At 44.8% G+C, this 88,594-nt stretch carries 80 protein-coding genes; 57 read left to right on the plus strand and 23 right to left on the minus strand.

Features of this window, described 5'->3' with window-relative positions:
- Positions 1–213 precede the first annotated feature (213 nt).
- On the plus strand, positions 214–456 hold the full coding sequence (locus Q8O20_RS10130) for a helix-hairpin-helix domain-containing protein (RefSeq protein ID WP_304738867.1): 243 nt from the start codon (positions 214–216) through the stop codon (positions 454–456).
- On the opposite strand, the gene Q8O20_RS10135 is transcribed toward Q8O20_RS10130, so the two are convergent.
- Genes Q8O20_RS10135 through bioD form a run of 3 tightly spaced genes read right to left on the minus strand, consistent with a single transcriptional unit; the run spans position 453 to position 2,926 of the window.
- Positions 453–1,388, minus strand: a complete 936-nt coding sequence (locus Q8O20_RS10135; RefSeq protein ID WP_305531062.1) for an aminodeoxychorismate synthase component I — start codon at positions 1,386–1,388, stop codon at positions 453–455. The two genes, Q8O20_RS10130 and Q8O20_RS10135, sit on opposite strands and share 4 nt — an antisense overlap.
- Entirely contained in the window at positions 1,388–2,257 is an 870-nt protein-coding gene (locus Q8O20_RS10140; RefSeq protein WP_305531063.1) for an aspartate carbamoyltransferase catalytic subunit, read from the minus strand. Before Q8O20_RS10140 ends, Q8O20_RS10135 begins: the two co-directional genes overlap by 1 nt.
- A gap of 15 nt (positions 2,258–2,272) precedes the next feature.
- A complete protein-coding gene (bioD, locus tag Q8O20_RS10145; RefSeq protein ID WP_305531064.1) occupies positions 2,273–2,926 on the minus strand; it encodes a dethiobiotin synthase in 654 nt (217 codons plus the stop codon).
- A gap of 46 nt (positions 2,927–2,972) precedes the next feature.
- Between bioD and Q8O20_RS10150 the strand changes: the two genes are divergently transcribed.
- The 19 genes from Q8O20_RS10150 (at position 2,973) to dxs (ending at position 23,872) form a co-directional block, all read left to right on the plus strand.
- Positions 2,973–4,214: an aminotransferase class I/II-fold pyridoxal phosphate-dependent enzyme gene (locus tag Q8O20_RS10150; RefSeq protein ID WP_305531065.1), complete on the plus strand. Its 1,242-nt coding sequence runs from the start codon at positions 2,973–2,975 to the stop codon at positions 4,212–4,214.
- Between the two features lie 22 nt (positions 4,215–4,236).
- Entirely contained in the window at positions 4,237–4,536 is a 300-nt protein-coding gene (locus Q8O20_RS10155) for an ATP-dependent Clp protease adaptor ClpS (protein WP_305531066.1), read from the plus strand.
- A 2-nt stretch (positions 4,537–4,538) separates the two neighbouring features.
- Positions 4,539–6,713, plus strand: coding sequence for an ATP-dependent Clp protease ATP-binding subunit ClpA (gene clpA, locus Q8O20_RS10160; protein WP_305531067.1), 2,175 nt, complete (start codon positions 4,539–4,541; stop codon positions 6,711–6,713).
- Positions 6,710–7,393, plus strand: coding sequence for a leucyl/phenylalanyl-tRNA--protein transferase (aat, locus tag Q8O20_RS10165; RefSeq protein ID WP_305531068.1), 684 nt, complete (start codon positions 6,710–6,712; stop codon positions 7,391–7,393). Before clpA ends, aat begins: the two co-directional genes overlap by 4 nt.
- 49 nt (positions 7,394–7,442) lie before the next feature.
- The gene (locus tag Q8O20_RS10170; protein WP_304740630.1) at positions 7,443–7,889 is read left to right on the plus strand and encodes a DUF3015 family protein; all 447 of its coding nucleotides are present in this window, start codon (positions 7,443–7,445) and stop codon (positions 7,887–7,889) included.
- 47 nt (positions 7,890–7,936) lie between these two features.
- Positions 7,937–9,733: a DUF4105 domain-containing protein gene (locus tag Q8O20_RS10175; RefSeq protein WP_305531069.1), complete on the plus strand. Its 1,797-nt coding sequence runs from the start codon at positions 7,937–7,939 to the stop codon at positions 9,731–9,733.
- Between the two features lie 44 nt (positions 9,734–9,777).
- Entirely contained in the window at positions 9,778–10,758 is a 981-nt protein-coding gene (locus Q8O20_RS10180) for a transaldolase (RefSeq protein ID WP_305531070.1), read from the plus strand.
- On the plus strand, positions 10,758–11,954 hold the full coding sequence (locus Q8O20_RS10185; protein WP_304740623.1) for a type IV pilus twitching motility protein PilT: 1,197 nt from the start codon (positions 10,758–10,760) through the stop codon (positions 11,952–11,954). The genes Q8O20_RS10180 and Q8O20_RS10185 overlap by 1 nt, the downstream gene beginning before the upstream one ends.
- Positions 11,955–12,023: 69 nt before the next feature.
- Entirely contained in the window at positions 12,024–12,560 is a 537-nt protein-coding gene (locus Q8O20_RS10190) for a 50S ribosomal protein L25/general stress protein Ctc (RefSeq protein WP_305531071.1), read from the plus strand.
- Between the two features lie 2 nt (positions 12,561–12,562).
- On the plus strand, positions 12,563–13,111 hold the full coding sequence (gene pth / locus Q8O20_RS10195) for an aminoacyl-tRNA hydrolase (protein WP_305531072.1): 549 nt from the start codon (positions 12,563–12,565) through the stop codon (positions 13,109–13,111).
- A gap of 56 nt (positions 13,112–13,167) precedes the next feature.
- The gene (locus Q8O20_RS10200; RefSeq protein ID WP_305531073.1) at positions 13,168–14,256 is read left to right on the plus strand and encodes an LptF/LptG family permease; all 1,089 of its coding nucleotides are present in this window, start codon (positions 13,168–13,170) and stop codon (positions 14,254–14,256) included.
- Positions 14,257–14,272: 16 nt separating this feature from the next.
- The gene (gene lysA / locus Q8O20_RS10205; RefSeq protein ID WP_305531074.1) at positions 14,273–15,475 is read left to right on the plus strand and encodes a diaminopimelate decarboxylase; all 1,203 of its coding nucleotides are present in this window, start codon (positions 14,273–14,275) and stop codon (positions 15,473–15,475) included.
- An 8-nt stretch (positions 15,476–15,483) separates the two neighbouring features.
- Positions 15,484–16,263, plus strand: a complete 780-nt coding sequence (locus Q8O20_RS10210) for an HAD-IIA family hydrolase (protein WP_305531075.1) — start codon at positions 15,484–15,486, stop codon at positions 16,261–16,263.
- On the plus strand, positions 16,260–17,342 hold the full coding sequence (pheA, locus tag Q8O20_RS10215) for a prephenate dehydratase (RefSeq protein ID WP_304740611.1): 1,083 nt from the start codon (positions 16,260–16,262) through the stop codon (positions 17,340–17,342). The genes Q8O20_RS10210 and pheA overlap by 4 nt, the downstream gene beginning before the upstream one ends.
- Positions 17,339–18,433 carry a histidinol-phosphate transaminase gene (hisC, locus tag Q8O20_RS10220; RefSeq protein ID WP_305531076.1) on the plus strand — a complete coding sequence of 365 codons (1,095 nt, stop codon included), beginning with the start codon at positions 17,339–17,341 and terminating at the stop codon, positions 18,431–18,433. The genes pheA and hisC overlap by 4 nt, the downstream gene beginning before the upstream one ends.
- Positions 18,434–18,445: 12 nt before the next feature.
- A complete protein-coding gene (fliF, locus tag Q8O20_RS10225; RefSeq protein WP_304740607.1) occupies positions 18,446–20,164 on the plus strand; it encodes a flagellar basal-body MS-ring/collar protein FliF in 1,719 nt (572 codons plus the stop codon).
- A gap of 9 nt (positions 20,165–20,173) precedes the next feature.
- A complete protein-coding gene (gene fliG / locus Q8O20_RS10230; RefSeq protein ID WP_305531077.1) occupies positions 20,174–21,199 on the plus strand; it encodes a flagellar motor switch protein FliG in 1,026 nt (341 codons plus the stop codon).
- A 5-nt stretch (positions 21,200–21,204) separates the two neighbouring features.
- Positions 21,205–21,981: a flagellar assembly protein FliH gene (gene fliH, locus Q8O20_RS10235; RefSeq protein WP_304739333.1), complete on the plus strand. Its 777-nt coding sequence runs from the start codon at positions 21,205–21,207 to the stop codon at positions 21,979–21,981.
- Positions 21,982–22,054: 73 nt separating this feature from the next.
- Positions 22,055–23,872 (plus strand): 1-deoxy-D-xylulose-5-phosphate synthase, encoded by a 1,818-nt coding sequence (gene dxs / locus Q8O20_RS10240; RefSeq protein WP_305531078.1) that lies wholly within the window; start codon positions 22,055–22,057, stop codon positions 23,870–23,872.
- Here the strand turns inward: dxs and pgeF are convergent.
- From pgeF to Q8O20_RS10255, 3 genes are all read right to left on the minus strand, one after another.
- A complete protein-coding gene (gene pgeF, locus Q8O20_RS10245) occupies positions 23,859–24,608 on the minus strand; it encodes a peptidoglycan editing factor PgeF (RefSeq protein WP_305531079.1) in 750 nt (249 codons plus the stop codon). The genes dxs and pgeF overlap by 14 nt on opposite strands.
- 48 nt (positions 24,609–24,656) lie before the next feature.
- Positions 24,657–26,261 (minus strand): methyl-accepting chemotaxis protein, encoded by a 1,605-nt coding sequence (locus Q8O20_RS10250; protein WP_305531080.1) that lies wholly within the window; start codon positions 26,259–26,261, stop codon positions 24,657–24,659.
- 136 nt (positions 26,262–26,397) lie between these two features.
- The gene (locus Q8O20_RS10255) at positions 26,398–28,302 is read right to left on the minus strand and encodes a methyl-accepting chemotaxis protein (RefSeq protein WP_305531081.1); all 1,905 of its coding nucleotides are present in this window, start codon (positions 28,300–28,302) and stop codon (positions 26,398–26,400) included.
- A gap of 190 nt (positions 28,303–28,492) precedes the next feature.
- On the opposite strand from Q8O20_RS10255, the gene ovoA reads away from it, so the two are divergent.
- Genes ovoA through Q8O20_RS10270 form a run of 3 tightly spaced genes read left to right on the plus strand, consistent with a single transcriptional unit; the run spans position 28,493 to position 31,473 of the window.
- On the plus strand, positions 28,493–29,911 hold the full coding sequence (ovoA, locus tag Q8O20_RS10260) for a 5-histidylcysteine sulfoxide synthase (RefSeq protein WP_305531082.1): 1,419 nt from the start codon (positions 28,493–28,495) through the stop codon (positions 29,909–29,911).
- Positions 29,904–31,067 (plus strand): pyridoxal phosphate-dependent aminotransferase, encoded by a 1,164-nt coding sequence (locus Q8O20_RS10265; protein WP_305531083.1) that lies wholly within the window; start codon positions 29,904–29,906, stop codon positions 31,065–31,067. The genes ovoA and Q8O20_RS10265 overlap by 8 nt, the downstream gene beginning before the upstream one ends.
- Complete coding sequence (locus tag Q8O20_RS10270; protein WP_305531084.1) at positions 31,060–31,473, plus strand: hypothetical protein; 414 nt, start codon at positions 31,060–31,062, stop codon at positions 31,471–31,473. The genes Q8O20_RS10265 and Q8O20_RS10270 overlap by 8 nt, the downstream gene beginning before the upstream one ends.
- Here Q8O20_RS10270 and Q8O20_RS10275 read toward each other — a convergent pair.
- Positions 31,445–31,621, minus strand: a complete 177-nt coding sequence (locus Q8O20_RS10275; RefSeq protein WP_304739642.1) for a uracil-DNA glycosylase — start codon at positions 31,619–31,621, stop codon at positions 31,445–31,447. The genes Q8O20_RS10270 and Q8O20_RS10275 overlap by 29 nt on opposite strands.
- A 45-nt stretch (positions 31,622–31,666) precedes the next feature.
- Here Q8O20_RS10275 and Q8O20_RS10280 point away from each other — a divergent pair, with 45 nt between their 5' ends.
- Positions 31,667–32,353, plus strand: a complete 687-nt coding sequence (locus tag Q8O20_RS10280) for a dUTP diphosphatase (RefSeq protein ID WP_305531085.1) — start codon at positions 31,667–31,669, stop codon at positions 32,351–32,353.
- Positions 32,354–32,355: 2 nt separating this feature from the next.
- On the opposite strand, the gene Q8O20_RS10285 is transcribed toward Q8O20_RS10280, so the two are convergent.
- On the minus strand, positions 32,356–33,237 hold the full coding sequence (locus tag Q8O20_RS10285; protein ID WP_305531086.1) for a lipid A biosynthesis lauroyl acyltransferase: 882 nt from the start codon (positions 33,235–33,237) through the stop codon (positions 32,356–32,358).
- Positions 33,234–34,229 carry a lipopolysaccharide heptosyltransferase I gene (gene waaC / locus Q8O20_RS10290; protein WP_305531087.1) on the minus strand — a complete coding sequence of 332 codons (996 nt, stop codon included), beginning with the start codon at positions 34,227–34,229 and terminating at the stop codon, positions 33,234–33,236. Before waaC ends, Q8O20_RS10285 begins: the two co-directional genes overlap by 4 nt.
- 66 nt (positions 34,230–34,295) lie before the next feature.
- Here waaC and Q8O20_RS10295 point away from each other — a divergent pair, with 66 nt between their 5' ends.
- The 8 genes from Q8O20_RS10295 to pssA all read left to right on the plus strand — a co-directional run bounded on the left by Q8O20_RS10295 (position 34,296) and on the right by pssA (position 41,148).
- Positions 34,296–35,204, plus strand: coding sequence for a PDC sensor domain-containing protein (locus tag Q8O20_RS10295; protein ID WP_304739650.1), 909 nt, complete (start codon positions 34,296–34,298; stop codon positions 35,202–35,204).
- Complete coding sequence (gene hisH, locus Q8O20_RS10300) at positions 35,201–35,812, plus strand: imidazole glycerol phosphate synthase subunit HisH (RefSeq protein WP_305531088.1); 612 nt, start codon at positions 35,201–35,203, stop codon at positions 35,810–35,812. Before Q8O20_RS10295 ends, hisH begins: the two co-directional genes overlap by 4 nt.
- A gap of 13 nt (positions 35,813–35,825) precedes the next feature.
- A complete protein-coding gene (gene hisA / locus Q8O20_RS10305) occupies positions 35,826–36,524 on the plus strand; it encodes a 1-(5-phosphoribosyl)-5-[(5-phosphoribosylamino)methylideneamino]imidazole-4-carboxamide isomerase (protein ID WP_304739654.1) in 699 nt (232 codons plus the stop codon).
- A 72-nt stretch (positions 36,525–36,596) separates the two neighbouring features.
- The gene (locus tag Q8O20_RS10310) at positions 36,597–36,971 is read left to right on the plus strand and encodes a chemotaxis response regulator CheY (RefSeq protein ID WP_304739656.1); all 375 of its coding nucleotides are present in this window, start codon (positions 36,597–36,599) and stop codon (positions 36,969–36,971) included.
- Entirely contained in the window at positions 36,971–37,807 is an 837-nt protein-coding gene (locus Q8O20_RS10315; protein ID WP_305531089.1) for a 50S ribosomal protein L11 methyltransferase, read from the plus strand. The genes Q8O20_RS10310 and Q8O20_RS10315 overlap by 1 nt, the downstream gene beginning before the upstream one ends.
- A 1-nt stretch (position 37,808) precedes the next feature.
- A complete protein-coding gene (ftsH, locus tag Q8O20_RS10320) occupies positions 37,809–39,761 on the plus strand; it encodes an ATP-dependent zinc metalloprotease FtsH (RefSeq protein WP_305531090.1) in 1,953 nt (650 codons plus the stop codon).
- Between the two features lie 12 nt (positions 39,762–39,773).
- Positions 39,774–40,421, plus strand: coding sequence for a phosphatidylserine decarboxylase (locus Q8O20_RS10325; protein WP_304739662.1), 648 nt, complete (start codon positions 39,774–39,776; stop codon positions 40,419–40,421).
- 4 nt (positions 40,422–40,425) lie between these two features.
- On the plus strand, positions 40,426–41,148 hold the full coding sequence (gene pssA / locus Q8O20_RS10330) for a CDP-diacylglycerol--serine O-phosphatidyltransferase (protein WP_305531091.1): 723 nt from the start codon (positions 40,426–40,428) through the stop codon (positions 41,146–41,148).
- On the opposite strand, the gene Q8O20_RS10335 is transcribed toward pssA, so the two are convergent.
- From Q8O20_RS10335 to Q8O20_RS10345, 3 genes are read right to left on the minus strand one after another with little or no spacing between them, the layout of a single operon-like run.
- Positions 41,136–43,484 (minus strand): tetratricopeptide repeat protein, encoded by a 2,349-nt coding sequence (locus Q8O20_RS10335; protein WP_305531092.1) that lies wholly within the window; start codon positions 43,482–43,484, stop codon positions 41,136–41,138. The genes pssA and Q8O20_RS10335 overlap by 13 nt on opposite strands.
- Positions 43,485–43,502: 18 nt before the next feature.
- The gene (gene serS / locus Q8O20_RS10340; protein WP_305531093.1) at positions 43,503–44,747 is read right to left on the minus strand and encodes a serine--tRNA ligase; all 1,245 of its coding nucleotides are present in this window, start codon (positions 44,745–44,747) and stop codon (positions 43,503–43,505) included.
- Positions 44,748–44,802: 55 nt separating this feature from the next.
- A complete protein-coding gene (locus tag Q8O20_RS10345) occupies positions 44,803–45,705 on the minus strand; it encodes a methylenetetrahydrofolate reductase (protein WP_305531094.1) in 903 nt (300 codons plus the stop codon).
- Positions 45,706–45,758: 53 nt separating this feature from the next.
- On the opposite strand from Q8O20_RS10345, the gene serB reads away from it, so the two are divergent.
- From serB to Q8O20_RS10365, 4 genes are all read left to right on the plus strand, one after another.
- A complete protein-coding gene (gene serB / locus Q8O20_RS10350) occupies positions 45,759–46,391 on the plus strand; it encodes a phosphoserine phosphatase SerB (RefSeq protein ID WP_305531095.1) in 633 nt (210 codons plus the stop codon).
- The gene (locus Q8O20_RS10355; RefSeq protein WP_305531096.1) at positions 46,385–46,726 is read left to right on the plus strand and encodes a hypothetical protein; all 342 of its coding nucleotides are present in this window, start codon (positions 46,385–46,387) and stop codon (positions 46,724–46,726) included. Before serB ends, Q8O20_RS10355 begins: the two co-directional genes overlap by 7 nt.
- A gap of 176 nt (positions 46,727–46,902) precedes the next feature.
- Positions 46,903–47,235: a c-type cytochrome gene (locus Q8O20_RS10360; protein ID WP_304738462.1), complete on the plus strand. Its 333-nt coding sequence runs from the start codon at positions 46,903–46,905 to the stop codon at positions 47,233–47,235.
- Between the two features lie 149 nt (positions 47,236–47,384).
- Positions 47,385–48,248: a TIGR01777 family oxidoreductase gene (locus Q8O20_RS10365; RefSeq protein ID WP_305531097.1), complete on the plus strand. Its 864-nt coding sequence runs from the start codon at positions 47,385–47,387 to the stop codon at positions 48,246–48,248.
- Here Q8O20_RS10365 and Q8O20_RS10370 read toward each other — a convergent pair.
- The 5 genes from Q8O20_RS10370 to Q8O20_RS10390 are packed head-to-tail and all read right to left on the minus strand — an operon-like array spanning position 48,202 to position 52,592.
- On the minus strand, positions 48,202–49,182 hold the full coding sequence (locus Q8O20_RS10370; protein ID WP_305531098.1) for a 6-phosphofructokinase: 981 nt from the start codon (positions 49,180–49,182) through the stop codon (positions 48,202–48,204). The two genes, Q8O20_RS10365 and Q8O20_RS10370, sit on opposite strands and share 47 nt — an antisense overlap.
- On the minus strand, positions 49,179–49,778 hold the full coding sequence (locus Q8O20_RS10375) for an ABC-type transport auxiliary lipoprotein family protein (RefSeq protein ID WP_305531099.1): 600 nt from the start codon (positions 49,776–49,778) through the stop codon (positions 49,179–49,181). The genes Q8O20_RS10370 and Q8O20_RS10375 overlap by 4 nt, the downstream gene beginning before the upstream one ends.
- 3 nt (positions 49,779–49,781) lie before the next feature.
- Complete coding sequence (locus Q8O20_RS10380; protein WP_305531100.1) at positions 49,782–50,738, minus strand: MlaD family protein; 957 nt, start codon at positions 50,736–50,738, stop codon at positions 49,782–49,784.
- Positions 50,722–51,477, minus strand: coding sequence for an ABC transporter ATP-binding protein (locus Q8O20_RS10385; protein ID WP_305531101.1), 756 nt, complete (start codon positions 51,475–51,477; stop codon positions 50,722–50,724). The genes Q8O20_RS10380 and Q8O20_RS10385 overlap by 17 nt, the downstream gene beginning before the upstream one ends.
- Positions 51,474–52,592 (minus strand): ABC transporter permease, encoded by a 1,119-nt coding sequence (locus tag Q8O20_RS10390; protein WP_305531102.1) that lies wholly within the window; start codon positions 52,590–52,592, stop codon positions 51,474–51,476. The genes Q8O20_RS10385 and Q8O20_RS10390 overlap by 4 nt, the downstream gene beginning before the upstream one ends.
- Positions 52,593–52,697: 105 nt before the next feature.
- Between Q8O20_RS10390 and Q8O20_RS10395 the strand changes: the two genes are divergently transcribed.
- A complete protein-coding gene (locus Q8O20_RS10395; protein ID WP_305531103.1) occupies positions 52,698–53,498 on the plus strand; it encodes a D-alanyl-D-alanine carboxypeptidase family protein in 801 nt (266 codons plus the stop codon).
- Here Q8O20_RS10395 and Q8O20_RS10400 read toward each other — a convergent pair.
- Positions 53,487–53,981: a DNA-deoxyinosine glycosylase gene (locus Q8O20_RS10400; protein ID WP_305531104.1), complete on the minus strand. Its 495-nt coding sequence runs from the start codon at positions 53,979–53,981 to the stop codon at positions 53,487–53,489. The two genes, Q8O20_RS10395 and Q8O20_RS10400, sit on opposite strands and share 12 nt — an antisense overlap.
- A gap of 95 nt (positions 53,982–54,076) precedes the next feature.
- On the opposite strand from Q8O20_RS10400, the gene purH reads away from it, so the two are divergent.
- The 4 genes from purH (at position 54,077) to Q8O20_RS10420 (ending at position 57,709) form a co-directional block, all read left to right on the plus strand.
- A complete protein-coding gene (gene purH / locus Q8O20_RS10405; RefSeq protein WP_305531105.1) occupies positions 54,077–55,612 on the plus strand; it encodes a bifunctional phosphoribosylaminoimidazolecarboxamide formyltransferase/IMP cyclohydrolase in 1,536 nt (511 codons plus the stop codon).
- 148 nt (positions 55,613–55,760) lie between these two features.
- Entirely contained in the window at positions 55,761–56,630 is an 870-nt protein-coding gene (locus Q8O20_RS10410) for a J domain-containing protein (protein ID WP_305531106.1), read from the plus strand.
- A gap of 1 nt (position 56,631) precedes the next feature.
- Positions 56,632–57,018: a heat shock protein transcriptional repressor HspR gene (locus tag Q8O20_RS10415; protein ID WP_304739992.1), complete on the plus strand. Its 387-nt coding sequence runs from the start codon at positions 56,632–56,634 to the stop codon at positions 57,016–57,018.
- A 4-nt stretch (positions 57,019–57,022) separates the two neighbouring features.
- Complete coding sequence (locus Q8O20_RS10420; protein ID WP_305531107.1) at positions 57,023–57,709, plus strand: uracil-DNA glycosylase; 687 nt, start codon at positions 57,023–57,025, stop codon at positions 57,707–57,709.
- Here the strand turns inward: Q8O20_RS10420 and Q8O20_RS10425 are convergent.
- Together Q8O20_RS10425 and Q8O20_RS10430 are read right to left on the minus strand one after the other, a co-directional pair.
- Entirely contained in the window at positions 57,696–58,706 is a 1,011-nt protein-coding gene (locus Q8O20_RS10425) for an endonuclease/exonuclease/phosphatase family protein (RefSeq protein ID WP_305531108.1), read from the minus strand. The two genes, Q8O20_RS10420 and Q8O20_RS10425, sit on opposite strands and share 14 nt — an antisense overlap.
- The gene (locus Q8O20_RS10430; protein WP_305531109.1) at positions 58,706–60,658 is read right to left on the minus strand and encodes a M3 family metallopeptidase; all 1,953 of its coding nucleotides are present in this window, start codon (positions 60,656–60,658) and stop codon (positions 58,706–58,708) included. Before Q8O20_RS10430 ends, Q8O20_RS10425 begins: the two co-directional genes overlap by 1 nt.
- Positions 60,659–60,815: 157 nt before the next feature.
- Between Q8O20_RS10430 and nifJ the strand changes: the two genes are divergently transcribed.
- The 3 genes from nifJ to Q8O20_RS10445 are packed head-to-tail and all read left to right on the plus strand — an operon-like array spanning position 60,816 to position 66,041.
- Positions 60,816–64,382, plus strand: a complete 3,567-nt coding sequence (gene nifJ, locus Q8O20_RS10435; RefSeq protein WP_305531110.1) for a pyruvate:ferredoxin (flavodoxin) oxidoreductase — start codon at positions 60,816–60,818, stop codon at positions 64,380–64,382.
- A 2-nt stretch (positions 64,383–64,384) separates the two neighbouring features.
- The gene (locus tag Q8O20_RS10440; RefSeq protein WP_305531111.1) at positions 64,385–65,380 is read left to right on the plus strand and encodes a dihydroorotate dehydrogenase-like protein; all 996 of its coding nucleotides are present in this window, start codon (positions 64,385–64,387) and stop codon (positions 65,378–65,380) included.
- Between the two features lie 40 nt (positions 65,381–65,420).
- Complete coding sequence (locus Q8O20_RS10445) at positions 65,421–66,041, plus strand: DUF502 domain-containing protein (RefSeq protein ID WP_305531112.1); 621 nt, start codon at positions 65,421–65,423, stop codon at positions 66,039–66,041.
- Here the strand turns inward: Q8O20_RS10445 and Q8O20_RS10450 are convergent.
- Positions 66,004–67,101, minus strand: coding sequence for a trypsin-like peptidase domain-containing protein (locus Q8O20_RS10450; protein WP_305531113.1), 1,098 nt, complete (start codon positions 67,099–67,101; stop codon positions 66,004–66,006). The two genes, Q8O20_RS10445 and Q8O20_RS10450, sit on opposite strands and share 38 nt — an antisense overlap.
- Positions 67,102–67,103: 2 nt before the next feature.
- The gene (locus Q8O20_RS10455; protein ID WP_305531114.1) at positions 67,104–68,453 is read right to left on the minus strand and encodes a hypothetical protein; all 1,350 of its coding nucleotides are present in this window, start codon (positions 68,451–68,453) and stop codon (positions 67,104–67,106) included.
- Positions 68,454–68,550: 97 nt separating this feature from the next.
- Here Q8O20_RS10455 and pyrH point away from each other — a divergent pair, with 97 nt between their 5' ends.
- From pyrH to Q8O20_RS10485, 6 genes are read left to right on the plus strand one after another with little or no spacing between them, the layout of a single operon-like run.
- Positions 68,551–69,261 (plus strand): UMP kinase, encoded by a 711-nt coding sequence (gene pyrH, locus Q8O20_RS10460; RefSeq protein WP_304739972.1) that lies wholly within the window; start codon positions 68,551–68,553, stop codon positions 69,259–69,261.
- A gap of 18 nt (positions 69,262–69,279) precedes the next feature.
- On the plus strand, positions 69,280–69,495 hold the full coding sequence (locus tag Q8O20_RS10465) for a DNA-directed RNA polymerase subunit omega (protein ID WP_370688073.1): 216 nt from the start codon (positions 69,280–69,282) through the stop codon (positions 69,493–69,495).
- 21 nt (positions 69,496–69,516) lie between these two features.
- Positions 69,517–71,676: a bifunctional (p)ppGpp synthetase/guanosine-3',5'-bis(diphosphate) 3'-pyrophosphohydrolase gene (locus Q8O20_RS10470; RefSeq protein ID WP_305531115.1), complete on the plus strand. Its 2,160-nt coding sequence runs from the start codon at positions 69,517–69,519 to the stop codon at positions 71,674–71,676.
- 3 nt (positions 71,677–71,679) lie between these two features.
- A complete protein-coding gene (gene tyrS, locus Q8O20_RS10475; protein ID WP_304739687.1) occupies positions 71,680–72,882 on the plus strand; it encodes a tyrosine--tRNA ligase in 1,203 nt (400 codons plus the stop codon).
- Positions 72,879–73,970 (plus strand): nitronate monooxygenase, encoded by a 1,092-nt coding sequence (locus Q8O20_RS10480; protein WP_304739689.1) that lies wholly within the window; start codon positions 72,879–72,881, stop codon positions 73,968–73,970. The genes tyrS and Q8O20_RS10480 overlap by 4 nt, the downstream gene beginning before the upstream one ends.
- 8 nt (positions 73,971–73,978) lie before the next feature.
- Entirely contained in the window at positions 73,979–75,544 is a 1,566-nt protein-coding gene (locus Q8O20_RS10485; RefSeq protein ID WP_305531116.1) for an N-acetylmuramoyl-L-alanine amidase, read from the plus strand.
- On the opposite strand, the gene galU is transcribed toward Q8O20_RS10485, so the two are convergent.
- Positions 75,541–76,365 (minus strand): UTP--glucose-1-phosphate uridylyltransferase GalU, encoded by an 825-nt coding sequence (gene galU / locus Q8O20_RS10490; RefSeq protein ID WP_305531117.1) that lies wholly within the window; start codon positions 76,363–76,365, stop codon positions 75,541–75,543. The two genes, Q8O20_RS10485 and galU, sit on opposite strands and share 4 nt — an antisense overlap.
- 112 nt (positions 76,366–76,477) lie before the next feature.
- Here galU and Q8O20_RS10495 point away from each other — a divergent pair, with 112 nt between their 5' ends.
- The 7 genes from Q8O20_RS10495 to Q8O20_RS10525 all read left to right on the plus strand — a co-directional run.
- Positions 76,478–77,098 carry a hypothetical protein gene (locus Q8O20_RS10495; RefSeq protein WP_305531118.1) on the plus strand — a complete coding sequence of 207 codons (621 nt, stop codon included), beginning with the start codon at positions 76,478–76,480 and terminating at the stop codon, positions 77,096–77,098.
- 87 nt (positions 77,099–77,185) lie between these two features.
- Positions 77,186–78,757 carry a PAS domain-containing sensor histidine kinase gene (locus Q8O20_RS10500; RefSeq protein WP_305531119.1) on the plus strand — a complete coding sequence of 524 codons (1,572 nt, stop codon included), beginning with the start codon at positions 77,186–77,188 and terminating at the stop codon, positions 78,755–78,757.
- 28 nt (positions 78,758–78,785) lie between these two features.
- Positions 78,786–84,554, plus strand: coding sequence for a protein kinase (locus tag Q8O20_RS10505; protein WP_305531120.1), 5,769 nt, complete (start codon positions 78,786–78,788; stop codon positions 84,552–84,554).
- A 193-nt stretch (positions 84,555–84,747) separates the two neighbouring features.
- Positions 84,748–86,193, plus strand: coding sequence for a response regulator (locus tag Q8O20_RS10510; protein ID WP_305531121.1), 1,446 nt, complete (start codon positions 84,748–84,750; stop codon positions 86,191–86,193).
- A gap of 99 nt (positions 86,194–86,292) precedes the next feature.
- A complete protein-coding gene (locus tag Q8O20_RS10515) occupies positions 86,293–86,679 on the plus strand; it encodes a response regulator (RefSeq protein ID WP_304739703.1) in 387 nt (128 codons plus the stop codon).
- A gap of 3 nt (positions 86,680–86,682) precedes the next feature.
- On the plus strand, positions 86,683–87,174 hold the full coding sequence (locus tag Q8O20_RS10520) for a chemotaxis protein CheW (RefSeq protein ID WP_304739705.1): 492 nt from the start codon (positions 86,683–86,685) through the stop codon (positions 87,172–87,174).
- Between the two features lies 1 nt (position 87,175).
- The coding region (locus Q8O20_RS10525) for a methyl-accepting chemotaxis protein (RefSeq protein ID WP_305531122.1) at positions 87,176–88,594 on the plus strand (1,419 nt) is incomplete at its 3' end.

The raw sequence follows: 88,594 nt of genomic DNA on the forward strand, positions 1-88,594 counted from the left end.
GGTCCCATTCCGAACCCGGAAGCTAAGACCCTCATCGCTCATAATACTGCATCTTTCAGGTGTGGAAACGTAGGTCGCCGCCTGGCCTCAGATTTATTCTTCTTCTTCAATACAACCCTCATTTTTAATCAATCACACAAACTATAACAATTACTAATTTGACAAATAAAAAATCACGCGCTACAATCTAATACTTTAATTTTAAGGTTAGATATGGTTAAAATAATCACACTACTTGTTCTACTCTTTTCACTGCTATTAGGTTCCATCAACATTAATAAAGCCAATTCGGCACAGCTGCAAACCTTGTATGGAATTGGCCCCTCTAAGGCACAAGAGATACTTAAATACCGAAAATCCCATAACGGATTTAAAACGGTGGATGAACTCGTCAATGTCAAAGGTATCGGTCCTAAAACGCTTCAGAAACTAAAACCTCAAGTGAGTGTTCGTTAAGGGATATATATCTTATCTAGCATCTCTTTGTATTCGCTCTCGCAAATACTATCGGCGGTGATACCGCCACCGCTTTTATAGGTGAGTTTTCCGTCATTATTTTCAATGAAACGGATAGCTACGGCACTGTAAAGATTCTCTCCGTCAAAATAACCGAAAACACCTGTAAAATAGCCTCTCTCGTATCCTTCAACCTCTTCGATAATCTCAACTGTTTTGCGCTTTGGTGTACCGCTGATACTTCCTGCCGGTAATAAGGCTAATATCAATTCTCCCACATTATCTTTCCAATTGTTATGTAATAAACCGGATATATGAGAACTTACTTGATGAAGTTTCTTGTCTCCGGTATCAATTGTCGTTATGTAGCGGAATGTCTCTACTTTGATATTTTTAGCAACGATTCCTAAATCGTTACGTAAAAGATCGACGATCATCGTGTGTTCTGCGAACTCTTTTGGATCATTGAGTATCGTTTCGATCGCATTAGGAATCGATGCATCAATAGTACCCTTCATCGGATAGGTATGTATGGTGTTTTCCTCAATTGTAATAAACGGCTCGGGAGAGAAGCAGACAAATTGATCTTTAACACGGAGCTTATAGGGGGCATGCGCCATAGTATAGATCTCATTTAGCGTGTATGTCGACTCTATAGGAGTCGGTTGCGTCAAATTGAGCAGGTAGCTATTACCGCGGCGGATATGTTCTTGTACGGCATCGAATTTTTGGCGATAATTTTCTAAGGATAGTGGAAAAAAGGAGGGCTTGTGTGGGGAATTAGTACAATTAGAATCGCTATTAAATGCAAATTCAATATCTTCGTCTTTGAGTTCATCCAAGGTGTAACAATGGATATGCTCTCCGGTAAAGTCGGTATAAAAAAAGCAAGGTACCCTCGAAGAGACGAGAGAACTGAACCGTTCAATCATTAGGCAATAAGTGCTTTAAGGACAGCCATTCGGATCGCTACGCCGTTGCGTACTTGTTCCAGTACCTTACATCTCGGGTCACCCAGCATCATATCGTCGATATCGATATTACGGTGCACCGGTCCCGGATGGAGAAGGATCAGGTCACGATTCCCGACAAGCTCATGGGTGATACAGAAATCCGATCCGTAGTCTTTGAGTGAACCGTAGGTTTGATGTGAATGGCGCTCCGTTTGGGTACGCAGAGACATAATGGCATCGACATCATCGATGATATCTTGAAGATTATGGGTCATTTTAAGATGGGAGTCAGGGAGAAAATGGGGAGGGGCTACAAGGGTGATATCCATCCCGAAGCGGGTTAGTAACTCGATATTGCTGTTGGCGACACGGGAGTTTTTGATATCACCGACAATAGCGATTTTTTTCCCCTTTACATCCCCGAAATGGCGGCGAAGGGTAAAAAGATCAAGGAGCGCCTGCGTCGGATGGGCGTGGGCACCGTCTCCTGCATTGATGATCGAAGCATGGGTGTGTTCGGCGAGGATATTGGGAACTCCGGCGTGGGGATGACGGACGATCATCGCATGCGGTCCCATCGCATCCAGATTAGCCGCCGTATCGACAAGGCTTTCCCCTTTTTGGGTAGAGCTTTTTTGGACATCCAGATGAACGACTTCCGCACCGAGCCGTTTAGCGGCTATTTCAAACGAACTTTTGGTACGGGTGGAGTTTTCAAAAAAGAGGGTAATAATAATTTTTTCTTTGAGAATAGGATCAAACTGACCTCCCAAATAGTGTTCTGCATCGTGTAAAACCTGTAAAACTTCTTCAGTCGTAAAATTGTCAGTCCGAATAAGATGTTTCATGCTTTTCCCCCGTATTTATAGTGTAATTGTATCTAAAAGTGCTTGCGCTATGGCATCGATATCTTTATCAATCCGGTAGAATGGATCAAACCGATGTTGAAAATAGGGTAGAGAAGTGACTTCAAATGAGCTATCATCGGATTGACAGTTTAGTCCCCAGACAAAAGGGAGATCAGCATCTTGGAGAGCTTTGATGCTGAGGAGGGTGTCATTAATACATCCGAGACGGCAGTGGGAAACCAAAAGGGTCGTTGCATTGAAAAATCGGGGGAGATCAATCATCATACTCTCTTCATCGATCGGAACCATTAATCCGCCGGCCCCTTCAATAATAACGATATCGCATAAGGCTTCGATTTTTTCCAAAGCTTTTTCAAAGAGGCTAAAATCGATCGCTTTGCCTCCGTTGGCAACAAAGGGGGCGGCGGGAAGAGGGTATTGCAAGGTGACAATATCGTTTATTGATAGTGAGGCAAGTGAAGGATTATAGATCAGTGCAGATTGATAGAGGAGATTTCCATCAGAGGGAATGGAGGTCACTCCGGTTTCGATCGGTTTGTAAACACCGACACGCAACCCTAGATGGCTGAGGGCTTTAATCAGTAATTGGGAGGTATAAGTTTTGCCGATATTGGTATTGGTCGCGGTGATGAAAATGCGTTTAGTCAATGGAACTTCTTTTTCGTTATAATTGCCCTATTTTAATATAGGTTTGATGATGAATCGCTTTGAAGAGTTTACAACCCGCATTGTTCAGCAAGTGGGAAAAAAAGAGGGGCCGGTTAGTCCCGTTATGGTTAATTCCGCATCATTTGGATACGGCAACAGTGAGAGCGGCGAGGGGATCTTTGAGGGATCGGTGAAAAAACCTTTGTACGCTCGTGTCGGAAATCCGACATCGGCACAGTTGGAGCAGATATTGGCCTCTATGGACGGGGGGATCGGCGCAGTAGCCGCATCCTCCGGAATGGGTGCCACGGCTATGGCAACACTCAGCCTTTTACGCACAGGTGATGAGATTATCAGCATCGGGGGACTTTTCGGAGGAACCTATTCCTATTTTTCCGAGACATTAGAGCGTTTTGGGATTACCACCCATTTTTTCGATGTGGATGAGCTTGGTGGTATCGAGGAAGCGATCAATACGGCGACAAAAATACTCTTTTTAGAGAGTGTCGGCAATCCCAATATGCGTCTACCCGATATTGCTAAAATCGCGGAGATTGCGAATCGGCATGGGGTAGTGTTGATGGTGGATAATACGATTACCCCGCTGAGTGTAGCTCCCTTAGCATTGGGTGCCGATATCGTGGTCTATTCTACTACGAAAATTATTACCGGAAATGCTTCCTCATTAGGCGGTGCCGTTATTTTCCGCGCTATTGCGGAGGGTGAGGATAAGTTTAAAGGGGAGCGTTATAAAGATTTACACCCGTTTATCAAAAAAATGGGGTCCATGGCACTGATAGCCAATGCTAAAAAACGGGCATTGCGTGATTTCGGAATGTCGGCAAACGGGTTTGGCAGTTACCTTACCATGTTGGGATTAGAAACATTGCCGTTGCGTATGGATCGAATCGTAACAACGGTAGAAATTGTTGCCAAAACACTGTATGATAAAGGGTTTAATATTAACCACCCGTGTTTAGCGCATCATCCTCATCATGAACGGTATGTGAACCAATTTGCAAACGGATGTGGAACGGTTCTTACGATCGATTTGGGGAGCAAAGAGAAAGCTTTTGAATTCCTCAATCATTCAAAACTTATTACGATCACAGCCAACATCGGAGATAGTCGTACTTTAGGGCTCCATATGGCTTCAACAATTTATCGCGATTTTGATACACAAACACAGGAATTTTTAGGGATAACAGCGGGGCTTGTCCGTATTTCGATCGGCTTGGAAAGTGCTGAAGCGATTATCGATGATTTTTGCAACGCGGCAAAAATTTAAAAAGATTCGGTATAGTTCAATTATGGCTACGAAACATGAACACTCGACACAATTAACTATTTTAGTAGAGCATCCGAAGCAGTATAATGTTTTTTTGCTCAATGACGATTACACTTCCATGGATTTTGTGGTTGATATTTTAATGAAACTATTTCGTCGCAATTTTCAGGAAGCTCACGCGATTATGATTGAAGTGCACCAGCGCGGTCGCGGTTTATGCGGTGTCTACCCCTATGAGGTGGCGGAAACGAAAGTACATCAAGTGGGGACATTGGCTCGTGAAAACGGATTTCCCCTTAAAGCGGTAATGGAGGAAGCATAATCATGGTAAGTACAGAACTCAATGCGATTTTTCAAAAAGCGATTGCGTTTGCGAGGCATCAGCGTCATGAATATCTTACTATAGAACATGTTATGTTTTCTCTACTTAATTCGTCTGATGGAGAAGCGATTATACGCTCGTGCGGTGCAGATGTAGAGATTATTCGAGAATCGTTGGGTGCCTATCTGATGCAGACGATGGAACCGTTGCCCGATGAGCAGGAACCCTTTGAGACGGTCGCGTTGGCACGAATGATTGATGGGATGATGCACCATGTGCGAAGTGCTCAAAAAGAGGCCGCTGATGTAGGTGATTTAATCGCTGCGGTATATGAAGAACATCACACCTATGCGTGTATGCTCCTCGAAGAGTACGGTATCAGCCGTGTTGATGTTCTCGAAGCGATATCCCATCGTGATATGGAGACGTCGCAAGATGATTCCAAAAATGAGGGGGCACTTCAAAAATACGCTATCAATCTCATTACGCAGGCACGCAAAGGGAAAATTGATCCCGTCATCGGCCGTGTCAACGAGATTGAGAGAGCGATTCAAACGTTGTGCCGTCGCAAGAAAAACAATCCTCTCCTCATCGGTGAACCGGGAGTCGGTAAAACAGCGATTGCGGAGGGGTTGGCATTGCGTATTGTGAGCGGTGATGTTCCCGCATTGCTCGAAGATGCGGAACTTTTTGCTTTGGATTTGGGCGCCATGTTAGCGGGAACCAAATATCGGGGCGATTTTGAGAAGCGGCTCAAAGCGGTGATGGATGAAGCCACAGAGCATCCCAATGCAATCTTATTTATCGATGAAATACATACCATTGTCGGAGCAGGTGCAGTGGGTGGAGGGAGTATGGATGCTTCCAATCAGCTCAAACCGGCACTGGCCTCGGGTGCACTTAAATGTATGGGGGCAACTACCCACGTCGAATATCGAAGCGTCTTTGAAAAAGATCGTGCACTCAGCCGCCGTTTTGCCCGTATCGAGGTGGGTGAACCGAGTGATGAGGAGAGCTTTTTGATTCTCAAAGGGCTCCGTGCACGGTATGAAAAACATCACGGTGTCAAATATACCGATAAAGCATTGCGTTCTGCCGTCGAACTCTCTAAAAAATACATTACTGATCGCTTTTTGCCCGATGTTGCCATCGATCTGATCGATGAAGCGGGGGCGTCGTTTCATCTTAAAACCCATAAGCGTTCCACCATTACCCCTCATGATATCGAAGCGATTATTGCTAAAATGACGGGAATACCTGCTTCAAAAATGGGAACGGATGAACGTGAAAAACTCGCTTCTTTGGAATCCGATCTTAAAGCACTGGTCATCGGTCAAGATAGCGCGGTTTCAGAGGTCGTTAAGTCCATTAAACGCTCCTACGCAGGGCTCAGTGCCCCGCAAAAACCGATAGCCTCTTTTTTATTTTCCGGTCCTACCGGGGTAGGAAAAACGGAATTGGCTAAATCGTTGGCGGAAACGATGGGGATCTATTTTGAACGATTTGATATGTCCGAATATATGGAAAAACACGCCCTCAGTCGTCTCATCGGTGCCCCTCCGGGATATGTGGGATTTGAGCAGGGGGGATTACTGGTCGAGACGGTACGAAAGCATCCGTATATGGTTCTATTACTGGATGAGATCGAAAAAGCTCATCCTGATTTGATCAATGTACTGCTACAGGTGATGGACAGCGCAACCTTGACCGACAATACGGGGTTTAAAGCAAACTTTGCAAATGTCGTTCTTGTCATGACCTCCAATATCGGAGCCAGTGAGCGGAGTGTAATGGGCTTCAATGCCGACAGCTCACTCTCCCATCATGAAGCCCTTAAATCGTTTTTTACCCCAGAGTTTCGCAACCGTCTTGATGGGGTAATCGAATTTGCCGCATTGCCCCTTAGTGTAGTAGAGGGAATCGTCGATAAATTCATTCGACAACTCAATACACAGCTCAAGCCTAAGAAAGTGACGGTAACCCTGAGTGATAAAGCAAAAGGGTACATCGCGAAAATCGGATATGACAAAGCGATGGGAGCCCGACCCCTCTCACGTGTCATCTCCGATAAAATTAAAGACCCGCTGGTGGATGAGATGCTTTTCGGCCGTTTAGCCGGAGGGGGAAACGTGTCGGTTGATTATACCGATAGACTCATTTTTGATTATGCTGAATGATCCCCAAGCTCACCCATCATCTCTCGTTTCCTAATCCTTTTCTTCATGCATCAGAGGAGGGAATTATCGCCTACGGCGGCGATCTCTCACCCTCACGCCTTATGTTGGCATATCGCTCTGGGATATTTCCGTGGTACAGTGCTAAAGATCCGATTCTCTGGTGGTCACCTGACCCGAGGCTCATTTTGGAGTTGGATGATTTTAAGCTTAGCCGATCATTACGAAAAAAGATGACTCAGTTTGAGATCCGTTTCGACAGTACATTCTCGGAGGTAATACACGAATGCGCTATCGCACCGCGCCGTGAGCAGAAGGGGAGTTGGATTGTCCCCGAGATGATCGAGGCATACGAAACCCTTCATGCCCTCGGATATGCGCATAGTGTTGAGGCGTACCAAAACGGTAGTTTGGTCGGTGGACTTTACGGTGTGAGCGTCGGGGGGGTATTTTGCGGTGAATCAATGTTTGCCAAAGTATCCGATGCCTCCAAGGTAGCCTTGGCCGTTTTAGTGGATTATCTTAGTGAATGGGGATTCGATTTCATCGATTGTCAGGTTCCGACGCCTCATTTAAAAAGTCTTGGGGCAAAAGAGGTATCAAGAGAGTTCTTTTTACGACGACTTGATAAAGCTGTGAATAGTAGTGCGGGTGAAAATCATTGGAAAATGAGAAATTTTTAAGGTTAATTCCTTTATACTCTTTGTTAATTCTTATGAAAAAGGGGTATAAATGAAAAAAGTTCTTATCAGTATCGCAGCTATTGCGGCACTCTCTACAGCAGGTTTTGCAACCGTAAACAGCCAAACAGGGTGCGGTCTCGGATCACAAATTATCAAAGATGACAGTTCAGCGGTAATGTTGGCGCTTCAAGCAACAACAAACAGCACGTTGGGAAATCAAACGTTTGGTGTTACTTCGGGGACATCAGGATGTAAAAAAGCACAATTTGTTATGAACGAGCGTGCGGCAGAATTCGTTGCGTCGAATATGGATCAACTCTCTCGTGAGATCGCTATCGGTCAAGGTGAAAGTGTGTCCACTTTGGCAGAGCTTTTGAATGTTCAAGACAAAGCGGAATTTGCATCAGCACTTCAAGCAAACTACAACGCTATCTACACAAGCGAAAAAGCCGATATGGCTACGGTTCTCGATAACGTTTCTACTATCGCCGGATAATCACATTTTCAGAGCGCTTAGTGCGTTCTGAAATATTAAGGTTTTATTTGCCCTTTCTTTTTTTATTATGCGCACTGAGTTTAGCGGTTTATGCGACAACTACCGATGAACTGATTGCACACGCTCATACGAAACATCTTTCCGAAGCACGCTATTGGCATCTGCTGATGCACTCCCCTGATAGTGAAAGTGAAATTGATGATCCCGCATTCTTTCTCTCATCGGAGGGGAAAACAGATCTCTCCTCCGAACTGGATGAAACGATTCGTCGTTTGAATGAAGATACTAACCGAAGCAATGAATCCGTCTTTTGCCGTTTTCCGGCTCGAAGAGTATGGCTGGAACACGAGCTTAACACCTCATTCGGAGAGGGGGAATGCCGTGAGTATGAAGCCCTTGTTGCGAAGATGGATCCACAGAGTGTGACACTGGTATTTCCGAGTGCCCATATCAACTCTCCCGCATCGATGTTCGGGCATACTTTTTTACGGATCGATTCCAAAATGGAGTCTAAACTTATGTCGTATGCGATCAATTATGCAGCGCACACCGACGAGACCAATGGGTTATTATTTGCGTATAAGGGGCTATTCGGAGGCTATTATGGATTTTATTCGATGCTCCCCTATTATGAAAAACTCAAAGAGTATCGGGACTCCGAATCCCGAGATGTTTGGGAATACGATCTTAATTTAACGCCTGATGAGGTCATGGCGATGGTACGCCATATCTGGGAATTACAGCGGATTAATTCGTGGTACTATTTTTTCGATGAGAATTGCTCCTATCATATGTTGTGGCTCACCGAAATCGCCCGTCCTAGCGTTCACTTGAGGGATCATTTCTTCTATTATGTGATCCCTCCCGATACGGTACGCGCTTTCGAGGAAGAGGCTCTGGTAGAAGCAAAACATTTTCGCCCCTCAAAACGGACTCAGCTACTTGCGTATGAACGTCATCTCTCTCCTCAAGGGATCTCGGCAGTGAAAGCTTTAAGTACTGCAAAGACAAATGGTGCGGAACTCGATACGTTGACTCTCTCCAAACAAGAGCACCGTTTTGTACTTGAAGCGGCTGCGGAATTGGTTGAGTATCAATACATAGAGGGAAAAATGACTAAAGAGGTGTATGCCGCGCGCTACCATGAACTCCTCTCACGGCGTGCCGCTCTGGGGAAGGGGGAATTAGCTCCTGTAGCTCTTAAAGCTAATCCTGATATTGCCCATCACTCTGCCCGTATAGCGGTCTCACAGGGGTGGTTTGAAGATCGTTCACCGCTACTGATTGGGTGGCGTCCGGCGTTTCATGACTTGAGTGAAGATGATACGGGACATCTATCCGGTGCTCAGATTGAATTTCTTGATACGTTGATCGGTGTGGATCATGATAAAGTGACGTTAGAGAAATTGACGGTTCTTTCTCTCGCCTCTATTGCACCGGTAAGTCATTTTTTCACCCCTTTTTCATGGCGTATGAAAAGCGGTTGGGACCGTGAATACGGAGGGGATAGAGTTAGCTTTGTTACCCGTGTGGGAGCAGGGGCATCCCTCGGAGATGAAGGGATGTACGGGTATGTTCTGAGTGAGCCTGAGGTGAGATTCGGATTTAATGCCGATGTCGGATTAGGGTTCACTGCAGGGGCAGCGATCAACTGGGGAAGTCGGATGAAGAGCCATATTGAAGCAGGTCATATTTTCTATTTGGATGGTGATCATCGAAGCCGTGTTATGGTTTCTCAAGGGTGGCAATGGAGTCCGCTGGGAGGAGTACAGTGCAGTTATGAAGGAATCGATCAAGATTACAGAGAAGATCGCTTCAAACTTGGGGTGAACCTCTATTTTTAATTATTTTTTGGCATAATAGTCCTAATTTATGTCTCGGAGTTTTTATGTATTTAGCGCAAGTGCGTTTTGCCCTTTGGGCCGATTTTATTGAACGAACATTTTTGGATGAAGGATTTAAAGAACTGATAAAAAAAGGGGTTATTAACGGTGCAACGTCCAACCCTGCTATTTTTAAAAATGCGATTTTAACGTCACCTGCCTACAAAGAACAACTCTCTACCCTCACACAATTCTCTCCTAAAGAAAAATACGAAGCATTGGCAATCTTTGATATACAAAAAGCGGCGGATATCTTACGCCCCTTATACGATGCCGGAGATGATGGCTATGTGAGTATCGAAGTCGATCCGTTTTTGTGTGATGATACCGAGGCTACCATCGCTGAGGGGATACGGCTTCATGGAAGTATCAATCGCCCCAATGTTATGATAAAAGTTCCCGCAACCGAAGCGGGATACAGTGCAATGGAAGTACTTGCATCAAAGGGAATTCCTGTCAATGCAACCTTGATTTTTTCGGTTGATCAAGCTCTTAAATGTGCTAGAGCTTTTGACAAGGCGTCGAAAAAATCATCGGTGGATACGGTTATCAGCGTATTTGTCAGCCGAATCGATAGAGCGATTGACGAGACACTTCGTTCCCAAGGAGTTAAGACGGGACGTATGGGGATCGTGAATGCTGCCGATATTTACAATCGTGTCGAAGCACTGAATGTTCCGCAATGTCGTGTCTTGTTTGCAAGTACAGGGGTAAAAGGTGATGAGTACCGAGCCTCCTATTATATCGATGAACTTTTAGCTCCCAACAGTGTCAATACTGCACCGATCGCTACCATTGATGCTTATGTAAGCGGAGGAGATAGAACATTGAAACTCCCAATGAGTACCGATACCATTGAAGAGCATCAAAAAAGTGTAGCGGCCGCAGGGGTGGAGATGGACACCATTATCGCACAGCAGATTGAAGAAGGATTGGAATCATTCAAAGCCGCTTTCACTGAAATCCTCAACGCATTGGAGTCATAATGAGTCAGCAAAGTTTTAGTCATGCGGAGTTGGGCGAACTCAACTTTGAGGTATTGAAAAAAATTCGGGGGTATTTGCGTCGTATGGTGGATGCGGGGGGAAGTGACCTCCATGTCAAAGCCAACAGTGTCGTACGTGCTCGTATCAACGGAGAAATTATCCCTCTCTCCGGTGAGATTCTTTCCAAAGATGATGCTTTGATTTTTGCCAAAGAGCTCTTACGCACCCGTTTTCCCGAGTTGGTAGAGAAAAAAGAGCTGGATTTGGTCTATCCGTTTGATGAAAACACCCGTTTTCGTATTAATATCTTTTTTCAAATGGAAGGGGTATCGGCAGTTTTTCGTCTCATTCCTGTGAAGATTTTGAGTATTGAAGAACTCAATCTTCCGGAAGTTGTCCATACCTTTGCAGAGATGGAGAGAGGTCTTGTCCTCGTTACGGGAGTTACGGGAAGCGGTAAATCAACTACCCTTGCCGCCTTGATCGATGAGATTAACTGGAAGCGTCGTAAGCATATTATTACCATTGAAGATCCGATTGAGTTTGTCCATAAAGATCGTAAATGTATTATCAATCAGCGCAGTGTCGGTCAGGATACGCTTAGCTTTGGAAATGCACTCCGAGCAGCACTGCGTGAAGATCCCGATATTATTCTTGTCGGAGAGATGCGCGATATGGAGACGATTGAAATAGCACTTCATGCGGCAGATACGGGGCATTTGGTTTTCTCAACGCTTCATACGTTAGATGCAAAAGAGACGGTCAACCGGATTATTTCGGTATTCCCGACCGGAGAGCAAAACCGTGTCCGTATGACCCTCTCTTCCGTCCTTAAAGGGGTTATTTCGCAACGTCTGATTCCGACAGTGGATGGAAAACGGACGGCGGCATTGGAGATATTGATCCGAACGCCCCGTATAGAGCAGCTTATTGCCGAAAATCGTGATGTCGAAATCCCTGATACGATTGCGGAGGGTAAAGAACTCTATAAATCACAGACATTTGATCAGGGGATTTTAGACCTTTTTCTCTCCGGACGGATAACCAGAGAAGAGGCATTAGCGTCTGCAACGTCGGCTTCGGACTTGAAACTTCGAATGGAGGGGCTTAGTACGACTGTGGAGAAAGGGAAACTCGGGGTTGATGATGGTCCGAAAGAGTTCCGCGAAGAGGAGTACATCGGCTTAAAAAGCTAACGTAAGATTTAGAATAAAATAAGCTATATTTAAGTATAATTCGCCTCATTTTATTTTAAGGACATGATTATGTTAGAAGGCATTGTAAGAGAGAGTATTGGCAAAGTTGCTACTAAAGCATATCGCCGTGATGGTTATCTCATTGCCAACATCTACGGAAAAGGGCTTGAAAACATTCACGCCGCGTTCAAAATGAACGATTTTATCCGTACGGTGCGCAACAAAGAGACCGTAGCATTTGCAGTAAACGTAGCGGGTAAAGAGATGAACCTTGTTGTTCAAGGGTATGAGTCTCATCCGGTATCAGGCAACTTGTTGCACGTTGATTTAATGGTTGCGCAACCGGGTGTTGTCACACACTATCATGTTCCTGTTAACGCAGTAGGAACTCCGATCGGTTTGAAAAACAAAGGTATGTTGTTTGTTGCTAAAAAACGTCTTCGTGTAAAAGCGGCGATCGAAAACTTGCCAGCGAACATCACTGTCGATGTTGCTCCACTAGATCTTGGTGATTCAGTATTGGTTCGTGATCTTCCACGTGTTGAAAACGTTACGTTTACTGACTCAGACCGTGTATCGGTTCTTAGTATCATCAAAGCGAAATAAGGATGCTTATCGTCGGACTGGGAAACCCCGGCTCGGCGTATGCGTCAACCCGTCATAATATCGGATTTATGGTGATCGATGAGCTTTGCCATCGCCACAGTGTCGTGAATGTTTCAAAGAGCTCCTTCGAAGGGGAGTTGTTTAAAATGGGGTCGCACTTTCTCCTCAAACCCACCACCTTTATGAATCTTTCCGGTCGATCTATCCTCTCCGTTAAAAATTTTTATAAAATCGATGATGTTATCGTGATTCATGATGATTTGGATCTGGCTTTCGGGGCATTACGCTTCAAAAGCGGAGGCGGTCATGGGGGACATAACGGACTAAAATCCGCAGATGCCGCAATCGGAGCTGATTATATCCGCGTGCGTATGGGAATCGGAAAGCCTGAACACAAATCACAAGTGGCTGATTATGTACTGCATCCCTTTAGTACAGAAGAACAATCCAAACTTCCAGAGTGGATCGGTGCAACTGCTGATGCCGTTGAAATGCTTCTTGTAAAGAGTTGTACTGACGTAGCTTCAAAATGCTCCTTGAAGGGGCTTTGAAAATTTTGCAGGTTTTATTGGATACAATAAACTTCAATTTTTATATTTAGGCTCCTATGCTCGCATTTACAACTTTATCGTTACTTTATTTACGTTATTTTTCGATTGTTCTGATCGCTTTGAGCAGTTTTATGGTCGGATTCGATTTGATGGATAATGCCTCAGAACTCCCGAATTCAGCCAATCTTGTCTTGATTTATATTATGTATAAATATTTTTATGCGATCGATATGATGCTTCCGATTTCGCTGATTTTTGCGATTATCGCCTCGTTGGTTGAATTGGTTCGCTCCAATGCATTGGCGGCATATTACGCGTTAGGGTACTCTAAAAGTCGTATAATGGCCCCTTTTTTAACTGTAGCGGGGCTCTTGATCGTCATCTACATTGCACTTCATGCGACTAATTTTGCCCGCTCAAACGAGTTTGCCAACAATCTGCGAGAAACCTCTCAATTTATCCGTCCTACCAGTAATCTTTTTTTTACCCATGAGGGGAGTTATATCTATTTCGGCAATCTCTACCCACTGAGCAAAAGAGCGGAAGATATCCGTATTTTTAGATTTGAAGAAGGGACGTTAAAAGAGGCGTTAAGTGCTAAAGAGGCGGTCTATGATAACGGGTACTGGAATATTAAAAAAGCCCACTTGATACGTCCCCCTGAGGGGTTTGACCTAAAAGCTTTGGGCATTACAACGGAAGCTAAAGAGAATCTCAAAGTACTTCGTGATTTTAAACCTAAAATTTTGGATCAGGTGTATGAGGGAAAAGCCAATTTTACGATCGGTGATGGATTAGATGCTCTCGAACTTTTGGAAAATCAGAATGTCGATGTGGCTAAGATCACCAGTGCCATGTACCGTATTTTTATTACTCCATGGTTTGCCCCTATTTTGATGGTCCTCTTTTTTACCTATGCCCCGGTGAGTGCACGATTTTTAAATCTCTCCTTTTTTAGCTTCGGAGCTATTTTGGTAACCCTGATTGTATGGGGCGTCCTTTTTATGTTGGGAGAGCTCTCTAATAACAAAACGCTTATCCCTGAAATGGGGATTATAGCTCCGATTATTCTCTTGTGTTGTGTCATGTTGTGGCGGCTTGGAAATCCCCTAAGGAGAGTTAGGGTAAAATCGCGACAAAACTAATCAATGAGGATTTAGGGTGATCGATTTTAAAGCTCTGGCACAAACGTACGGAACGCCATTGTACGTGTATGATTTTGATGCGATGCGTACTCAATTTGAATCATTAAAAGAGGCTTTTCGCGGCCGTAAATCAATTTTAGCCTATGCGGTTAAAGCAAATTCAAACCTTAGTGTCGTCAAACATTTTGCACAGATGGGTTCGGGTGCCGATTGTGTCTCTATCGGGGAAGTACGCCGTGCTTTGATGGCGGGCGTTCCGAAATACCGTATACTTTTTAGCGGTGTCGGTAAGCGTGATGATGAGATTCGCGAAGCGATTGAGTCGGATATCCTCTACATCAATGTCGAGAGTGAGGCGGAGCTAGGACGTGTCGAGATGATTGCACGTGAGTTAAAGTCTAAAGCCCGTATCAGTATCCGCGTCAATCCGAATATCGATCCTAAAACGCATCCGTACATTTCAACGGGGCTTCATGACAACAAATTCGGAGTTGAGATTGTTGCCGCAAAACGGATGTATATTCAAGCAAAAAACTCCGATCATCTTGACCCGGTAGGGATCCATTTCCATATCGGAAGCCAGTTGACCGAGTTAGAGCCGATTTATGAAGCGGCGGTAATTGTCGCCGATTTGCTTCGCTCCCTTCAAGCGATCGATATTGAGTTGAAATTCTTCGATATCGGGGGCGGATTGGGTGTCCGTTACGATAATGAGACGACCATTGCACCGTATGATTACGCACAGGCGATCCTCTCCGCACTCAAAGGGATCGATGTGACGATCATTTGCGAACCGGGACGTTTTTTGACAGCCAATGCGGGATATTTTTTGACGAAAGTTTTGTATGAGAAAAACAACGGAGCAAAACGTTTCGTGATGGTGGACGGTGCGATGAACGATCTTATCCGACCGAGTTTATATAAAGCGTATCACCGTATCGAGGCGTTGGACAAAACGGGTAATGAAAGTATTGCGGATGTGGTCGGTCCTGTTTGTGAGAGCGGCGACTTTTTAGCCAAAAATTATCCACTTCCAGCGATGGAACATAACGACCTCCTTGTTGTTCACAGTGCCGGAGCGTACGGTTTCGGGATGGGGAGCAACTACAATACACGCGGACGTTCTGCAGAGATTGCGGTAGAAGCGGGTAAAGAACGTCTCATTCGACGCCGTGAAACCTATGAAGATGTGATCGCCTTAGAGCGTGAGTATCTCTAGGATTGTTGATGTATTTCATTGATGTGCAGGGGACGTTGATCGAAGATAACACCAAACTCCCGACCCGTGGGGCGGTAGCGTTTATCGACCATCTCAATGCCCATCAAATCCCCTATATGGTCATTACCAACAGTACGAAAAATCCGAGTGATGAGTTTTTAGGGTATTTGAATTCGATCGGTTTGAATATTCCACAAAGTCATTATCTTGATCCGCTGATGTTGCTGGAGCGCCATATCGATAAAACTAAAAAAGTTGCCGCGTATGGATCGGAGCCCTTTTTAGAGGTTGTTCGGTCGATGGGGTACTCTCTTGATTATACATCCCCCGATGTCGTTTTGATTGCCATTAAAGAGAACTTTACCCCCGACGAATACGCTCAAATGATTGAGTTTCTCCTCGGCGATGCACAGCTTATCGGTATGCATGAAACGACCCTTTACGTCAAAAATCATAAACGTTATCCCGGTGTCGGAGCGATTTTAAAAATGTTGGAATTTGCGACATCGACTCCCTATACGGTCGTCGGTAAGCCGAGTATTCCATTTTTCGAAGAGGCATTATCTCGCCTCGGTGCGCAAAAAGCGGGTGCAGAGTTTTGTGATGTCACCATCATTAGCGATGATGTTAAGGGTGATCTCATCGGAGCCCAGAAAATGGGGATGAAAGGGGTATTTGTCCTCAGCGGGAAATATCGCAATGCCGATGAAATTATCCCATCTTTGAAACCTCACGAGTGTCCGGCAGAAATTTATGCCGATATGCAAGAGATATTGGAGCGTTTATGAAAAGTCTAGAAGAGTGCAGAGCACGAATTGATGAAATAGATAATGAAGTGGTCACCTTACTGAACCGCCGCATGGAGGTCGTTCGCCGTGTCGGTGAGATCAAGCATGAGAGTAACAGTGCTATCTACCGTCCGGAACGGGAAAAAGCGATTATTGACCGTTTGACCCGCATCAGTGAAGAACAGGGCGGGTTGCTCAATTCTCAAGCGATTGAAGCGGTATTTTTAGAGATTTTTGCCGTTGCCCGTAATCTGGAACTCCCTGAGCGAATTGCCTATCTGGGACCTGAGGGGAGCTTTACCCATCAGGCGGCAGAGTCACGTTTCGGTGCCATGAGCGATTATCTCTCTCTCGGCTCCATAGAAGCGGTATTTAAAACCCTCGAAGCCTCTCGTGCTAAATTCGGCGTTGTTCCGATCGAAAATTCTCGGGATGGTGTCGTGGGCGAAACACTTGATCTGTTGGGTAAAAGCAGCGTTAAAATCGTCGCTGAACTTTATATGCCGATACATATGGCGTTTGCTACCAAAGCGGAACAAATTCACCATATCAAAAGAATCTACTCCAAAGACAAAGGGTTCGGTCAGTGCAGAGAATTCTTGGCGGAGCACGGTTTGGACTCTATAGAGCATATTCCGGTCGAATCAACGGCAAAAGCGGCTATCTTAGCCAGTAAGGATCCTGAAGCTGCCGCGATATGTTCTCACATAGCGGCTAAACTCTACGGCGTTCCGACATTGTTTGAAAATATCGAGGATACCCAAAACAATGCGACTCGATTTTTTATTCTCAGTGATTTTAAAAATGGCATCAGCGGAGACGATAAAACATCTATTTTGGTTCGTCTAAAAGATGCTCAAAAATCAGGGGCATTAGTCCATTTTCTCGAAGATTTCAACAATGCCGATATCAATCTCAGCAAGATTGAAAGCCGTCCTTCGCGGGATAAAGACGGATTCGGGTATTGGTTTTTCATCGACTTTTTCGGCCATATCGATGAAGAGAGCGTTCAAACATTAATGAAAAAACACAATGAAGAAGTGACATGGCTGGGAAGCTACGTAAAGGGAGAATTATGAAATTTAATAAAGCATTAGAGTCTATTAAAACCTATGAAGCGGGTAAGCCGATCGAATTGGTCGTACGTGAATACGGAATCGACAAAGATTCGATTGTAAAACTTGCCAGTAACGAAAATCCGTTCGGATGTTCCCCTAAAGTCAAAGATGCGGTACGTTCCATCATCGATAATATGGCTCTTTATCCTGATGATTCGATGGTGAAGCTCAAAGCCGCGTTGTCAAGTAAATACGGGATAAAAGGGAATGAACTCATAATCGGAGCAGGGAGTGATCAGGTAATTGAATTCGCGATTCATGCCAAAGCACATAGCGGTTCGAAAGTTCTTGTGAACAGTGTAACTTTTGCCATGTATGAGATTTATGCTAAACAAGTGGGAGCAGAGATTATCCGCACCGCATCGCGCGAACACAAGATGGATGAGTTTTACGCCCTTTACTGTGAACATAAACCCTCTATCATTTTCCTCTGTACACCTAATAATCCTACGGGGGATGGACTTCTTGCGCAGGAAATGGTTGATTTTATTGCTAAAGTTGACAGCGATACCCTTGTCATTGTGGATGGTGCCTATATGGAATACGCCCGTTTTAAAAATCCCGCCTATGCGGTTGAGCCGAAAGATTTGATTGCGAAATTTGATAACGTTCTTTTTCTCGGGACATTTTCGAAAGCGTACGGATTAGGGGGAATGCGAGTGGGCTACGGAATTGCCCAATCGCCTATTATTGAAGCCCTTTATAAAGTACGCCCTCCGTTTAACATTACGACACTCTCTCTTGAAGCGGCAGCCGTAGCGTTGGAAGATGAAGCGTTCGTTCAAGAGTGTATTCGTGATAATTTTAACGAGATGGTTCGTTATGAAGAATTTGCACGCTCTAAGGGGATCGATGTGATTGATAGTTATACCAATTTCGTCACATTATCGCTTCCTGAAGAAAAAAATTCATCAAAAATTGCGCAAGAACTCTTAAAAAAGGGTATGATTGTACGTGATTTAAGCAGTTACGGATTGAACGCTATTCGTGTTACAATCGGAACCCGAGTACAAAATGATCGATTTTTTGAACTCACTGATTCTTTATTATAAAAATAGGTAACAATGGATTTTAAGACTCTTTTCGCGCAACTTGTTGTTTTTTTCGGAAAGCTTACCCAAGCTCAGAGAGCCATTATTGGTGCAGCAGTTGCGGGAATAATAGCTTTTTTGATTTTTTTAGTTGTTTATTCTTCCGAAGGATCTAAGAATGACAATGAGGGGTATCAGGTTCTTTTCGATCAACTCAGTTCTGAAGATGCGGCGAAAGTAATAGAGCAGCTTGAAAAAGATCAAATTCCTTACCGAATCCCACGTGAAAATGTGATTGAAGTCCCTAAAGAAGTAGTCTATAAAGAGCGTATTACGATTGCCTCAATGGGAATTCCCAAAGAGGGGCATGTCGGATTTGAACTTTTTGATAAGCAAGAGTTCGGTGCTACGAATTTCGATCAGGAAGTAAAATTTCGACGTGCATTAGAGGGGGAACTCGCCCGCTCTATAGACTCCCTCTCTCCTGTAGAAAAATCAAGCGTCTCTCTCGCTCTTCCTAAAGAGACTCTGTTCGTTGCCGAAGAAGTTCCCCCCTCCGCATCGGTCATGGTACAGCTTTATCCCGATCGAAAATTGACCCCTAAGCAGATTCGCGGGATTAAAAAACTCGTTGCGGCTGCTGTTCCGAAGTTGACTCCCGAAAATGTAGCATTGATCGATTCCGAGGGTGAAACTCTCGGAGATGACGATGCTGCTAGTGCTATGGGTGAACTCTCTGCAATACAGCAAATGTATAAAGCCAAAGAAGAGAAAAAGCAGGAAGAGAAAATTATTAATGTTCTTGCCCCTTTTATCGGCGGGAAAGATCGCGTCGTCGCAAAAGTGACCATCGAGTATGATTTTTCAGAACAAAGTTCAACATCGGAAAAATACGATCCTGAAAATGTCGTGCGCAGCGAACAGTCCTCCGAAGAAAAACGTGACGGAGCAACCCCTCCGCAAGTGGGAGGCGTTCCGGGTGCGGTCAGCAACATCGGTCCGGTAGAAGGGCTTGCGGGCAGCGGCGGTGAAAAATTCGAAAAAACAACCGGAACCACAAATTACGAAGTCTCTAAAACGGTTTCGACCACCAAGATGGAATTTGCACGTATTAAACGGATGACGGCCGCCGTTGTCGTAGACGGTAAGTACGAAGCGAAAAAAGATCCCGCAGGAGAGGCGACCGATGAGATAGCGTACGTTGCACTGGATGAGACACAAATTCAGGCTATTGATGCATTGGTTAAGCAATCTATCGGTGTAGATGAGCAGCGAGGGGATCAGGTTACGGTTCGTAATTTTGAATTCCAAGCCTCTAAAGACGGGTTGCAGCCCAAAGATGCGGCTTCTAAAACATCCGAGTTTATCGCTACGTATATCACACCGTTTGCCCCTATCTTCAAGTATCTTTTAGTAGCGGTTATTTTATTTATTGCGTACAAAAAAATCATTATCCCGTTTGCGGAACGTATGCTTGAATTCAGTCGAGAAGAAGAAGAATTTGAAAAGCCGAATCTTGAAATTGCCGATGATGAAGATGAAGATTTAGCGGAAAAAGTACAGCTTATGCGTAAAAAAGTGGAAAATCAACTGGGGCTTGGGGAAAATTTCAACGAAGATGAACTTAAATACGATGTCTTATTGGAAAAAGTTCGTGAAATTGCGGAAGACCATCCGGAAGAGATAGCCTCGTTGATTCAAGCTTTGATCGATGAAGAATCGGTGCCTGCCGATAGTCCACATAAGCGATAGGAGGGGTATATGACTTTGACGCAGTCCCAGCAAGCTAATTTTGATGAAATGAGTATGTCTCAAAAGATTGCAATTTTGTTGGTGCAGCTCGGAGAAGATGTTACCGCTACTATCTTTTCTCGGATGAATGTCGAGGCAATTACCGAAGTTTCAAAATACATTGCAAATAACCGTTCTATCGAAAAAAATATCGGTGCGGCTGTTTTAGAAGAGTTTTATGCGATCATCCAATCCAATCAATACCTCAATACCGGCGGTATGGATTATGCTCGTGAAATTCTCTACAAAGCGCTAGGGCCTGAAGAAGCGAAAAAGGTATTGGAACGTCTGAGCAAAACGATGCAGGGTGCCCAGAACTTTTCGTACTTGTCTAAAATCAAACCGCAGCAGCTCGCCGACTTTATTATGAATGAGCACCCTCAGACCGTTGCGCTAATCTTAGCGCATATGGATCCTTCCTCTGCTGCAGAGACCCTCTATATCTTCCCGGATGATTTACGGGCCGAAGTGGCGATGCGTATGGCAAAACTCGGGGATATTTCTCCATCGATCATTAAACGGGTCAGTGCCGTTCTTGAATCCAAACTCGAATCTCTTGCTAGCTATAAAGTGGAAGTGGGCGGACCGCGCGCGGTGGCCGATGTCTTCAACCGTTTGGGAGCGAAAGCTTCCAAAGCGACCCTCACGCAAATCGAACAGCTCGATCAGGAACTTGCGGCATCGATCAAAGAGATGATGTTTACGTTCGAAGATATGGTTGATCTGGATGGTAACAGTATCCGTGAAATCCTCAAAGCAGTCGATAAAAACGATCTTATGCTGGCACTTAAAAATGCGGCGGAAGAGCTTAAAGAGAAATTTTACGCCAATATGTCTCAACGTGCCAAAGATGCTTTTGTCGAGGAGCTCCAATTCTTGGGTGCCGTTAAGATGAAAGAGGTTGAGAGCGCTCAGCGTAAAATCGTTGATGCGGTTCAGGCATTGGCAGAGCAGGGTATCTTGCAGCTCGGCGAATCTGAAGAGATGGTGGAGTAAACGAGATGGATGTTGTAATTCAGCACAATTCTGCAGGGGCTCATACCATTAGTAAATATCAATTTAAAATTCTCTCATCGCTTTCGGGGTTGAGTGTCGGAGAAGCAAGCCAAGAGATAGATAATATTTCATCACAAGAGCAGCCTCGGGAACAAAGAAATGAAGAGACAAAATCCTCCAAGGATGAGTTGATTGAGTCTTTGATGAAAAAAGCCGATGAGATGAGTTCGAATGTGATTAAAATGCAGATGCGGCTTGAATCACTCCAAGAAGAACATGCACTTGCCATCGAAGAGGCAAAAAAAGTAGCGTATCAAGAGGGTATTGAAGCAGGTATAGCACAAGAGAAATCCCAAAATGAAGGGCAAAGTGCACAATCGCATGATCAACTCGCTTCATCGGTGAAGACATTGGAAAATGCCGCAGCTGAGTTTGTGAGTGGATTAGGCTCCATTCAAAAAGAGCTTACCCATACGGCATTGGATATTGCCAAAGAGGTGATTGGGATTGAAACGGGAGAGCACAGTGCCAAAATAGCGGCGAAGCTTTCGAACGATTTAATCGAAGAGTTGAAAGATGCTTCTAAAATAACGTTGCGGGTTAATCCGGCTGATCACGGATTTATCTCTGAAAAAGTGGGGTCACTTACCCATGTAGAGGTATTGTCCGATCGTGCTATCAGTGCCGGAGGGGTAGTCGCGATCAGTGATGTCGGAAATATCGATTCTGAGATAAAAAAACGTTATGAAAGGCTAAAACGCTCATTGTTGCTTGAATCATAAAGCTTTTTCGCGAACATTCACTTTTATACTATAGACTTCGAACAAAGAATTATTTTTAGGACAGTGCATCATAATGAATATCAAAAATTTTACTTTGCCTCAGCTGGAAGAACTATCTCAAAAAATACGGGATCGCATTTTAGAAGTGGTGAGCACCAACGGCGGTCATTTAAGCTCTACACTCGGAGCCACCGAGATTATTGTGGCTATGCACAAAGTATTTGATGCGGCACAAGATCCTTTTATTTTCGATGTATCTCACCAATCGTACGCGCATAAACTTCTTACAGAAAGATGGGAGGAATTCGCAACGCTTCGTCAGTTCGGCGGCCTCAGCGGTTACACAAAACCATCTGAATCGGATAAGGACTATTTCGTAGCAGGGCATAGTTCGACCTCTATCTCTTTGGGTGTCGGAGCGGCAAAAGCGATTGCCCTTAAAAATGAGCAAGCGAACCGTATCCCCGTTGTGGTTATCGGAGATGGGGCAATGTCTGCGGGGATGGCGTATGAGGCGATGAATGAACTGGGTGATCGTAAATACCCGATGGTTATTATTCTCAACGACAATGAGATGTCTATCGCCAAACCGATCGGAGCGATCAGCCGAATGCTTAGTTCCGCAATGGCCAGCCCTTTTTATCAGCGGTTTAAACGAAAAACAGAGCAGTTTGTCGATAATTTCGGAGAAGGGGCCCACTATCTCGCGAAGCGATTTGAAGAGTCATTCAAACTCATTACGCCGGGAATTATGTTCGAAGAGATGGGGATCGAATATATCGGCCCCATCGACGGGCATGATCTCAAATCGTTGATTGAGACGTTTGAAATTGCCAAAGGGATGGGTAAACCGGTATTGGTTCATATCCAGACCATTAAGGGCAAAGGGTACGAGATTGCCGAGGGGAAACATGAGAAATGGCACGGTGTCTCACCGTTTGATCTAAAAAGCGGTACGGCCAACGCTAAAAGTTCACTTAAAAGTGCTACGCAGATTTATGCGGACGCCCTTATGGAACAAGCGCTCAAGAACGAAAAAATTGTCGGCGTTACTGCGGCTATGCCGAGCGGAACAGGCTTGTCGGCATTGATGGAAAAATATCCAGAACGTTTTTGGGATGTGGCGATAGCCGAACAGCATGCGGTAACGTCAATGGGAGCATTGGCAAAAGAGGGTTTTAAACCGTTTTGTACGATTTACTCCACCTTTTTACAACGGGGATTTGACCAAGTGATCCACGATGTCTGTCTGATGGATTTGCCGGTTGTTTTTGCACTCGATCGTGCCGGAATCGTCGGGGAAGACGGAGAAACCCATCAAGGGGCGTACGATATCAGCTTTTTACGTCTTATCCCTAATATGACCCTTTGTGCACCGCGTGATGAGCTCTCTTTTCATCAGATAATCGAGTTTGCATCGACGTATGAACATCCATGTGCCATCCGTTACCCGAGAGGTGCCTTCGCAGAAGCTGATTTGATTGAATCGGTTTCGTATGAGAGCGGAAAATCCCAACTTCTTATTTCCAACGACTCTAACCGGTTGTTTATCGGATACGGAAACGGTGTCGGACGTGCGGCGCAAACGATGGCTTTTATGGAGGAACAACCTTCATTGCTGGATTTGCGCTTTGTTAAGCCTCTTGATATACAGATGCTTCGCCAAATGGCGCAAGAACATAAACAATGGTACATTTTCAGTGATTCGGCACGAATCGGTGGAGTGGGCAGTGCATTGCTCGAATGGCTCAGTGAAGAGAAAATTACCGATGTAGAAGTGGTGAGTTTCGAATACGATGATACGTTTATCAAGCACGGCAATACTAGGCTTGTAGAAGAGTCTTTGGGGCTTCTCCCTGAACAATTAGCCGCTCGGGTTATCGGAGGATAATTACCCCCGCTATTCTCCCTGTATGCTGCTTATCCGCTCGGTACGAAAAGTATCGCTCATGATGGCATGAGGTACACTCCTGAATCACTTCTATTTTTTCAATCCCTAGCCGTTTTAATTGCATTAACAGAATCGTATTAACATCCAAAAAGAGTTTTTTATCCTCTCGTCGCAAGGCACAGCTATACCCTTTTTCTTCACATTCTGAGGCAATCGTTTCGTTGATCTCATAACAGCATCCGCCGATAGAGGGGCCAAGTACGATACACAAATCCTCTTTGTGCGATCCGAATGTTTGGTTCATGGCATCGATCGTTTTTGGGAGGATGGTATTTAGTGCCCCGGATCGTCCCGCATGGACTGCCCCTATTGCTTTATGGATGGGGTCATAGATTAATATCCCAGTACAATCGGCACTCATAACCATGAGCGGTGTATTAGAACGGTTGGTGATAAGGGCATCGCATTCGGGCGGCGTATCGAAATTGAGGGTTTCATCAACGATGACGATCCGATCGGAGTGGATTTGATGCATATGGATGAGAGAATGACGATTGTAGGCTAGTTTATCGGCAAGTAGATCGTGATTTTTTACAACGTCTTCGGGGTTGTCTCCGACATGAAACGCGAGATTCGCATCAGTATAGGGAGCTTTTGAAATGCCGCCGAGCCGTGAGGTAAAGGCGGCAGTAATAGTGGAAAATGACGCTAAAAGAGCGGGAGAGACGGTTTTCATGAGAATGAGTATACCGTGACTCTCTTTGGGAAAGAATAAATGTATCGGTTAGGTTCGGTAGGTAGAAATTTGTGCCGTCATCTCTGCGGCTACGTGGTGAAGATGTTCGGCTGCTGCTGCGATCTCTTCCACATTTCGGACATTGGATGCCGACATGATGCTGATCTTATTGATCTCATCAATGATTGTGTCATTACGTTTAGTATTGCTTTCCGCTTTCTGTGCGACTTCGTGCATCCCCTCAACCGTATCTGTAAGGGTATTGACCGCCATCTCAGTATGCGATTCGACTTCACTTGAGAGATGGGAGAGTTTTTCCATACGGTGAACATTGTCATTCATTTGTTCCGACATATCCATAATGGACTGGACAATGACATTCACGGTTGCATTCGTCTCGACAAGGCTCTTTTGGGTCCGTTCGGCGAGTTTACGTACTTCATCGGCCACTACGGCAAAACCACGACCGTGCTCACCAGCCCGCGCTGCTTCGATAGCCGCATTGAGCGCTAAAAGGTTCGTTTGATCGGCAATATCGGAGATAACTGTAAGGACATTTTTCACTTGCTCCGCTTCATGGGTCAGCGAGTTAAGTTTTTCGTTCATCGCGGCTTCAATTTCTACCGTTTGATTGAGTGATTCAACCGTCTCTTTGAGAGCGCTCTGTGCCGCGTTGAGGTTGGTTCGCGCATTGGTCGCCATATCGCTTACCGCATGGGTTCGGATAACGGCTTCGTTCATCTCATTTTTGATTATATTGGCGTTTTCAGTGGTTTCCATGACAATTTTAGAGGCATCTTCCGCCTGCTTGCCAATCGATAAGGTGGTTGCGGAGAGCTCTGTCGCCACCGAGAGGTTTTCGGATGAGGAGTGTTGCGCTGTGGCAAATGTATCGCGTAGCGCATTGGTTAGTGCGTTGATATTATCGGCGACTTCGGTCAGCTCATTTTTACCCGGCAATGTTATCGCATGGGTGAGATCTTTATTACTCACCATCGTATGGACGTTTTCATTCAATGTTTTAACGGCGCGGCTGATGGTAGAGGTCGTTAAATAGGCTACAATTAATCCGATGAGGGTTGAAAACACCCCTAATAAAAATGTTGTTGTTGCAGAAAAATTGGATTTATCCATCGTATTGGTTAAGTTATCGGAGGCCTCTTTGATTTGAGTCGCTTTTAGCTTATCAATATTTTCTGCTAATTTTCCAGTCATTTGATCGAATTGCCCCATTGCATCATTTCCCTCGGAAGTACTGCGTCCATAGGCGCTCTTCATCTCTTTACCCGCTTCGAGCAATGCGGCAGCATCTTTTTTGATAGCTTCTACACTGGATAACGCTTGGGTATCATGTTCTTCTTTGAACATTTTTTCAAATGAATCCATATCCTCTAAAAATGCGGTATGTGCTTTGTTGGCTTCCTCAACCGATCCCTCTTCTTGGGTTAATGCGGCATCGGTCAAAAATTGTTGCATTTGGCATGATTGGTATTTTGCATCAGCCGCTTTAAACGCGTACGGTACTGACTCCGTGGAGGTTTCCTCCACTAAAGTACTGATATTGTTACTATTAACTGTCCCTATGAATGCATTGAGTGCTACGAGAAAAATAACCGCACCGATCCCATAGCTGAGCTGTTGCTTTATCGTCATGTGTAAATCCCTTCACTAAAGTTATTTATATAATAATACTCTAAAGATGGTCACGTACTGGTCATAAACGGATAAATTAGTAAAAAAACAGTCAAAATGTTACTTTATTAATAAGCAATTGATAATTTATTATTTTTTACGCTTCCGATAACATCGTATCCATGAGAACAAATAATTCGTGCGATGCTTTTTCCATTTCTTGAAAGTTTTCAATAATTTTATCTGCATGATCGATACATTTATCTTGATTTGCGTGAACAAATTTTAGATTTTCATTTGCTTTTTCGTGGACTGTTTCATGCGGAGTTTTTAGTTGCGGATAACTGCGGGTATTTCCAAATCGGCGTTTCCCTTCGTTGTCATACCATTGTCCCATATGGCAGTGATGGGTATCCATTGTTTCGAGTTGTTGTTCGCAGGTCATAATACTGTTGTAGGCACGAGATTTGTAGAGAATATGTTCGATTTTTGCCAATACGACGAAGACGTTGTTCTCCATTTTATAGGAAGAATCAACGATGCGCGATGAACTCTCGTTGAGTTTAATCAGGGTGTGTTCGAAGTCATTTATTTTCTCACTGGAACTCTCTACAACATTGTTCATCTCTTCGGCACTGGTTTGAATTTCACTCATATCTTGTTGCAAGGAGTTGATAGATACGGAGATTTCTCCGGTTGCTTTGTGGGTTCTTTCGGCGAGTTTGCGCACTTCATCGGCAACCACCGCAAAACCGCGTCCGTGTTCTCCCGCGCGCGCTGCCTCGATAGCGGCATTAAGGGCTAAGAGATTGGTTTGATCGGCGATATCGGTGATAAATTCGATAATAGAGGTAATTTCGGCAGCACGGGTAGAAATATGAGAAATTGCATCGTTATTGTTAGTGACTTTTTCAGTTAACATTCCGAGTTCAGTAATGATTTCACCGATAGTCTGACGGCTGTTGTCGGCCAAGGTAGCGGCATCTTTGGTTGCCGAAGTGACTTGTTTGAGATTTTGAATATTGTTGTGTAAATCATGTTGAATAACGCCGAGGCTCTCGGTCACCTGTATATTGAGGTGACTGAGTTGCGCATTCATGGAGTCGCGTCGTTTTTTTAACTCCTGGTCTTTCATAACATCGATACTTTCTCGCACTCGTCCTATTGCATCCACAAAAGCTCCATGCATCCCTGCATCCGTGATCGGTTGAGAAAAATTGCCATGAGTAGCATTGGTGATGGAGGTATTGATTTGGGAGATAAAGTTTTCAATTTGCTCAAGAAGCTGCTGCAGGGCATCGGCCATGACCCCTAGCTCTGTTCCGGGACTGGCATCGATATGGGTATCGGAAAAATTACCTTCGGCAACTTTTTTGATAACACGGGTAAAACTCTCTAATGCTTTGATAATTGAAGATTGGATAAGGGAAGCAAATGCGAAAATAATGATGGCTACGGTAATACCGCAAATGAGAACAAAGAGTTTATAGAAAGTGATTTCCGTATGCAGATCGGTAGAGGCACTCTCTAATGCCGTTTGTTTGATTTTAACAACCTGTTGGAAATCATCACGTGAGGCATCGGCATAAGGGGTTAATTCTTCTTTATATTTTGCGTAAATTTCAATACTGTTCGAAGTGATGGTGTCGGGATTCAGTGATTTCATCATCACATAAGAGTTGTCCAAAAATTGGGTAGTACTCTTTTTGGCATGTTCAATTAATGTTTTAGATTCTTGATCGGTTGAGGTCTCTTCGAGTTTGGAAAAAGCGGCATTAATTTTTTCGATACGCTCACTGAGTTTTGCCATATTTTTATCATAGCTTCCCCCTAGCATGATATCTCGGCTGGTACGACTTACATAGTTGAGATCTTTTTCGATTTCCAGAGCGAGTAAAGCCCCCTGTGTCGAATTTTTTTGGAGCGTTTCGTATTGAGACTCAATACTGCTGAGGGCAAAGAAAACGAAAACCGAGGCACCGACGACAGAAAATGTAGCTGCGATGACAAGATAACGCATCCGTTGTCGGATACTCAGGCGGTGAAGCAGGGTGTTAAACATTGAAAAACCTTTATAAAAATTGATGAACATGTATTTGAATAATACGCGAATGTGACAAGATTGTAATATTATAATATGATTTGTAGATTCTGCGTAATAATCTTGAGTTAAACGGTAGGGTTCGCATTTAGCAAAAGGGTAGATGGAAATAGGATAAAATACTTTAAACAATGGAAATAAGGGTAGAACGGTGTTAGAGAAACAGATAAACTCGGTACATTTGGATGGCGAAAAGACGGTACTTAAACGTCAAGAACTAAGTGCATATTTTCATCAGAGCTTTGATTTATTTGAATCACTTTTTGAGCTTCTAAAGTCGGACGAGGTCTTTTACCGACAATCTGAGCCGACGCGTCATCCGATGATCTTCTATTTCGGTCATACGGCTATTTTTTACATTAATAAGCTTGTTGCTTCCGGTGCGTTAAAAGAGCGAATTAATCCCCATTTTGAAGAGTTGTTCGCTGTCGGAGTCGATGAGATGACGTGGGATGCGCAGAGTGATACTTTGAGATGGCCGAGCGTTGATGAGGTTCGCCAATACCGTGATAAAGTTCGTCACCTTGTGGATGAGCTGATTATGTCGATGCCGATGAAGCTTCCCATCACCAAAGAAGATCCGTTTTGGGCAATTTGGATGGGAATCGAGCATGAACGGATACATATTGAGACCTCCAGTGTTCTCCACCGTCAGATGCCGATAGAATTTGTCCGCGCGCACAAGGATTTTCCGGCTTGTCCTATTCAAGGGGACGCTCCTGAAAACAGTATGGTCGATTTTAATGCCGCTGAGATCAAGCTTGGTAAAGGAGATTCGGATAAAGGGCTATACGGTTGGGACAATGAATACGGAAGTGCCACCTATTTCGTAGAGCCGTTTCAAGCGTCCAAATATTTGGTGAGTAACGGCGAATTTATGGATTTTGTTGCCGCAAACGGGTATGGAGTTAGCAGGTGGTGGGATGAAGAGGGGTTAAAATTTCTCAAAATTCGAAAGGCTACCTGTCCGCCATTTTGGGTTCAACAAGAAGATGGAACGTATAAATATCGCTCTTTAACGCATGAGATTGATATGCCTTATAACTGGCCGGTAGAGGTGAACGCTCTCGAAGCGGAAGCATTTTGTCGCTGGAAGAGTGCTCAAGAGGGGGCGACTTATCGGCTCTCTAGTGAAGCGGAATGGGCAGTGATGGCACAAGAGGGCGGTATGAGTGAGGAGATATTTGACGATTCTCGCGCCAATATTAATCTCGCCCACTATGCCTCATCGGTCCCCGTCGATACCTTCGCCCATGGAGAATTGTACGATGTGGCAGGAAACGTATGGCAATGGACACAAACCCAAATGGATGCGTATGAGGGATTTGTGACCCATCCGTGGTATGCCGATTTTTCAGAGCCGACGTTTGACGGTAAGCATAACCTTATTAAAGGGGGATCGTGGATTTCGACCGGTAATGAGATCCTCTACCCCTCACGCTATGCGTTCCGTCGCCATTTTATTCAGCATGCCGGATTTCGGTACGTCATCGGCGAGGGTGAAAACGAAACACTCAAATATGAGCGTATCGAGCAGATGTTTGCGAAATGGAAAAAACGGTATGGATGAGTTCCGGTTTATTGACCGCAGTGCGACGAATGCCGAAAAATATATGCTTCGGCAAAAACTGTTTCATACCGAAGCGGTTATCCCCATGTGGGTAGCTGATATGGATATTATGACTCCCGAATGTGTGATTCATGCCGTGCAGGAACGGTTGCTTCATCCGATCCTCGGGTATGAAATCATGCCCGATAGCGCTTACGCCGCACAGATTGAGTGGGTGAGAGAGCATCATAGTTTTGAGATAAAAGGTGAATGGCTCAGCTACTCACCCTCGGTGGTGGCGTCGATCGGGTGTGCGATTCGAGCGCTGAGTGAGGCGGGGGATGAAGTGATCGTAATGGACCCCGTCTATCCCCCTTTTTATTCTATGGTGCGCGATAACAATCGTCAGCTTATCCTTCATCCGCTGAAACAAGATAATGAGGGGATATATCGCTTCGATATCGAGCGCCTACGTGCTCAAATCACACCGAAAACTAAACTGTTATTACTCTGCTCGCCTCATAACCCTATCGGACGCGTGTGGAGCCGTGATGAGCTTTTAGCGCTGGGGGAATTGTGTCTAAAGCACGGGATCCGTATTATCAGTGATGAAATTCATTCCGATATCGTCTTTACACCGCACACGCATATTCCGATTACGTCACTCTCTGATGAGCTTTTACATAATACGATCACTCTAATAGGACCAGGGAAAACGTTTAATATGGCGGGATTCTCGATTTCTACCGTTTGTATCGCTTCAGATGAACTGCGCACTTTTTATGACAAAGAGGCTCATTGTGTCCACTTTGGTGATGGTGCGGCACTCTCTCATGTAGCGTTTGAAGCAGCCTATACGTACGGTGAGAAGTGGCATAGGCGGTTACTGCAACATTTGGAACGTAACGTTCAAAGGATCGAAGAGTGGATCACAGACCATCCTCAGCTTAAATTTCATCCCCCCGAGGCAACTTATTTGGCATGGCTTGATTGTCGAGAACTGGGTTTAGGAGATCGGGAATTGAGAGAGTTTTTTAGTAGTAAAGCCGGATTGGGACTGAGCCCAGGACTTAGTTTCGGTAAAGAGGGATCAGGTTTTATGCGGCTTAATTTTGCCGTCCCTACCGAGGTCTTGGAAGATGCCCTAAGCCGTTTAAGCGGAGCGTTACATGGATAAAAAAATAATCTCTTTTATTCAAAACCACCATCTTCTCTCTCTTGCAACAATGGGGGAGCGGCTATGGTGCTGTTCGATGTTTTACGCGTATGATGCAGAAACTATATCGTTTATCGTTGCTTCCGATGAGACGACAGAACATATGAATAATGTTTCAGGATGTTCATCCGTAGCGGGTACGGTAGCATTTGAGACCAAAACGGTCGGGAAAATTCAGGGGATACAGTTTAGCGGAGTGATGGCACAAGCGGAAACAAAAGGATATGACCTTTATTTCAAGGCGTTTCCCTATGCACGGATTATGAACCCGACGTTGTGGGAAATACGGCTCGATGAGGTCAAAATGACCGATAACACCTTGGGATTTGGGAAAAAGGTTATTTGGAAACGCTCTTTTTCGGAGTGAAGTAAGAACAAGGTGCCCCGCTGGAACTCTGAACGACCATTGATGGGATCATTTTTGCTTTAAACCCGTACGCTTTACACCCGTGAGGCTGATGGGCTTCCCATGTGACAAAATAATAGGTGCATTTATGACAATTTATTTTTTCCATTAGCGGAATATTACCGTATAATTTCACAGATTGAAAAGGATAGATATGAATAAATTGCTCTGTATGGTAGAACTCCAACAAAAATTGAATGATGCAACTAACGGGTTAGGTTGGGAAAAAGGGGTAACGAAAGAGGGAAAAGCGATCAATTGGCGTCGTTGTATTACTATGGAATCGGCTGAGATGATCGATTCGTTCGGATGGAAACATTGGAAAAGTATTGCACAGCCGACCGATTATGCCAATCTTCAAATCGAGATTGTCGATGTATGGCATTTTGTGATGAGTTTGCTTCTAGAGTTTACCCATAACAATGGAGCGGAAAGTATTGGAGAGTTGGCGGAACGGATGTCCAAGACTCCGGAATATCAACGATTAAATACGGCGATATCTCTTGAATTCGGCAGTGACCCGCTTTTAATGACTAAAATAGAAAATGTTATGCGTCTTTCCCTTATCCCTGTCTCTGCGGAGATGGTCGGTGCCTTGATCGAGGAGTTTTTTGAACTGGCCTATTTGGGAGCGTTAAATACGACAGAGCTTTACCGTTTGTATGTCGGTAAAAATATCCTCAATCAGTTTCGCCAAGATCACGGCTACAAAGAGGGAAGCTATATCAAGCTTTGGAACGGTTTAGAAGATAACGTGGTAATGAAACGCGCTTGGGAAACCAATCCCGATATGACCCCTGAAGAGTTGTACGACGCACTTAAAGCCGCTTATCCGGCATAAAGTTAGGCCGAATATATCTCTTTGTATTCGCCTTTCCACCGTTTGTGGCACCAGAACCAGAGTTTCGGATGCGCTCGAATGAGACGCTCCAGTGCATCGATCTGTTCTCCCGTAGCTGCTACAATCGCCTCTTCGTTTACCCCCTCCACATCAATAGGATCTTCAAAGGCAACGGTGTAGTTTTTTTCATCTTCGCTTGTAATGTAGACACCCACAATCGGAGTATTAAATTTACTCGAAAGATGGGCTGCCGTGGAGGAGTGATAGGCAGGATAACCGAAAAAGTCGGCGGATACCCCATATTGTGGATTGCTCCCCTGATCGATCATCAATAAAACCGAGCCGTTGTTTTTGAGGGTTTTTGCCATATGTTTAAGGGCACCTTTTTTTTCGGCTAGTGCCATTTTATGACGTGAGCGAGCCTCTAATAAATACGAATCGAATTCACTTCGACTAAACCCTTTATAGATAGAGGAGAGCGGGGTGATAAGAGAAGAGAGAGCCGCACCTCCCAATTCCCAATTTCCGAAATGGGCGGAGACAAAAATAATTCCGCTCCCCTGCGCCAAAATAGCATCCACTTTTTCACGATTTTTAAACGTTACCACTTTGGCTATATCCTCGGCCGAATTTCGTCTGTTTTCCATTGTCTGGAGCAGATTGAGGGCTAGATTGCGATAGCAATAGCTTTCAATTTCTCTCTTTTCATCGTGAGAGAGTTCATTTTTAAACGCAAAAGAGAGATTTTGCTGAATGATACGGTTGCGTTGTGACGCGATTTTATGCGCCAATGCAGCGAGTGACGTAAAGAGCCCTTTTCGCCAAGGGTAAGGGAGTGACATTAAAAAAGCGTCCAGAATTAAAAAGAGGCGAAATAAAATCATACTAAAAGTTCCTTGGCTTTTTGAAGTATCACGGAAGGGTCAATCTCCCGAATTGAAAAATCGTTTCGGTTGATTTTCAGAATATTGACGGATGAGGGAGATTTTATCCCAAGATTGCTAACGGTTGGGAAAATCATCCGCTCGTTTGTGGGGCCGAAAAGGGTGATGGAAGGGCGGTTCATTGCCCACCCCATATGGGTAGGTCCCGTATCGTTACCGATGATGAGATCGCAATGGCCGATAAAACTGACCAACTCAATCAGCGACATTTTTGGAGCAACGTGCGCGTTGGAAGAGTGCTGTGCAATCCATTGTGCATCAAGACGCTCATTCTCACTTCCCCAGATCAAAAAACATGGATAGGATAGGGCGTCGCATAATGATGCAAAATGCTCTTTTGGATAGCACTTGCTCGGCCAAGACGCTCCGATAACGCAGGCAATATTTTTTAGTGGGGTGAGCTCTTGAGGTCTCTTGAGGAGAGGGAAAAGAGGCTCTTTGTTTAGAATATCGTTTTCATTATAGGGGATGTGCAGTGCTTCGGTTATGACGAGAACATTACGTTTGATAACATTCATCTCATAAGGGATTGCGGAGGTTGCATCGTAAAACCATGCGGCAATCGCCTCACGTGCACTGTGACGGTCAAAACCGTGTACTTTTCCTTTTAAAAACGAGGCGACAAGCGCCGATTTTAATAACCCTTGCGCATCGATAATCTGATCGTAGGGGGGAGTAGATTTGAGGGAGCTGATCGTCTCTCTAAGAAGTGCGAAACTTTTGTTTTTCTTGATTCGTTTGAGGGGGACGGGGATCACTTCATTGATGAGAGGATGGCTTTGTAAAATCGAGGCGAATGCTTCCTCAACATACCAGTCAATGGTTGCATTAGGGTAATATTTACGGATAATCTGCAAGACTACGGCAGTATTGACGATGTCGCCCAATGCGCTTAAGCGTACAATAGCGATTCGGAAATTTCGAGTATTCATAAGCATAACTATAGCGCAACTAAGCTACAATCCGCATCAATTACAGGTGTAAGGAGAGGAGAGATAATGGTTGTTCAAGATATTCAGCAGTTTGCAGAAATCCGCCCGAAAGCACGAGCCTATTTTTGTTATTTATTCCATAAAAATCTCCCGAATCATCTCCCGTCCGTTTCGATAGAATCCCTAACCGCCCGTTTGCTAAAAATACGGGGTGATCTTAAAGGACTTGAAGCGGCGTATGTCCTTGACGCAAAAGGGGATCAAGTCACTCCGACTTATCTTAAAAGCGGAAAAAATGAGGAAGATATCGGGGTAAGCCGCTCTACACGAGCCTATTACTATCGTGCTATGCATGAGCGCAGATGTACTATCACCGATCCCTATCCCTCTTTGCTTAACGACGAATTGACCGTTACCGCATCGGAGCCTATTTTCGACGAACACGGTGAAATCGTTTACGTAGCCTGTATCGATATGCCGTTGGCAGAAGTGTTGAAAATTGCTCATCCCATGGCGCTTGAATCGGTAGCAGGGCGTTTTTTCAGAGTAGCGTACGGGGCATTTACCGTTGTCCTCGCATTGGTCTCTTTACTCCTTTTTGTCAAAGGGATAGAGGGATTTTTGTCGTATGGAATGGGTCAGTATGATCGAATCGAGATTAAAGATATTTTTGAAGCGACCATTCTCTTGACACTCTCTTTGGCGATATTGGATTTGGTAAAAACGCTCTTCGAGGAGGAAGTGTTAGGACGTCCTAAAAGCGATCCCTCATCGAGCATTCATAAAACTATGGTCCGTTTTTTAGGTTCGATTATCATTGCCCTCTCGATTGAAGCGTTGATGCTCGTCTTTAAGTTCGCGATGACCGAACCGCATATGCTAGTAAATGCGATTTACATTATCGGCGGAGTGGCGATGCTCCTTGTCGGGCTTGCCGTATACATCCGTTTTACAAACCTAGGAGAACGTCATTGATAGCTATCGTCGATTACAACATGGGCAATCTTGCCAGTGTCAAAAATGCTTTTGATCTTTTGGGTGAAAAGGTAGTGGTTGAGTCCGATCCCGAGAAGCTGAAGACGTATGATCGTATTATTCTCCCCGGTGTCGGTGCATTCGGAGATGCGATGGAGCATTTGCGGGAGCGCGGGATGGATGAAGCGGTGCGTGAATACGCACAAAGCGGAAAATACCTTCTCGGAATTTGTCTCGGGATGCAGCTTTTGTTTGAATCGAGCGAAGAGTTCGGTATTTCCGAGGGGCTTGGATTGATTCAAGGTCGGGTTGTGGCGTTTGATACGAGCCGTTTTCACACCCCTCTGAAAGTTCCTCATATGGGATGGAATCGGATGTTTACGACGGATCATCCGCTGTTTCAGGGGCTTGACGCGGCTCATTATCTTTATTTCGTCCATTCGTATCATGCCCTCTGTACCTCACAAAGTGACAGTATCGGTGAAAGTGTCTATGGATACCGCTTCAGTAGTGCCGTGGCGCATGAGAATGTGATGGGAATACAGCCCCATCCTGAAAAAAGCCACGATAACGGGCTGAATATACTCAAAAATTTTATTAACCTCTAAAGGATTTACGTTTATGACTATTTTTCCGGCAATTGATTTAAAAGACGGCAAAGCGGTACGTCTGACCAAAGGGTTGATGGAGAGTGCAAAGATTTACTCGGATACTCCTTGGGAACTCGTTAAAACCTTTGAAGAGATGGGTGCGCAGTGGATACATCTGGTTGATTTGAACGGTGCATTTGCGGGAGAGCCGAAAAACTTGGAGCAAATCCGTGCCATTCGAGAACATTGTAACGTCAAACTGCAACTCGGCGGGGGGATTCGGGATGAAGCGACGATTCAGCGTTATTTGGATTTGGGGATTGATCGGTTGATTTTAGGCTCGATCGCTCTCCGTGATCCCGAGTTTGTTAAAACGATGGCGGCTAAGTATCCTATAGTCGTCGGTATCGATGCGATTGACGGCTATGTCGCAGTTGAGGGGTGGGGTGAAGTAAGTACTATGAAAGCCACTGATTTGGCTCGCGCCTTCGCCGATGCGGGGGTAGAAGCGATTATTTGTACCGATGTCGGACGTGACGGTACACTTATTGGTGTAAATGTCGATTTTACCCTTGAGATTGCTCGTGCATCCGGTATACCTACGATAGCCAGCGGCGGCGTAAAAGATGAGAGTGACATTGAAGCGTTGCTCAAAAGCGGTGAAGTTTCCGGCGCAATCGTCGGAAAAGCTTTTTATGAGGGGAGAATTGACCTCAAACGCTTTTTTTAAACTTACCGCAAAGTTGGTTAGGTTATCATTGGGTATTAATTCTGTAAAAATGTATCATTAAAAGGACGTACTTTGAAATTATTGGTTGTAGATGATAGCTCGACAATGCGCCGTATTATCAAAAATACACTTTCTCGACTCGGTTATGAAGATGTCTTAGAAGGTGAAGACGGTGTTCAAGGATGGTCGGTTCTGAATGAAAACCCCGATATGGGGATGTTGATTACTGACTGGAATATGCCGGAGATGAACGGTTTGGAATTGGTTAAAAAAGTACGAGCTGATGCCCGCTTTACCGATCTTCCTATTATCATGGTAACGACGGAGGGGGGAAAAGCGGAAGTTATTACCGCCCTCAAAGCCGGTGTAAACAACTATATTGTTAAACCGTTCACTCCTCAAGTTCTCAAAGAAAAGCTTGCTGCAGTACTTGGTACAGAGGGTTAATGCAAGATTACTATTATATGTTGGTGGTGAAACCATCATCGCATCTTGAGTTATTTAGTGATTTTTTAGTTGATGTTTTACCGGTCGGATTTGAAGAGATTGATGATGGGTTTATCGTTCGAAGTGAAGAAGACTTAGAGACGGTAATGTGGGGGATTGAACAATTCGCCGAAGCGCTTCAGCGTGCATTGGGTGAAGTTGTTGATGTTGATATGACCCTCACAAAAGAAAAAAATGATGATTGGATTGCGCAGTATCAACAGGGAATTACCCCCATTGAAATTGCACCGTTTTATATCCATCCGACATGGGAAGCACCGAAAGAAGGGATGTTGAACATCGCTATCGATCCTGCACTCGCATTCGGAACCGGACATCACCCTACCACTGCTTCGTGTTTACGCGGGATTGCTAAATACGTCAAAACGGGCAATGAGGTAATGGATGTCGGATGCGGCAGCGGGATTTTAGCGATTGCGGCCATCAAAAAAGGGGCCATCGTCGATGCGTGCGATACCGACCCCCTCTCAGTAGAGAATGCCATGGTCAATGCAGGACAAAACGCTATTAGCTATCGTCGTTTATGGGAAGGGCCGATTAACGATACTAATGAGAAGTATGACGTTATTATCGCCAATATTGTTGCGGATGTGTTGGTATTTATTGCCAGTGATCTTAAAAAACGGTTACGCGAGGGGGGCATTTTGATCCTCTCAGGGATTATGGACAAATATGAAGATAAAGTTCTCCGTGCGTACAAAAGTTTTGAACTGACAGAGCGTTTTGTCGAAAACGAATGGGTAACACTCGTGGTAACTCAAAAAGGAAATGAATAACATGGCTCAGAACGAATCGAATCCGAATCCGGATAAAAACGACAATTTTTTTAATAAAAATCCTTTAATTACTTTTGCACTTTTCTCGATTGTTGTTATTATCCTTTTTAAAGCGCTTATCGGTGATGAAAATGATCTCTCAGGAAAGATTAGCGGTCAAAATGTTACCCGTACCCAAGAGATCAGTTATGCCGATCTAAAACGTCTCATTCAAGACAAGCAGGTTGAAAAAGTCTCTATCGGTCAAACCTATATCCGTGCGATTGGCAGTGACGGAACGGGTAAAGTTGCGTATACGACTCGTATCGTAGGGCCCGATACGACCCTAATCCCATTGTTGGATGAAAAAAAGATTAACTATGTCGGATTTTCGGAGAGTAACTGGTTTACCGAAATGTTCGGATGGCTTTTCCCATTTTTGATTATTATTGCTATTTGGATGTTTTTTGCGGGACGAATGCAAAAAAGTATGGGTGGCGGTATCTTGGGGATGGGCAATTCTAAAAAATTGATCAACTCAGAAAAACCGAAAACCAAGTTTGATGATGTTGCCGGTGCCCAAGAGGCAAAAGAAGAGGTATTGGAGATCGTTGATTTCTTGAAATCTCCGGATCGTTATGTTGAGCTTGGAGCAAAGATCCCTAAGGGAGTTTTGCTCGTCGGTAGTCCCGGAACCGGTAAAACATTGTTGGCTAAAGCGGTAGCGGGAGAAGCGGAAGTACCTTTTTTCTCCGTATCAGGATCAAGCTTTATCGAAATGTTCGTTGGAGTCGGTGCGGCACGTGTTCGTGATTTGTTCGAACAGGCCAAAAAAGATGCCCCATCGATTATCTTCATCGATGAGATCGATGCGATCGGTAAAAGCCGTGCAGCCGGTGGAATGATGGGGGGTAACGATGAGCGTGAACAAACCCTCAATCAACTTCTTGCAGAGATGGACGGATTCGGAACTGATACACCGATCATTATCCTTGCGGCGACCAATCGCCCTGAAATCCTTGACCCTGCGCTCCTTCGTCCGGGACGGTTTGATCGTCAGGTATTGGTAGATAAACCCGATTTCCAAGGGCGTATTGACATCTTGAATGTACACGCTAAAGGGGTTAAACAAGATGCCGATGTCGATCTTGAAGAGATTGCACGCCTCACCGCAGGTCTTGCAGGAGCTGATTTAGCGAATATCGTCAATGAAGCGGCATTGCTGGCCGGTCGTAAAAGTCAAAAAACGGTTCGTCAAGCCGATATGCGTGAAGCCGTAGAGCGGGCCATCGCAGGATTGTCTAAGAAAAGCCGACGTATCGATGAAAAAGAGAAGCGTATCGTTGCGTATCACGAAAGCGGTCATGCGTTATTGGCGGAGACAACCAAGGGAGCTAAAAAAGTTTCAAAAGTTTCGATTGTTCCACGCGGATTAGCGGCATTAGGCTATACCCTGAATACACCAGAAGAGAATAAATATTTGATGCAGCGTCATGAGTTATGGGCTGAAGTAGATGTTCTTCTTGGCGGGCGTGCGGCTGAAGAGGTCTTTATCGGTGAAATCTCTACCGGAGCGGCAAACGATTTGGAACGTTCAACCGATATCATCAAAGCAATGGTTCAAATGTACGGTATGAGTGACGTTGCAGGGCTGATGGTACTTGAAAAGCAACGCAGTACCTTCCTTGGCGGCGGTATGACACAAGCTCGCGAGTACAGTGATAAAATGGCTGAAGATATGGATGCGTTTATCAAACAATCACTCCAAGAGCGTTATGTCGACGTTAAAAAACGGTTGGAAGAGTACCGTGATGCAATCGAAAAAATTGTAGAATTGTTATACGCAAAAGAGAATATTTCCGGTGATCAAGTACGTGAAATCATTGAAGCGTATGAGAAAGAACATGGTATTGAAACGAAACTCGAACCGCGTAAAGAGACCCCCTCGAGCAAAAAAATAGTTATTGACGAATAAAAGGAATATACGATGAGCGTTCAAAACGATACTTTTATCCTCTCTTCACGAGGTTGGCTTATATCAGCGGTGATCGGCTCTCTCTTTTTATTTTTTACCATGACGGCTCTGCATCTTTTTCAGTTTATTACCGGAGCATTGCTCCTGAGCGTATTGGCAATTTTTCGGAACCCTGAACGTAATACGGCCGAGAGTGAATCAGATGCAGTCATAAGCAGCGTGGATGGTGTTGTCCTCTCTATAGAAGAGACCATCGTAGATGAGCAAAAAATGTCTAAAGTGACCATTATGAACTCACTATGGGATGTTTCGATGCTTCGTGCACCGTTTGATTGTGTAGTCGAAGGATTTAAAATCCGTCACGGCGCATCGTTACCTTTGTATAATCCCCTCTCTGATACGCTGAATGAAAAAGCGGTACTATCGTTTCGCTCTACCAAAGGGGATGAAATCTATATTGAGCATTTGAGCGAGCAAAGTTGTTTTCCGATCGGTATAGAAGTGGAAAAAACGCAAAAATTCAAAGAGGGTGGGCGCTATGGCTTTTTAGCCAAAGGGCGAAGTATCATATATCTCCCAGCTCATACCCGTTTGTCTGTGAATGCCGGATCAAGTGTTCGTGCAGGTGAGAGTGTCATCGGATATCTAAACGCCGCGTAATCCGATGCGTCAATCTCCTCCTCCTATCGCCTATCTTCTCCCTAACCTTTTTACCGCTGCATCTATTTTTACAGGATTTTACGCTATTGCATTAGCACTAGAGGGTTCTTTTGAATCGGCGGCTTGGTTCATCTTCTTAGCGCTTATCTTTGACGGTTTAGACGGACGTGTCGCTCGTATGACCAATACGGCAAGCCATTTCGGTGTTGAGTTTGATTCGCTTGCCGATATCGTAGCATTTGGAGTCGCTCCTGCATTATTACTCTATCTCTACATTGGTGAGAGTTATGGCAGAATCGGGATTATGGTCAGTGCCCTCTTTATTATTTTCGGTGCAGTAAGGCTTGCACGGTTTAATGTCACGACATCACGGATTGAACCGAGCGTTTTTATCGGATTACCGATTCCGACAGCGGCGATTATGATATCGATTGCAATTTTAGTGATTGAACGCTACGAAGAGTTTGTACCGTTTAAAGTATTTATTCTCCCTCTCGCACTGGTGTTAGCAATTTTGATGGTGAGTAATATCCGCTATCCCAGCTTTAAAAAAATGAATTTTAAAACCTTTCATTTTATCCGGTTTCTCATTGGACTGATTGTTGTTGCGATGGGCGTTTTTATTTATCCGATTGAAGGAATGGCACTATTGGCGGCAGGATATTTATTTTATGGACCGCTGCGCGCCTCTTTTTATCTGCTTCGACGCCTCTTTTACAGAGGGTGATATTTTTGAGGCTCATTGGCGAGTTTTTCAGTATCGATTTCGAAATCAAAATAGCGTGAAATAAATCCTGTATTTCCCATCTTAGCCAGTTGGATTACTGCTGCAGGATTGTTTTGAATCTGCATATAAAGAAGCCCGAGTGCGTACCTAGTTTCTAAAAATGCCGGGTTTTTAAGTTTGGAAAGTTCCAATAATGCAATGGCATTTTCATAGTGTTCGGCTCCGATAGAGGCATAGGCTCCCATAAAGAGAGTTTTTTCATCACGAACCTTATGGGTATCAATCAGCTGATTGTAAAGGGTGTAGGATTTTTCATAATCTTTATTGTAGAAATAGGCTTGTGCCAGTGCTCCCATAATATCAGCGGTATGATCCGTAGTCGTTTGAAGCCTTGTTTCAAGACGCTGAATAAAAGGGGTTAATTGACCCGTCATGGCGGACATGAGGATTGCTTTATCGCGTGTTAGCTGAGGACCGAAATAGAGATCATCATAGTGAAAAGATTGCTTTTTGAGATAGTTGATAGCCGATGAGGCGAATGCTTTGGGTGTTTGAGCACTAAAGTGGGTATCTATTACCATCAAATGAGGCAGGATATCGTTTGGTTGAAGTTCAGACAGCCGTTTGGCCTGTTTTCTAGCGAGATCCATTTGTCCCATTTCACGAGCAATGTCGACTTCAAGTGCGAGATAGAGCGGGCGTTTTTTATAGGGATTTTCGAGCCATTTAGAGGCGCTTGGCATGTTGTTTTGGGTAATGTCCAACATCGCACGATAGAGTGCAAATTCTTCTTTATTAGGTTCTTGCGAAAGATTATCTTTGAGAATTGAGATGAGTTTCGGATTGCTTTTACCGATCATTTCAGAACTCATAACGGCAAAAATTCCGGACATATAGTTATTAGCATCAAGATGATAGGATCGTAAGAAATGATCGTATGCCTTGGTCATATCACCGAGTTGAGCATAGGTTAATGCCAGATTATAGTGGAGAATAGAATGTTGAGGGTTACGTTTCAAAAGTGCCAAGAGCTGTTGATTCGCATCTCTTAGTCGAAATTTGAGCGCTTTTTGTATGGAGAGAGCAATACCGTAGTCGACGCTGGATGCTTGAGTACTTGTTTGAAGATACTCTTTAGCACTGGCAATATCATCGATGAAGATATTGGCATTCCCTTTTTGAATATAACGGAGGGTCTGGTCCGCGTTAAAAATTTTATAAGGGGCAAAGTAAAAGATAGTCTGATAAATTTTTAGACGATTATCGTGTTTTGAATCACGGTAGAGACGCTGGATCTCATCCGGATTATAAAGGGATGGTTTGAGAAAGACACGGATTGGATAGGGTGTATAAACTTCGTCGGGATAGGTATCACTCATTTCTTTTACGAGCTTCGAACCGTTTTCTTGCATCCCTGACTTTATATAAACGAAGGCTAGGGCAAGTTTCTCTTGTATCGGTTTGTCATTTTGTAAAATTGCATCTTGGAGATATTTTGTTGCTGAGGGAACATTGCCGAGATTAGCATACATAAGCCCAAGGGAAAAAGAGTCTTCTTCCTGAGCGGGGTTTTCAAGGGCAGTGATCGCATCGTCAAAACTTCCAAACATGGCGCTGATTTTGGCACGCAATTTATTTTGTGTGGTTTGATACTCTTCGGTCGTCGGATGCTTGAGGGCACTGAGAGCTTCGAGGTAGTTTCCTTTATAATAATTGATTAATGCATAATAATAGGAGTACATCGGTGATCCGCTCTCTTGAGGGAGATACGATTGTGCCATAGTGATGTAGGTATTGAAATCTTTTTCACGTTTGAGATTGAGACAGCAAACAGCCGCATTGATGGCACTGACACATCGGTTTTCACTGTTTGCGATAGAGCGTTTGAAATTTTCAAGGGCTGCTTTGTACTCTCCCTCTTTGAGCTGGACAACTCCGAGATTGTATTGGGAAATAGCTTCAGAGTAGAGGGCAATTTTCTCATAGAGTTTGAGCGCTTCGGTCGCATTGCCGTTAGCATAGAGATAGTTTGCCCTCTCAATCATGTTTTCAAGTTGGCTAGGCTCAATCACATTCTCGTCAGTGGAGGCAGTTTTTTCGGCAATAGGTTGTTCGATCGGCTTGGCTACTTCTGTAGAGTGCCCCAAGAAAAACATCAATCCTCCCCCGATTAAGAGGAGTAAAAGGAGAATACCAGCCACAAAAACGATGAGACGTTTGTTCTTAAACGGACTTGGCTTTTTAGTCGAAGCCTCAGAGGTGTCTGCCGCTGTTTTTTCGACGCCGGCAGCATCCGATTCTTCGATGATGATTATCTCTTCTTGATCTTCAGCCATAGCCTCTCTTTGTCCCGATTAGAGATATTTTTGGAGCACGGCAGGGATGATGATACTGCCGTCTTCTTGTTGGAAATTTTCCATAATAGCTATCATCGTCCGTCCGACCGCTAAACTTGAACCGTTTAGGGTGTGAGCGAGGATATTTTTTCCCTCTTCTTTGTAGCGGATCTTTGCTCGACGGGCTTGGAAGTCACGAGTGTTGGAAACAGAACTGATTTCACGATAGGTATTTTGTCCCGGTAACCACACTTCGAGATCGACCGTTCGTGCCGCACCGAATCCTAAATCACCCGTGCATAGGGTGACAAGACGGTGAGGAAGTCCAAGAGCACTCAGGAGATCGGAAGCACACGCAACCATCTCTTCGAACACCGCGTCGCTTTGATCGGCGCGGGTGATGGAGACGAGTTCAACTTTGTGAAACTGATGCTGGCGGATCATACCGCGCACGTCACGTCCGCCGCTTCCCGCTTCTTTACGAAAACACGATGTATATCCCGTCATTTTGATCGGCAATTCGGCACCGTTTAGGATTTCGTCTTGGTAGAGGTTGGTGAGAGGTACTTCCGCCGTCGGAATGAGATAAAGTTCTTCCTCTTCGACTTTGAAGAGATCGTCTTCAAACTTCGGAAGCTGTCCCGTCCCCTCTAGCGCACGGCGGTTGACGAGCATCGGAACACTGAACTCTTCGAAACCGCGTTCACGGTTGAAATCGAGCATAAAGTTGATGAGGGCGCGCTCCAATCGGGCACCCATACCGCCCACAACACTGAAACGGCTTTTGGCGAGTTTAACACCCCGTTCAAAATCGATCCAGCCGTTTTGCTCAGCGAGTTCCCAATGCTCTTTAGGAGTAAAAGTGAATGTTGGAGGGGTGAGGACTTTGCGAATTTCAATATTATCGTTTTCATCCGCGCCATCAGGTACGTCTGCATCGGGGATATTAGGAACACGCATAATGATCGCATCGAGGGATTCTTCGGCGGAGCGTTGGGTATCGAGGAGATCACCCAGGGTTACTTTGTTGGCATCGACTTCGATTTTCAGTTCGTCGGTACTTTTCCCCTCTTTTTTGTACTGACCGAAAAGTTTACTCAACTCATTTTGTTTGGCTTGCAATGTCTCGTAGGCGAGTTTAGCGGTTTTGAGGGTTTCATTGGCGGATTTCAGTTCAGCGATTATTTCGCTTGAGACTTTTTTGCGCATCAACGCGGTTGCGGTTTCGTCAAAATTTTTCTGGAGAAGTTTTACATCGATCATAAGGGAATATTCCTGCTATTTAATAATGATCGATTATAGCCAAAAGAGGCTGAAATTAGCTCAAAATCGCCTTAGCGAGTTCAAACTGATTGGCCGTCATAATGTGGATTTTCGGATGGAGTGCTTTGAGTTCTTCGAAAAGGGTTTTGCTTAGCTCAAATCCGACTCTGTACTCTTCTTCTGGGCTGATGAGGGATGCCGCTTCGAGTGCTTCGACCCATGCATGAGGCACATAAATCCCCGGAACGTTTTCATCTAAAAAGCGGGCAGTACGGAGTTTCGTGATCGGAAAATAGCCCAAAACGAGGACACAAGAGCCATTGTTCTCACGGTTGGCTTCCGCCATCATATCGAGTAATTTTTTGGCGTTTTCGAGATCGTAGACGGGTTGGGAGATAATGCCGATGGCTCCGTGAGCTACTTTTTTGGTCATTTTCTTTTGGAGTGTCGCGGAACTTTTGGCATAGGCGTCGATAACGGCGAAGGGGTAAATCTCTTGTACGGGGGCGAGAAGTTTCTGCTCTGCCAAGTCGGTGCCGTTGTTGAGGGTTGTGATGATGTCGAGGAGGAGTTTGCTGTTCCCCTCAAAAACCCCTTTGGCGTGCGGTTGATCGGAGTAGTGGGCGCTGTCACCTGTGAGGGCAAGGATGGCACGGACATTGGATTCATTTGCACCGAGGAGATCGGATTGCAAAGCGATACGGTTGCGGTCGCGCATACTCATCGTGGCCAGTGTCGGGAGTCCGAAACGATCTTGGAGTTTCATCGCGGCGAAGAGGGCGTTGTATTTGAGTTTGGCAAGAGGATTGTCGGTGGTGCTGAAACCATCGACGAGTTTATCGAGACCCAATGCGGCGATTTTCTCAATCGTCGGGGCGAACTGAGCAGAACGCGACGGGGTTGTCTCTAAAGTAATATAGGTGCTGTTTCGTAGTTTATCTATAAAGGTTTCGAACAAAAGGTGCCTTTGGATATAATTGCGTCATTATAACAAAATGTGGGAAATCTATTTTGATAAAATTAGCGGTATTTGATTTTGATTCGACATTGATGGATGGCGAAACTATCGATTTTTTTGCGGAAGCACTAGGCATCGGTGAACAAGTGAGTGCAATCACGGAGCGGGCGATGAATGGAGAACTCGATTTTTTCGAGTCTTTACAGCAGCGTGTCACTCTTTTAAAAGGGTTGGAATTTGGTCTTGTCGAAGAGATTTGCCAAAACCTCCCTTACATGAACGGTGCGGTAGAGACAATCGCGGCACTGAAAGAACGCGGTATCAAAGTGGTCTGTTTTAGCGGTGGCTTTCGAACGGCGACCTCGTACGCGAAAAATATCCTCGGATACGATGCCGATTTCTCCAATGTTCTTCATGCGAAAGAGGGAAAGCTCACGGGGCTTGTCGGCGGAGATATGATGTTTGATTTTTCCAAAGGGGATATGCTGAAGCGTCTGCAAGGACTTTTCGGCATCAGCGAAGAAGAGACAATGGTGGTGGGTGACGGTGCGAACGATCGTTCGATGTTTGCCCATGCCGGAACCCGTGTTGCGTTTTGCGCCAAAGAGATCCTCAAAAAAGAGGCAAATGTTATCGTAGATACAAAAGACCTCACACAGATTATTACAAAGGTATTTCCATGTTAGAAAATTCATTGTGGCTTCGCTACAACCCGACTAAAACGATCCGTGAAGTGTTGGCGCGGCTTTATGAGTGCAGTGCGGTAGAGATCGGGGCGGATGAACGTGCATTGTACGCATCACTTAAACGTCACCTTACCAAAAAAGAGTTTCGGATGGTTATGATGAGTGAGGCGGGACTCTCGCCGGAAGAGATCGGAGCTGAAGTCGGACTGGTCGGTGAGGAACTTACCAAAGCACAATATAAGGCGTATCGTAAAATTCGTCAAGACAAAATCCGATTGGAAGTTCGTGCAAGCAAAGTGAAAGAAGAGGCTGATCCGGAGATTGAAGCAGAATAAAGTGTGAGAGTTTGATACATTTTTGATAAAAAAAGCCAAAAATCTATCACATTAACATTCAGTTAAAGCTCCATTTATCCTTTATCCGATATCATTAAAGCGTATCAAGGCACCTTCACTGTTTTTTCGAAAATGTTGAAGGTGTCTTAAAATCAATAATTTCGAAGGAGAACGACATGAAAAAGTCAGCTTCATGCTTCCTTGCAGCTCTTGTTGCCGTAGGGATGATGAGTACAACGGCATCTGCCGATGTTAAAAAAGGTCAAAAAGTTTATTTGAAAACTTGTAAAAATTGTCATGGTAACGGTACTAAAGGTGCTGCTATGCATACACAAGACGAGTGGGATGACCTTTTTGCTAACGGCGGTGCAAACATTATTAAAGCACACGCAAATGATAAATCAGCAGCATATTTCAACGGTGATGCATTTAAAAGCCAATCACAAGATCTACGCGATTTCTTGTTTGAATACGGTTCTGATTCAGGCAACGTCCCTTCTTGCGGCTAATGCCTTAATACCCCTCTGGGGGTGTTACCTCTCTTCCTCTTTTTTTTGCTAATCCGCTTTGAATTCCTTTAAATACGCAACTCAATTATTTCTTTAAACGTATCGTACTACCATTAGGCTACAATAGACCCCGAATTAAAGGGATGCGCATGAAAATAGTAATATGTGGTATAAGTGGATTTGTGGGAAGTGCATTGAAACGTTTTTTTGAAGAGAGAGGAGATTCGGTAATCGCGCTGAGTGTCCGTTCGGAAATTTCTGTTGAAACTATTGCACAGAAGTTGGAGGGGAGTGATGTTCTGATTAACCTTGCCGGAGCCAATATCTTGGGACGTTGGACGAGCGAGTATAAAGAACTATTGCGCCAAAGTCGTCTGGAGACGACCGATAAACTGGTTAATGCCCTTTCTCGATGCGATCATCCTCCCCATACCTTTTTAAATGCTTCTGCTGTCGGTGTTTACGATGCCTATCATCAGCATGATGAATTTTCTTCCCATTATGGAGATGATTTTTTGGCTACCTTGGTGCAAGATTGGGAATATTCGGCATCTAATGCCCAATCGGAACAGACCCGCGTCTGTATGATGCGCTTCGGAGTAGTTTATGCCAATGGAGGCGGTGCAATGTCTAAAATGATCCCCCCCTTTAAACTTGGATTCGGTGGAAAGATGGGAGACGGCTTTCAAATGATTTCATGGATACATTTGGATGATTTGGTTCGTGCATGTGCATTTTTGATCGATCATAAAGAGATAAATGGTGTTGTAAATTTCACTTCTCCTGAACCAATTAGCAACTTAGAACAGACAAAAGCAATGGGGCGAATTTTGCATCGTCCCACTTTTTTTGATCTCCCTGCATGGGTTGTGAAGCTTGCATTCGGCGAAGGTTCCATCGTGATGTTGGAATCCAAAGAGGTGTATCCCCGTATTTTGCAGGACGCAGGGTTTGCGTTTCGCTACCCTACATTTGACAGTGCGATGGAAGAAATTGCTCACGCGCAAGGCTAAGGAGCTCTTCATCGAGACGGTAAGGGTGCAACGCCACTTCGTCAATCGTTTTAAAGTTGAAATGGCTTTTGTTGTAGCAAATAACGGAATGACTTTTTCCCTCTAAGAGGGCATCGATTGCATAGGTAACAAATTTATAGGCCATGAGCCGATCATAAACACTCGGATTTCCTCCTCGTTGGATATACCCCAAGACAGAGACACGAGACTCAAATCCAAGCTCCTTTTCAAACCATTGAGCCACTTTATTGCTATCCAACGCTTCTGAGACGACGGCGATAAAATAGTCTCGCCCATGGGCCACTTGGGATTGAAAGCACCCTTTGTAGTCGTTCATATCGATCGGAATCTCGGGGATAAGGCACATTTCCGCACCCGAGGTAATAGCAGAGATAAGCGTCAGATAGCCGCAGTCACGCCCCATGGTCTCGATAACAAATGCTCTATGGAAGGAGGATGCGGTATCCCGGATCTGATCGATGGCATCTTTGATCACCCCAAGCGCCGTATCGACCCCCAGACAATAATCGGTGCCGTTGATATCGTTATCGATCGTTGAGGGGATACCGCAAAATGCAATACCGCTCTCGTGGTAGAACCGCTCCATCCCGCGAAAACTTCCATCCCCTCCCAATACGATGAGTTTATCAATACCATGAGATCGGAGATTCTCTGCGGCAACGGCACGAAAAGAGGACTCTTTGAAGCGCATTGAACGAGCAGATCCTATTTTTGTCCCACCACGGGTGATAATCCCTGCAACGTCATGGTAATCGGCAGGAGTGATAAGGTTGTCGATCAGCCCCTCATAGCCGTTACGGACAAAATAGGGCTGCATCCCTTTAGCATATGCGTATTCAACAAAACGTTTGAGAGCGGGATTCATCCCTGATACATCCCCACCTGAGCAGAGGATGGCTATTTTTTGATTCATTTTGTCTCCTTAATGAGTGTACTCAACCACAGAATGACTTGGCGGTTGAGTTCAAGAGTTGAATTTTTGAGTGCTTCGACTCCTCCTTGTGCATCCATAGACGCGGATGGAGAACTAATAATAAAGCGTTTGGTCGCAAGAAGTCGTTTGGTACGCACATCGATGAGACGGTAAGTAATATCAATATAGCCATCACTGGTATTTTTTGAAAATCGGTGGTAAAAGGCATTTAAATCCGATTCGAGCATCAAATCGGCTTGAGCAGAGGAGATAGCGGGTGAGAGCGATGCAAATAAATTTTCCTCGTACAGCGATGAAAGGAGTGCGCGTTGTATCAATACGGTAGGGGTATCACTCCACCTGCTGTAGAGATAAGGGGCAGTTTCACCGTTTTCATGAAGATAAATAATATTTTTTGTAGAGAGGGAAGCAATGGATTTTCCTGAAGCGACGCTGAGGCTTTTCGAGGATTTAGGAGTACCTTGTTTCACAAGTATCGGAGGGGAGAGAAGGGTGTACTCATTGACGGACGGCGCTTTGCTAGAGCATCCTAGCAGCACAAAAATAGTTACGAAATAAAGGATGTATTTACGCATGCATTACTCTCCTGGACCCGGTTTCGGGGTTGATTTTTTGAACAGCAAATCGGAAGGACTCTCTCTAAGAGAGCGTAGTGTCATCTCCATTTCGTTTGTGAGGGAACGGGTTTGCTCCAGTAGGATTGTGAGTTCACTACTGGCCGGAGTAATATCATAATCACCTCGATCGACGTTGGCTTCTAGCTTTTTGATCAGGGTATGGCTCTCTCTTGAGGTTGCCTCAAGGGATTCGAGGGTTTTTGCCATTTTAGTTTGTACGAGTGTATTGAAATTACCCGAAGCGGTTTTGACGCTGATAGCAGCATCACCTACAGCTCCGAGAGACTTTGAAGCATTTTTTTCAAAGGCGATACTTTGTCCCAATAAGGCTTTAATCTCCCCTTGATAGTCGTCGATTTGAGCAGTTAAAGAGCGTAAATGTTCTAATGATTGGGCAACGTTTTCAACATTTTTATCGCTGAAAATACGATCGGCTCGATCTAGTGTGCGGGAGAGTTTGGAGGCCACGTCACTGAGTGATTCATCCAGACGTGTAATTAAAGAGGGGCTGGAGGGGATAGTCGGTATGGTGCCATTTCCGTTAGAGAGGAGCGGTGCATGTCGGGAACCGCCGGCTATTTCGATAAAGGCTAGCCCCGTAATACCGTAAAATTTGAGCAGTGCATTGGAATCGGTTTTGATCGGGGTCTCTTTTTTGATTTTTAGAGTTAACTCGACCTCTTCGCTGTTGTGGGGATTGATACGGATCGATTCAACTTTTCCGACGTCAACACCGTGAAATTTAACAGATGCTTCCGGGGCGAGTCCCGAGACCGATTCGGTAATAAAAACCTTATAACGGCGGTACAATCGCTCATCTTGATTGTATTTCCCCAACCAAAAAGCAAAGGCAACGAGGGCAACTGTGAAGAGGACAATGAAGACACCCATAGCGGTATAGTTAACACGTGATTCCATACGATCCCTTTTGAAAAAAATAATCGATAATCGGATGCTCGATTGCGAGAACCTCTTCAAGGCTCCCTTCTGCAATCGCTTTTTTCTCTCCCAATAACGTAAATCGATCCACAATATGATGAATTGTATCCAAATCATGGGTCACCATAATAATAGTAAGCCCTAAAAGATCACGTAATTGTTGAATTAGTGCATCAAATTGACGTGAGCTTAGGGGGTCTAGTCCTGAGGTCGGTTCATCCAAAAAAAGGAGTTTAGGATCAAGGGCAAGGGCGCGAGCGAGAGCCGCCCGCTTAATCATCCCGCCGCTGAGCTGGGAGGGGTAGAGATGTTTTGCGTGGGGCGGAAGTCCCACAAGGTTGATTTTTAGCCGGATCAACTCCTCGATGAGCTTAGGTGAGAGATTGGTGTATTCGTTGTAGAGGAGTGCGATGTTCTCTCCGACGGTGAGAGAGGAGTAGAGGGCGCCCGATTGAAATAGTACTCCCCAAGAGCGGCGTAACCCGGCCGCTTCCAGCGGGGTTAGTTTGGAGAGATCGTGCCCCAGAACATGGATGGTGCCGCTTTGAGGGCGCTCCAAGAGGATCATCTCCCGCATCAGGGTCGATTTACCCGATCCGCTTCCCCCTAACAGGGCGTAGATTTCGTTTTCTCGTACCGTGCAGTTGATATGGTCGTGAATCAGATGTTCTCCGAATGCAGTAACGACATCACGAACATCGATGATAATCTGTTTCACAGTTTCAGTTCCGTTAAGAGGATAGAGAAAAGTGCATCACAGGCAATGACCAAAAAGATAGCATTTACGACACTTTTGGTGGTATAGCGCCCTATACTCTCCGTATTCATGGAGACTTGAAATCCGCGGTAGGTACTTACAAAAGCGATCAAAAAGGCGAAAAAAGGTCCTTTTATGATACCGATGAGGTAATGTTTCAATGCTAATGCACCCTGAAGACGGTGGATAAATTCAGTGAAACTCAAATGCGAATGTGCCTGTGCAATCACCATTCCTCCGAAAATCCCTACCATATCAGCAAAGAAAATAAGGAGCGGCATAACGATCATTAGCGCGAATACTCTCGGCCATACCAAAAAGGTAAAAGGGTCAAATCCCATCGTTTTCATCGCATCGATCTCTTGGGTCATTTTCATGGCACCGATTTGGGCGGTAAATGCCGAACCGCTCCGTCCGGCGACGACGATTGCGGTGATCAGGGGGGCGAGCTCACGGGTGAGGGATATTCCGATCATATCGACGATAAAGATATCGGCACCGAATTTTTGAAGCTGGACAACACTTTGATAGGCTACAACGACCCCGATCAAAAACGCACTGATAGCGATAATGGGAAGTGCCCGTGTTCCCGTCTCCACAATATGGGCTCCGATAGAGCGATAACGGATGAGACTCGGATGTTTGAGGGTATAAAACAATAAAACAAATGCTTCACCTAAAAAGGATAAAAAATTTCCGATCCCTAAAATACTTCGATGTGTTTCTTTCCCAATCTGATAGAGCCAAGAGGGAGATTTAGGCAATGGAGCTTCTTGGAGCGCTTTTGCATAGAGAAGACGGAAAAGATGGGAATGCTCTTTTTGTTCGCCGATCGTTTCACAGATACATCCCTTCTCTTCAAACCTACGGTTTGAGAGCTGCCACAATGCAACTCCCGATGAATCGATGTCAGATATTCCGCTAAGATCCCAAAGGACGTAGGTATGAGGCTGAAGAGTTTCGAGTTGATGCGTCACGGAAAAGAGATGTTCAATCGTCCATGCACCACTGCACCCTATAAGGGTACGAGAAGCTTCCTCTGTGATGATAAGGGATGCGGATATAGCACTTTGCATCGTTTATTATAACGCATTCTATAAAATCTTAATTCATATTTTTAGTGAATGGTATAGTGTTTGCTTTTTAGTATCACTACAAACATTTTTTCAAGGATTTAAGTCATGGTAAAACATTTATGCGCACTTCTTTTGGGTTTTTCACTCACCCTCAACGCTCAAATCGATAAAAATGAGCTCAATAAACTCGAAGTAGAAGCGCTGTTAGTCAAAGATATGACCTCAAAACAGATCCTTTATTCCAAAGAACCGTTTAAAGAGGTTCAACCTGCCAGCCTCACCAAAGTGATGACGGTTATGTTGGCAATTGAGCAAGGAAAATTGAATCGTCCCGTGACGATTACACGTGAAATGACAAAAGTAGAACCGACAATCGCGGGTTACCGTCGAGGTGATGTGATTATTCTGGAAGATTTGATCAAAGCGACAATGATCAAGTCTGACAACGATGCGGCCAAAGCGATTGCGATCACGATCGGCGGGAGTGAAGAGCGATTCGTCGAGATGATGAATGCCAAAGCCAGAGCGATTGGGATGACTCACACATCGTTTACCAATCCATGCGGATACGATACCAAGGGGCACTACTCCACGCCAAAAGACCTTCTGAAAATGGCCGAATATGCGATAAAAAATCGTAAGTTTAATGAAATCAGCAAAATGAACGAACACCGATACCGTGCTCTCAATAAAAATCGCGAATTTTACGCCTACACCCATAACCGTCTTTTGAATCGCTATCAGTATGCCGTCGGAATCAAGACGGGTTATACGGCCAAAGCGGGACCGTGTCTAATCGCACGGGCAAAGAAAGACGGCAAAGATTGCGTGATTGTTATGATGAACGCCAAAGGGGATCGCTGGAAGACGGCGAAAAATATCTTTGAGCAGGTGTTAGAGAGTTAAATACGTTTCTAAAAATTCTGTGTAAATTTTTGTTTTTTCTTCACGCGTCATTGCGGCATGCGCGGGTGAGGTGGAGGGGAGAAGCACTTTCTCTACTTTCAAATCTTTAAAAAATTTCATAAACAGATCATGGCTTTTTTTCCCCGTAAAGGCGAAGGCTTGTATATTGGGATACTCTTCTAATAGTTTTTTAAAATCATTAGGGATGCAGTTTTTCAGATTCGTATCACTCGAATTGCTCCTCTCGCATGAACCAATCACGTCCCACAACCCAATCCCTTTTTCGAAGCAAAATGCTTTTTTCGCCTCATTGGTTTTCAAATGAACATCAAAAATTGATTCCATAATCGGCCAAAATGCGTTGCGGGGATGGGCGTAGTAAAAGGCTTGTTCAAATGATGCGATACTGGGAAAACTGCCGAGGAAAAGAACACACGTATACTCATCAAGGATGGGTGAAAAAGGGTGAATATAGGGTTTCATAGAAGAATTTTATCTCAATTTACCTTCCCCTAAACCACCATTTGCTACAATTCCACCATTAATTTATGGGCATATGTCCCAATCAAAGGAACTGCATGAAGCGTGCATTGCTCAGTGTCAGCGATAAAAGCAACATCGTTGAATTTGCCAAATCTCTTATCGGTTTGGAGTATCAAATCATCTCTACGGGCGGAACGTACAAAATGCTCACGGATGCGGGTGTAAGTGCCATCGAGATCGATGAGGTGACCAAATTCCCTGAGTGTTTCGAGGGGCGTGTTAAAACCCTAAATCCGTACATTCACGGCGGTATCTTGCACCGACGTGATAAACAATCACATCTCGATCAAGCGGTTGAACTCGGCGTTGAAGCGATCGATTTGGTGTGTGTCAACCTCTATCCGTTCAAAGCGACGATTGAGAAAACGGACGATTTCGAAGAGATCATCGAAAACATCGACATCGGCGGCCCTGCGATGGTTCGCTCTGCGGCGAAAAACTTTGATAGCGTTATTATCCTTACTGATCCGTCAGACTACTCACTTGTTCTCAATGCGATTGCTAACGGTGAAAACACGGTTGAGTTCCGCCGTGATCTCATGATCAAAGCGTATGAACACACAGCGGCGTATGATAGTATGATCGCCAACTACATGAACAAGCGTTTCAACAACGGCATGGGGTCTAAACAGTTCATCGTCGGGAACAAAGTAATGGATACCCGTTACGGCGAAAACCCGCACCAAAAAGGTGGATTGTACGAATTTGATACGTTCTTCTCACAAAACTTCAAAACCCTCAAAGGGGAAGCGAGCTTCAATAACCTTACCGACATCAGCGGTGCGGTGAAAATCGCGGCGGCATTTGGGAATGAAAACGCGATTTGTATCGTCAAACATGGTAATCCGTGCGGTTTTGCGATCCGTGAAAACCTCCTCGATGCGTATAATGAGGCTCTTAAATGCGATCCTATCTCCGCGTTCGGCGGTGTCGTCGCGGTGAACGGTGTCGTGACAAAAGAGCTTGCGGAGAAGATGAATGAAATGTTCCTCGAAGTGATTATCGCAGGCTCTATCGATGAGGAAGCGCGCGCGGTGTTCGAGCCGAAAAAACGTCTCAAACTCTTCGAATACGGCAGTGATCGTATCGCCCTCAGCAACGACGCAATCGATTTCAAACACATCGACGGCGGATTTGTATTCCAAGACGCCGATCGTGTAACGGTTGAAGAGATCAAAAACGCGAAACTAGTTACCAAACATGTCGCTAGTGATGCCGCGATGAAAGATGCTGAAATCGCTTATAAGGTCGCTTCACTCACTAAATCAAACTGTGTCGTTTATGTCAAAGATGCGGCGATGGTCGCGGTCGGTATGGGGATGACCTCACGTGTCGACGCGGCGCGCTGTGCATTGCGTAAAGCCGAAGAGATGGGTTTGGATGTGAGCGGTTCGGCGTTAGCGTCTGAAGCGTTCTTTCCATTCCGTGATTCTATCGATGCGGCGGCGGGTGCGGGTGTTAAAACCGTTATCCAACCGGGCGGTTCAGTACGTGATGAGGAAGTGATTGCGGCAGCGGATGAGCACGGTATGGCTCTTTATTTCACCGGTGTTCGCCACTTTTTACACTAAGAATAGTTGCGTCATAGAGGCGCAATTATCCATTCCTCCTTTTTCCCTATCTTACGAGCTCTTCTTTTTAACCTTGATTGACTTTGACTCAACTATTCTGTTATAATTTTTGATAAATAATTAACTATGATTTGAACAGGATACCATTATGTCTAAAAGTTTATACACTACCCTCGAAATCGCTCCCGGTGCGAGTGAAGCCGAGATTAAAAAAGCGTACCGAAAACTCGCCCGTCAGTATCACCCCGATGTGAACAAAGACCCGAAAGCGGAAGAGAAATTTAAAGAGATCAATGCGGCGTATGAAGTCCTTAGCGATAAAGAGAAACGTGCCAAATATGATCAGTTTGGTGACTCGATGTTCGGCGGACAAAACTTCCATGATTTTGCCCGAGGGCAGGGGGGGAATGTCGATTTGGACGATATTCTCCGTAATATTTTCGGTCAAGGGGGCGGTGGCTTTGGCGGAGGCGGTTTCGGCGGCTTTGGCGGCGGTGGTTTTGGAGGTGGAATGAATCTCGATATCGATGCTAATGTGACGGTTCCGTTTGCCGTTGCCGTATTGGGCGGTAAGCACTCTATCGGTCTCTCGGGTGAGAGTTTCGATATTAAAATCCCTGCCGGAATCAAAAGTGGTGAAAAGCTTCGTGTTCGCGGAAAAGGGAAAAAACATGGAGCGCAAGTCGGTGATTTGTACCTACGAATCGATGTCGCCGCCAATCCGGAATATGAACGTGAAGGTGATAACCTCGTCAAAACGTTTAATGTCCCTCTCTATGCGGCACTTTTCGGCGGTAAAGTAGCGATACAGACCTTGGAGAAAGAGGTGACCCTCAAGGTGCCTGAAAACACGAAAAACGGCCAGCGTTTCCGTCTCAAAGAGATGGGGGTGATGAACCGTCAGACAAATACGCGGGGAGACTTATACCTCAAAGCCAATATCGTGTTGCCTGCTGTGGATAAAATCGATCCTGATTTGGTCGAAGCAATGAAAAAATCCCTTCCACAAGGAGTGTGACATGCACCATTTTGACGAACCGGTTTATATGATCAGTATTGTTGCCAAGATTTTGGATATTCATCCGCAAACCCTTCGTCAATATGAGCGGGAAAATTTGATCGCCCCTTCGCGATCCGATGGGCGCATCCGCCTTTATTCCCAGCGTGATATCGAAAAGATTAAAACAATCCTCCGTCTTACCCGTGAGCTTGGGGTAAATCTTGCAGGTGTGGATGTCGTAATGCGCCTCAAAGATAAAATGGAGATGATGGAAAATGAGCTTTCTGACCTCCGCAGTGAGGTGTCACGAATGCGCAGCAGTTCCAGTGTCCCCCCTGAGAAATCGTTGGTGACCAAACGGAGTATCTACGAAATGGTTATTTTCGAAGATGATATTTTAAAGTAACGTAGTGAGTATCATCCCGATCATCCATGAGAGCTGGAAAGAGGCACTGAAGAGTGACTTCACCCACCCCTATATGGAAGAACTCAAAGCGTTTTTAGTTGAAGAGAAAAAAAATTATACTATTTTCCCGCACGGAAGCCATATTTTCAATGCGTTTAATTCCACCCCTTTTGAGAAGGTCAAAGTGGTCATTTTAGGGCAAGACCCTTACCATGGGGCAGGTCAGGCTCACGGGTTGTCATTCTCGGTACAGCACGGTGTACAACTCCCCCCTTCACTTCAAAATATCTTTAAAGAACTGGTTTCTGATATCGGATGTGAGTATCCCAAAAGCGGTGATTTAAGCCATTGGGCTGCGGAGGGGGTATTGCTTCTTAACACCCTTCTTACCGTCCGTTCCGGTGAGCCGTTTTCGCACAAAGAGCGGGGATGGGAACGTTTTACAGATCAGGTAATTCGTACATTGAGTGATCAAAGAGAGCATATTGTTTTTATCCTCTGGGGTGCTCCGGCGGGAAAAAAAGCGGCTTTGATTGATGGAGAGAAACATTTGATACTCAAAGCACCGCACCCCTCACCCCTCTCATCGTATCGGGGGTTTTTCGGCTCAAAACCGTTCAGTCGGAGCAATGCGTATTTAACACAGTTTGGGATTGAACCGATTAAGTGGTGTGCGGTTACTGCACCTTAAACATTCCAAAGATAGGAAGGTGGTCGGAGTATCCCTCCCCTAGATGGTGTTTCGGATATTTGCGGCTTTGCTGCCAGCGGTACACTTTCCCTTTGTAAAAAAGGTAATCGGGATCATAGCGGTTGAAACTCCCCCGTACATACTCTATCCCCTTACCATCCGCCAGTGAAGGTGAGATGATCATATTATCCAGCCCTTCGCCGCGCCCTCGGTATTGGTGACTCCACCGCTTCGCTTCATCCAGTTCATACCAGAGATTGTACAGGTATCCGTTATTATTTTTAAGGGCTGTGTAGGTAACAGGATTCCCCTCATCGTCGATGGTTTTCAGGATATGATTGATCCCCGTAATCCCTTCGGTATCGTTGTGATGACGGCTTTTGAGAAAGGTTTTATACTCTTCATAATGGGAGTTAAAATCCCCCAGTAGCACAAACGGCTCATCCGGCGAGAGTTCACCCAGACGGTAAGCGAGCTGTTTGGCACTGAGAACACGTTTGCTTTCACCGCCGCTTTTGGACTTCCAATGGTTGACGAAGACCCTTAAACTCTTGCCGTTGATATCGATTTTGGCCTCTAAAATATCACGATATCTGCCATTGTGGCTTACGGTGTGTTTTAGGGCACTTTGGATCGGGTAGCGGCTCAGAAGTGCGACATTGACGTTCGATTTTTTATTTCGGGCAAAGACGTGGTAGCGGTAATAGAGACCTTGGCGATTGAGCTGGGCTTTGAGCGCTTTGAGTGCGATCTCCGACTCGATCTCCTGCAATCCGATGATGTCGGCACCGATCCCTTGTATCACTGTCGCCGTATTGCGCAATTTGATCTGATAGATCTCTTGCGTCCATCCCGCATCGCCGTTCGGAATATACTCTTCGTATTCATTGCCGTCCGTGTTCATATCGAACAAATTTTCGACGTTATAGCTCGCTATTTTCACTTCGACCCCTCCCACTAATGAGATCATTAACACCAAAAGCCAAACGAGACGCATTACTCAATCCCGCTCAGTCGGAGGAGATTTTTAGAGTCGCACTCCCGACCCATCATCTCCACAAACAGCTCCTGCATACTCTGAGATCCACCCTTGGCTAAGATGATCTCTTTATACGCTTTAGCGAGGTCGCTTCCGAAAACACCCTCATCCACGATGGCGTAATAGGCATCGGCACTGAGCACTTCCGCCCATTTGTAACTGTAATACCCCGCACTGTATCCGCCGCTGAAGATATGGCTGAATCCGTTTTGGAATTTGTTATAAGAGGGAGGTTTGATAAGGGCTGTTTCCTCGCGAATGGAATCGAGGAGGTTTTGAATCTCTTCTCCCTGATAGAGTTTTGAGTGAAGAGAGAAATCAAAGAGGGAAAATTCGATTTGTCGAAGCATAAACATCCCGCTCTGGAAATTTTTGGCACGGATCAGTTTGGCGATCATCTCGTCGCTGAGAACTTCACCGCTTTGGAAATGTTTAGCGAAGAGTTTCAGTACTTTCGGCTCATAGGCGAAATTTTCCAAAAACTGAGAGGGAAATTCGACCGCATCCCACTCGACTCCGTTGACTCCACTCACTCCGTGCTCTTTTACTTTGCTTAAGAGATGATGGAGAGTATGTCCCATCTCGTGAAAAAGGGTGACGACATCATCGTGACGGAGGAGTGAGGGGGAGGTGTCCGAGGAGGGTGGGAAGTTACAGACGACAAAAGCGCTGGAGAGATGGGTGCACCCTGTCGTATCTTCGCAATGGGTTTGGAAATTGTGCATCCACGCACCGCCTCGTTTGTCTTTACGGGCTTCGAGGTCGAAATAGACCCGTGCGGTGAGGGTATCGCCCTCATAAATATCGTAAACACTCGCTTTTGGATCCCAAAGCTCGATATTTTGAGGAACGAAGCGGATGCCGAAGAGTTCATTTAAAAAGGTAAACATCCCCTTCATGACACTGTGTTGTTCGAAATAGGGACGGTATTCTTCTTCATCGATATCGTATTGGGCTTTTTTGAGAATTTCACCGTAGTAGGCGGTATCGTAGCTTTGCAGATCGATTTCCGGTGCGATGGCGCGGAGTTCTTCAAGCTCTCGCATCCCTTGTTTACGGGATGCTTCAATGAGGGAGTTTAAAAAGCTGATAACACTTTCCGTACTCGGTGCCATTTTAGAGGCGAGGGAATATTCGGCGTAATTTTCGAATCCTAGAAGCTTTGCACTCTCCTGACGAAGCGCCATCAGTTCATCGATGATGGCTCCGTTTTGGGGTGCTCGGGTCGTGTAGGCGCGATACAGCTCTTCACGAATCGTGCGGTTGGGGCCGTAGGTCATATAAGCGATGTAAGAGGGCATTTGGAGGGTAAATCGGTATTTGGTGGCACCCTCTTCTTCAAACTTGGCGTCGTCTAAATCACTCTCCGGTATCCCCTCCACATCCGCTTTATCGGTGATGATCTTTTCATACGCATTGGTCGCATCGAGGACGTTTTGGGAAAAGTCGTTGGTGAGGGTACTTTTACGTAAATTAATCTCGGCTAAACGCTCTTTGGATGCCTCATCCAGATGGGCTCCCGCGAGTTCGAAATGGAGGATATTGAGATCGAGGATACGGCGCTGTTCGGTATTTAGATGATCGTACTCACGGGCTTTTATCGCTTTAAACGCTTCGTAGATATCAAGATTTTGTCCGACAAAGGTGGAGTAATCGGTGAGAATCGGGAGGGCATCCGCATACACTTTTTGGGACGCTTCGGAATTTTTGATGGCATTGATATGCGAAAGGGGGGTAAAGAGGAGTTCTAAATCCTCTTCCATCAAATCAAACGGACGGACAAAATTGGCATACGTTTTATCAGAAATCGCTAATAGATCGGCAATAGTTTTGTGATTAATCTCGATAAGGGTGTTGAGATCAGCAATAAAGGTCTCTAAGTTGAGTTTAAAATCGGCAAACGGGTTCATTATTTTCTCCTAATATGGATGATATTGTAGTCAAGTGTTTCAAAAACTATTCTAATGGAGAAGATTTAAGAATTTAGAATAAATATTGTTTTTTTTGGGTTACAATTGTAGGAGATGCAACCATAATTATCCTACAAACAAAACAGGAAATTTCATCATGAGTCAATCCGATACTATCACAGTAGACGGTAATGAAGCCGTCGCCCTAGTTGCCCATAAAATCAATGAAGTGATCGCCATTTACCCCATCACCCCCTCCTCGCCGATGGGGGAGTTTAGCGATCTTTACAGTTCCAAAGGGCAAAAAAATATCTTCGGCAGTGTGCCGGAAGTTTTTGAGCTGCAAAGTGAAGGGGGGGCGAGCGGTACGGTTCACGGAGCGTTGCAGGCAGGGTCTCTCACCACCACCTTTACCGCGTCGCAGGGGTTATTGCTGATGATCCCGAATATGTACAAGATCGCAGGCGAGTTGAGCGCAACGGTATTTCATGTTGCCGCTCGCTCACTGGCGGCGCAGGGACTCTCGATATTTGGAGATCATCAAGACGTTATGGGGGTTCGACAAACGGGTTTCGCACTTCTAGCGTCCAATTCGGTTCAAGAAGCGCATGATTTCGCCCTTATCTCCCAAGCCGCGACTCTCCGTTCCCGTATCCCGTTTCTCCATTTTTTCGACGGCTTTCGAACCTCACATGAAGTGAGTCGAATTGAGAAACTCTCCGATGACGTTCTGAAAAAAATGATTGATACGGGTTTGGTTGCGGCTCACCGTCGTAGGGGACTAAGCCCCGATCATCCTGTCCTTCGCGGAACGGCGCAGAATCCCGATGTTTATTTTCAAGGTCGCGAGAGCGTCAACCGATATTATCAGGCGTTACCCGAAATACTTCAAGGGGAGATGGATCGTTTTTCTACACTTACGGGACGCTCCTATCATCTGTTCGATTACGTCGGTGCGGCGGATGCGGAGCGAGTGATCGTTTTGATGGGCTCAGGTGCCGAAGCGGTGGAGGAGAGTGTCAATTATCTGATTGAGAGAGGGGAGAGCGTAGGGCTTATCAAAGTGCGTTTGGCACTGCCGTTTGATTCAGAGGCATTTATCGCGGCACTTCCTGCGTCGGTGCAAGCGATCGGGGTACTTGATCGTACGAAAGAGCCGGGAAGTGTCGGCGAACCTCTGTATCACGATGTGGTGAGTGTGCTGTTTGAGCGAGGAGAGTCTCTTCCGTTTAAAATGCCTCGGATCGTGGGGGGGCGCTATGGCCTCTCGTCCAAAGAGTTTACCCCGACGATGATCTTTGCAATTTACGAGGAACTCTCTAAAACCTCCCCGAAAAATCACTTTACAATCGGGATTGATGATGATGTGACTTTCACCTCATTAGAGTATGATCATGACCTGATTCTTGAAAATAAAGATCAGTTTCAAGCCATCTTTTACGGTCTTGGCTCGGACGGTACGGTGGGGGCGAACAAAAATACGATTAAAATTATCGGTACCGAGACGGATCATTATGCGCAGGGCTATTTCGTCTATGATTCGAAAAAATCGGGTTCGATGACGACGTCGCATCTGCGCTTCGGTACCAAGCCGATCCGCTCGAGTTATCTGATCCAAAAAGCCGATTTCGTAGCGGTACATCAGTCGGTATTTTTGGAAAAACTCGATCTCCTTGAGATTGCCAAAGAGGGGGGAATATTTTTGCTCAACACGCCCTATCCCAAAGAGGAGGTATGGCGTCGCCTCCCCCGTGTGACACAAGAGCGGATCATAGAGAAGAAGTTAAAGTTCTATGCTATCGATGCGTATAAAGTAGCGCACGCATCCAACATGGGTCGGCGGATCAACACGGTGATGCAGACCTGTTTTTTCGCGATCAGCGGTATTCTCTCTAAAGAGGAGGCGATGGCTAAAATCAAAGGCTCCATCCAAAAAACCTATGGTTCCAAAGGGGACGTGATCGTGCAGATGAACTACGCCGCCGTCGACGCGACGTTGGAAAATCTCTACGAAATCGATGTCCCTGCGAGCGCTGATTCTTTGTTCGAACTTCAAGCAACGCTCAAAGGTGATATGTCTGAATTTACCCGCGAGGTGATCGGAAAAATTACCGCGTTCAAAGGGGATACGCTTCGGGTTTCCCAAATACCCGATGATGGGACATGGCCGACGGGGACGACGCAGTATGAAAAGCGAAACATCGCTCAGGAAGTTCCTGTGTGGGATGCGGATACCTGTATCCAGTGCAACAAATGTGTCTCGGCGTGTCCTCACTCGGTAATCCGATCGAGTGTTTTTGATATTTCGTTTTTGAAAAATGCTCCGGCGGGATTCAGTGCCAAAGGGGCAAAAGGGAAAAACTTCGGGGAGAATGAGGTGTTTAATATCTCGGTTGCTATCGAAGATTGCACGGGATGCGCCCTCTGCGTTGAAGTATGCCCTGCCAAAAATAAATCCCAAACCAATCTAAAAGCGATTAATATGGTTCCACAGATGGCGTTGCGTGAAGCGGGAATCGCGCAGTGGGATTTTTTCCTCTCGCTTCCTAAAATGGATAGAGGCTCGCTCGATCCTAGCAACCTCAAAGAGTCACAGTTTTTAGAGCCTTTGTTTGAATTTAGCGGGGCGTGTCCGGGGTGCGGGGAGACACCGTATGTGAAACTCGCTTCTCAGCTGTTCGGGGATCGGATGGTGATCGCCAATGCGACGGGGTGCAGTTCGATTTACGGCGGTAATCTCCCGACTACTCCGTGGAAAAAGAATGATGAGGGGAGAGGGCCCGCATGGTCAAACTCGCTCTTTGAAGACAATGCCGAATTCGGGCTGGGATTCCGTCTCTCTATCGATGCACAGAATGATCGGGCGCGGGGAGTGCTTGAAACACTGAAACCGCATTTGGATGGGGCACTCGTCGAAGAGATTCTCAGTGCCGATCAGCATGAAGAATCACAGATCAATGCGCAGCGCGATAGGGTCGAAAAACTCAAATATTCACTGAAAACACTGGACAAGGAGGATGCCAAAACCCTTCTTGAACTTGCCGATTATCTCGTCAAAAAATCGGTCTGGATTATGGGGGGAGACGGCTGGGCGTACGATATCGGCTATGGAGGATTGGACCATGTCCTCGCCAGCGGTAAAAATGTCAATATCCTTGTCCTTGATACACAGGTTTACTCCAATACGGGCGGGCAGCAGTCCAAAGCGACGATGACGGGAGCGGTGGCAAAATTTGCCGCAGGGGGGAAAGTAGGGGTTCCTAAAGACCTCGCTGCTATGGCCATTGCCTATGAAAACGTCTATGTCGCCAAAGTCGCGATGGGGGCGAACGATACCGCAACGATAAAAGCATTTGTCGAAGCGGAGCGGTATGAGGGCCCTTCCATTATTATCGCCTATTCGCATTGCGTAGCGCACGGGTATGATCTGAAATACGGATTCGATCAGCAAAGAAGAGCGGTGGACAGCGGTCTATGGCCGATTTTCAGGTTCAATCCCGATAAAATCAAAGAGGGGGAAAATCCGATGACATTGGATTACAAGGGGCCTAAAATCGATGTGAAAGATTTTATGTACCGTGAAACCCGCTTCAAAATGGTTGAAAAAATGAATGCCCTTTCGGCAGGAACTTTTCTTCAGACAGCGGCTCATACCGCCGAATCGCTTTATGCACGCTACCAAAATCTGCATGCGTATTATGAACCTTCATCGAAGGAGGCGTAATTATGGATTTCACCACCACATTTTTAGGATTGAACCTCAAAAATCCCCTGATTGCCAGTGCATCCCCGTTGACCTCTTCAGTGGAGAGTATCCGCAGACTCGAAGATAACGGTATTGCCGCCGTTATTATGCACTCATTGTTTGAAGAGGAGATCAACCATGAAATCCATCAGATTGACCATTTTCTCCATATTAACAGTGACTCAAATGCCGAAGGGACCTCCTATCTTCCGAGTGAAGTCGATTTTGAGAATCTTCAAGCCGACAACTACCTCGAAGAGATCCGACGGATTAAAGCGTCGGTTTCACTCCCTCTTATTGCCAGCTTGAACGGTATTTCAGCAGGGGGATGGATCAGTTATGCGAAGAGACTTCAAGAAGCGGGTGCCGATGCGCTGGAACTCAATATCACCTATATTCCTACTTCGATGGAGATGGAGGGGTATAGAGTTGAGCAGATGTACATCGACACCGTAGCACAGGTGGCAGAGCGGATCGATATCCCTTTGAATGTCAAAATGAATGCTTATTTTTCGAACCCCGCCAATATGGCGAAACGGTTTGTGGAAGCAGGGGCAAAAGGGTTAACCTTGTTTGATAATCCCACGCGGGTGGAAGTTGATTTGGATCTTTTGAGCCCGTTGCAAAGAGCCAATATCACAACCTCTTACAATCTCAGCGAAACACTGAGATGGTGTGCCATTTTGTATGGGAGACTCTCTTGTTCACTGTGTGCCAACACGGGAATCCACAGCGGTGAAGATGTCCTTAAAGCGATTATGAGCGGAGCCGATACGACGGCATTGGCATCGGTGCTACTAACCAAAGGAGAAGGGGAAATCAAGCAGATTTTGAGTGATATGGAGGAATGGATGGAGAAACACGAGTACGAATCGATTTCTCAGATGAAAGGGTCTATTTCGTTAGCTCATACCGATAACCCTTCGGTGTATGAACGTAACTCCTATATGTATGCGTTGCAACACTACCGCCGATAACTATGCGGTATAATTCGTCCTATTTAAAAGGGTATGATACATGAGCATAAGAATTAAATTATTACTGCGTTATATTTTTGTGGGGGCGCTTTCGCTGTTCCCTTTGATCTTGGTGATCGTTGTTGTCAATTATCTTAAAAATTTAGGGGTAAGTGCTTACTCTTCCCTGCACGATTACACAAATTCATTTGGGGTGACCTTGGCATTGATGGCGGGTGTTATCGCTGTTTTCGCCGTACTCGGATATTCGATTGAGAAGTACGGGCGCTCCATCTTTGTCTCGATGATCGACAGTACGTTTGAGAAAATTCCGGCTATCCGCTCCGTTTATTCGGTTTCTAAAAAACTGGCTGCGATGCTCAGCGGCGGGGAAGACGGGACGAAAAAAGAGGTGGTACTTGTTGAGTATCCCAAAGAGGGGTTATGGGTTCCGGCGTATCTGCTGAATCGCTACGAAAATATTTGTGTCCTTTTCATCCCCACCTCTCCGAATCCGACGAGCGGTTATACGGTTATGGTGGATGAAGCAAAGATCAAAAAAACGACCCTCACTCTTCAAGAAGCCTCGTCGTTTATTATCAGTATGGGGGCTGATTTTCCTCAAAAAGAGAGTGTATCAGCTCTTATTCAAACTCATCAAACTTCGGCTCAGGGGCATTAAAAGACTCTATAAGATGTTTTTGGTAGCGCGGAGCGCTATCGAAGAGTTTTCGCAACGCCCACATACCGTGTGTTTCACTGAGCGATGAGTCAACGATCACATAGGAGAGATAGACGGTGTTTTCGTTGATCGAAAACTGTAATCGCTCCAGCACACTGTTCTCCCCTAATAAATAATCATACAACGCTTCGATATTCTCCTGCGGAATACGGCAGAGCGCCGAATCGGCAATGACGATACCGTTATCGTAGTAATTGATGTCGATACGGCTAGATCCCATCTCAAATCGCCAGCTTCGTTGACTTCGGCGTGAGAGGGTGACGTTAATCTTCAGTGCCGCTAATATCTTTTCTATCAATGCCACGACACCCGAGGGTTTATACCCCTCACGACGTCGTTTGGCAACATCAAGCTTCGTTCCGCATTTGGGACAATAATCGTTTTGGATCGTAGATTCTACAATTAGATTTTTACATGAACCGCATCGGATGACATCTTCGGTTTTTAGAGCATTAAACTGATCGAGTGCCTCTTTAAGGGTGTATGAGGGGAGGGCAAATCCGAGATTATTGGAGTTTTGGATGATAAACGTGTTGACACCGATCACCTCCGCAGAGTCGTTGAGGAGCGGCCCTCCACTGTTTCCGGGATTAATGGCGGCATCGAATTGGATGTATTCTACCTCTCCCTGCAACCGTGATGCTTTGGAGACAATCCCCTCCGTCGTAGAGTAATTAAGCCCATAAGGATGTCCGATGGCGATGACGCCGTCTCCGTCTTGTACGGGTGCTTCTGAAAGGATCAGAGGATTTTTACACTCGATAGAGATGGGGGAGCGGATAAACGCGAGATCAAATGCAGGATCATCATAGATTACCGTACCGATGGTTTTGGGAAGTGTTTTGGTGCTGATCAATACTTCTTTAAGGCCGCTGACGACATGCGAGTTGGTAACGATGAGTTCTCCGATGAGAAATCCGCTTCCGCTACCGTAGGGGTTAGTAATCTGGACGATACTCTCAATCGTTTGTTCGACCATTTTCTGGGTGGTTGTATTCACACTTACACCTCCGTATAATCGAGATTTTTGATTTGAAGATAAAAGCTTTGGCTGAAATGATCCAAATCACTGTAGCTCAGATGTTCGGAAAAATTGTTCAGCCCTTTGTAACGGCTCATATACGGCTCTATCGATTCACGGATTCGCTGTTCGATGAGGTTCTCTTTAAAAGTACGGGTGAGGGGGTCGTACAGCGGCGTCTCTCCTGCGGCTTTGAAAAAATCAGAGGCGTACACTTCGACATGCAGATGAAGAAGTGATCGCAGTGAGGGGTGAAGTCCGTAGTTGTAGAGTATATAGAGGGAAATATAGCGGTAAATTACGGTGATAACATAGGTTGAACGGTTATTTTTGTACCATCGCACTTTTCCCAGAGACTCTTCGATAAAAGCGGAAATTTCATCGTGCATTGCCTGCTCGAACGGGGAAAATGTATAGGCAGAGTTATAAAATTGCGTTGCGAAGGAGTCGATATCCATCGCGCTGAGCTCACTCAGATATTGTTCCAAATCGGCATTTTTATCTTCGGTCAGTTTCTCATCGTCCATAAAATAGCCGTTGATTTTTTCACTGATATTTTTAGCCATTTTTTTGTGGGGGAGGAGAAGATAATCGATCTGAAGGAGTAAGGCAAGGTAGCTAAACGAGGTCATTCCGGTATTGTCGTTGGATAAAAGGCCGATAAGGCTTTGCTTGGTCTCTTGAATCCATTGCTGCATAAAAGTGAAGTTAACCTCAATATTTTCGCGAGGAACGCTGAGGAGATGTTCGGTATCCAGCAGCAGTGATTCATCAAATTCGCCGGCAATAAACTCTTTTTCAAAATCGGCATTAAGGGCGATTTCACGGAGCGGATAAAAGATTTTTTGGGGGGTTATGGTGGCATTGTCGAGGCGAATAGAGAGTTTTACGACCCCTTTGGATTCGCTGAAACGGCAGTAGGTGAGTTGGAAGTCACGCTCTAAAAAACGGCGTTTGATTGCGACGTGAAGTCTGAAGCTCAGGGCAATATCGGCATAGGCCTCTAACGATGTAGCAGTGACAATGCCTTTGATGAGAGCAGAGCCTTGCGTAAGGCTGAAATGGAGAGATTCTTCAAGGCGTTCAATACTCAGATGGGGAGAGGGAAAGCTGTTTTCCTGATGTAGGAGAGAGGACAAAAAATACTCATATCCGCTTAAAATATCACCGTCGATGAAAGCTGCTGATGAGCGTTCAAACAGTTCTCTCTCATCAGTGTTCGGAAGGGCATGAATCCCCCGCCCATACTGTGGAGCACGGTGCATAGGGAGCGGATTTAACCAGGTTTTAAACGTATCGAACAGCCCCACTTCATTTTTTCCTTTATCCATTATGAAGCTTAGTGTAATCAAAGCAACCTTAAAGCGACAATAAAGTATAATGCCCCTAATTTAAAGGGCACATCAAAGATGCTTTATAGGGAGTTGTATGGGCTATAAACGTGTTTTGGTAAAATTCTCCGGTGAGGCGTTGGCCGGAGAAAACGGTCACGGTATCGACACGAAAATTTTGAAATTTATTGCCGGTGAGATCAAAACTCTCGTTGATGCAGGGATTGAAGTGGGAATCGTTATCGGCGGCGGCAACATCATTCGCGGTGTGACTGCGGCGGCTGATGGGATTATCCGTCGAACCTCAGGTGATTATATGGGGATGTTGGCAACCGTTATCAATGCGATTGCTATGCAGGAAGCGTGTGAACATGAGGGGATGCTGGTGCGCGTCCAAAGTGCGATCAAAATGGAACAAATTGCCGAAGCGTTTATCGTACGTCGTGCAACCCGCCATTTAGAGCGGGGTCGTGTTGTGATTTTCGCAGCAGGGACGGGTAATCCGTTCTTTACGACCGATACGGCTGCGACCCTTCGTGCCATTGAAATCGGTGCGGAAGTAATTATCAAAGCAACTAAAGTAGACGGTGTTTACGACAAAGATCCTAAAAAATTCGATGATGCGATCAAACTTCCGAGTCTCGGATACGAGCAAGCGTTGCAAGATCATATCAAAGTGATGGACGACACCTCTATCGCATTGGCCAAAGAGAATAAACTCCCGATAATCGTGTGCGATATGTTCACGCCGGGCAATCTTCTCGACATTATCCAGGGTAACCTTTCGCGTTGCTCTATCGTAAAATAAACTAAAAGGATCATTGACATGAGACTCGAACAACTTACTGCAAAAGCACTTGAAACTGCTAATATCGACCGTTACCAATTGGCTATTGCCGTTGCAAAACGCTCAGAAGAGCTTCTTAACGGAGCAACAACAAAACTTAACGTGGATGTAAAAAAAGCTAAAACAGCTGATATCGCTTTGATGGAGATTGCCGAAGGGTATATCACGATCAAAGGTTTTGTAGACAAAGACTAATTTTACTAAAAAGCGGCATCATTGAATACCATCGACATAGAAAACGTAATCGGAATCAATGATGTTGAGGGTGCGATAGCACACCTCTATAAACATATCCCCCCCTCGAATGCCATCCAAAATGCCCTTACCTTTTCACAACAAGCCCATCACGGTCAGTTTCGTAAAAGCGGTGAAGCGTATATTGTCCATCCTGTTTTAGTCGCATCGATTGTTGCGAATATGACCGGCGATGAAGCGATGGTCATTGCCGCGCTTTTGCATGATGTCGTAGAAGATACCCATATCGGTATTGATGAAATCGCACGTGATTATGGGGATGATGTTGCTCATCTCGTAGAGGGATTGACGAAGATCGATACGATCAGAGATGCTCAGCTGATCCCGTCAAATTCCGATGAAAAACTGGTCGTTTCGGCATTGTCGTTTCGTAAAATGCTTATTGCCTCAATCGAAGATGTTCGGGTATTAGTGGTCAAACTGTGTGATCGTCTTCACAATATGCTTACCCTTGAAGCGTTGGCTCCTATCAAACAGCACCGTATTGCTGAAGAGACACTTGTTGTTTATGCTCCGATTGCAAGCCGTTTAGGTATCTCTTTTCTTAAGAACCTCTTGGAAGATTTGAGTTTTAAGTACCTCTTTAGCGAAGAAAAACAAACCATTGATATGTACTTTGAGGAGAACTTCCGATCTATCAATGTCCGTTTAAGCGATTTTTGCGAAAAATTGACCAAAATGATGCTGGAAAATGGGTTTAATGAAGATGACTTTGAAATTCTCAGCCGCGTTAAACACCATTATTCGATCTATCTTAAAATGCAGCGAAAAGGGATCAGTATCGATGAGATACTTGACCTTTTGGCTGTACGGATATTGGTTAAAAAACCGATAGACTGTTACCGTGTTTTAGGGTTGGTTCATCTGAATTTTCAGCCCCTCTCTTCCCGTTTCAAAGATTACATTTCGATCCCGAAAGAGAACGGGTATCAGACGCTCCATACCAGCGTATTTGATTCGACGGCAATTTTTGAAGTGCAGATTCGTACCTATGAGATGCACAAAACAGCGGAACTTGGGGTTGCGGCGCATTGGAAATACAAAAGCGGCGGGAACAATCCGATCAGCCTTGATTGGCTCCATAATCTTCAGTACCAAAATGAATCGGTTGAAGCCTTTTACGAACTGATCAAAAATGATCTTTTCAGCGAAGATATCAGTGTCTTTTCTCCGAAAGGAAAACCTTTTACTCTCCCTCGCGGTGCGGTGGCTCTCGATTTTGCCTATGCGGTTCATACCGAGATCGGTGACAGTGCAGAGGGGTGTCTCATTAACAAAGAGAAAGCCTCCCTTTTAAATGAACTCCACAACGGCGACATCGTTAAAATCACGACAGCCTCTAAAAAAATCAACCGATGCAGTTGGATTGACGCCGTAAAAACCTCCCGAGCCAAAGCCAGCATGCGGGCGAATTGTAACCAGCGGATCAAAGCGATTGATACCGAGACGGGGATGAATATTCTGAGTACCGTCTTGAATATGGATCCGATACGACTTGAAGAGCTGTTTGTCCAAACTCATTTAGAAGAGCAACGTCACCGTATCCCAAGTGAACTCGATCTGCTGAAAGAGACGGTAAACCGTTTCACGCAGGAGATGGGTGAGAACAACCGCATCAGTGCCTTTTTATCCCGTAACCGTTTTCGGTTGAAACCGTATGTTTTTGCATCGTTGGAAATCTATGCTGCCAGCAGTGTCGGCGACGCGGTATTCGATTATTGCTGTCATCCGAAAACCGGGGATGAAATCGTCGCTTTTTTACAGCAGGGGAAAGCACACATTCATCATAAAATGTGTAAAAACGCCGCAGGGATGATCGATCGCAGAGAACCGATGGTTTTTGTACGATGGAGAGCGCAGCACTATTTTCGCTACCACCTTATCATCAGTATGCAAAGTGCGAAAGGCTCTCTCGCCGATTTGCTCACCTATATGGCCAAAATGGGTGCCGATATCAATTCGATTGAACTGGGAAAAGAGAAATCAGAACATACACAATACTGCGAAATGGAGTTTCAAACTCTCGAACCCGATATTAACCGCCTTCGCTCCAAATTGGAGAAAAAAGGGAAAATCATACAATTTTTTCGGACGGATGATGCGTACCGAAGCCAAGGATAAATCATGATACAAACAGCATTACGTGAAATCAAACGAGGAACTGCCGAAATTATCGATGAGGCACGTTTAGAGACCCTTCTCAAAAATTGGTTTGAAAAAAAAGAAACGTATACCGTCAAAGCAGGATTTGACCCGACTGCTCCCGATCTTCATTTGGGACATACCGTTTTGCTCCAAAAACTGGCAATTTTTCAAAAATTCGGGGGACATATTCAGTTTTTGATCGGTGATTTTACGGCTCAGATCGGTGATCCTACAGGGAAAAGCGAAACGCGGAAAAAACTCCTCCCCTCACAAGTATTGGAAAATGCCCAAAGTTACAAGAATCAAGTCTTTAAAATCCTTGATCCGGAAAAAACGACCGTTGTATTCAACTCTGAGTGGATCAATCCGCTTGGTGCGGCGGGGATGCTCGAACTCACCTCGACCTATAATGTCGCACGGATGCTGGAGAGGGATGATTTCGATAAACGGCATAAAGCGGGAATCTCTATCTCCATTAGCGAATTTTTGTACCCGTTGCTCCAAGGGTACGATAGTGTCCATTTGAAAAGCGATATCGAGATCGGCGGAACGGATCAGAAATTTAATCTTTTAATGGGACGCCATTTACAACGGGTGTATGAGATCGGAAAAGAACAAAGTGTCCTTATGATGCCGATTCTCGAAGGGCTAGACGGCGTTCAAAAGATGTCCAAATCACTGGGGAACTACATCGCCGTAGCCGATGAGCCGAACGAGATGTTCGGAAAAATTCTTAGTATCAGCGATACGTTGATGTGGCGCTATTATGAGCTGTTAAGCAGCAACAGCCTCGATGAAATTGAAGCGCTTAAAGCCGGAGTCGAAAACGGTTCACTCCATCCGAAAAAAGTGAAAGAAGCACTTGCCCTTGAAATCACGGCACGATTCCATTCAGAGGACGCGGCATTAGGTGCCCAAGCGGAGTTTGAACGCGTCCATGCACAGAGTGAAATCCCGAGTGAAATGGATGAATTTAGTGCAGAGGCTCCGATCTGGATTGCCAAAGCACTGGTCGATTGTCTCCTAAGTCCATCTACTTCACAAGCCCGTCGGGAGATTAAGCAAGGCTCTGTTAAAATCGATCAAAATAAACTAAGCGATGAGCAATACCAACTTGAAGCAGGTGAATACATCCTTCAAGTGGGAAAACGAAAATTTGCGCGATTAAAGGTAACCCAATGAGTTTCAAACCAATTAAAATCGGTAAGCATACCATTAAAATTCCTATCGTTCAGGGGGGAATGGGTGTCGGAATCAGCTGGGATCGCCTTGCGGGAGCCGTCTCTTCTGAGGGAGGCCTTGGGGTCATCAGTTCCGTTGGTACGGGATATTATGAAGATAAAGTGCATGCGAATAAACTGATTGCTAACCGCCCGTTGGATGCGGAGAATTTTTACTCTAAAAAAGGGCTTGATGCGATTGTCAAAAATGCCCGAAAAATCTGTGGTGATGCCCCTTTGGCGTGCAACATATTGTATGCGATCAACGATTATGGCCGTGTGGTAACCGATGCGTGTGAAGCGGGAATTGATATCATCATTACCGGTGCAGGATTACCGACCAATATGCCTGAATTTACGGCGGATTATCCTGATGTTGCTTTGGTTCCGATTGTCTCCTCTCCTAAAGCACTCTCTATTATCTGCAAACGTTGGCAAAAACGGTACAACCGTCTCCCTGATGCCGTAATACTTGAGGGACCTCTCAGCGGCGGTCATCAAGGGTTTACGTATGAGCAGTGTGCAATGGAAGAGTATCAGCTTGAGAATCTTGTCGCTCCTGTCGTGGAAGAGGCCGCTTTATGGGGAAATATTCCCGTTATCGCAGCAGGTGGAATTTGGGATAAAAACGATATTGACGCAATGATGGCATTGGGTGCAGCGGGTGTACAGATGGGGACACGCTTTATCGGTACATTTGAGTGTGATGCCCATGATAATTTCAAAGAGGTTCTTCTTGCGGCTAAAGAGGAAGATATCACGTTGATGAAATCTCCGGTCGGTTATCCGGCTCGCGGGGTTCGTACCCATTTACGTGATTTGATCGATACCCGCACGGGTCCCTCTATCAAATGTATCTCTAACTGTGTTGCTCCGTGTAATCGCGGTGTCGAGGCCAAAGAGGTCGGTTTTTGTATCGCCGATCGTCTGAGCGATGCGTATCTCGGTGATAAAGAGCTTGGTTTGTTCTTTTCAGGAAGCAACGGCTACCGTATCGATAAAATTATCTCCGTCAAAGAGTTGATGGAAAAATTAACCCACGGGGAGTGAGCTTCACCGTGCTGATTCGACTCATTTTTCTTGCTTTTGTCAGTGTTACATCCCTTATGGGTGCAATCGACACTACCCGTTTGGACTCGGCCAAAAAAGCGCTGGAAAGCAGTGACGAGATTGAGCAGTTTCGAGGCTACAACGAATTTAAAACACTCTATCTTCGTGCAATTTTGGACAAAAATAGCCCTCTGGCGCAAGAAGCACTTGAGGGGATCGTTCAAGGGGGAGAGAAACTCGGGATCGATGTGAGTAAATACCAAGCCGATTTGATAAAACTCAAAAAAAATGCGCCAAGCATAAAGCCCCTAATTGTCGCGGATAAAACACCTTCGTCTCCGCTCCCCTCGGTAATATATGATAAAACTTTTAAGCCGGCGCTGGTCGCAAGTAAATTTTCGACCCCTGAACCGGAAAAAATGATCAAATCCGAACCCGTACTCCCTAAAAGCAATGAAATTACAATGACAATGCGTCATCGACTTTTGGATACCTCTTGGAAAGATAACGGACTGATATTGGTATTTGACAGTGAGATTAAACCCTCAGAAATCCGAATGTCTAAAATTATCGAAACCGATAAAAAGCGATTTCGATATATTATGGATATTGACTCTTCGACCCTTTCAAAAACCCAGACGTTAGAGCATCAAAGTATTAATCGGATTAAAATGGCGCAGTTTGATGCGAAAACGCTTCGTCTTGTAATTGAGCACAATCAGCCTGTAGCGATTAAACCTACACCGAAGGGTTCAACTCTCTACATCGATCTCTCATTAGAACCCCCTAAAACAACGCCGCCTCTTGCAAGCTCTGGGGTAAAAGTCGAGGTACAGGAACCTCCTCTTGTAGCGGCACTTCCTCCCCTTGTGAGTGTTACCCCGCGTGATCGAAGCAAAAAGATTATTGTGATTGATCCTGGGCATGGCGGAAAAGACAGCGGAGCCGTCGGTAACGGATTTATGGAAAAAGAGATTGTGTTACAGATATCGAAACAGCTCTCAGAAAAACTACGTGCAATGGGGTATACCGTTTATATGACACGCAGTAATGATGTCTTTATCGAACTGAAAGATAGAACAAAATTTGCCAATGATAAAGAAGCGGATCTTTTTGTGTCGGTACATGCGAACTCTATTCCAAAAACTTCTGATCCCCTTGCGGCTCAGGGACTTGAGACCTATTTTCTCTCACCGACTCGGAGTGAGAGATCGATGCGGGTTGCGGCGTTGGAAAACTCCGAAGATATGGAAGAGATGGGGGAATACGGCAAGTTAAGTTTTTTGAGCTTTTTGAACAAAGAGAAAATTATCGCTTCGAATAAACTGGCTATTGATTTGCAAAAAGGGATGTTCGGCAATCTGCGTAAACAATTTCCGAATGTCCATGATAACGGTGTTCGAGAAGCTCCGTTTTGGGTTCTTGTGGGGGCTCAAATGCCGGCAGTATTGCTAGAAGTGGGATATATCAGTCATCCTGAAGAGTCCGCACGCATCGCCGATGAGAAATATCAACGATGGCTAATTGAGGGGTTGATGGAAGGGATCGGGCGGTACTTCGCCAATAACAGTTAGCTTTTACTTTTCTCATAAAAGTAGTTGGTTGCTTCAACAAACCCTTCGACGCTTCCGCAGTCAAAACGTTTCCCTTTAAACTTATAGGCTAAAACCATCCCTTTTTGCGCTTGTGTCATAAGGGCATCGGTGATTTGAATCTCACCCCCTTTGCCGGCAGGTGTATTTTCGATAATCCCGAATATATCCGGGGTGAGGATATAGCGTCCGATGATGGCAAGGTTACTGGGCGCATTTGCAGGGTCAGGCTTTTCGACCATATTGGAGATCATATAAACCCCCTCTTCAATCTCTTTCCCCTCTATGATACCGTAGCGGTTCGTATGCTTCGGATCAATCTCTTCGATGGCAACGATAGAACATTTGTACTTATTAAAGAGTTCAACCATTTGAGAAAGAACACTTCCCTCGCTGTCTCCGTCACATAAATCATCGGCTAGGATGACGGCGAACGGTTCATTCCCTATGAGTGTTTCACCCGTGAGAATCGCATGTCCTAACCCCTTCATCTCATTTTGACGAGTGTACGAGAAGGTACATTGATCGATTAGAGAGCGAATTTCGGTGAGGTAATGCTCTTTATCGGAACCTTTAATCTGATGCTCGAGTTCATAACTTACGTCAAAATGATCCTCTAATGCCCGTTTTCCCCGTCCGGTTACGATTGCCATTGTATGCATTCCCGCTTCAACCGCCTCTTCGACACCGTATTGGATTAAAGGCTTGGTGAGTACCGGTAACATCTCTTTGGGCATTGCTTTCGTCGCAGGTAAAAAACGGGTTCCATAGCCCGCCGCAGGAAAAAGGCACTTTTTGATCATTGAAACTCCTTAAATATGGATGATATTTTATCACAATTGTCCGTAGCTAATCTGTTTACTATTGGATTACAGTATATAAGATACAATGAGGTATGTTTTATAAAGGATAATTATGAAAGCAACCATTCGTTTAGCTCTAATTGCAGGAATTATGGGTACTTCTCTAAGTGCATCTAATTTTGACATCGGTGTTTCGGGATCCGATAGAGGGATTGATGGGTTTACCCTCTCCATCGGTGATTATTACCGTGTTCCCTATCAGGAGGTTGTCGTAGTAGAGCGTTCCATTCCTCGTGATGAGATGAGTGTTGTCTACTTTTTAGCGCGTGAGTCTCATCGCGATGCCCACTATATCAGTGATTTGCGTTTACGCGGAAACAGCTGGTGGGATATCAGTCTGCGTCTAGGACTTAATCCGCGTACGTTGTATGTCGTGGATACCCATCGTTACCACAACCCTCCCTATGGTAAAGCGTACGGATATCATAAGGATAAAAAGCACCGTTTGCGTGATGCCGATATTGTCGAGTTAGTCAATGTCCGCTTCCTCTCCGATTACCATCGTATCAGTGCGGACGAGGTAATCGATCGACGCCGAAGCGGTGAGCGTTATAATCGGATTGATGAACATTACCGCGGTAAAAAGGATCATTCTGAATATCGTAAGGGCGAGCAACGTGAGGGGAAAGGCTCTCACGGTGAAAAAAGTCATGGTAACGGACGTGACCACTAACGTTATTCCTATAATTTAGGTCGATAGTAATTGAAATCATAAGGTTACATGGTATGATAAAAGAACTATTATGTTTGAGGGAAAAGTGTGCCGCAAGAGAACTCAGAATCGACACTAAAAGAGCAGTTAAAATTAAGATTGAGGGAGTCTGACCCTACGTATCGCTATTATAAGTCGATTTTCCATTTGACGGATAATATGATTGCCCTAAGCAACGGATATCTGATTATAGATGCTAATAAAGCCTTTAGCGATTTTTTTATTACAATCGGAGTAGATGTTTTTGTACCCGATTTTTATCTCTCAAAGCAATTTCTCGCTATTGATAAATACGGCTACGTCTATGAGGGGTACTTAAACGCCCCGTGGTTTAAAACGGTTTTGAGCGGCGACAAAGAGCATTACAAAGTCGGTATCAGTGGATCGGATCAAGTTCATACGTTTTCGATTTCGGTGACACTGCTCGATCCGAGTGAAGAGATTTACGTTATCACCCTCTCCGATGTCACCGATATGATGAGTTATAAATGTGCTTTGGAAGAGGGACTACGTGCCAGTACGAATGAAAAAGAAGAAGCTCAGTACATCCTTTCTCAGTTTAATCAAGCCATAGATGCGTCGAATTTGGTGGCTCGATGCAATCTTGATGGAATCATTACGTATGCAAACGATGCTTTGTGTGACACACTGCACTACACGCAAGAAGAGCTTTTAGGCAAGAATATGTTGATGTTTTTTGAATCTGAAAGTGCGGTGACCTGTCAAAATACGGCATGGGGAGCCATTCAAAACGGTGAGATCTGGAAAGGCACCTTCAAAAACAAGGGGAAAGAAGGGGATATCCATTACTTTGCTACCACGATTGTCCCCATAAAAAACCATGCCGGTACTATTGTGGAAATTCTCTCGATTCGTCATGAAATCACCGATATGGTCAAAGCCAAAGAGGAAGCGCTCCAAACGCTTGAAGCCAAAACACAGTTTTTCAATCAGATATCGCATGAGCTCCGAACCCCCCTTAATGCAATCGTCAACTTCACCGATCAGGCATTAGAGAGCTATGATGAAATAGTGGAAGATGAAGTGAGTCGTGAATTGGTCAAGAAATATTTACAGCGTTCGTATGCCAATGCTGAAAATTTGTTGGAGCTGATCAACTCTCTTCTAGATATCGCTAAAATGAAGTCGGGAAAAACAGTTTTCGATATTAGATCAAATAATGCGGTTTCTCTCGCACGTGAAGCCTTTGAAAACTGTTCAAGTCTCCTCAAAAACAGCGCAATCAACTATCAATTTAAGGCAGTGAAAAGTGTTATCCCGATAGAGTGTGATGGTGTAAAATTTAAACAAATCATCACCAATCTTATTTCGAATGCATTGAAATTTACCGTTGAAGGGTTTGTGGAAGTACGACTGGATGAGAGAGGGGATAGCTGTGTGATAGAGATTGAAGACAGCGGTATCGGGATACCCAGTGAAAAGCTCTCCTTTGTATTCGAACCGTTTGCTCAAGTTCGCGATCACGGATTTGGTACGGGTCTGGGATTGAACATCGTACGCGAATATGCTGAGGCGATGGGTATCTCTCTCGAGCTTCGCTCAGAAGAAGGGAGAGGGAGCTGTTTTACGCTGAGCATTAATTTGGGTTCTATAAAATAACTATTTTGAATTTGTGTAAGGAATTCTAGTGTTCAGTCGCCACTATCACATCATCGATACTCTCCATGAAAACATCTCTACGGTGGTTTATCGTGCAACCCGTGCAAGCGATGCTCAGGCGGTAATTATAAAAATGCTCAAGCCGGGTGAAATAACGGAGCATAGAGTCTCCCAATTTATGAATGAACAGCAGATTCTCTCGTCTCTAAAATCTCCCAATATCGTTAAATTGATAGAAATCGTCGCACTCCCTACGGAATATCTTCATGTATTTGAAGATATCGGCGGAAATTCTCTGTATGAAATGTTGTTAGAACACCGTTTTTCGATTGCTGAGGGGTTGAATATCGCTATAAAAATAGCGGAAGCACTCTGTTTTATTCATCAAAAGCATATCGTTCATGCAGATATCAATCCTAAAAATATTATTTACAATACCAAAACGAAAGAACTTCAAATCATCGATTTCGGATACTCGGTTATCGACAATCATCTTCGGTATAACAGTGATGTTGATGTGGGCACTTCAGGCAATCTCATGTATATGTCGCCTGAACAGACGGGGAGAACCAAACAGCGTATCGATTTGCGTAGTGATTTGTACAGTTTCGGGATGAGCCTTTATCACCTTTTCTCAGGTCGGACTCCGTTTGAGGCAAAAGATCGCTATGAGCTGATCCATAAACAAATAGCTCTTCGACCTGCGGCGATAGAGAGTAGTGTTGAAAATTTCCCGCCGGTGCTTTCCGCAATAATCAACCGCCTTACTGCAAAAAAAGCAGATGAACGGTATCAAAGCGATGAGGCTTTGTTGTATGATCTTAAATACGCCCTTCAAACACTAAATAGTTCTGATCAAATTCCCCATTTCGAGATTGGAACCCACGATCAGCCTTCTATCCGTTTCGGTGATCCTATATTCGGTAGGGATATGGAAATCGGACTCCTTAAGGATGCCGCATCTGACGTAGCGGCGCATAAGTCGGTTCGGGTTGTTGTTTCCGGTCTTCCGGGTGTGGGGAAAACCCGTTTGATTGAAGAGTTCTTGAGTTTTTTAAATACCGGAGGGAGCCGTATCCTTCGGGGAAAATTCGAACAGTATCGCTCCTCTCACCCCTATTTAAGTATTAAACAGCTTTTTGTTCAGCTTAAAATAGTGTGTAAACGTCATATTAACGCCAATCAACCTTTTCATCTGGATGCACGCAGCGCGTATACGTTGGGTTATTATTTTCCTGATTTACGTGAGATGTTGATGCACAAGCACACCTCATACGCTTCAGCAGGGGATGAGGTACTTGCTCAGCTCCCGTATGCCTTTCAGCAGCTGTTAACGCAGATTTCGAGCAACACATCCCCTTTGGTAATATTTATGGATGATCTTCAATGGGCGGATGCCGCATCACTTGATTTAATCCATAAAACGATATTTCAAATGGATATCCCCAACCTCCATTTTATTTTCAGTTATCGTGACCATGAGATAGAATCCAATCCGAGCGCATGGGAATTCGTTCAAAAAGTTCGCGGAAACCGTTTTCCGGGTTTGTATATTTTTGATCTTATACCCCTCTCTCAAACGGATATACGTCGTATGTTTCATTTGATGTTAGGCTTAGAGGGGTCTCAAGTAGACGCTTTATCGGATATCATCTATAAAAAAACGGATGGGAACCCGTTTTATATCAAAACACTCCTCTATAATTTGATTGACGCGAAAGAGATCGCTTACGAAAACGGTGCATGGCATTTTCAGATTGACAAGATCCGTGAGTACGGTGCGAGTATCAATATCGCCGGATTGATCACCGATAAATTTTCAAAACTCACTACGGAAGAACAGAGTTATTTACACTATTTATCGGTATTGGGAAATCGTTTTGAGTTGAATCTGACACGCCGTATGATGAAAGAGCAAAAATATCCCGATACGATGATGGAACAGCTCGAAACAAAAGGGTTTATTGAGCTTTTTAACGGGCATTACCAGTTTGTACACGATGTATTGCAGCATCATGTGTTTACCTCTATTTCACCCTCACAGAGAGGGAATATTGAGCATGTCATCGGAGAGTTTTTGGAGCGCGCTTACCGAACAGGAAACTATGATGATGTCATCAGCGTCGTCATGCATCTTAATCGCGGTTACAAACAAGGAACGCGGCACAAACATGCATTGAGCTTAAATCTAAAAGCATTAAAAGAGATGGTATTGAGCGGCTCGTATCACTTAGCACTAGAGCATCTGAAATGGATGCATGAGCGTGGGTTGGATTCGGTATTAGAACAAGCAAAACACTCCGATGCGTTTGATTTTCAAGTATTGAAGGTTAAAGTATTTTATTTGAATGCCTTACATGCAGAGGCTCACTCGTCTCTGCAAACGTTGATGGCTCAGACAAACAGTTTGTCCGAACGTCTCATCTGTTTTTCCCTTTTTAAAGATTTGTGTGTGACGAGGGGGGGCGGATTTGATCAACTGATTTTATTTGGTAATACCCTTTTGCATGAGCTTGGATTGGATGCTCCTTGTCAGAGTAATGAGGTGGAAGAGAGAGTGGTACAGCTCAAAGCGTTTATTCTAAACCATCCCGCTTCACAGGAAGTTGAAGCGATTAAGGCTTTGCCGAAACTCAAAAATATCTCCAAGCAGCGGAGTCTTTCGATATTGGTTGAGTATTGGGAAGCGGCCTATTATCTGGCAAATATCCCCCTTATGCAATGGGCCTATCTGAGTATCATCGACGTTTCGTTTCGTTTCGGTAATTCCAGCGGATCGGCATTCGGATATGTTCTCTACGGTGCGCAGATGGTGAGTGAACACCGTTACAAAGAGGCGTATCGATTCGGTGAAGCGGCATTGAAGCTTAACCATCAATTTGCGGATGACGTGATGCTTCCGAAAGTACATAATTTTATGGCTAACTTCATAAGCCCCTACACTAAGCCGCTTGAACGTAATATAGCGCTCTACCAAAAAAGTCTCCACCAAAGCAAAGTAAACGGGGATATTATATTCGGAACATGGGCAAATTTTTTGATGCATTTTAGTGAGTATCTTTCCGGAAAATCCCTCGAATCGCTGTGGGGAAATATTCTGAAAGAGAGCCATTTCCTCCTTAATTCCGGGGATCAAAAAATGATTGCTATTTTTGAGGTTCTCCGTTCAACCATTCTTATGTGGCAGGAGCGAGATGCGGATACGCGTGCAGCGGAAGATGCGGCTATCGCAATGTGGGAAGAGGAGAACTTCTATCCTGCACTGGCATGGTATGGAATACTGAAAGCCCAGACATGCTGGATTGAGGGAGATATCGATAAAGGGTTGGAGTATCTGCACCGATTCGTTCGCAGTGAGGCGAACGAAGTGATAATGTTCCCGAAAATGAGACTTCACCCGCTTCGCGCATTGCTTCTGTTGGGGAAAAACACTCCCTTGAGTCGTGAAGAAGAGTCTCTTTTAGCGGAAGATTTGACACTGTGTGATGCCTATGCCGCCTCGTCACCGAAAGAGTTTAAATTTTGGAAACTGTTGCTTCGTGCCAAGAGGGCTAAAGAGGCAAATCAGTATTGGGATATTGCGAAACTCTACGATGAAGCATTGAGTGAAGCCCGAAAAAATAACAATCCGTTCGCCATTGCTGTCAGTGCCTTATGTGCGGGCCGTTTTTGGAGAGAAAAACGCTTTGAGGACTTAAGCCGTTTCTATTTTAGTGAAGCGGCGGTAGGGTTGAATCAATGGGGTGCATACAGAGCCTCAGAGCGGCTCAAATCAAAAATGCATTTAAATACCCCATACCCTTCCGAATCGCTAGACCAGTCATCCAACAGTTCATTGTTGCAAGCTGAACCGACCAACTATCGCAGTCTCCTTAAATCATTTTATGCCCTTTCTCAAAGTATGGAAAAAAAAGAGCTTTTGCAGACATTGATGCAGACAATTTTAGAAAATGCGACGGCGAGTAAAGTGGTATTGATCCTCAAAGAAGAGGAGATGTTCTATACCAGTGCTAAAATCTTGTTTAAAAACGGAAAAATCGATTTTTACCATACCAAACTGAGTGAAACCGATTTTGTTCCGTTTCATCTCATTACCCATGCAATCGATACACGGCATAAAGTGATCCAAAATAGCCCCGCAGAAAATGGAAAATTTCAATACGACAACTATTTTCTCACCCGAAAACCGGCATCGTCTATCGCCATTCCGACCTTGATCGAGGGGAGTGTACGGGGGGTTCTTTATCTCGAAAATGAGGAAATCTCGACTCCGCTCAATACCGATACGTTGCAAACCCTTCGGTTATTGCTGACGCAAGCCGTGATTATCTATAAGAATGCGCTCTTGTATGAAACACTCAAAAGCAATGAAGAGAAACTCAACAAAGCACAGCAGATATCGCATGTCGGGAGCTGGCAATACGACAGTGTCACCGATGAAATTATCTGGTCAGCCGAGACGTATCGGATTTATGAGATCGAACCGTTTTCAATACCGATCAATAACGAGTGGTTTTATGAGCATATCTATCCTGATGATATCGAATTGATTCAGGATGCGGTTGAAAAAGCGTTTAGCGGTGAACGTTCTTACGATGTGATCCATCGAATACTCACCGCTAAAGGGAATATTCGAATTGTCCATCAGCGCGCAGAAGCTTTTTGGGAGGATGAACGGCAGAAGTTTTCAGGTACGATCCAAGACATTACCGAATCCAAACACTCCGAAGCGCTGATTGACCGTTTATCGCAGGTTGTTAACCAGACTCCGCTCTCCACAATCATTACTGATCCTTCCGGTGTCATTGAATATGTCAACAATCAGACCCTTAAATTGACCGGTTATTTTACTAATGAATTAATCGGACAGAATATGAGACTATTTAATTCAGGACTCCATTCAGAACCATTTTATCAAGATATGTGGTCTACGATTACACAAAAGCGCTCATTTTGGCGCGGAACCATCGTCAATCGGATGAAAAGCGGCGACTTACGCGATTGTGCATCAACGATTTTTCCGATTTTCAATACCCAAAATGAAATTATTAATTTTGTGACGATCCAAGATGACGTTACCGAGAGAAATATGAAAGACAGATTGTTTTTGATGCAAACGCGTCAAGCTCAAATGGGTGAGATGCTGAGTATGATCGCCCATCAATGGCGTCAGCCGTTGGCGATCATGAGTGCTTTGATAAGCCGCCAAAAAATTAATATTATGCTGGAGCGTTCAACTCTCGAGGGGATTAACAAAAGTTTTGATGAAATGGAGATGCAGGTTCAGCACCTCTCTCGTACTATTACCGACTTTAAAGATTTTTTCAAACCCGATAAACAAACGGCTGTGACGAAGAGTTCCCTCATCGTCTCTAAAACTCTTGAGCTGGTAGAGCATACGTTGATGAATAAAAATATTAACGTGAAGATAGACCATTGCAATGATACTGAATACCGAACCTATGAAAACGAACTGATTCAGGTGATGTTGAATCTGATCAAAAATGCCCAAGACGCTTTTGAAGAGAAAGGGGTAAAAGATCCCCTTATCGTTATTCATACCGATCAGAGGGAAGGTGAGGTGATTCTCAGTGTTGAAGACAATGCCGGGGGAATTGATCCCGGATTTATCGATACGGTATTCTCGCCGTACACGTCGACAAAAAGTGATAACGGGACGGGATTGGGGCTTTATATGTCCAAAACTATTATTGAAGAACATTGTCATGGAGTCATAGGTGCCGAAAATATTGAAGGGGGTGTACGCTTTAGCCTTCGGTTTCCGATTCAATATTGATTAGGGCAAAAAAATGTTATGATTTAGTCTCAAATTGAATGAAGAAATCTCCTCAGCAAGTTTTATGTGTAATGATTTGGTAATTTTAAAGGAAAACTTTTTTCCTGTGACTATTCTGTGACTTTTTAATATTACACTTTCTCATATTTGAAAATGGAATGAACAGTTCTAATCTATTAATGCATGGTGGAAGATGGAAGATTTAAGACTTTTAATCGTTGATGATGTGGAAGATAACCGTCTTGTCCTCAATGCCATTTGCCGAAAAATGGAAGGTTTTGAGATCAAAGAGGCGGTTGATGGTATTGATGCCATCGCGGTGTGTGAAGCATGGCATCCACATATTATTCTGATGGATGTGATGATGCCCAATATGGACGGATTTGAAGCATCCAAGGTGATCAAAGCCCGTTTTCCTGAAACGATCATTATTGTGGTTACGGCCGTGATAGATCCTCAGATGGAAGCCCACATGGCTGCTATAGGGGTTTCGGCGTATCTTCACAAACCGATCAACAAAGAATTGATCCGATTTAAATTGCAAAATTTTGGAGCCTTTTTACGCTCCAAAGACGGAATTCATACAAAACTTTCCGCCAAAGAGGCACTTAATCCGTTTTCTTCCGATGTCCGTCATTTCAAAACAATATTTGACATCAGTGATGCTGAGGGGATGATGGATTTCGGAGTATGGGTTCTTTCACGGTGTGAAGAGCGTAAATCCAGATCCTCGTCAAAAGTGGATCCGATGATCGAACTCTTTTATGAGTTGATGCGTCAGGGAACTCGTAACGAAGAGCATGTGAGTATCATCATCGAAGAGAGTTTTGAAGAGATTTTTATGACGATGAAATTGGACAAGCCGATTGTTCTTAATCCAAAAATGCAAGAGTTGGCAGATGATTTGCAATCGCACTGCATCATTCGACAAAATTTTGCCTGTGTCCGTTTAAATAATGGTCGAGATGATTTAAACCCGACTCCATCGGTGGACGTGATCGAAAAAGCTCCGTCGTCAAAAAAAGAGGAGCTTGAAAAGAAACTTCCCGAAGTTGTGGAGCCAACGGCAGTTGTTTTGCCTCTATCGGAGATTGTAGCTGACAAAGAAGTTCGCACTATCGATCAGAATGAGCAAGGGATGCTTCGTCAGAGTTTTATTGATAAAACAAGTGCTGTGGATTATGTACAGGAGATCGGAGGAGATGTCCTCGATGAGATTCGTGATTTGGAGAGTTTGGATGAGGAATGGATCGAAAAGATTCATGCCCTCGAAGAAGAACCGAATATCGAGAATATCCGAAGTTTTGCAGACGGTGTATTAGGGGTATATGTACGTGCCATTAACAACCTGTTTGAGTTTACCGCACTGGCTTATGCCCTCTCATCTCTGGGGACATTTATGAAAGAACATGCCGATGCGATTATTAATGATCCTAAAAAGTTAAAAATGTTGGTGATGCTTACCGAGCATTTAGGAAGTGATCTCACATCATGGAGGGAACATATTTTTTCTCTTCAGGATGCCGCGGATATTCACTATCTTGACAGTTCGTTTTTTAGTTCTTGTATGCAGATAGAACAGATTGTCGGAAACAAAGAGATAGAGACGGATGAGGACAACGATATGGAATTTTTTTAAATTACATTTTGAAACGGTAGAAAACACCATTCTTTCTGCATAATTAGTTATACAATTGTGGAAGAAAGATTTTTAACAACTATATCAAGGAGAAATTAAGTGGCAAAAAGAGTAATTATTGTAGACGATTCGAGAGCGGTTATTGCGACAGCGGAGCTGGCATTGGAGACTTTGATCGAGAGTGGCGTGATTGAGTTTAAATCGTATTTGAATCCGTTAGAGTTATTAGGTGCACTTCAAGCCGGAAGTGAGAATTTTGATATGTTGATCAGCGATGTCAATATGCCTGAAATGAACGGGTTAGACTTAGCCCGTGCTATCAAATCCGATGAGCGGTACAAAACTAAACCGATTATTGTCTTGACGACGGAGAGTTCGGAGTCCATGAAAATGAGCGGAAAAGAGATCGGTGTTACCGGATGGATGGTTAAGCCGTTCAATGATGAGAAACTGGTGAAGTCAATCAAAATGGTATTGGGGGTCTAAACGATGGAACAAAACACATTACAGTCCCGACGAGAGCGGTATTTGACGTTCTTTTTGGGAGAGGAACAGTACGGGATTGCGATTGATCGGATCAAAGAGATCATTGCCATCATGAAGGTGACTAATGTTCCTAAAACCCCTGCGTATATGCGCGGTGTTATCAATCTGCGCGGCTCGATCATCCCCGTTGTCGATACGCGGCTCCGTTTTGGGATGGAAACAAAAGAAGAAGACATGCATACGGCAATCGTGATTGTTGAAGTGGATAAGGTGAACATCGGATTCATCGTCGATCGGGTCGAAGAAGTAGCGAGTATCGACAGTTCAAAACTAAGCGAACCGCCGAAATTCGGTAACAATATTGATACGGATTTTATCTGTTCGATGGCACAGATGGAAGAGAATGTCGTGATGATTTTGGATGTTTTGAAGCTCTTTGAAGCGGATGAACTGATCAGTATTGAAGAAATTCAAAAAACCCAAACAGGAGAATAAGATGAATTGGTTGGAAAATATGGTACTACAAAGCAAGTTGATCTTGCTGACGGCTGTTATGATGATTGCCCTTGCTACATTGGGTTATATGGGGTATACGAATCTTCAGCAATGGAAAACCTCCGTAAATGAAATAGGTGGAGTAAGACTTCCCTCTATCGTCGGTATTATGGAAATGCGTACCGGAATTAATCAGGTCGTTATTCAACAAAATCGCGTCCGATCACTCCAGAATGATCCGAAAATGCGGGATAAACTTAACGATGCCAGAGAAAGATTGGTTAAGGGATTTGAGCGTTTTGACAAAGGGTATAAAATTTACGCACCTCTTCCTCAAACGCCTGAAGAGGCCATAGAATGGAAGACTTTTGAAGAGAACTTCGCTAAATGGAAAGAGTTGAGTTTGGCGTTTCGTGCCAATACCCTCGTTCCTCTGATCAACAACACCAATCCGGCAATGGAAGCGGTCTATTTTGAGCAAATGAAGACCTTTATCGAGAACAGCCGTGTCCCTCGTCAAGCGGCATTAGAGAGCATGGACAAAATCGCTCAAATTAATATTGAAATCGGAAATGAAATAGTAAAAGCTTCGCAGGAAGAAGCAGAAGCTGACCTCGTGTTAACCTTGATCGTAATGATGATTGCATTTTCTCTAGCCATTATATTGGCGACTTTGATCATCCGCTCTATCACCCGTTCGATCACCTCAAGCGTCACCTCTATCCGTGATGGTGCAATGCAGATCACCTCGGCTTCCGATCAAGTAGCGTCGTCGTCATCGTCTTTGGCACAAGGGGCGAGTGAGCAAGCTTCCAGTGTCGAAGAGGTAAGCGCAACCCTCGAAGAGTCAACTGCAATCAACACCCAAAACACCGATAACGCACGCCAAGCCGATATTTTGGCAAAAAATGCGAACGATTCGGCAAAAGCGGGATACGAAAAAGGGGAACAACTTTCCCATTCTATGCACGCAATCACCGAATCAGCGGCAAAAATCAGCGGTATTATTAAAACGATCGATCAAATTGCATTCCAAACCAACCTCCTTGCCCTCAATGCAGCAGTTGAAGCGGCACGCGCAGGTGAACACGGTTTAGGATTTGCCGTCGTTGCGGACGAAGTACGTAACCTTGCACAACGTGCCGCATCGGCTGCCAAAGAGACCTCTGATATCATTGAAGAGGTTGTAAGCCAGATCAAAGAGGGGAACCAAATCGCTCTTGCGACCCATACCTCATTCCAAGAGATTGTTGAACAAAGTAAAAAAGTATCCGATCTTATCGGTGAAATCGCTATCGCCGGTAAAGAGCAGGCTGAGGGTATGGGTCAGATCAATCAAGCTATGGGTCAAGTAGACCAAGTAACCCAACAAGTTGCCGCCAACTCCGAAGAAGCGGCCGCAGCAGCAGAAGAGCTTAAC

The sequence above is a fragment of the Sulfuricurvum sp. genome (assembly GCF_030691015.1).
Lineage (GTDB): Bacteria > Campylobacterota > Campylobacteria > Campylobacterales > Sulfurimonadaceae > Sulfuricurvum.

Bases quoted from the DNA above. Each gene is read 5' to 3' on its own strand.
- Q8O20_RS10210 (WP_305531075.1), top strand. From the start codon at position 15,484: ATGTATTTCATTGATGTGCAGGGGACGTTGATCGAAGATAACACCAAA.
- Q8O20_RS10180 (WP_305531070.1), top strand. From the start codon at position 9,778: ATGTATTTAGCGCAAGTGCGTTTTGCCCTTTGGGCCGATTTTATTGAA.
- Q8O20_RS10410 (WP_305531106.1), top strand. From the start codon at position 55,761: ATGTCTAAAAGTTTATACACTACCCTCGAAATCGCTCCCGGTGCGAGT.
- clpA (WP_305531067.1), top strand. From the start codon at position 4,539: ATGGTAAGTACAGAACTCAATGCGATTTTTCAAAAAGCGATTGCGTTT.
- Q8O20_RS10285 (WP_305531086.1), bottom strand. From the start codon at position 33,237: ATGATTTTATTTCGCCTCTTTTTAATTCTGGACGCTTTTTTAATGTCA.
- Q8O20_RS10480 (WP_304739689.1), top strand. From the start codon at position 72,879: ATGAGTTTCAAACCAATTAAAATCGGTAAGCATACCATTAAAATTCCT.
- Q8O20_RS10275 (WP_304739642.1), bottom strand. From the start codon at position 31,621: ATGGAAAAAATAAATTGTCATAAATGCACCTATTATTTTGTCACATGG.
- fliH (WP_304739333.1), top strand. From the start codon at position 21,205: ATGGATGTTGTAATTCAGCACAATTCTGCAGGGGCTCATACCATTAGT.
- hisA (WP_304739654.1), top strand. From the start codon at position 35,826: ATGACTATTTTTCCGGCAATTGATTTAAAAGACGGCAAAGCGGTACGT.
- Q8O20_RS10425 (WP_305531108.1), bottom strand. From the start codon at position 58,706: ATGCGTCTCGTTTGGCTTTTGGTGTTAATGATCTCATTAGTGGGAGGG.
- Q8O20_RS10455 (WP_305531114.1), bottom strand. From the start codon at position 68,453: ATGGATAAAGGAAAAAATGAAGTGGGGCTGTTCGATACGTTTAAAACC.
- fliF (WP_304740607.1), top strand. From the start codon at position 18,446: ATGGATTTTAAGACTCTTTTCGCGCAACTTGTTGTTTTTTTCGGAAAG.
- Q8O20_RS10190 (WP_305531071.1), top strand. From the start codon at position 12,024: ATGTTAGAAGGCATTGTAAGAGAGAGTATTGGCAAAGTTGCTACTAAA.
- aat (WP_305531068.1), top strand. From the start codon at position 6,710: ATGATCCCCAAGCTCACCCATCATCTCTCGTTTCCTAATCCTTTTCTT.
- Q8O20_RS10130 (WP_304738867.1), top strand. From the start codon at position 214: ATGGTTAAAATAATCACACTACTTGTTCTACTCTTTTCACTGCTATTA.
- Q8O20_RS10400 (WP_305531104.1), bottom strand. From the start codon at position 53,981: ATGAAACCCTATATTCACCCTTTTTCACCCATCCTTGATGAGTATACG.
- pssA (WP_305531091.1), top strand. From the start codon at position 40,426: ATGCGTCAATCTCCTCCTCCTATCGCCTATCTTCTCCCTAACCTTTTT.
- serS (WP_305531093.1), bottom strand. From the start codon at position 44,747: ATGATCGATGTAAAACTTCTCCAGAAAAATTTTGACGAAACCGCAACC.
- Q8O20_RS10170 (WP_304740630.1), top strand. From the start codon at position 7,443: ATGAAAAAAGTTCTTATCAGTATCGCAGCTATTGCGGCACTCTCTACA.
- Q8O20_RS10395 (WP_305531103.1), top strand. From the start codon at position 52,698: ATGGTAAAACATTTATGCGCACTTCTTTTGGGTTTTTCACTCACCCTC.
- Q8O20_RS10155 (WP_305531066.1), top strand. From the start codon at position 4,237: ATGGCTACGAAACATGAACACTCGACACAATTAACTATTTTAGTAGAG.
- fliG (WP_305531077.1), top strand. From the start codon at position 20,174: ATGACTTTGACGCAGTCCCAGCAAGCTAATTTTGATGAAATGAGTATG.
- Q8O20_RS10250 (WP_305531080.1), bottom strand. From the start codon at position 26,261: ATGACGATAAAGCAACAGCTCAGCTATGGGATCGGTGCGGTTATTTTT.
- Q8O20_RS10325 (WP_304739662.1), top strand. From the start codon at position 39,774: ATGAGCGTTCAAAACGATACTTTTATCCTCTCTTCACGAGGTTGGCTT.
- Q8O20_RS10520 (WP_304739705.1), top strand. From the start codon at position 86,683: ATGGAACAAAACACATTACAGTCCCGACGAGAGCGGTATTTGACGTTC.
- Q8O20_RS10415 (WP_304739992.1), top strand. From the start codon at position 56,632: ATGCACCATTTTGACGAACCGGTTTATATGATCAGTATTGTTGCCAAG.
- Q8O20_RS10380 (WP_305531100.1), bottom strand. From the start codon at position 50,738: ATGGAATCACGTGTTAACTATACCGCTATGGGTGTCTTCATTGTCCTC.
- Q8O20_RS10200 (WP_305531073.1), top strand. From the start codon at position 13,168: ATGCTCGCATTTACAACTTTATCGTTACTTTATTTACGTTATTTTTCG.
- Q8O20_RS10430 (WP_305531109.1), bottom strand. From the start codon at position 60,658: ATGAACCCGTTTGCCGATTTTAAACTCAACTTAGAGACCTTTATTGCT.
- Q8O20_RS10445 (WP_305531112.1), top strand. From the start codon at position 65,421: ATGAGCATAAGAATTAAATTATTACTGCGTTATATTTTTGTGGGGGCG.
- Q8O20_RS10355 (WP_305531096.1), top strand. From the start codon at position 46,385: ATGTTAGAAAATTCATTGTGGCTTCGCTACAACCCGACTAAAACGATC.
- Q8O20_RS10370 (WP_305531098.1), bottom strand. From the start codon at position 49,182: ATGAATCAAAAAATAGCCATCCTCTGCTCAGGTGGGGATGTATCAGGG.
- dxs (WP_305531078.1), top strand. From the start codon at position 22,055: ATGAATATCAAAAATTTTACTTTGCCTCAGCTGGAAGAACTATCTCAA.
- Q8O20_RS10510 (WP_305531121.1), top strand. From the start codon at position 84,748: ATGGAAGATTTAAGACTTTTAATCGTTGATGATGTGGAAGATAACCGT.
- Q8O20_RS10150 (WP_305531065.1), top strand. From the start codon at position 2,973: ATGATGAATCGCTTTGAAGAGTTTACAACCCGCATTGTTCAGCAAGTG.
- Q8O20_RS10335 (WP_305531092.1), bottom strand. From the start codon at position 43,484: ATGGCTGAAGATCAAGAAGAGATAATCATCATCGAAGAATCGGATGCT.
- pgeF (WP_305531079.1), bottom strand. From the start codon at position 24,608: ATGAAAACCGTCTCTCCCGCTCTTTTAGCGTCATTTTCCACTATTACT.
- ftsH (WP_305531090.1), top strand. From the start codon at position 37,809: ATGGCTCAGAACGAATCGAATCCGAATCCGGATAAAAACGACAATTTT.
- Q8O20_RS10375 (WP_305531099.1), bottom strand. From the start codon at position 49,778: ATGCGTAAATACATCCTTTATTTCGTAACTATTTTTGTGCTGCTAGGA.
- nifJ (WP_305531110.1), top strand. From the start codon at position 60,816: ATGAGTCAATCCGATACTATCACAGTAGACGGTAATGAAGCCGTCGCC.
- Q8O20_RS10295 (WP_304739650.1), top strand. From the start codon at position 34,296: ATGGTTGTTCAAGATATTCAGCAGTTTGCAGAAATCCGCCCGAAAGCA.
- Q8O20_RS10365 (WP_305531097.1), top strand. From the start codon at position 47,385: ATGAAAATAGTAATATGTGGTATAAGTGGATTTGTGGGAAGTGCATTG.
- Q8O20_RS10135 (WP_305531062.1), bottom strand. From the start codon at position 1,388: ATGATTGAACGGTTCAGTTCTCTCGTCTCTTCGAGGGTACCTTGCTTT.
- waaC (WP_305531087.1), bottom strand. From the start codon at position 34,229: ATGAATACTCGAAATTTCCGAATCGCTATTGTACGCTTAAGCGCATTG.
- purH (WP_305531105.1), top strand. From the start codon at position 54,077: ATGAAGCGTGCATTGCTCAGTGTCAGCGATAAAAGCAACATCGTTGAA.
- Q8O20_RS10270 (WP_305531084.1), top strand. From the start codon at position 31,060: ATGGATAAAAAAATAATCTCTTTTATTCAAAACCACCATCTTCTCTCT.
- Q8O20_RS10140 (WP_305531063.1), bottom strand. From the start codon at position 2,257: ATGAAACATCTTATTCGGACTGACAATTTTACGACTGAAGAAGTTTTA.
- pyrH (WP_304739972.1), top strand. From the start codon at position 68,551: ATGGGCTATAAACGTGTTTTGGTAAAATTCTCCGGTGAGGCGTTGGCC.
- Q8O20_RS10495 (WP_305531118.1), top strand. From the start codon at position 76,478: ATGAAAGCAACCATTCGTTTAGCTCTAATTGCAGGAATTATGGGTACT.
- hisC (WP_305531076.1), top strand. From the start codon at position 17,339: ATGAAATTTAATAAAGCATTAGAGTCTATTAAAACCTATGAAGCGGGT.
- galU (WP_305531117.1), bottom strand. From the start codon at position 76,365: ATGATCAAAAAGTGCCTTTTTCCTGCGGCGGGCTATGGAACCCGTTTT.
- Q8O20_RS10255 (WP_305531081.1), bottom strand. From the start codon at position 28,302: ATGTTTAACACCCTGCTTCACCGCCTGAGTATCCGACAACGGATGCGT.
- Q8O20_RS10360 (WP_304738462.1), top strand. From the start codon at position 46,903: ATGAAAAAGTCAGCTTCATGCTTCCTTGCAGCTCTTGTTGCCGTAGGG.
- pheA (WP_304740611.1), top strand. From the start codon at position 16,260: ATGAAAAGTCTAGAAGAGTGCAGAGCACGAATTGATGAAATAGATAAT.
- Q8O20_RS10440 (WP_305531111.1), top strand. From the start codon at position 64,385: ATGGATTTCACCACCACATTTTTAGGATTGAACCTCAAAAATCCCCTG.
- pth (WP_305531072.1), top strand. From the start codon at position 12,563: ATGCTTATCGTCGGACTGGGAAACCCCGGCTCGGCGTATGCGTCAACC.
- tyrS (WP_304739687.1), top strand. From the start codon at position 71,680: ATGATACAAACAGCATTACGTGAAATCAAACGAGGAACTGCCGAAATT.
- Q8O20_RS10265 (WP_305531083.1), top strand. From the start codon at position 29,904: ATGGATGAGTTCCGGTTTATTGACCGCAGTGCGACGAATGCCGAAAAA.
- Q8O20_RS10185 (WP_304740623.1), top strand. From the start codon at position 10,758: ATGAGTCAGCAAAGTTTTAGTCATGCGGAGTTGGGCGAACTCAACTTT.
- Q8O20_RS10390 (WP_305531102.1), bottom strand. From the start codon at position 52,592: ATGCAAAGTGCTATATCCGCATCCCTTATCATCACAGAGGAAGCTTCT.
- Q8O20_RS10465 (WP_370688073.1), top strand. From the start codon at position 69,280: ATGAGACTCGAACAACTTACTGCAAAAGCACTTGAAACTGCTAATATC.
- Q8O20_RS10280 (WP_305531085.1), top strand. From the start codon at position 31,667: ATGAATAAATTGCTCTGTATGGTAGAACTCCAACAAAAATTGAATGAT.
- Q8O20_RS10315 (WP_305531089.1), top strand. From the start codon at position 36,971: ATGCAAGATTACTATTATATGTTGGTGGTGAAACCATCATCGCATCTT.